We start from the raw sequence: 115343 nt of genomic DNA on the forward strand, positions 1-115343 counted from the left end.
CGGTGCGGTTGTAGTAATCCAGGCCGCGCACTAAACGCTGGTTAACGGTATACGCGATACCCGCCGCATCAAGGAATGCGCACAGACCGGCAAAGTGTTCGCGGGACTCTTCGTCGAGGTAATCACCCAGTTTGGGCGCATCGTTTAACAACGCCTGGATGTCCGGGTTTTTGGTATCCAGCACGCGCAGCGGGTTGGTGTACATACGACGCAGGCAATCTTCGTCCAGCTTGTCTTTATGCTGTTCAAGAAAAGCCACCAGCGCATCGCGATAGGTCGCGCGCGCTTCAAGAGATCCAATGGAGTTGAGTTCAAGCGCAACATCAGAATCAATCCCCAGCTCGCGCCACCAGCGGGCGGTGAGCATAATCAGTTCGGCGTCGATATCCGGCCCTTGCAGGCCAAACACTTCGACACCTAACTGATGGAACTGGCGGTAGCGCCCTTTTTGCGGACGCTCGTAGCGGAACATCGGCCCGGCGTACCACAAGCGTTGTTCCTGATTGTACAGAAGACCATGTTCGATGCCGGCGCGTACACAGCCCGCCGTACCTTCGGGACGCAGCGTCAGGCTATCGCCGTTGCGATCGTCAAAGGTGTACATCTCTTTTTCAACCACGTCGGTAACTTCACCGATCGCGCGTTTAAACAACGGGGTCTGCTCTACAATCGGCAAACGGATTTCACTGTAACCGTAGCTGCCGAGCACGTTTTTCAGAGTGCCTTCAATGCGCTGCCAGATGGCGGTTTCGCCAGGCAGATAATCGTTCATGCCGCGAATGGCTTGAATATTTTTTGCCACGTTTATTCTCTTTATTAATACAAAAAATGAACCCTCAGGGCCGCGACGACGACAGGTCGCGCCGGGCGGGGTTCATCATACACGGGATGCCAGCCCTGGCCGCAACCTTATTTTTCTACCTGCTGCACGTCGATACGACGCGCTTCGTCCAGCATGGAAGCTTTCGCGCGAATGCGGGCTTCAAGCTGGCTAATCATATCGCCGTTATCGAGACGGTCACGACGCACGCCATCTTCATACAGGCCACTTTTCTTGTTACCGCCCGTCACGCCAAGCGTGGAGACCAGAGCTTCGCCGGGGCCGTTGACTACACAGCCAATAATGGAGACATCCATTGGCGTGATGATATCTTCCAGCCGCTGCTCAAGGGCGTTGACCGTGCCGATAACATCGAACTCCTGGCGGGAACAAGTCGGGCAGGCAATAAAGTTGATGCCACGCGAACGAATACGCAGGGATTTCAGGATGTCGAAACCGACTTTGATCTCTTCCACCGGATCGGCCGCCAGCGAAATACGCAGCGTGTCGCCAATACCTTCGGAAAGCAGCAGACCTAAGCCAATCGCGGATTTCACCGCGCCTGCGCGCGCGCCACCGGCTTCGGTGATCCCCAGATGCAGCGGTTGATCGATCTGTTTGGCCAGCAAGCGATAGGACTCAACGGCGAGGAACACATCCGAGGCTTTCACGCTGACTTTGAACTGATCGAAGTTCAGGCGATCAAGGTGATCGACGTGGCGCATCGCAGATTCAAGCAGCGCCTGCGGCGTCGGCTCACCGTATTTTTCTTGCAGATCTTTTTCCAGTGAACCGGCGTTAACGCCGATACGGATAGGAATGTTTTTATCGCGCGCGCAATCCACAACGGTGCGGATACGCTCTTCGTTGCCGATGTTGCCTGGGTTAATGCGCAGGCAATCGACGCCGTACTCGGCGACTTTCAGCGCAATGCGATAGTCAAAGTGAATATCCGCCACCAGCGGAACACTCACTTGCTGTTTGATAAGTTTGAAGGCTTCAGCGGCATCCATGGTGGGAACGGATACGCGGACGATATCCGCGCCGACGCGCTCTAATGCTTTGATTTGGTTGACCGTTGCTTCAACATCCGTAGTGCGGGTGTTTGTCATGGACTGCACGGCGATGGGAGCACCATCGCCAATCGGCACATTCCCAACATAAATCCGTTTTGATTTCCGACGCTGAATCGGGGCCTGGTTATGCATGAATGATCTCCCGCGTTGCCCGTCTGTTACTGTGCTGCTGATTGTTCGGCATTGAGGGTCAGACGCGCAACCTGGTTAGTTCTGATAAAACGACTCAGATCGACAGGTTTTCCCTGATACTGGATCTGTACTGCTGACGGCGCACCGATTTTCAGTTTGTATGGTGCCTGGCCGGTAAGATTCAGCGTGGCATCTTTACGTTGCAAGCCGCTGAACAATTTTTTACCGGTCGCATCGCTCACTTCCAGCCAGCAATCGGCATTAAAGCTCATCACCAGCGCGTTGGTATCGGCAGATGCGCCCGCGACACCGGCCTGATCGGTCGGCAGTGGCGATTCGTTATTTGCTGTTGCGGCTGGCTGCTGCGGTGTTGGTTCGATGTTGGCCTGCGATGGCGCAACCACGGTGTTCGGGTCGGTCGCCGTGGTCGGCGCTTGCGGTGCGGCGGCAGGCGCCTGCGCGGTATCCGTCGGCGCTGGGGTTTCAACCGGGGTAGACGAGTTATCGACCGGTGCGGTTGCGGTGTCGTTATTCAGCGGTACGCTCTGCGCATTGCTGTTGCTGGCATTGAGCTCGGCAGAAGATTGATCGGCCATGGTGCTGATCTCTTCTTGCTGCGCTTTGTGGTTCTGCCACCACCAGGCACCCGTCAGCCCGACGACGACAAACAGCACCAGCCAGGTAAAGCTCATCAGCCAGCCATCGCGTTTTTTGCGCGGCTTGCCAAGCGCGAACGTCTGCATTGGAGCCACTTTCGCGGCTCTGATCGGCGCTTGTTTTTCGAGAATGGGCAGCAGCTCTTCTTCAGGAATGTGCACCAGGCGCGCATAGGAGCGGATATAACCACGCACAAATGTCGACGCCAGATCGGCAGGCGATCTGTCTTCTTCGATATCGCGTACCGTGGAGACCTTCAGGCACAAGCGTTCTGCAACCGCTTGCTGGCTGAGTCCAAGTTGTTCACGGGCGTTGCGCAGACGTACGCCAGTGGTTTGTGCTTCGTTTTGGTCTTGAGTGGCTTCAGTATTCATTCGCTACAACTACTGGTACGTGAAAATTAAACACACAGGCGCACATAACTGTAAAACCTACACGCGCCGCGAAAAAACCGGGTCAGTTAAACGTAGACCCACAGTATAGGACTGTCAGGCTCGTCATAACAGAACAGCTTTCAGCACTTTTTGCTAAGCCGTTGTTCCATCACTACATACTGCCTCAAAGTCAGAAGAAACGCACCGTAATTATTAATGGCCTGTATGTGTACAGGCCAAATATTCAACATTACGCAAAAACACAGCACATTCTCCGTGCTGTATCTCATACTTACAGCGCTTTGACAGCGATCGGCTCACCCTGCATACGCTTACGCATAGTACGTTTTGTGCGGTCGATCACATCACCGGCCAACTGACCACACGCGGCATCGATATCATCGCCACGGGTTTTGCGCACAATGGTAGTAAAACCATAGCTCATCAGCACTTTGCAGAAACGATCGATACGGCTGTTGGAGCTACGGCCATACGGCGCGCCGGGGAACGGGTTCCACGGAATCAGGTTGATTTTGCATGGCGTATCTTTCAGCAGCTCAGCCAGTTCATGGGCATGTTCAGTGCCGTCGTTCACATGATCCAGCATCACATACTCAATGGTCACGCGGCCCTGGTTAGCATTGGACTTGTCCAGGTAACGGCGCACCGCCGCCAGGAAGGTCTCGATATTGTACTTTTTGTTGATCGGTACAATCTCATCGCGGATTTCGTCGTTCGGCGCATGCAGGGAAATAGCCAGCGCGACATCAATCATATCGCCCAGTTTATCCAGTGCCGGAACCACGCCAGAGGTCGAGAGCGTCACGCGGCGTTTGGAAAGACCGAAACCAAAGTCATCGAGCATGATTTCCATCGCCGGGACGACATTGGTCAGGTTGAGCAGCGGCTCGCCCATGCCCATCATCACCACGTTAGTGATTGGGCGATTGCCGGTAACGCGTGCCGCACCGATAATTTTCGCGGCGCGCCACACCTGGCCGATAATTTCCGACACCCGCAGGTTACGGTTAAAGCCCTGCTGGGCCGTGGAGCAGAATTTACACTCCAGCGCGCACCCCACCTGCGAAGAGACGCACAGCGTTGCGCGGTCATCTTCCGGGATATAAACGGTTTCAACGCGCTGATCGCCCACGGCAATCGCCCATTTAATGGTGCCGTCGGAAGAGCGCTGCTCTTCCACCACTTCCGGGGCGCGGATCTCCGCGACCTCTTTTAACTTGCCGCGCAGGACTTTGTTGATGTCAGTCATCTCATCAAAGTCGTCGCAGCAGTAGTGATACATCCATTTCATCACCTGATCGGCGCGGAAGGGTTTTTCGCCTAAGTTTTTGAAAAACTCACGCATCTGCTGACGGTTTAAATCCAGCAGGTTAATTTTTGCATCTTTGTTTGGAACCGTGAGAGCGTCGTTCTCAGGCATGGCAATCTGTTCAGACATAATTTTTTCCGGCCTCGTTATTACACGTTGTGGCCCGTGGAGGGTTAAAAAGAAGCGCCCCAGGCAAGCGTCGGCTCATCCTGGGGCGCAGCATTGTACAAATTCTGACGCACAGATACCACGTTTGCACGCGGCATTTCACAAATTAAAGTGTAAATCTCGTTACACAGTTAACCGGAAATTAACGGGTGCGCGGGCAAACTTCGCCTTCAGCGAAGAAGTAAGCGATTTCGCGCGCGGCAGATTCCAGCGAGTCGGAACCGTGGGTGCCGTTTTCGGTGAAGCTGTCTGCGTAATCAGCACGCAGGGTGCCAGCGAGGGCGTTTTCCGGGTTGGTTGCGCCCAGCAGATCGCGGTGACGCTGTACGGCATTTTCGCCTTCCAGTACGGAAACCACGATCGGACCAGACGTCATGAATTCAACCAGACCGTCAAAGAACGGACGGCCTTCGTGCTCAGCGTAAAAGCCACGCGCCTGCTCAACAGTCAGGTGCAGCATTTTGGTGCCAACAATTTTGAACCCTGCCGCTTCAAAGCGAGAGAAGATGTTGCCAATAACGTTTTTTGCCACCGCGTTCGGTTTGATGATGGAAAAAGTACGTTCAATAGCCATGATTACCTCTGTAAGTTGTTCTGTTGCCCTGAATAGGTGTGGCGCGGATTATAAAGAGCAATACGGGCGTTGCCTATGGATGAAGGTAACATTTTTTTAAAATAAGACGAGTTTGAGCAACACCGTTTACCTGATACGCCATTTGCCGCTTTATTGCACCGCGAACTGCACTGCCGCCACTTGCCCGGCATCATCCATCACCAATAACTGATACTCCCCGCTTTTATCAAGTTTCAGGCTCAACACACTGCCATGCGCCGACAGCGGCTCGCCGTTTAAAAACCACCAGCGCCCACCTGTCCCACCGTTACTTTGCAGGGGTAACACAGCAGAAGCCGCACCGGGAACACGCTTGATAACGGCCCCGTCACGCACTCCGCTCAGCAACAAGGGCGGCGGTGCATTCTCCTCGCGCGGCGGGCAGGCTTTATCCGCTGGCGGTAAACGGACAGCACGGCGTTCATCGGCGGGTAACCAGGGCTCCAGCGGTAGCGGCCAGACAATCCAGTTTTTTTGCTGCGCATCCGGGCAATCTGCCGCCACGCGACGCCCTTCGCGGTTAAGCCACAGCGGGAAGTTAATGCCGTGCAGCCCTTCCTGCTCCGGCATTAATAATGTTGGCGGCTGGCTGCCATCCAGTAACCAGGTGGACAAACGGCGACGGCAGTTACTGTCCCCAGCAGGCAGGCTTTGCCCACCCGGCCAGCAGATAACCCCCTGGCTTACCGATGCCGGACGCGGATCGCGCGGCAAACGTGCTTGCTCAAGGGCCGAACGAGGCTGTAACAGATTACTGACCTGATTAAGCAACGGCACTGCGCTGGCAAAACCAAACTGCCCGGCTACGGGGGTGCCATCTGGTCGCCCGGTCCAGATACCTATCACGTAGCGGGCGTTGATGCCAATCGCCCAGGCATCACGGTAGCCGTAGCTGGTACCGGTTTTCCACGCCAGCGGCACCACCTGCACCAGCGCATTATCCGGCACCGGCTGGGCTTCATTTGCCAGAATGCGACGGATAATCCAGGCAGCACCTGGCGACATCAATCGGCGCTCCACCAGCGGCGAGTCCGGCGTAAGGCGCAGTTTTCCCGCTTTGCCGTGACGGGCGAAGGCAGTGTAAGCGGCGGCGATATCTTCCAGCCGCGCCCCTGCGCCGCCGAGGATCAGCGATAAGTTAGGCTCTGCATTCGCCGGCAAAATCAGCGGCAAACCGGCGTTGCGCAGATTGCCAGCGAATTTTTTTGGGCCGTAAGCTTCCAGCACCTGCACGGCGGGCAGATTAAGCGAACGCACCAGCGCCTCGTTCATGCTTACCGGGCCGTGAAACCCGCTATCAAAGTTACCGGGGCGATAATCCCCGACCCGACGAGGCACATCCTGCAACAGCGATGCCGGGTGGATGAGTCCTTCATCCAGTGCCAGACCATAAATAAACGGTTTTAACACCGAGCCCGGCGAGCGCACGGCGCTGACCATATCAACATGACTGAAACGGCTATCGTCGTTGATATCCACCGATCCTACCCAGCCGAGCACTTTCATATCCGTATGATCGACGACGATGATCGCCAGCGAACTGCGCGCAGGCAGGCGCGGTTTCACGCTTAAGGCCAGCTCTTCAAGCTGGCGTTGCAGGCTGGCATCCAGCGTGGTTGTCACCTTCAGCGCCTTATTGACGCCGAGCATACGCCGGGCAAACAGCGGAGCGAGCTGCGGCATTTGCCGGGGCGCCAGCCAGACAGGCTCTTCGCGGGATTCCTTCACTTGCGCGACAGGCCATACATTTTGCGCCACCATGCGATCCAGCACTTTATCCCGTGCGGCTTGCGCCCGTTGCGGCCAGCGATCCGGGCGCAAGCGGCTGGGCGCCTGCGGGAGCACGGCTAATAGCGCCGCTTCCGCATAGCTAAGTTTTTCCGGTGGTTTGCCAAGATAGGCCCAGCTTGCCGCGCCAATGCCTTGCAGCGTGCCGCCAAACGGCGCGCGGTTGAGATAGAGCGTCAGGATGTCGCGCTTGGAGAGATGCCACTCCAGTTGCAGCGCGCGCCATACCTGACGAACCTTGCCGCCAAAGGTGCGGGAATGCGGGTCAAGCAGACGCGCCACCTGCATGGTGAGCGTACTGCCACCGGAAACAACGCGCCCGGAGCGCAAATCCTGCCATGCCGCCCGGGCAATGGAGAACGGATTAACGCCAGGATGGTCCCAGAACCAGCGATCTTCATACTGGATCAGCGCCTGCAAATAGCGCGGAGACACCTCTTCGAGCGTAACCGGGTAGCGCCAGATACCGTCAGCATCGGCAAAGCGCCACAGCGGCGTGCCATCTTCGGCCACCACCACCCGCGACGGAGAAACCTCCGTAAGCGGCAGCGGCCAGATTTTATCGGCAGCAATGACACCCAGCACCAGCAGCAGTGGGATGCCCGCCAGCCAGCGCCAGCGGGTGCGTAACAGACGTCCAGTCTTCACGTTACGGGGCGATAATCAGTGGGCCAGTGGTCGCACCGGTTGCCCGCCACTGCGGAACGTACATCGATTCCACCTGCGGAGCCGGAACCTGATAAGTCCCCGGTGTCACCGCCCGCGCCAGGTAAACCAGCGTCACTGGTTGGCCTTCGTTGACCGGTACAGCGGCAACAAAGCGATCGTCGCGAAACTCCATATGCTGAATATCGGCCTGCTGCATGCGGTTAAGTAACTCCTGCACGTCGCTGCCGCTCTCCTGCAAGCTGGCGCTGCTGCTGGCGAGGTTCTGGTTTTCCAGCTCCAGCCCGGCAGGCAACAGATCCACAACCAGCGCATCCGGTACGTTCTGCGTGGCGCTCACTTCCAGCCACACCAGCACCAGTTCACCGCTTTTCAGCGACGAGAGGGATTTACTGCGCCCATCGGTGCCCAGAATGTTGCGCTCGATGTGCAACACCTTGCCAGACGGCGCAGGCGCCTGCTGCGGATAACCGGTGCTGTCGAGGCGCAGCCACAGCGGGGCGCTGCCGCTGTTGGTCACCTGCAAAGTACTCAGTTGATCCGCATCGAGGTTGCGGCTTTGCGCGGTATTGCCGCCAAGTGCTGCCGTATCCAGCGAGGTTTGCGCCTGCCACGTACCGGTACTGTTTTGCAGATTGCGCCCCGCCATAAACAATGCATTGCTTTCCTGCGTTGATAGCCAGCGCTGGCCATAAGCCTGTTCAGAAAGTGTTGCCAGCAGGCGTGTTTGCGCCTCGGGTAACAAATTATTCTCCTGCAACAGCGCCAGCATCAGCGCGTTATCACGCAACTCACTGCCGTAATCGGCCAGCCAGTGGTTGGCCTGCGGGCGCGATGTTTTCAGCGACAGCGCCAGGGCCTGTTCGCTGCGCTGTGCATCACCCATCAGTTTCAGGGCAACGCCAAGCTGCATCAGCGGCAGCCCCGCTTTGACTTGTTCATGACGCGCCCAGATTTCACGCAGCGCACCTAACGGCGCTTTTTGCTGACGCGCCAGCACCAGTCCGGCGTAGCTTTGCACGGCAAATTTTGTCGCCGGAACATCGTCGCTGTAGCGCACCGCCATTGCCGCCGGATCCTGCAAGTAACGCAGCAGGCGATTGTTGGCACTGTTCAGGGCGTCTGCCGGAACGCTATAGCCTTGTGCAGAAGCGCTCACCAGAAAGTCCGTCACATAGGCGGTTAGCCAGTACTCTTCCGGCCCGCTCTTATCCCACAGGGAGAAGCCGCCATCGTCGCGCTGCATTTGCAGTATGCGGGAGATACCGATATCCACCGCCGCGCGGCGTTGTTCGTCGCTTTCCCCTTTGATGCCCAGCGCTTTCAGTTGTGCTGCGTTGGTGTACAACGACGGGAATAGCCCGCTGGCGGTTTGCTCCAGGCAACCGTACGGATAGGCGCGCAGTTCCTGGATATAACGGGCAATATTCAGCGGCGGCTTGCCGCTAAGCAACAAGCGCCCTTGCAGTGTGGCAGGCGAAATCCCGGCCAGATGCTGCCCCGGTATCTGCCAGCTTTCACCTGGGTTGAGCATTGCGCCCGTGTTGAGCGTCTGTGCGGCAAACGGCGGTCGCACGCCGATTTTCCACTGTTTCTGTTGCGGGGCGAAGGTTTCTCCCGGCAGGGTCAGGCCGCTAATCTGCGCGCTTATCTCCCCGTCGCCAAAACCGTCCAGCGCCCGCACCGGGATAAATAGCGTGGTGCGCTCCCCGGCGGCGAGCGTAACGGGATGCGGCTGAGCGCTTTCAAGCGAGATCAGACCGCTTGCTGTCAGGGCAACATTCAGGGTTTGCGCGTGATCGGTCAGGTTGCTGAGATCCAGCGTCAGGCGCGACGTATCACCGCTGCCGAGGAAGCGCGGTGTGTTCAGTTCGGCAATGACGGGAGCGGCCACTACCACTTTGCTTTCGCTGCTGCCAAAATCCTCTGCGCTCCAGGCTTGCGCCATCACCCGCAGTTCGCCATTGAAATCGCCGATAGGCAACGTCACCGTACCTTCGCCGTTTTCATCAAGCGTTACCGGCTGGGCCTGCTGGGCAATGATGGTGACGTGATTCACCGGCGGTTTACCGCCACGGTTAAGTTCGTCGCCATCACCGCCAAAGCGCAGCGCGGCAAGACGCCCCTGCCCTTCAATCACCTGCCCGTAAATATCGTAGATATCCGCACCGTAGCGTTTCTGTCCGAAGAAACCCTGCCACGGATCCGGCGTTACGTAATCGGTAATATTCAGCACGCCGCTGTCCACGACGGAGAGCAGGACGTTGACCTGTTTCGGTGTTGCGCCGTTTTTCGCCGCGGCTTTCACCTTCACGTTCAACGGCTGGTTGGGGCGCATTTTTTGCGGCGCGTCGAGGGTGATATCCAGACGGCGATTTTCATCGCCCATCGGCAGATGCAGTAAGCCCACCGCGCGTTTCGGCGTGGCGGATTTCGATTTATCGCCAGGGCGAACCACCAGCGTGCTGATGTAGAGATCGTGACGCTGCCATTTCTGATCGACAGGAATGCTGAGATCGAGACCGTCTGCCGGCACGTCAATTTCCTGCCACCACAGCGGGCCTTCGCTGGATTCGATCATCGCATAGCCTTTACCGGCTGCGGGCGCGGTCACGTGCAACTTAACGGTATCGCCTGCTTTATAGGAGGGTTTATCAAGCTTCATAGTGACGCGATCCGGCCGAGCTGCACCGCTACCATCGCTGTTGTCCTGCCAGCCAAAACCAGCCCAGAAACGCACGCTGCTGACGGTATCATCCGGCCCTTTTACCTCCAGACGATAGGAACCCCAGTCCACCGGGAAGCTGACTTTACCAGTTTCGTCCGCCGCCAGCGTCAGGCTCTGTTCGCCTTCGACCAGATCTTTTTGGTTGAACTGCGACTGCCAGCCTTCGCTTTCCGACCAGTTCCAGAAGTAGTCGCGGCGTTCACGAATTAAACGTACCTGCAAATCGCTGACCGCTTTTTTCGCACCGCTCGCATCGGCATAGACAATATCAAATGCGGCGTTAGCGCCTTCGTCGACAATTGGCTGATTGACGGTAGTGTCGGTGCGATAGTCATACACCGCTTTTGCGGCAAACTGCGGGCGAATACCCGGCAGCACTGGCGCAGGCCAGATAGCCTGTTCCGCGCGACGGGTAACCGGGCGTCCGCCCGACTCCAGCAGGCTGGCCTGCAAAATCACCTGCAAGGGCGAATGCGTGTCTTGCCACTGGCTTGGGGTGGTGACTTCGCCTTTGCCCTGGTTATCCAGCGTCAGATGCGTTTCATCGAGGCTCCGACTCAGGTTCTCTTCGGCGATATCACCAAACTGGAAGCCCGGCAGCGCTGCTACGGCATCACGCAGGGGGCGCAGGAAAAGCTGGCCCTGCAAGGTGTTGCCGCTGGCAGGCGCGCCGTAAAGGTAATGGCCGTTGACGTTAAAGACCACGTCCGCCGCCGGTGCGAGCGGTGTTGCCTGCGGGGTGATATTCAGCGCCATGCGCTCAGGCATAAAGTCTTCAACGTGGAAGCCCCACTCGCGCGGCAGGTTGTCGCCGGTATTGGCGCGGATATGCCACATCCCGGTTTGCGCGCTGCCATCAAGCGGATAGGTAAAGTGATATAGCCCATTCTGCGGCTGGCTGACTACCGAGCGGATAACCTGCCCGTCCGGTTTGACCACTTCCAGCTTCACCGGCTGTGCTGCCAGCGGTTTGCCATCGCTGTCGCGCAGCAGGCCGTTGAGAATAACCGTTTCGCCGGGGCGATAGAGATCGCGCGGGCCAAACATAAAGAACTGTTTGCTGTAGCCCGGATCGCCGGTAATAGCGAACTCGGCCAGATCCAGCGCCGGAAGTTTCAGATCCAGCAGCGTGGTTTCACCGTCTTTGCGCGCCAGCACCAGCGCCGCTTCTTTATCAGAGTTCAGCGTCGCGTGCCCGTCGCCATCGGTAGTGGCCTGCGCCAGGCTTTGCCCTTTTTCATTCAGCAGCACCACGTCGATACCGGAGAGCGCCGCGCCGTTTTCCAGCCCCTGGGTGAAGATATCCAGCCGGTTATGGTAGCGGTGCGCGGAAAGGCCAATATTACTGAGGGTAAACAGCGTGGCGGCGTTGCTGTAGTTGTAGTGCCCGGCCTGGTTCATCACCGCAATATAAACACCCGCCTGTTGGAGCGGCTGGATGCTGCTTAACGGCAACATCAGTTTTTCACGGGTATTGCGCGAGGGCTTAAGATCAAAACGGCCGGTGTAGACCAGATCGGCCATTTTCAGTAACGTGTCCGACTCCCAGTTGGAGAGCGAATTACGGTATTCCCACTGGCTGACAAATGACGCCAGCGACTCCGGTTTCACCCGGTAGAAATTGACGTCAACACTGTCGACATTCAGCGCCATCACCGGTAACCCTTCAACCACTTTCCCCGGCAGCAGCGAACCACGGCTGGCAAAGCCCACGCTCGGTTGCACATCCTGGGTAGTGAGGGATTTTTCGTAATCGGTGCCGAAAGTGGCTTTATTGAGCGCCACCAGCCCTTTGTCTACCGAAACCAGCAGTTCGCGGTTTGGCTCCAGATGGCGCAGACGCAGCTCTTTCAGGTTCGGTGCCAGTTCCCAGGCTCCGTCAACTTTGCCGCTCTTTTTATCCACCAGATGCACGGTTGAGGAGAAATCCTGATCGGGATCGAGAGGCACAGAGAAGGTAAGCACCAGCGTGGCGGCACCGTCCAGTTGCACTTCTGAGGCATCCAGCACTGTTAAGGGCTTGCCTTCGCTGCGCGCAGCCAGTTCGGCGAGTTTCGTTTTATCCTGCCCGGCTGCGGCCTGAGGTTGTTGCGCGGCGGGTGCCGATGCAGGTTCGCCAGTCTTCGGTTTATCGTTGTCGTCACAACCTGCAAGGGTAAAGGCGGTGAGGAGCGCAAATATCAGTGCCGCAAAACGGAGCGATTTCATTCTGTATCCCTGGTTCATCAACCTGTTGAAAGAGGCGTTGTCATTATCATGTGCGACGCCGGGAAATACAAAACGGCCGGTGGATTCTGGAAAGCGCCTCGCAAACCCCATTTCTTGACATATCGTTGTGCTGTTACCCGGATCACAACCCGCAACGTAACATGTTACGTTGCGCGTCATTTGTTTTTAAAACAACAAGATAGATAGAATAAAAACGTCACAGGCTGCTAACGTTAGGCTGTCTGTGTCCCTTTATGCGCGGTGCTAATAAGCGAGAACACTATGTCCAGAGCCGTGAATGCCCTACAAAATTTTGGTAAGTCCCTTTTTGGTCCGGTACTCATTTTGCCCATCGTTGGCCTGTTTATTGCCTTCGGAAATATCTTTGGCAACGGCAACCTGGCGGAATATGTGCCCTTTCTCGGCCACCCGATTATTCAACAAACCGGTCAATTAATTGCCAAGTCTGCCGTCTCGGTGCTGGCGAACCTGGCGCTGGTCTTTGCCGTGGGGATCCCGGTAGGTCTGGCGACGCGAGATAAAGGCTACGCGGCATTGATTGGGCTGGTGACCTTTATCGTTTTTATCAACGCCATGAACGTGATGCTGCAACTGCAAGGCGCGTTGGCACCTGTCGATCAAATGAAAGCCGCAGGCCAGGGCATGGTGTTAGGCGTGCAGGTGCTGGAGATGGGCGTCTTCGCCGGGATCCTCACCGGCGCGCTGTCGGGTTATCTGTACGATAAATATTCAGGCGTGCAATTTTCCGGGGCGATGGCGATTTACTCCGGCCACTGTTTCGTTGCCATTATTATGCTGCCGGTGTCGATGGTGCTGGGCGTTGTGATGAGTGAACTGTGGCCTTTCGCCCAGCACGGCATCAGCGCGCTGGCGATGGCGATTAAAGGCGCGGGGCCATTTGGCGTGGCGGTGTATGGTTTTCTTGAGCGCATTCTGGTGCCGACCGGGCTGCATCACCTGGTGTATACGCCTTTTCTGTATACCGAACTGGGCGGAACGGCGGAGGTATGCGGCAGCACCTATCAGGGCGCGCGTAATATCTACTTCGCCGAGATGGCCTGCCCCGGTGTGACAACACTGAGCAGCACGGTGGTGTGGGATGCACGTGGCATCAGCAAAATGTTCGGTCTGCCCGCCGCCGCGCTGGCGATGTATGTGACAGCGAAACCGGAGCGCAAAGCCGCCGCGAAAGCAATTTTGATCCCGGCCGCACTGACTTCCTTGTTAGTGGGTGTCACCGAGCCGATTGAGTTTTCCTTCCTGTTTGTCGCACCGCTGCTGTTTGTGGTGCATGCCGTGCTGACCGGCATCGGCATGATGCTCTTCTCACTGTTCGGGGTGCATGCCATCGGTGCGAACGGCATTATCGATTTTATTCTCTACAACCTGCCGCTCGGCACCGAAAAGTCCAACTGGCCGATGTACATCCTGGTCGGGCTGATTATGTTCGCCCTCTACTTCTTTATCTTCCGTTTCCTGATTTTACGTTTCGCCATGAAAACGCCGGGGCGCGAAGAGGACGACGAAGAGACGCGCCTGTATAGCAAGCAGGAGTACCAGGCAAAAGGCAATAACGACGCCGTTGGCGAAGCGATCATCGATGGGCTGGGCGGGCGCGCCAACATTGAAGTGGTCGACAACTGCTACACCCGCCTGCGCGTGACGGTGAAAGATGTGGCGGCCATCAACGAGCCGCAACTGAAAGCCACGGGCGCGAAAGGCGTTATCAAACAAGGTAATAACGTTCAGGTGGTCTACGGGCTGCATGTCAAAAAAATGCGAGAAGCCGTTGAGATGTTTCTCTGAAGGAGTCCAGAAATGGTTAAACCCCCGTTTATTTTATCCATCGCCGGTGGTGGCAGCACATATACACCGGGTATCGTCAAAAGCCTGATGGTCAGACTGGAGGATTTCCCGCTGGCGGAAATTCGCCTCTACGACATTGATGCCGACAGGCAGAACACCATTGCGCCGGTGGTGGAAAAAGTGATTCGCGACCACAGCCAGCGCATCAAATTTACCGTCACCAGCGATGCCGAAACGGCTTTTCGCGGTGCACATTTTGTCTTTGCCCAGATGCGCGTAGGCCAGTACAAAATGCGCGAGCAGGATGAGAAGATCCCGCTGCGCCACGGCGTTGTCGGCCAGGAAACGTGCGGCCCCGGCGGGCTGGCCTACGGCCTGCGTACCATTTTACCGATGGTGGAGTTAATCGATCTGGTGGCGCGTTACGCCGACAAACACGCCTGGATTGTGAACTACTCCAACCCGGCAGCGATTGTTGCCGAAGGGGTGCGCCGCCTGCGACCCGACGCGCGGGTGCTGAATATTTGCGATATGCCGGTGGCGGCAATGCGCAATATGGGCGCGATCCTCGGGGTCGATCGCCATACGCTGGAAGTGGATTACTTTGGCCTCAACCACTTCGGCTGGTTTACCCAGGTGCGCGTCAATGGCGAGGACAGGCTGGCGGAACTGCGCGAGCATGTCGCCCGCTTCGGCCTGCTCACGGAAGATGCCGCGCAGACCGATCCGCAGCATGCCGATCCGTCGTGGGTGAAAACCTGGCGCAACATCAAACCGATTATGGACCACTTCCCGGAGTATCTGCCGAACCCCTATTTGCAGTACTACCTGATGCCGAACGACATCGTTGCGCATCAGAATCCGGATTACACCCGCGCTAATGAAGTGATGGACGGGCGCGAGAAAAAATTGTTTGCCGCGGCCGCCGAATACAAGCGCACCGGCATTCTGCCGGACGCATTTCACGTGGGCGTGCACGGGGCGTTTATTGTCGATGTCGCCTGCTCATTGGCGTTCAACCTGCGCCAGCGCCACCTGGTGATTGTGGAAAACAAAGGCGCTATCGCCAATTTGCCCTACGACGCCATGGTGGAAGTCCCGGCGTATATCACAAGTTCCGGGCCAGAGCCGGTGCGTATGGGCGCGGTGCCGCTGTTCTACCAGACCTTGCTGATGCAGCAACTGGCTTCAGAGCAACTGCTGGTAGAAGCGACCATGGAAGGCAGTTATGAGAAAGCGTTGCAAGCCTTCACGCTTAACCGCACCGTGCCGACCATGCAGCATGCAAAAGCGATTCTGGATGAGATGATCGAGGCCAATCGGGATTACTGGCCCGCCCTGCAAAAGGCGTGGGAAAACGGTAAAGCGGTCTAATTTTCCGAGGTCGCTCGCGGCGTTGGCGAAGGTGGCTTGTCGGGTCAGGAAAAAACGTTAACAATTCAGGTTACTGTTGATGACCCGGAGGTAACATGTCCACCTCGTTTTTTGTCGCGGCCGACTGGCTGATAGAACATAGCGATGACCCTGAAATTCAGCTGATCGACGCCAGAATGGCACCGGTTGGCCAGGAGCATCGCGATATGAAAGCAGAGTACCGCGCCGGACACCTGCCCGGTGCGATCTTTTTTGATATCGAAGCCCTTTCCGATCACACCTCCCCGCTGCCCCATATGCTGACGCGCCCGGAGGCTTTCGCCGTGGCGATGCGCGAACTCGGCGTCAGCCATGACAAGCATCTGGTGGTTTACGACGAAGGTAATCTCTTCTCCGCCCCGCGCGCGTGGTGGATGTTGCGCAGCGTCGGGGTGGAGAACGTTTCGATTCTGGCCGGGGGTCTGGCGGGCTGGCAGCGTGATGCCCTGCCGCTGCAACAGGGCGACGTCGCTTTGCCAGAGTCTGACTTCGCCGCCAATTTCGATCCTGCCGTGGTGAAAAAAGTGACCGATGTGCTGCTGGCAAGCCACGAAGGCACAGCGCAAATTGTCGATGCCCGCCCGGCTCCCCGCTTTAATGGCGAAGTGGATGAACCGCGTCCCGGCCTGAAGCGCGGCCATATTCCCGGTGCGCTGAATGTACCGTGGATTGATCTGGTGACGGACGGCGAACTGAAAACCACCGGTGAGTTGCTGAAAATATTCCACCGCCAGGGCGTTGATTTACATAAGCCGATTATTGCCAGCTGCGGCTCTGGCGTAACGGCGGCAGTGGTGATGCTGGCGCTTGAAACGCTTGGAGCCAGCAATGTGACGCTGTACGACGGCTCCTGGAGTGAATGGGGTTCGCGCGACGACTTACCTGTCGAACCCGCGTAAATGGACAACCGACTTGCGCCTTTGCTGACGCGCGGGGAGTCCCTTTCCCGCGCCGAATACCGCGTGCTTGCACATTTGACCGAACACCCGTTGCTGGTGGGCAACATTACCGTGCGCGCACTGGCGCAAGCCACCTATGTCTCGACCGCCACCATTATTCGCCTGTGCCAGAAACTGGGGTTTAGCGGCTTTAGCGAGTTTATCTGGCACTGCAAACAATTGCTGTCGGACACCCCGCACATTGCCGAGCGGCACAGCGAAAAGCCCGGCGAGCTGCCTGCTCTTTTTCAGCAGTTTATGGTCAATTACCAGCACACTTTCCAGTGGGTGACGGAAGCGAAACGGCGGCAGTTTGCCAGCCTGCTGCGTAATCAGGAGAGCTTTTTTCTGTATGGCGCCGGGTTTTCGTATCTGTTTGCCGAGTACCTGACCAAAAAGTTGCAGGTGCTCGGCAAGACAGCGTTTATTTCCGGCCCGGGTGACAGCCGCAATATTTTTCTCAGCAATGCCGCACGCTACCAGGTGTTTATTGCCGTGTCGCGCAGTGGCGAAACCGAACAGGTGCTGGATAAAGCGCGGATCGCGCAAACGGTCGGCATGACGGTGGTGGCGTTTACCCGCGCGTCGGCGAATTCACTGGCGGCGCTGGCGGATATTCATTTCGCGCTCTATGACGAAGCGGTGCATTTCGCGGCGGAAGCGGCGGGGATCACCTCGTTTGAATCCAACCTGGTATTGTTAATGGACTTATTGCTGCTGGAAGCGACGCGGTGACATTGCCGGGTGGCGTTTTTTGCCGGGTGGCACTACGTTTACCCGGCCTACAAAACCTGCATATGGCAAATCCGTAGGCTGGATAAGATCGGCCGCCATCCGGCAAAACGGGGCGGCCTGGCAATCAAATAATGCGGTTGGTTTTAAAATCGCGCAGGAAGCTGCCCCAGCGGCGTTCGTAGAAGGGCGTGATGTGCGCCACCATAAAGTGGCTAATGCCTTTTTCGCCCTCAACAACCTGGCAGATATCAATCGGTTCATCGCCCGGTAAGGTATCCGTTGCTACGCTGCCTGCCGCGTGGATTACCTCTTCGATATCGCCTTCGGCTTCGATGCCAATCAGCAAGTTGGCCTGCTCATCGGCTTGCTCTTTGATGGAGCAGAGAAACGCGCGCTTCACGGTTTTGATGCTTTTAAACAGCGTGGTCAGGGAATCGACCATTTGCGCGGGCGGTTCAGCAACTTCTGATAACAGTAGCGCGCTGCCGCCTTCCAGCACTTCCTGCTGGCTGAGCGGGCTGTCCTCGCCGCCCACCAGATGGCTGATTTCACGCGGGGTGAACTCTTTGCCGGTAGGCAGTTTTGCGTTAAGAAACAAGGATTCGCCAAGCGTCATCTCAAACAGCGTGCGCGCAGGCATCACCACAAAAGCTTGTTCCTCTTCTACCGCCTGTTGCAGGGCTTCCAGCGAGCTAAAAAACGGGATAACCGACGTGCCGTCATCTTTTTCCCAGTGCTGCAAATCCAGCGCGCTGTCTTCAACAACGGCTTCGCCTTCTGCCGCATTGCCGGGTACCCAAACGGTGGATTCCAGCAGCGTGCGGAAAAATGCCGGGCGGTAAGCGGGCTCGGTCGCCGCCTGTTCCAGCAGGGTTTCTAATTCGTTTTTGGTGTCTGACATAGGTTCTCTGATTCGTTTATTGCCGGATGGCGGCTGCGCCTTATCCGGCCTACGCAGGTCGCGGAATTTGTAGGCCGGATAAGCGAAGCGCCATCCGGCAAGACAATTACTCTGCGGTTAACAAATTCGCGATGGTCCGCACGCCCAGTCCGGTTGCGCCCGCCGCCCATTGATCCACGGCCGCTTTACGGTAGGTGGCTGAACAGTCGATATGCAGCCAGCCTTGCTGGTAGTTTTCCACAAAGTGCGAGAGAAAACCGGCGGCGGTGCTCGCGCCTGCCGGGAAGGCTGCGCTTGCGGTGTTGTTCAGTTCGGCAAAGTTAGACGGCAACTGGCTGCGGTGAAACTCCGCCAGCGGCAGACGCCAGAACGGCTCGTTTTCCGCCGCTGCGCTTTTCAGCAGGCGGCCTGCCAGCGCATCATCAAAGCTAAACAGCGCATGGTAATCATTGCCCAGCGCGGTTTTTGCGGCTCCGGTCAGGGTCGCGGCATCGATGATTAATTCCGGTTTTTGCGCCGACGCGTCAATCAGGCCGTCGGCCAGCACCAGACGCCCTTCGGCATCGGTATTCATAATTTCGACGTTTTTACCGTTGCGATAATGAATGATATCGCCCAGTTTGAAAGCGTTGCCGCTGACCATGTTGTCGGCGCAGCAGAGCCACAATTTGACGCGTTTGTTCAGACCACGGTTGATGGCAAACGCCAGCGCGCCGGTGACCAGCGCTGCGCCGCCCATGTCGGATTTCATCGAATCCATAAAGGCGCTCTGCTTGAGGCTGTAACCGCCGGAATCAAAGGTGATGCCTTTCCCCACCAGCGCGGCATACACCGGCGCGTCCGGGTTTTCGGTCGGGTTGTAATCCAGCGCCAGCAATACCGGCGGGCGTTCAGAGCCGCGACCTACGGTGTACAGACCCATATAGTTCTGCTCGCGCAGATCTTCACCTTTGGTGATGCGGTAAGAGACGTTGTCGCCACCGGCGCTGAACAGCAGATCGACTGCGCGCTGCGCCAGTTGCTCCGGCCCCAGATCTTCCGCCGGAGCGTTAATGGTATCGCGCACCCAGTCGATCACTTTCAGGCGGTTATCCAGCTCTTTTTGCTGGGCGTCGTCCAGCCCGGCCCATTCAACTTTGCGTGTGCCTTTCGGCCCTTTGTAACCGGCCCAGAACGCCCAGCTACGATCCGCGTCCCAGCCTTCGCCGCTCAGGGCAACGTGTTTAATGCCGAGGCCATCGATTTTGCGCGCCGCGCGCTGAATCAGGCCGAGATCGTCTTTACCGGTTAAATGCAGTGCGATGCCGTCGTTATTGATGCTGTACGCGGCTTTTTCACCCCAGCGCGCATCGGCTGGTTGTGTGGTTAACGTTATGTTCATAGTGTCTGTCATTGTATTTATCCTTATCAGCAGATGCCGGATGGTAGCGTCGCCTTTTCCGGCCTACGGTTGTATCCATGAAAACGGGCCACCCGAAGGCAGCCCGTGAGATGATTACGATGCTTCGTCTAACCAGACTAGCAGAATCGCTTCGAGAATTTTTTCATTCGATGCAGCCGGATCGTCGTCGAACTCATCCAGCTCGCAAATCCACTGGTGCATATCCGTGAAACGCACAGTTTTCGGATCCACGTCCGGGCGGCTGTCATACAGCGCTTCGCCGATTTCGCGGCTGTCGGTCCACTTCAGGCTCATATTAATGCTCCCGCGCGTGGTTAATGGTGTAACGCGGGATCTCGACCACCAGATCTTCATCGGTGACGCGCGCCTGGCAGCCTAAGCGGCTTTCTGGCTCCAGACCCCAGGCTTTATCCAGCATGTCGTCTTCGTCTTCCGTGCTTTCCGGCAGCGAATCAAAACCTTCACGCACAACACAGTGGCAGGTGGTGCAGGCGCAGGATTTTTCGCAGGCGTGCTCAATCTCAATGCCACCGCGCAGGGCAACATCCAGAATGGTTTCACCGCTCTTAGCTTCCAGAACTGCGCCATCCGGACAGAGGTCCTGATGAGGCAGAAAAACAATTTTAGGCATATTAAACCTCGTCGACGGAATGGCCTTTCAGCGCGGTACGTACGGATTGATCCATACGGCGCGCGGCGAATTCCTGGGTTTGTTTATCTACATTTTTAATGGCTTGTTCTATCGCGTCGGTATCATCGCCCCCGGCAACAGCGCGCAGTTGCGCCACCGCCTCGTCGATAACCGCCCGCTCTGCGGCGCTTAACAGCGCGGCGTCAGCGGCGAGCGCACCGGTCAAACTTTCCAGCACGCGCGCGGCTTCCACTTTCTGCTCCGCCAGCATGCGTGCTTTCACGTCCTGCTCGGCGAAACTCATGGAGTCTTTGATCATGTCGGCGATTTCGCCATCGGTCAGACCGTAAGACGGTTTCACCTGAATGGACGCTTCAACGCCGGTCGATTTTTCCATCGCCGTCACGCTCAGTAAGCCGTCGGCATCCACCTGGAAGGTGACACGAATATGCGCCCCGCCCGCTGGCATCGCCGGAATACCGCGTAAGGCAAAACGCGCCAGCGAACGGCAATCGCTCACCAGTTCACGCTCGCCCTGCATCACGTGAATAGACATGGCGGTTTGCCCGTCTTTAAAGGTGGTGAACTCCTGGGCGCGCGCCACCGGAATGGTGGTATTACGCGGAATAACCTTCTCGACCAGGCCGCCCATGGTTTCCAGCCCCAGCGAAAGCGGGATAACGTCCAACAGCAGCATTTCGCTGTCCGGCTTGTTGCCGACCAGAATATCTGCCTGAATCGCCGCGCCGATGGCGACCACTTTATCCGGATCAATAGAGGTCAGCGGCGTGCGGCCAAAAAACTCGCCCACGCGCTCGCGCACCAGCGGCACGCGGGTGGAACCTCCCACCATCACCACTTCCAGCACCTCTTCGGCGTCTACGCCTGCGTCTTTCAGGGCGCGGCGGCACGAAAATAAGGTGCGTTTCACCAGCGGGGCGATCAGCGCGTCGAACTGCTCGCGGGTGATGTCGCCCTGCCAGCCGGCAACGTTCACCGTCACGCGGTCGGCATCACTCAGCGCAATTTTGGCGGCAATTGCCGCGTCCAGTAGTTCGCGCTGCTGACGGGCATCGCCACGTTCAGCCATGCCCGCCTGCTCGCAGATAAAATCTGCCAGCAGATGGTCGAAATCGTCGCCGCCAAGGGCGGAATCACCGCCCGTTGCCAGCACTTCGAACACGCCACGGCTGAGGCGAAGAATAGAGATATCAAAGGTTCCGCCGCCGAGATCGTACACGGCGATAACGCCCTCTTTGCCGGAATCCAGACCGTAGGCGATAGCCGCTGCGGTCGGTTCGTTCAGCAGACGCAACACGTGCAGGCCCGCCAGACGCGCAGCGTCTTTGGTGCCCTGACGCTGTGCATCATCGAAATAGGCCGGAACAGTGATCACCACGCCATCGAGTTCACCGGAAAGTGTTTCTTGCGCACGGGCGGCAAGGGCTTTGAGGATATCGGCGGAGACGCGGATCGGGTTAACCAGGCCGCTACGGGTGACGATCATCGGCAGGCCGTTTTCGCTTGACTGGAACTGCCACGGCAGATGCGGGTAGCGCGCCTGAATATCGACAAGGCTGCGGCCCATCAGGCGTTTAACGGAACTGATGGTGTTGACCGAATCCAGCGCCGCATTGTTACGCGCATCAAAGCCGACAGTGTGGCTGTCCGCCTGATAATGAACCACAGAAGGGAGTAAATGACGCCCGGCGCTATCGGCCAGCGTCTCTGCCTGGCCGCTGCGCACGGTGGCAACCAGTGAATTGGTGGTACCGAGGTCGATGCCTGCCGCCAGCCGACGCTGGTGCGGCGCGGCGCTCAGGCCCGGCTCACTAATTTGTAATAAGGCCATGGTGTGCTTCCAAAAAAATTAAAAACCGAGCAGTTTTTCTTCGAGTTGTTCTGTTGAGCTGCGCAGTTTATCGAGAAAACGCAGTTTACGCACGGTATCCGCCGCCGCATCCCACGCTTGCGTATCGAGCTGTTCCACCATCAGTTGGTGGCGCGCGTCGTACATCCCTTTGATCCGTTTCTGGAAAGCGTCCAGACGCGTTGCATCTTCAGCCTGTGCTATTTCATCCAGCTCTTCGCGCAGCTCAAGCTGCTCCATTAAAAAGGCGGTATCGCGCACGGTGTGCTGTTCGGACGCTAAATCGAAACCATGCAGCGAGAGCAGGTATTCGGCGCGCGCCAGCGGGTTGCGTAGCGTTTGCCAGGCCTGATTAATGGTAGCGGATTGCTGGACGGCAGCCAGTTGCTCCGCCTGCGGCTGGTTTGCAAAGCGGTCGGGATGGAACTGGCGTTGCAGATCCTGAAAACGCGTCGCCAGCGCCTGGATGTCGAGTTGATATTGGGCCGGCAACCCAAAGAGGGTGAAGTAATCCATAACAATTCCGGGTGTGCAATCGTAATAAACCCCACGCGCAGAACGCTGCGGTGGGGTCATCGGATGAGGCGATTAAACGTTGAAGCTTTCGCCGCAACCGCACTCGTCTTTCACGTTCGGGTTGGTGAACTTAAACCCTTCGTTCAGGCCTTCTTTGACGAAGTCCAGTTGAGTGCCGTCAAGGAATTGCAGGCTTTTGCCGTCAACCACTACCTTTACGCCTTTGTCTTCGAACACCGTGTCTTCATCATTCGGTGCGTCGACAAATTCCAGGACATAGGCCATACCAGAACAGCCGGAGGTTCTCACCCCCAGGCGCAGACCAAACCCTTTACCACGGTTGGCCAGAAAGGTATTGACGCGCGCGGCAGCACTGTCGCTCAGGCTAATGGACATGACAACAACCTCCCGCCTTATTTCGCTTCTTGTTTGCTTTTGTAATCCGCAATCGCGGCTTTGATCGCATCTTCCGCCAGGATTGAACAGTGGATTTTCACCGGCGGCAGTTCCAGCTCTTCGGCGATATCGGTGTTTTTGATAGCCTGCGCTTCGTCCAGGGATTTGCCTTTCACCCATTCGGTGACCAGCGAGCTGGACGCAATTGCCGAGCCGCAACCGTAGGTTTTGAAACGCGCGTCTTCGATGATGCCTTTATCGTTAACTTTGATTTGCAGCTTCATCACGTCGCCGCACGCTGGCGCGCCAACCATGCCGCTACCGATGCTGTCGTCGCCGTTGTCGAACGAGCCAACGTTGCGCGGGTTTTCGTAGTGATCGATTACTTTTTCGCTATAAGCCATTTTTGATTCTCCTGTTTGCGCAACCGTTAATTAATGATGAGCCCATTCGATGGAATTGATATCCACGCCCTGTTTGAACATGTCCCACAGCGGAGAGAGTTCACGCAGACGGCCGATGGATTTGCGTACCAGCGCAATGGTGTAGTCAATTTCTTCTTCAGTGGTAAAACGCCCTAAAGAGAAACGGATGGAGCTGTGCGCCAGTTCATCATTCATGCCCAACGCGCGCAGCACGTAGGACGGTTCCAGGCTTGCAGAGGTACAGGCAGAACCGGAGGAAACAGCCAGGTCTTTCAGCGCCATGATCAGCGACTCGCCTTCAACGTAGTTAAAGCTAACGTTGAGGATGTTCGGCGCGCCGTGTTCGAGATCACCGTTCAGGTACACTTCTTCGATATCGTTGATGCCGTTCCACAGACGGCTACGCAGACCGCGCAGACGCGCCATTTCGCTCGCCATCTCTTCTTTAGCGATGCGATAGGCTTCGCCCATGCCGACGATCTGGTGAACAGGCAGCGTACCGGAACGCATACCGCGCTCGTGACCGCCACCGTGCATCTGTGCTTCGATACGTACGCGTGGTTTACGCTGCACGTACAGCGCACCGATACCTTTCGGGCCATAGATTTTATGACCGGAGAAGGACATCAGATCGACTTTCAACTGGCTCAGATCGATAGGCAGTTTGCCGACGCTCTGGGTGGCATCCACGTGGTAGATAATGCCGCGCGCACGGCACATTTCGCCGATGGCTGCAATGTCCTGTACCACGCCGATTTCGTTGTTCACGTGCATGATGGACACGAGGATGGTGTCATCACGCATCGCCGCTTCCAGTTCTTTCAGATCGATAATGCCGTTGCGCTGCGGGGCAAGGTAGGTCACTTCAAACCCTTCGCGCTCAAGCTGGCGGCAGGTGTCCAGCACGGCTTTGTGTTCGGTTTTACTGGTGATGATGTGCTTGCCTTTTTTCTGATAAAAGTTGGCTGCACCTTTGATCGCCAGGTTGTCGGATTCGGTTGCACCGGAAGTGAAGACGATTTCGCGCGGGTCAGCACCGACCAGTTCAGCAATCTGGTTGCGGGCGATATCTACCGCTTCTTCAGCTTGCCAGCCAAAACGGTGGGAACGGGAGGCCGGGTTACCAAAGGTCCCGTCCAAAGTCAGAAACTGCATCATTTTCTCGGCAACACGCGGATCCACCGGCGTGGTTGCGGAGTAATCGAGATAGATCGGTAATTTCATTGCTCTTTAAACTCCGTACATCGCTCTAATGCAAGGAATCAGGCAACCGGCTGGATGTACGACCGTGTTAACAGGGCACTTTTACGCGCCCTGGCCCGATTCTGAATTCTGTTTTTATTATGCGCGCAGTTTAACGTCGATAGCGTCTTGAGCGCGGGTGCTGCGATGGGATTCGTTGCTGTGCTGACGGTCAGAGACGTCCAGAATTTCCTGATTATTCACCAGCTCACCGAGAGTGATGTTGTTCAGGAAACCGGTCAGACGGTCACTCAGATCGCGCCACAATGCATGGGTCAGGCACTTATCGCCGCCCTGGCAGCCGCTTTTACCCTGGCAGCGCGTGGCGTCTACAGATTCGTCAACGGCGCTGATCACTTCGCCAACGGCGATGCTGTTAGCGTCTTTGCCCAGCAGATAACCACCGCCAGGACCACGAACGCTGGAGACCAGACCATTTTTACGCAAACGGGAAAACAGCTGTTCCAGGTAGGAGAGGGAAATTCCCTGACGCTCGGAAATATCAGCTAACGGAACCGGGCCCGCGTCGGAGTTGAGTGCAACGTCCAGCATTGCGGTCACGGCATAACGCCCTTTAGATGTCAGTCTCATGTCTTACAAGCCTCAAACTCGCCCCTGCGCGGGGTGTATTTTTAATATGTTAATGTTGCATAGCAGGGGCAAGTCTGACATTCCCGACTAAATTGGTCAACTATTTAGTTGACTGTTTTAGTCAAGTATTTGCCGTTTCGTGCTCAATGGGTTGCGTTGCCTTATCCGGCCTACGGAGAGTAAGGTTTGCCGGCCCAATCACCCTTTCGTTTTTTGCTCGATTGACGCCAAAATGCCACGCAAAATGTTGAGCTCCTGGCTTTCCGGGCGGGCACGCGTAAACAGACGACGCAGTTTGTTCATCACCTGGCCGGGGTGGTTTTCGCGAATAAAACCGGTGGAAAGCAGCGTTTGCTCCAGATGCCCGTAAAAGCGCTCGAGATCGTCAACCAGTGGATACGGCGTCTCTTCATGCTCAACGGTGGCTGCATCGCTCTCTTGCGTTGCCAGCCAGGCCATACGCACTTCATAAGCGATAACCTGTACCGCCATCGCCAGGTTCAGCGAACTGTATTCCGGGTTGGCGGCAATCGCCACATGGTAGTGACACTTTTGCAGTTCTTCATTTGTCAGGCCAACGCGTTCGCGACCAAACACCAGCGCGACCGGAGCGTGTTCTGCTTCATTGACGCTTTTCAGACCGCATTCGCGCGGATCGAGCATCGGCCACGGTAATGTGCGGGAACGCGCGCTGGTTCCGACCACCAGGCTGCACCCGGCTAACGCTTCATCTAAAGTATCGACAATTTGCGCATTGCCAATCACATCGCTGGCACCGGCGGCCAGCGCAATGGCCTGCGAATCTGGTTTCACCAATGGGTTGACCAGCCAGAGATTGGTTAAACCCATTGTTTTCATGGCGCGAGCAACAGAGCCCATATTGCCGGTGTGGGACGTTTCTACCAGTACGATTCGAATATTTTGCAGCATAGATTTTCAACGGCTAAAGAATATTGGCGGATACTATCATAAACCGGAGACATAATTCGAATTCACTGCTATCATACGCGCCGTTTTCCGTTCTTTAAAATCCAGTGAGAGAGACCGATGCATCCGATGCTGAACATCGCCGTGCGTGCTGCGCGCAAGGCGGGTAATTTAATTGCCAAACACTACGAAACCCCTGACTCCGTAGAAACCAGCCAGAAAGGCAGCAATGATTTCGTGACCAACGTTGATAAAGCCGCTGAAGCGTTAATTATCGACACCATCCGCAAATCTTACCCGCAACACACCATCATCACCGAAGAGAGTGGTGAGCACGAAGGCACTGACCAGGATGTGCAATGGGTTATCGATCCGCTGGATGGTACCACCAACTTTATCAAACGTCTGCCGCACTTTGCGGTGTCTATCGCCGTTCGTATTAAAGGCCGCACTGAAGTCGCGGTAGTTTACGATCCGATGCGTAACGAACTCTTCACTGCCAGCCGTGGCCAGGGCGCACAGCTTAACGGCTACCGTCTGCGCGGCAGCACGGCGCGCGATCTGGATGGCACCATCCTGGCGACCGGCTTCCCGTTCAAAGCCAAACAACACGCAACCACCTACATCAACATAATCGGCAAACTGTTTACCGAATGCGCGGATTTCCGCCGCACCGGTTCCGCTGCGCTGGATCTGGCATACGTTGCCGCTGGCCGTGTTGATGGTTTCTTTGAAATCGGTCTCAAGCCGTGGGATTTCGCCGCGGGTGAACTGCTGGCACGTGAAGCAGGCGCGCTGGTATGCGATTTCACTGGTGGTCATAACTATCTGATGACCGGCAACATCGTGGCGGGTAACCCGCGCGTGGTGAAAGCGATGCTGGCGAATATGCGCGACGAACTGAGCGATGCGCTGAAGCGTTAAGCCATTGATTGCCGGATAAGCGTTTTACGCGCTATCCGGCAAACATCGCTAAAACGGTCTTAACCCACCGCCCGGCGGCAAGGCACTCACCCACATAATCACCGCTGCACTCACCAGAATCACTCCCCCGGCTAATGCCAGCGTTGTCCAGCCCACCTGTCGCCATAAAACCGGCGTTTTCTGCCCGCTTAATTTGACAGCCAGTTGCCGAAAACCATGCACCAGCAAAGCCAGCCCGCTGATGGTGAGCGACGTACCGGCGGCCATCGCCAGTGCCGAGGCAATCCCCCAGGCAAACACACCAATCACTTTACTGAACAACAACACCATAATCGCCCCGGAACAGGGACGCATACCCATCGATAACACAATCATCAACCGCGCGCGCCAGTCCTCGCCGCTTTGCAGTTGTGATTGCGTGGGTAAATGCTGATGCCCGCAACCGCAGCCATCGTGATGCACATGATGGGGCGTAAACGCACGGAATTTCGGCGCTTGCAGCAACCCTCGCAATTTTTTCACTGCCCGCCAGCACAGCAATAAACCCAGCACGCCGACCAGCAGATAACTGCCCTTCTCCAGCCAGTAACCGCTCAGATGCAACTGCCGCGCGGGCAATGCCAGAACGCCCAGCACGACGACCACCAGTCCAATAGCCACCAGGCCTTGCAACAACGAGGAGGCCAGCGTCAATGCAATGCCGGATTTCAGTTTTGAGGGATGCGTGGCAAGCCAGGTGGTTATGACCACTTTGCCATGCCCCGGCCCGAGCGCATGCAGCACACCGTACACAAAGCTGAAAAGCAGCAACGACCCGCCCGCTTTGGTGGGGTTTTCCGCCACCCGCTTGAGCAAGGTGCTCATCTGCATATTCACATCACGCTGCCAGAGCACACTTTTCATCATTACCTGCGGCCACGCGTGCCACAGCCAGAAACCACCCGCAGCGGCGCAGGCAATAAACAGCAGCACAGGCCACCCTTGCAGCCAGCGCCGTTTGCGCATCATCTGCCCGGTGATTACTGACATACCAGCGTCACCGTTTGAGCAAACTGTTTACCCAGTTCCATGTCTTCCTCCGGGGCATCACTTTTATCCAGCGACTGGGCATAATTAAGCACCTCTTCGCCGGGTTTAGGGGTATGAACACTCATTTTACAAGCAGACTGCAATGCCGCAGGCAACATGACATCGTTCTCTTTGTCGTAACTCATATCCACGTAATAGGTGGGGTCGAACGTAGCAAAGGTATATTTTTGCCCTTTCAGCGGCTGCGCTTGCGCCAGGGGCAGAACAAAGGTCAGCACCGCCTGGTGTTCTTCACGCGCCAGGCCATATTCGCTCGGTCGATTGAGAAACTTCACCTTCTGCCCGTTATGCCACACTTCGGTGAAATAGTGCTGACCCAGCACATTCGCCATCACTTCCGCCGCCAGCTTTTTCCAGATTTCATCACCCGGTTTTGCGTCACCTGCGTCATACAGAAGATCCGCTGAAGTAATTTCGTCCATCTTCCAGCGCATTTTCAGGCCGGTAAATTGGCCGTTGTCGGTTAAAACCTGCGTTTTCATGCGAATAAAGCTGTGCGGATGCGCCATCACATAAAACGATAAAAGCGCGAGAATAAGCCCCATGACGCACTGTTTAACTACTTGCATGTCTTCCTCACGTGAAAAATTCTGTGATGCTCCCCGGCATTCCTGATGGAAAGAGCAGCGGTCACGCTGTCGCTCATCATACCTTTAACTATTCTTATCAAATACCGGTCTTATCAAATACCCTAACTGGACTCTGACAGATGACCATGACGCTGACCCCACCATCTGTGCTCTCCAGTCCGCAGCGTCGCTGCCAGGTGTTGCTGCTGCTCGCGTTACCCGGGCAACGTATCACCATGGAAAATATCAGCGCCATTAACGGAGTGGACGACACCGTCGCCCTACAGGATATCGCGGAAACGCAGAGCGAAATCCAGCTTTACCATCGGCTTTCCATCGTGCCGCACCCGAACGGCAGCTACCAGATTGAAGGTACGCCGCTCGATCAGCGCCTGTGCCTGCTGCACTGGCTGCGGCGCGCGTTGCGGCTGTGCCCGCAATTTATCACGCAACACTTTACCCCGGCGCTGAAAAATGCGCTTAAACAACAAGGCATTGCCCGCACACTGTATGACGATACTAACCTGCGCGCCTTGATTAACCTTTGCTCCCGCCGCCTGCAACGCTCTTTCGAATGTCGGGATATGCAGTTTTTACGCCTCTATTTGCAATATTGCCTGCTGCAACATCACTATGGCCAGACGCCGGAATTTAACCCGGTGCAACAGGCGTGGACGCAGATGCGCGCCGAATATCTGGTCGCGCAGGACATTGTCCGCCACTGGCAACGGCGGGTTGCCGCCGGGAGCCATGAAAATGAGCACCTGTTTTTGTCGCTGCTCTTTATGCTGGTGCGCACACCCGACCCAACCCGCGACGATCATCACCAGGATCACCGCCTGCGACAAGCCATCAGCGATATGATTGAGCGCTTCCGCCAGCTTGCGGACATGCGCTTTAGCGATGAACAAGGGCTAACCAACCAGCTTTATGTTCATCTGGCGCAAGCGCTGGTTCGCAGCCTGTTTGGTATCGGGATTGATAACGCCCTGCCTGCGGAAATCCATCAACTTTACCCGCGCCTGATGCGCACCACCCGCAGTGCCTTACAAGCGCTGGAGCACGAGTACGGGATGCGTTTTAGTGATGAAGAAGCGGGACTGGTGGCGGTGATTTTTGGTGCCTGGCTGATGCAGGAGAGCGATCTGCATGAAAAACAGATCGTGCTGATTACCGGGGAAGAACACGCAAGAGAGCAGGAAATAGAGCAGCAACTGCGTGAATTAACGCTGCTGCCGCTCACCATTCGCTACCTGTCGCTGGCGGAGTTTCGCAACACCGGTGCGCCGAAAGACGTGACGCTCATCATCACGCCTTACACCACGCCGTTGCCGCTTTTTTCCCCGCCGTTGATTCACACCGACGGGCCCTTGAGCGAGCAGCAACAGCAGCATATCCGCGCCATGCTGGAGGGTTAATTCGCCCCTTGAGCCGCGACTGACGGGCGCAGAAACAGCGCCGGGATAGCCAGCAGTGCCATCACAAAGAACAACCCCTGGTGCAGGTATTCAAACAGGAAACCGGCGAACATGGTCATCAGAGCAATACTGCCGCCCATCGCCACCGCAGAGTAGACCGCTTGCAGGCGGATCACTTCGCTGCCTTTACGCGCAGAGATATAGCGCATCGCGGCCAGGTGGCAGACGGTGAAAGTGCCGCAGTGCAGGATCTGCGCGACAATCAGCCACGGCAGTTCCGTGGTCCAGCCCATCAGGCTCCAGCGCACCAGCCCGCAAATGGCAGATAACAGCAGCAGATCGCGGGCGCTGAAACGGCGGAAAAGCCGGTTGCTGAGGGCAAAGATCACCACTTCCGCCACTACGCCTAACGACCACAGGTAACCGACGATCGAGGCGGAATACCCCGCCGATTGCCAGTAAATCGCGCTGAATCCGTAATAGGCCGCGTGTGCACCCTGCAACAGCGAGACACAGGCGAGAAAGCGCCAGTTCTGCACAATTAATGTCCGCCACGCTGCCCAACCTGCGCCATCGGTCTGTCGGCTTTCACCCTGCGGCAAAATCGACGGTCGCAGCAGCATGCCCAGCAGCATAGACGCCACACCCAGCGTCAACATCGCGAGGATCGCCTGGTAATCAAACAGGCTGACCAGTTTGCCGGTCAGCGCAGATCCAATCACAAACGCAATCGAGCCCCACAGGCGCACGCGGCCATAATCCATCGGGAACTGTTTTTGCCATGTTCCCGCCAGTGCATCGGTCAATGGCACCAGCGGCGAGAAAAAGAGGTTAAAGCCGACAATCACTACCGCCAGCCACGCAACATGGCTACCGGCATGGAACGCGAGGGCAAACAGCAGCGTCGCCAGCGCCAGCACGCGCAGGGCGGTAATCAAACGGGAAGGATCGCTCACGCGCGGGGCAATCAGCAGGCTGCCAAGAAAACGGGCGATCAGCCCTGCGCCAAGCAGCATACCGATGATGTCCGGGGTCAGGCCCACGCCTTTGAGCCAGACGCTCCAGAAAGGTAAGAAGATACCGTAGCTAAAAAAGTAGGTGAAATAAGCGAGCGCCAGCCAGCGCGTGGACTGCAAGACCATGATTTCCTCCTGGAATGGAGGCGATAGTCTGGCGGTAAACGGCCAAACTGGCAAGTAACAATCAGATAACAAACCTGCGCTGGCACAGGTTATCAGCGAATATATGAATCCAGCACGCTCAGCACTACGCCCAGGTCGGCTTCGCGTTTGATTTCATCATTTTCATGAACGATATGTTCGGTGAGATGGCCTTTAATGACTTCCCGCATTAACCCATTGACCGCACCGCGGATCGCCGCTATTTGCTGCAACACCTGCGCGCATTCATGAGGTTCATCAAGCATTTTCTTCAGGGCAGCCACTTGCCCTTCTATTTTGCTCGCCCGCGCTTTTAGCTTTTTTTTATCCCGGATGGTATGCGACATACAGACCTCAATCGACAATACGTAAACGACCGCCAGCATAACATGCATTAACTGGGGTGAGTTAATTCTACTGGGGGGTAGTATTTTTTACTGGGGGGGAGTAGATTTGAGCGCACAAAAAGTTACCGGGAATAATTCTCATGAATGACTTCGCCACCCTGTTTCAACAAGGGAATGCCTGGTTTTTTATCCCCAGCGCGATACTGCTTGGCGCACTGCATGGCCTGGAGCCAGGCCATTCGAAAACTATGATGGCGGCATTCATTATTGCCATTAAAGGCACGGTCAAACAGGCGGTAATGCTGGGGCTGGCGGCCACGCTCTCCCATACCGTTGTGGTTTGGTTGATAGCCCTTGGCGGCATCTGGGTAAGCCATAAATTTACCGCCGAATCGGTGGAGCCCTGGCTGCAAATGGTCTCGGCAGGGGTGATCATTGCCACCGCCGTGTGGATGTTCTGCCGCACCTGGCAGGAAGAACATCATCACAATCATCATCACCATCACGCGAGCCGCGCGGTGATCCTCCAGCCGCAGCCGGTTGCAGTAATGCACGCGCAGCCTGCGATCCTGTCACTGCGCAGAATGACAAAAGAGGAAGCGTATCAGGATGCGCACGAACGGGCGCACGCAAGGGATATTGCGCGGCGTTTTACTGGCACGGAAGTGACCAACGGGCAGATTATGCTGTTCGGTTTAACCGGCGGCTTAATCCCCTGCCCGGCGGCAATTACCATTCTGCTTATTTGTATTCAGTTGAAAGCAATAACCTTAGGCGCGACGCTGGTGGTGTGTTTCAGCATCGGCCTCGCGCTGACGCTGGTTACCGTTGGCGTGGGGGCAGCCATCAGCGTGCAGCAGGCAGCAAAACGCTGGGCTGGCTTTAATACCCTCGCCCGCAAAGCACCCTATTTTTCCAGCGCGTTGATTGCGCTGGTGGGCCTGTATATGGGCATTCACGGCTACGCCGGGCTGCAATAAGGCGAAAAAAAGCCCGCTTGCGCGGGCTCGTTTGATGTCTGAGTCTTATTTACGCGTAAACCGGGAAGCGCGCGCAGATATCCAGCACTTTCTGTTTGGTGCGCTCGATAACCGCTTCGTCATTAATGCTGTCCAGCACGTCACACATCCAGCCTGCCAGCTCTTTCACTTCCGCTTCTTTGAAGCCGCGACGGGTGACTGCCGGGCTACCAATGCGGATACCAGAAGTGACAAACGGGCTTTTCGGATCGTTCGGCACGCTGTTCTTGTTCACGGTGATGTTAGCACGACCCAGCGCAGCGTCAGCTTCTTTACCGGTCAGGTTTTTGTCCACCAGATCCAGCAGGAACAGGTGGTTATCCGTACCGCCGGAAACCACTTTGTAGCCACGGCTCAGGAACACTTCCACCATCGCTTTGGCGTTTTTTGCCACTTGCTGCTGGTAGGTTTTGAACTCTGGCTCCATCGCTTCTTTCAGCGCGACCGCTTTACCCGCGATAACGTGCATCAGCGGGCCGCCCTGGCCGCCAGGGAACACGGCAGAGTTCAGTTTTTTGTACAGCTCTTCGCTACCGCCTTTTGCCAGGATCAGGCCGCCGCGCGGACCCGCCAGGGTTTTGTGGGTCGTGGTGGTCACAACGTGCGCATGGGGAACCGGGTTCGGATAAACGCCTGCGGCAACCAGACCAGCAACGTGCGCCATATCTACAAACAGATATGCACCGATGCTGTCAGCGATTTCGCGCATTTTTGCCCAATCAACCACGCCGGAGTATGCAGAGAAGCCGCCGATGATCATTTTCGGCTTATGTTTCTGCGCCTGCGCGTTCAGATCGTTGTAATCAATGTGGCCGGTTTCGTCGATGCCGTAAGGCACGATGTTGTACAGCTTGCCAGAGAAGTTAACCGGGGAGCCGTGAGTCAGGTGGCCGCCGTGCGCCAGGTTCATACCGAGCACGGTATCGCCCGGCTCCAGCAGAGAGGTGTAGACCGCGAAGTTAGCCTGTGAGCCAGAGTGCGGCTGCACGTTGGCGTAATCTGCGCCGAACAGCTCTTTTGCGCGATCGATTGCCAGCTGTTCAACGATATCAACATATTCACAACCGCCGTAGTAGCGTTTGCCTGGGTAACCTTCGGCGTATTTGTTCGTCAGCTGAGAACCCTGAGCCTGCATTACACGCGGGCTGGTGTAGTTTTCGGAGGCGATCAGTTCAATGTGTTCTTCCTGACGTACTTTTTCCTGCTCCATAGCCTGCCACAATTCGGCATCATAATCGGCAATGTTCATTTCACGCTTTAACATCCGCATCTCCTGACTCAGCTAACAAAACGACTCTAAATAAGGGCCCAAATGGGGAACGGCTGACAGTATAACTGATTACTATTCTGATAACAGGTCTTGACAAAGGTTTTTACGCAAACGATTGGCTCCGCGCCAGGCAAGGCTTTGAGCGATAACACACTTCGTGATTTAAGCGGATTTCTTTTCAGCTTTGTGATGCAACTTCTTCACGTTCGATAACCCTGCCTTTACTGCGCGCTTTACAACGCAGCGTTGAAAATTATAAGATGCATTTAAAATACAACTTTAAATGTTCACTTGTAAGGAAGCCACCATGCTCGACGCCCAAACCATCGCAACAGTCAAATCTACTCTTCCCCTGCTGGCAGCAACCGGCCCTAAACTTACCGCTCATTTCTATGACCGGATGTTTACCCATAACCCGGAACTGAAAGAGATTTTTAACATGAGCAACCAGCGCAACGGCGATCAGCGTGAAGCGCTGTTTAATGCCATTGCCGCTTACGCCAGCAATATCGACAATCTCGCCGCACTCCTGCCAGCGGTGGAAAAAATCGCCCAGAAGCACACCAGTTTTCAGATCCAACCTGAGCAATACAACATTGTTGGCGCACATCTGCTGGCAACGCTTGACGAGATGTTCAACCCGGGGCAAGAGGTGTTAGACGCGTGGGGTAAAGCCTACGGCGTGCTGGCGGGTGTGTTTATCAATCGTGAAGCGCAGATTTACAGCGAACATGCCGAAAAAGTGGGCGGCTGGCAGGGTACGCGCGCATTCCGTCTGGTAGAAAAGAAACCGCAGAGCACGCTTATCACCAGTTTTGAATTTGAACCGGTTGATGGTCAACCGGTAGCCGATTACCAGCCAGGCCAGTACCTCGCCATTTGGCTGAAACCAGACGGTTTCGCGCACCAGGAAATTCGCCAGTACTCCCTGACCCGCCAGCCGAACGGCAAAAGTTACCGCATTGCCGTAAAACGCGAAGAAGGCGGCCAGGTGTCGAACTGGCTGCATAACGAAGCGAAAGCGGGCGATATCGTGCATCTGGCCGCGCCTGCCGGGGATTTCTTTATGGATGTCGCCGCCAACACGCCGGTGTCATTGATTTCCGCCGGGGTGGGTCAAACGCCGATGCTGGCGATGCTTAACCATCTTGTGCAGTCAAAACACACGGCACAGGTAAACTGGTTCCACGCGGCGGAAAACGGTGAGGTTCATGCTTTTGCGCAGGAAGTCACTCAGCTTGGCGCGATGCTGCCGCGTTTTGAAAAGCAGGTCTGGTATCGTAAGCCTGGTACGGCGGAGGAAGGCCTTTTCGACAGCGCAGGACTGATGGATTTAACGACGCTGGAAGGGAAATTCAGCGACCCGGCAATGCAGTTTTATCTTTGCGGCCCGGTCGGCTTTATGCAGTTTGCGGCGCAGCAACTGGTGACGCTTGGCGTTGCTAAAGATCGTATTCATTACGAATGCTTCGGCCCGCATAAGGTGCTGTAACACGCTGCCCTCACCTTGCGGGGTGAGGGCAAAATAGCAAAATAGTTAGATGGCGGCGTCGTCTTCTTCGCCGGTACGAATACGCACCACGCGCGCGACATCAAAGACAAAGATTTTGCCGTCACCGATTTTGCCCGTCTGCGCGGTACGAATGATGGTATCGACGCAGGTATCGACAATATCGTCGCCCACCACAATCTCAATCTTCACTTTCGGCAGAAAATCCACCATATACTCTGCACCACGGTACAGTTCGGTGTGGCCTTTCTGGCGACCAAAACCTTTCACTTCGGTGACTGTCATCCCGGTGATGCCGACTTCAGCCAGTGCTTCACGTACGTCATCCAGTTTGAAAGGTTTAATAATCGCATCAATCTTTTTCATGGTTGTTCCTTACACGCTCTTGCCAGTCTGCTGCATCGTAATCGGTTGCTCACAGTACCATAATCATTTCGCCATTACTCTTTAAAGTCATTGGCGTCCAGTTCATGGCGGGAGAGTAATTTATAGAACTCAGTGCGGTTGCGCCCCGCCATTCGCGCGGCATGCGTGACGTTACCTTTGGTGATTTGCAGCAGCTTGCGCAGGTAGTTCAGCTCAAACTGATTACGTGCTTCGACAAAGGTTGGCAGCGCGGTATTCTCGCCTTCCAGCGCCTGCTCAACCAACGCATCGCTAATCACCGGTGACGAGGTAAGCGCCACGCATTGCTCAATCACGTTGACTAACTGACGCACGTTGCCGGGCCAGGTGGCGGTCATCAGGCGTTTCATGGCGTCGGTGGAAAAGGCGCGGACAAACGGTTTGTGCCGGTCCGCTGCCTGGCGCAACAGATGATTGGCGAGCAGCGGAATATCTTCCGCGCGCTCCGCAAGCGCAGGGATCTTCAGGCTGACAACGTTCAAACGATAGTAGAGATCTTCGCGAAACTCGCCGCGCGCCATCGCTTTGGGTAAATCACGGTGCGTGGCCGAAATAATCCGCACATTAATATCGATATCGCGGTTGCTGCCAAGCGGGCGCACTTTGCGCTCCTGCAAGACGCGCAACAGTTTGACCTGCAACGGGATCGGCATATCGCCAATCTCATCGAGAAACAGCGTGCCGCCCTCTGCCGCCTGAAAAAGCCCTTCCCGGCTGCTGACTGCGCCAGTAAACGCGCCGCGGGCGTGGCCGAAAAGTTCAGACTCCAGCAACTGTTCCGGCAGCGCGCCGCAGTTGATGGCAATAAACGCGCTTTTGCTGCGCGGGCTGGCGTTGTGAATGGCTTGCGCGAGGATCTCTTTCCCGGTGCCGCTCTGGCCGTTAATCAGCACGCTGACATCCGATTGCGCCACCATTCGCGCCTGCTCCAGCAGACGTAACATCACCGGGCTGCGGGTAACAATGGTTTCGCGCCACTGATCGTCCCCTGTCGAACCGCTATGCTCCAGCGCGTCGTCAATGGCTTTATACAGCGCGTCTTTGTCGACCGGTTTGGTGAGGAAGCTGAATACGCCCTGCTGTGTGGCGGCGACTGCGTCAGGGATCGAGCCGTGCGCCGTCAGAATGATCACCGGCATGCCCGGCTGTACGCGCTGGATCTCGGCGAATAACTGCATGCCGTCCATTTCGTCCATCCGCAGATCGCTAATCACCAGATCGATTTTTTCACGCGCGAGAATGCGCAGCCCCTCCTGCCCGCTTTCGGCAGTGACAATGCTGTAGCCTTCGCTGGTGAGGCGCAGCCCCAGCAGTTTTAACAAGCCTGGATCGTCATCCACCAGTAATAAATGGGCAGGCTTACGGCTGGTCATTGCTTCACATCCTCTTGATTCCCGTCGCTCTTAGACGGGTGTGTGCTATCCGGCAGATCGGTGGCGGCCGGTTTACGGGTGGAAAGCCGCCGCTCGATATCGGTGAGGTTCTGTAGTTTGCGGGTGGTGGTTTCCAGTTGCTCACGCAGAAATTGTTGCTGCGAGCGCAGGCTATCCAGCTCGCTGTCGGCGGATTGCTGCAATTTACTGTAGCGGCTGCGCTCTTCTGCCAGCTGAAGCTGCGCCATTTCACCATCGCGCCATAATTGAAAGAGCGGGCGCACCTGAGCAGGAATAGCGGTGCTTAAGGCAGCAAGCTGTTCGGTGTACTCGCGGCGCTCCAGCGGCGAGATTTTGGCATTTGACAATAAAATGCCGCGCCGGAATGTCGCCTGCCACGTATCGTCAGACCACGAATGCGCCTCAGCACGAGCCGCCGCCGGGGCTAAACGCTGGGCGCAGTCCATGCTGCGCAGCCAAAAGAGCGGGTTATTATCGATGTTCTGGCCCGACAGTGACCAGATTTCATTGCAGTCCGTTGAGAGAAAATCAGCCAGTTGATGCTCCGGGAGCCGTTCTTCCTGGTTGTCATGAATAGCGCTTTTCGGCGTTTGCGATACGCAACCGGCCAGTAACAGGCAGGGCAGCGCACGAAGCCACAAGTGTTGCTGTGCAACCGCGTTCACAACGCGGGAAAAAAGATGCGACATACTCACCAGATCCAGGTTCATTTAATGGTTTTTTCCGGCGCAGTGAGCGGTAACTCAATACGGAAACAGACATCGGCTTTGCCATCAGCCACCAGATGCAACTCACCCTGCATGCGGCGAATGCAATCTCTGGCAATGCTTAGCCCAAGCCCGCTGCCTTTTACCGCTCCCTTACGTTGGTGGCTTCCCTGAAAGAAGGGTTCAAAAATCATTTCGCGTTCCGCTTCAGGAATGGGTGTACCGGTATTCGCCACATCGATACAAAGCCGTGCGCCGGCAAGATAACTGTGGAGGTAAATGGTACCGGATTCAGCCCCATAGTGCACCGCGTTGGAGTAAAGATTATCCAGCACGCTCATCAGTAACATCGGTTCCGCCTGGCACGTTGCCACATCAAGGGCGACATCGGTATGCATCATTTTAGCTCGCGCGGGCAAACTGTGGGCAGAGATAACCATATCGACCAGCGGCTCCAGCTCCACCTCTTCCAGCTCGACGGCGCCATCTGCCAGTTTGCGATTATAATCAAGCAGTTGCTCGATCAGCTTTTGCAAATTGCGGCTGCTGGCATCGAGGATTTCCACCACCTCTTTTTGCTCTGGCGACAGCGGCCCGACCACCTGATCGGCAAGTAGCTCCGTGCCTTCACGCATACTGGCGAGCGGGGTTTTGAGTTCGTGCGAAATATGGCGCAGAAACTGGTGACGCTGTGACTCAAGCCACGCCAGCCGCTCGCTGAGCCAGATGATGCGTTCGCCCACGGAGCGCAATTCGCGCGGTCCTTTGAACGCCACGGTATGCCCAAGGGATCGCCCTTCCCCCAGCCGGTTGATCATACGCTCGATGCCCTTCACCGGGCCAATAATCATGCGGGTAAAGAGCAGCACCAGCCCGAGGCTTACCAGAAACAGCACCAGCGCCTGCCAGCCAAAAAACTGGCCGCGCTCGGCAATTTCCAGTTGCAACTGCTGCCCGCGAGAAAAGACCACGGCGCGGGTCGATTGCACCATTTCGGTATTGGCGGCGGCAAAGGCTTCAAGCTGGGCGGAGGCCGCGGCTGACGGGCCGCTATTTTTGCATTGCAACTGGGCGAGATCGTTTAAGTCCTGGCGCAGCGCCTGGTAGAGTTTGTCATCCGGCAACACACCTGCGTGGGCGTCCAGCATTTCGCTGTAGCGTTTGCGTTGGTTTTGGTAGACACGCGCCAGCGTGGCATCGTCCAGCACACAGTACTGGCGATAGCTGCGTTCCATCTCCAGCGCGGCATTGGTCATCGCTTCACTGCGACGCGCGTCGATAAGGGTCGTGCGGTTGGTTTGCAACGCCTGCGCGCTGAGCGCATTCAGGCTTTGCCATGCCTGCCAGGCTAATACCAGCAGCGGCAGCAGAATCAGCAGGAACGCCATCATCACCAGTTGGCGTAACGAGCGGGGGAACACAGGCCAGCGTTTCAATGCAGTACTCTCGCAGGAAAAGGTACAGAGATGCTAGCGAGTGCCGGAGTAAAGAACAACAAAGCCGGGCAAAAGCCCGGCTTTGTTATGAAATTAGGCGGTGCCTAACTCGACGTTTCGCCCGATGTCTGATAAAGCTAAGCAATGATCAGCAGGTGGACGGCAGGCACCTTTACGTGCGTCATTCTAAGTTTATGTAGCGCGTCCCGAAGGGGCTGACATAAGAAGGTGAATGAGCCACTGCGCGATATTATGCACATAATATGCCAGGTTGCCAGCAATTAATTTAAGTAGTTGATAATTACGTTTTTATTTCTAACAAGATATAACATAAACACGCTCACTATTTGAACGCCCTGTCGCTATTTAGCAACACTCATATAGCGTAAAAAATAAAATCATATAAATCAAAAGATTAAGTGTCTCTTTTTGGAGACAACGATAAATATCTGATGTCGGGAAAACCCGACACTTTTAGAGAGTGACGTTAAAGATAGACTCATGCCTGAATCAGACGTTTGAATAAGAGCTGCTGAATATCCTGGCGGTGAGACAAAACAGCATGCACGTTGATTGTTTCTTCATCAATAGAATATAAAACCCGATATCCACCGGACGTATTACATTCACGATATTTTGCGCAGCCTAGTTTGACCAGTTCAGGGCATTGCTGACAGCCAAGCGGGAAGCGCCCCACTCTTGCTTCAAACTCATCCAGAATCTCCGCGATAACAGGGCGGGGTTCAATATCAATGCGCTGTAAATGGGTAACTATCTGATCAACACAAACTTTTGCGGTTCGCGTATAAATAAAAACAGTGCGGCTATCGTCCATAATCTGCTCTAAAAGTGGTCAATGCATTATTCGAGACTTACAAACCTGATAACAGATCATCTCTGGAGTAGACCTGTCCTTCTGCTTTATCTTTTTCCGAGAGCGTCAGCAATTTCAGTAAGGCAATAGCGTTTTCACGCTCCTGTTGCTGATCATAAGACTCAATGACATAGGCAGGCACACCGTTTTGCGTTACCAAAATAGGCTCAGCGAGATCGAGCGATGCGGCATTTTTCTTAACGAAGCTGATAGTTTCAACTTTCATAATCATCTCCTCATGGCAATAACGGTCTTAATATAGACTGAATTTAGACCTGCCGCCATAAAAAAGCCCTCTTCCTTAATGAAGAAGAGGGCTTAGCGCTACAACCTGATTTTTTTAACCCAGTTGTTTACGGGCGTTGCGGAAAATGCGCATCCACGGGCTGTCCTCGCCCCAGTTTTCCGGGTGCCAGGAGTTAGACACTGTGCGGAACACGCGCTCCGGGTGCGGCATCATAATGGTGACGCGACCGCTTTCGTTGGTCACGGCAGTAATGCCGTTTGGTGAACCGTTCGGGTTCGCCGGGTAGGTTTCTGTCACGCTACCGCTATTATCAACATAACGCAGCGCCACCAGCCCTTTGCTTTCAAGCTGTGCCAGGTGCGCCGCGTCACGCACTTCCACACGGCCTTCACCGTGAGAAACCGCAATCGGCATCTGCGAACCGACCATGCCCTCCAGCAGCAACGACGGACTTTGGGTGATTTCGACCAGGCTGAAGCGTGCTTCAAAGCGATCGGAGGTGTTACGTACAAAGCGTGGCCACAGTTCACTGCCAGGGATCAGTTCACGCAGGTTGGACATCATCTGGCAGCCATTGCACACGCCAAGCGCCAGCGTTTGCGGACGATGGAAGAAGGTTGCGAACTCATCGCGTACGCGGTCGTTAAAGAGGATCGATTTCGCCCAGCCTTCACCAGCACCCAGTACGTCGCCGTAGGAGAAACCGCCGCAGGCCACCAGCGCCTGGAAGTTTTGCAGCCCGGAACGCCCGGCCAGCAGGTCGCTCATATGCACGTCGAACGAATCAAACCCGGCGCGATGGAACGCGGCCGCCATCTCAACGTGGGAGTTCACGCCCTGCTCGCGCAGTATGGCGACTTTCGGGCGCGCGCCGGTCGCAATAAACGGGGCGGCGATATCCTCGTTGAGATCGAAAGTGAGCTTCACATTGAGGCCCGGATCGTTGTCATTGGCTTTCGCTTCATGCTCCTGATCCGCGCACTCCGGGTTGTCGCGCAGGCGCTGCATCTGCCAGGTGGTTTCCGCCCACCACATACGCAGGGTGGTGCGGCTCTCGCTGAACACCGGCTTGCCGTCCACTTCAATCACAAAGCGATCGCCACAGACGGCGCTGCCCAGGTAGTGCACAACGTCCGCAAGACCGTAAGCGGCCAGCACGCTTTCCACCGCTTCGCGATCGCCAGCGCGAACCTGGATCACCGCGCCTAATTCTTCATTAAACAGCGCTGCCAGATGATCGCCACCCAGCGAAGCGATATCGACATTCACGCCGCAATGCCCGGTGAAAGCCATCTCGGCCAGGGTGACCAACAAGCCGCCATCAGAACGGTCGTGGTACGCCAGCAGTTTGCGATCCGCCACCAGCGCCTGAATAGCGTCATAGAAGCCTTTTAATTGCTCAACGTTACGCACGTCTGCCGGTTTGTCACCCAGTTGGCGGTAAACCTGCGCCAGCGCGGTAGCGCCGAGTGCGTTACTACCTTTGCCAAGATCAATTAACAGCAGGGCGTTCTCTTCTGTAGAAAGCTGCGGCGTAACGGTGCGGCGCACATCTTCAACGCGGGCAAAGGCGGTTATCACCAGCGACAGCGGCGAGGTCATCTCGCGCTGCTCGTTACCTTCCTGCCAGCGGGTTTTCATCGACATCGAATCTTTACCGACCGGAATGGTCAGGCCCAGCGCCGGGCAAAGCTCTTCGCCTACCGCTTTCACCGCCGCGTACAGACCGGCGTCTTCGCCCGGATGACCGGCAGCGGCCATCCAGTTCGCCGACAGCTTAATGCGTTTAATATCGCCAACTTGCGTTGCCGCAATGTTGGTCAGCGCTTCACCCACCGCAAGGCGGGCAGAAGCGGCGAAGTCCAGCAGGGCAACCGGCGCGCGTTCGCCCAGCGCCATCGCTTCGCCGTAGTAACTATCAAGGCTGGCGGTCGTGACCGCGCAGTTCGCCACCGGGATCTGCCACGGGCCGACCATCTGATCGCGCGCCACCATGCCGGTGACCGTACGGTCGCCGATGGTCACAAGGAAGGTTTTTTCCGCCACCGTCGGCAGATGCAGAACACGGTTAACCGCATCAGCAAGCGTAATGCCGTGCGTATTAAAGCTGTCGCCAGTCGCCTGACGCGTCGCCACGTCGCGGGTCATCTTCGGCGTTTTACCCAGCAGCACATCCAGCGGCATATCAATCGGCTGGTTGTTGAAGTGGCTGTCATTCAGGGTCAGGTGCTGCGCTTCGGTGGCTTCGCCAATTACCGCGTACGGCGCGCGTTCACGGCGGCACAAATCGTCAAAAAGCGCCAGCTGATCGGCAGCAACCGCCAGCACATAGCGCTCCTGAGATTCGTTACACCAGATCTCCAGCGGGCTCATGCCCGGCTCGTCGCTGAGAATATCGCGCAGCTCAAAACGCCCGCCGCGACCGCCGTCACTCACCAGCTCCGGCATAGCGTTAGAGAGACCGCCCGCGCCCACGTCGTGAATAAAGAGGATTGGGTTAGCATCGCCCAGCTGCCAGCAGCGGTCGATCACCTCCTGGCAACGACGCTCCATCTCCGGGTTATCGCGCTGTACGGAAGCAAAATCGAGATCCGCATCGGACTGACCCGACGCCATAGAGGACGCCGCACCGCCGCCGAGGCCAATATTCATCGCCGGGCCACCGAGGACAATCAGTTTTGCACCAACCGTGATCTCGCCTTTTTGCACATGATCGGCGCGGATATTGCCGATCCCGCCCGCCAGCATGATCGGCTTATGATAACCGCGCAGTTCTTCGCCGTTGTGGCTGTTGACCTTCTCTTCGTAGGTACGGAAATAACCGTTCAGCGCCGGACGACCAAATTCGTTGTTGAACGCCGCGCCGCCGAGCGGGCCGTCGGTCATGATATCGAGCGCGGTAACAATACGTTCCGGCTTGCCAAAATCCTCTTCCCACGGCTGTTCAAAACCCGGAATGCGCAGGTTAGAGACCGAGAAACCGACCAGACCCGCTTTCGGCTTCGCGCCGCGCCCGGTGGCCCCTTCGTCACGGATTTCACCGCCGGAACCGGTTGCCGCACCCGGCCACGGCGAAATCGCCGTCGGGTGGTTATGGGTTTCTACTTTCATCAGAATATGCGCCGGTTCCTGATGAAAATCGTAACGGCCTTCCCCGCGATCGGCGAAGAAGCGCCCGACGGCTGAACCTTCCATTACCGCCGCGTTGTCTTTATAGGCAGAGAGCACGAAGTCCGGCGTTTGCTCGAAGGTGTTCTTGATCATTTTGAACAGCGACTTCGGCTGTTGCTCGCCGTCAATTACCCAGTCGGCGTTAAAAATTTTGTGACGGCAGTGTTCCGAGTTCGCCTGGGCAAACATATAGAGTTCAATGTCGTTCGGGTTGCGCCCCAGGCGGGTAAACGCTTCCTGGAGATAATCAATTTCATCGTCGGCCAGCGCCAGGCCAAGACGCAGGTTAGCGTCGATCAGCGCCTGGCGGCCTTCAGCGAGCAGATCCACACTCTGTACTGGCGCAGGCTGATGGTGCCCGAACAGACGCGCGGCATCTTCTGTCGATGCGAATACGCTCTCCATCATGCGGTCATGCAGCAGCGCAGCGACGTCTTTCCACTGGGCATCGCTCAGACCGGCGGCGTCAACGTAATACGCCACGCCGCGCTCAAGGCGATTGATTTTGTCGAGGCCGCAGTTGTGGGCAATATCCGTTGCTTTAGAAGACCAGGGAGAGATGGTGCCAGGACGAGGAGTGACGAGCAGTAATTTTCCGGTCGGCGTATGGCTGCTGAGGCTTGGGCCATATTTCAGCAGGCGCTGGAGCCGGGCGTACTCTTCTTCGGTGAGCGTGTCATTCAGATCGGCAAAGTGAGCATACTCGGCGTAAATATTGCTCACCGGAAGGTTGGCGGCCTGAAAGCGTGCCAGCAGTTTGTTGATACGAAAAGCGGACAATGCAGGCGAACCACGCAGAATTTCCATCATAAGTCTCTCGTCTTCGATTACGAAGCGTCGGGGACGCTTAAAGTGTGCACCAGGGAAAACGGGCGTCATTATAGAGAATCCTGTGCGTTGACGAAACCGTTTGCGTCGAAATAAAATCGCCGCCAATTTTTAGCAATAGCTGTGACCGAATGCTCTAATTAGTTGCCAACTGGCGTTTTGTTGCGCAAAATGCCGCTCAATCACCGACAAACCTTACTGGTTTTACGTCAAAAAATCCTCCTGAGGCAAAGCACGGCGCAGAGAATTAACTCCTTGAAAAGATTTAAGATTAATTATCTGCTCATCGGCATTGTCACCCTGCTGCTGGCAGCGGCCCTGTGGCCTTCTATCCCCTGGTTCGGTAAAGCCGACAACCGCATCGCGGCGATTAAAGCGCGCGGAGAGTTGCGCGTCAGTACCGTTGCGACACCGCTCACCTACGCCACGATAGAGGGCAAGACCTACGGGCTGGATTACGATTTAGCGCAACATTTTGCCGACTACCTTGGCGTCAAACTGACGGTGACGGTGCGGCAAAATATCAGCCAACTGTTTGATGACCTTGATAACGACGACGCCGATATGCTCGCCGCCGGGCTGGTGTATAACAATGAGCGCATCAAGAGCTACCAGACCGGCCCGGTCTACTACTCCGTTTCGCAGCAACTAGTTTATCGCGTGGGCAGCTACCGCCCGCGTACGCTGGAAAATATCAACGAAAGCCAGCTTACTGTCGCGCCTGGGCATGTGGCGCTGGATGATCTGCGTGAGTTAAAAGAGAAGAAATACCCGAATCTAAGCTGGAAGGTGGATGACAAACTCGGCACCACCGCCCTGCTTGAGCAGGTGGTTCAGGGAAAGCTGAGCTATACCGTGGCGGATTCGGTGGCGATTAGTCTGTTTCAGCGCGTTCACCCGGAACTGGCGGTAGCGCTGGATATCACCGACGAGCAGCCCGTCACCTGGTTTAGCAAGCGCGATGATGACAATACCCTTTCGGCGGCGATGCTCGATTTTTTCAATGATATTAATGAAGATGGCACCCTCGCCCGCCTTGAGGAAAAGTACCTCGGCCACGGTGATGATTTTGACTACGTCGATACCCGCTCTTTTTTGCGCGCCGTCGATAGTGTGCTGCCGGACTTACAACCGTTGTTTGAAAAATATGCCGAAGAGATCGACTGGCGCTTGCTGGCGGCGATTTCGTATCAGGAGTCGCACTGGGATTCGCAAGCCACCTCGCCAACCGGCGTGCGCGGGCTAATGATGCTAACCCGCAATACGGCGCAGAGTTTAGGCCTGAGCGATCGTACCGACGCGGAGCAGAGCATCAGCGGCGGCGCGCGTTACTTGCAGGATATGATGAGCAAGGTGCCGGATAGCGTTCCGCAAGATGAGAAGATTTGGTTTGCGCTGGCGGCTTACAATATGGGCTATGCGCATATGCTGGATGCCCGGGCGCTGACGGCTAAAACTAAAGGTAACCCCGATAGCTGGGCGGATGTAAAACAGCGCCTGCCGTTGTTAAGCCAGAAAGCGTATTACAGCAAGTTAACCTACGGCTACGCCCGTGGGCATGAAGCGTATGCCTACGTGGAGAATATTCGTAAGTATGAGATAAGCCTGGTGGGCTATTTGCTGGAAAAAGAGAAGCAAGCCGCAAGAGCACTAAAGCTGGCGCAAAGTTACCCGGTGGTGTCGGCACAGGAGCTTAACCGCCCGGCTTACGGCGTTCTGCCGTTTAGCGCCTTGTCCGCGTTTGACGCCTTCCCGCGTAACCCAATGCTGGTGCCGGATGGGCTGTCGCTGAAAGTGAACCGTTAAGCGGATCGCGCGGCACTTATCTGCCCTAAGAAATCAACGGGTTACAGTTTCGATAATTTTTGTGTTTTTTTCTCCTGCCGACGCTGGCGGAAAAAATCGCTGAGCATCGCGGCGCACTCGTCGCCTAACACTCCTTCTGTTATCTCTACCCGATGATTCATTCCCGGGTGATGCAACACATCCATTAATGAACCCGCCGCGCCGGTTTTCGCATCGCGCGCGCCGAACACCAGATGCCCGATGCGGCTGTGCACCATGGCTCCAGCGCACATCACGCAGGGCTCGAGGGTGACATATAACGTGGTATCAATCAGACGATAGTTTTGCAGCACCAGCCCGCCCTGGCGTAGCGCCATAATTTCCGCATGGGCGGTGGGATCGTGGCGGCCAATCGGGCGGTTCCAGCCCTCACCAATTACCTGATTATCATGCACCAGTACCGCGCCAACCGGCACTTCACCTTCATCCCAGGCGCGCTTCGCCAGCGTCAGCGCATAACGCATCCAGTAATCGTGATTCTGTTCGGGGTTGGACAAAGGGATATACTCCAGTGATTCAGGCGGGGCGCATTATACACACCCCTTATAGGTTCGCCACTATTCGAGTTGCTGCAAGTCACCGTGCGGCGTAACGCGCCAGCGGTGCTGGCAAAAATAGAGCAGCGGGTTGTCCTGTTTACTGTCGCTGTAGCCGCTGTACAGACGCAGAGGTGTGCCGATTTTTCGCTCAAGCTGAACCACTTTTTCGTGACCAAGACAGCGCATCGTTAACACCCAGCCGCCGTAGCGGCGTTCCATCTGGCTGGCAATCACATTGACGCGCGGTAGCCAGGGGGTATCGAAATAGACCTGCTCGACCAGCGGCTGCGGCGAACCGGTGATCAGCCAGATATCCGCATCAGACGCTTCCAGATAGTTGGTCAGCCGCGCTTGCACCACCGGAAACGCCGTCACATGCCCGCGAAACCAGGTGGCAAACTTCTGTTGCAGCGCCACCATTTTGCGTTCGCTGTGGCCGAAGGTGCACCCCCATAACAGTAAGCTCATCGGCCAGCGCGCGGCGCGACCTTTTATCAACAGCCCACCGGCAATCACTGGTAACAAAGGAAGCACTAACAGCGCATTCAGCGGTTGATGACGCAGAACATAACGGAGAAACGTCCCGAACATATCCTGCTGATGTAAGGTTCCATCAAGATCGAAAAAAACGACGCGGCGTTCACTGGTAGCCAAATGGTATTCCTCTACTGGTTAAACCCCAATCGCCGGCAGCTCCGTTTGGCGATCGCACTCTATCAAGCCTAACAGATAGATCCTCACTTTTCCGGTAACAACCTGTCACAAATACCTGCAATAATACGCGCCAGCGTTTCTCTTACCCTCACTAAGCCCCTGGAACAATGATAAAAACCAACACCGCGCCCCGGCGCGCTTTTCACTCGGCCTCCTTTCGCCACCTCTTTTTTGCCCGCCTGCTTACCGTGCTGGGCAACGGTATTGCGCCGATTGCGCTGGCGTTCGCGGTGCTGGACATTGGCGGTTCGGCATCCGATCTCGGCATTGTGGTGGCAGCCCGCTCGCTGTTCAACGTCGCTTTTTTGTTGGTGGGTGGCGTGCTGGCAGACAGATATTCGCGCAGCCTGGTGCTGGTGCTCTCTTCCCTCGTTGCGGCTTTATCACAGGGTGTTGTTGCCTGGCTGGTGCTTGACGGTTCCGCAACGGTGCTGCTGCTGGCGGTACTGGGAACCATTAATGGCGCGGCGGCGGGAATGGCATTGCCCGCGTCCTCAGCCCTGGTGCCGCAAACGGTGCCGACGCATCATTTGCGCGAGGCCAACGCGCTTATCCAGCTTGGGATTTACAGCGGTACGGTGATCGGCGCATCCCTCGGCGGCATGTTGACCAGCGCAGTCGGGCCGGGCTGGGGTCTGGCGGTTGATGCGCTGGGTTTTGCCGCTGCTGCGCCGCTTTATCGCGCGATTCGCATTGATGCTGTCCAGGCGGCGGCGACCAATATTCTGCAAGATTTGCGCGACGGCTGGAAAGAGTTCATTGGGCGGGCCTGGGTCTGGTCAATTGTGGTTCAGTTCACCATCGTTAATGCGGCATTTAGCGGCATTGTGATGGTGCTTGGCCCGGTGATTGCCGATACCGCGTTTGGCCGTATGCAGTGGGGCATTATTGTCGCTGCGCAAAGCGTTGGCCTGATTGCCGGATCGTTTCTTGCCCTGCGCTGGCGTCCACGCCGCGATCTGTTTATTGGCGTGATGCTGGTGGCTCTGTGCGCGGTACCGATTTATCTACTTGGCCAGGTGGCGCCGACGCCGTGGCTTATCGCCGCTTTTTTTATCGCCGGCGTGACCTTTGGTCTGTTCGGCGTGGCGTGGGCTCAGTCGCTACAAACCCATATTCCGCCAGAAAAACTGGCGCGGGTGTATGCCTGGGATGCGATGGGATCGTTTATTGCCATTCCGGTGGGTGAATTGGCCGCCGGGCCGCTGGCGATGCACTTTGGCAGCGACCATGTTCTGACGGCATCAGCGCTGGCGGTGGTGCTTGCTTGTGTGGCAGCCAGCCTCGTTCCGTCCATTCGCCGCCTTGATAATTCACCACAGGTAAACGTCGTCCGCTCCTCTTGATCGCTATCAAAAGCCGGACACTGAAACTTTGTGCTGAAAGAATTATTAATTAATAATTGTGACCATTAGTGGAATAGTTAATTCATTCACCCGCATTATGGCCCTGCACTCCGGAGATCCTATGAATTGTTTGATCCGCATTCGCCAGCGTTACCCCGGCCTTGCGCAGAGCGATAAAAAACTGGCGGAGTTTCTGCTGGAAAACCCCGACCATGCCCGCCATTTAAGTTCCCAACAACTGGCCGCCGAAGCCGGTGTCAGCCAGTCAAGCGTAGTGAAATTTGCCCAGAAGATGGATTTCAAAGGCTTCCCGGCGATGAAACTGGCGATCAGCGAAGCGTTAGCCAGCAATAGCAATCCCTGGTCCGTACCGGTGCATAACCAGATCCGCGGCGACGATCCGCTGCGCGTGGTCGGCGAAAAGTTAATTAAAGAGTACCAGAGCGCAATGCATGCCTCGCTGGATGTGAACAGTGAAGATAAGCTGCTGGAGAGCGTGCGTCTGCTGCGCGAATCGCGCCGCATTGTGCTGACCGGCATTGGCGCGTCCGGCCTGGTGGCGCGTAACTTTGGCTGGAAGCTGATGAAAATTGGCCTCAACGCGATTGTCGAGCAGGATATGCACGCCCTGCTGGCAACGGTGCAGGCGCTTGAACCCGGCGATTTACTGCTGCCAGTTTCCTATTCCGGCGAGCGGCGCGAGATCAACATGGCGGCAGATGAAACGCTGCGTGTGGGCGGTAAGATCCTCGCGATCACCGGTTTTACGCCGAATGCATTGCAGCAGCGCGCCACTTATTGCCTCTACACCATCGCCGAAGAGCAGGCCACACGCAGCGCGGCAATCTCCTCTACCAGCGCGCAAATGATGCTGACAGATTTACTGTTTATGGCGCTGGTACAGCAGGATCTGGAACATGCGCCAGAGCGCATTCGTCACAGTGAGGAGCTGGTTAAAAAACTGGTTTGAACAGGCAATAATCGTATAATCCCCACCCTGTTTGCGATGTTTTGAGGATTTTCTGATGGCGTATTTAATTACCGAAAATGCCTCCATTGCGACAGGTGCGCTAATTCACAAAAACTCATAGCGCAGTTAATAAAATAAAATGATGCGCTACGATTTGAACAGGCGCTTCAATTAAATACTTTTTTCTTTTTTTTGGATTTTAAACAATACGGATAACGGGATGACTGATAAGAATTTTTATTCTATACAAGCGTTGAGAGCGCTTGCTGTGGTATTAGTGATGTGTTTTCACTTTAAAAGTTACATAAATCAAACATTTCAGGACTGGGGAGATAAGCTGTTCCTCAATGGCGATATCGGGGTAGATCTGTTTTTCGTTATCAGCGGATTCGTAATATATTATATAACCCACAACGATAATGGCGGGTTTGCCTCCGCAAAATTATTTTTCCTTAAGCGGTTCTGTCGCGTATTTCCACCCTATTTTGCGATTACGCTACTTGTCGCCGGGAACAGTATTGAATCATGGCTACAAACGGCAAAATCATTACTCTTCATTCCATTAGACATCACGCAGCCTGCTCCGTGGTTTGGCGTGGCTAAATTATTCGTTGGCTGGACATTAAATTACGAATTTATCTTCTATACGCTGTTTACCTTATGTATGCTTTTTCGCGCCAGAAAAAATATCGTTCTTTTTATTGTAGTGATATTAGCCGTTGCTATTCCCGCACTAATTAATAACACGGGAATCTCCCCTGCAAATAATTATAACTATCCAGGCTATCTGGCTATCCTCACCAATAGTTTAATGCTTGAGTTTGTTGTCGGGGCTTTTACAGCCTGGCTGGTTATCAATAAAAAAATCATCTACAGCAAAACGGTCAGCTATGGATTAATGGCATTAAGTTTTGCGTTGTTTCTTTTGGTGGTATTGACGCATTGCGGCATGATAGGCGGCCCCGGTTATATTCTCGCGTCTTTTGCTCTTGTTTTTACCCTGGCAAATCACGAATCTCTCTACTCCTTTCAGGCGCCCAAAGCGGTGCTGACAACGGGGAAAATTTCATTTTCACTTTATCTTGTTCACTACCGGGCAAAATCATTACTCAGAAAGGGATTCAGTTTTAATAATTCGGTCTACGGCGGGATAACGATGTTTATTCTTTTGATCGTACTTTCTTATGTCCTTGCTTTTATTTCATATTATTTATTAGAGAAAAAACTGAGTTCGCTTTTTAAAAAGTACTTATTGAAAAAAGCATAGCAATAAAGCGATGCCATCTGAGGATGGCATCCCGCTTTCCGGCGGCAACAATAAGGATTTTCTGGTACGCGCGGGTGACAGTAAGACAATATTAGTGGATAATAAAAAACCTTTGTAACGTGCTGATTTTAAATTGCTTTAACGGTAATCCTTTGAAATGTCTTTATTAATTACTAAACGCTGTATTAATTGCGATATGTGCGAACCGGAATGCCCGAACGAGGCGATTTCGATGGGTGACAGCATTTATGAAATTAACAGCGATCGTTGCACGGAATGTGTCGGCCACTATGAAACGCCAACCTGCCAGAAAGTCTGCCCGATCCCCAATACCATCCTTAAAGATCCAGCGCGCGTGGAAACAGAAGAACAACTGTGGGACAAATTTGTTCTGCTGCACCATGCCGACAAAATCTAAGCTGACAACATCTAACTCTCGATAATCACCGTCGCACAGGCGTAATGGCGCTCATCAGCAAGCGTAACGTGCATTGACCGCACACCCAACCGCTGCGCCATTCGCTGCGCTTCATCCCATAAACGCAGGCTCGGTTTACCCAGTTCGTCGTTAAAGACTTCGAACTGATTAAACGCCAGCCCGTTGCGAATGCCGGTGCCGAGCGCTTTGGCCGCCGCTTCTTTCACCGCAAAGCGTTTCGCCAGAAAGCGCACCGGCTGCTGATGCGCCTGGTAGAGCGCCCATTCATTGGCGCTCAGTACCCGTTTTGCTAAGCGATCGCCGCTGCGGGCGATCACCGCTTCGATGCGGGCAATCTCGACGATGTCGGTGCCTAAGCCGAGGATCGCCATTACGCGCGCGCTTCCAGCATCAGGCGTTTCATTTCTGCAACTGCCTCTTTCAGCCCGCTCATCACTGCACGGCCAATAATGGCGTGGCCGATATTCAGTTCGTGCATTTCCGGCAGCGCGGCAATGGCTTTTACATTGTGATAAGTCAGGCCGTGGCCGGCGTTCACTTTCAACCCCAGGCTTGCGGCATAGGTCGCGGCATGGGCAATGCGCGCCAGTTCTTTGGCTTGTGCAGCATCGCTTTCGGCATCGGCATAACACCCGGTGTGGATTTCGATATACGGTGCGCCAACTTCAGCGGCGGCTTTGATTTGCTCGTTATCGGCATCGATAAACAGCGATACCAGAATGCCCGCCGCCGCCAGGCGCTGGCAGGCAACGCGCATTTTTTCACGCTGACCCGCGACATCCAGCCCGCCTTCGGTGGTCACTTCCTGGCGTTTTTCCGGCACCAGACAGCAGAAATGCGGTTTGGTTTCGCAGGCAATCGCCAGCATATCTTCGGTCACCGCCATTTCAAGGTTCATCCTGGTATGCAGCGTCTGGCGCAAAATACGGACGTCTCTGTCGGTAATATGACGCCTGTCTTCACGCAGGTGCACAGTAATGCCATCGGCCCCGGCTTGTTCGGCAATAAAGGCCGCCTGCACCGGATCCGGGTAGGCGGTTCCGCGCGCGTTACGCAGCGTGGCAATGTGATCGATGTTGACGCCTAACAATAATTCAGCCATGACAATCCTCAGTTTTTGTTAGTTCCGGCGCGGTCTTTGCCCCGCCTGGCCTGTTATGTAACCGCTAGCGCTTTGGCACAAACTGCCGGAATAACTCCCGGCTTTTTAGCGGCTTGCCCCCAAGATACGGCTTTAGCGCAATGCGGGTAAAGCGCTTTGCCGCGCGCAGCGTGTCGGCATCCGGGAATTCCCGTTCGGACAGTGCGCGCAGGTGACGCCCGGTAAACGTGCTGTTATCCACGACGAGGCTTGCGATAAACCCCTTCTCTTCCCGGTAACGGTAGGTCATCCCATCATCGACCGGATCGCCACTCCCGGCGCAGTGCAGAAAATCGACGCCGTAACCCAGATGCCCAAGCAGTGCCAGCTCGAAGCGGCGCAGCACCGGTTCCGGCGAGCCGCTTACGCCCGCCAGCGCCTGGATGCAGTGCAGGTAATCGAAAAAGAGTGCAGAGAAGCGCGTCTCATGCTCCAGCACGCGGGAGATAAGTTCATTGACGTAGAGACCGCTGTAGAGGGTAATGCCGCTTAACGGCAGCGCCAGCGAGACCGCTTCGGCGCTGCGCAGGGTTTTGACTTCACCCCGCCCACCAAAACGTACCAGCAGCGGGGTAAAAGGCTGGAGAGCGCCTTTAAGGTTAGAGCGTTTGGAACGCGCGCCTTTGGCTACAAGGCGCACGCGGCCGGACTCTTCCGTGAAGACGTCCAGCATCAGGCTGGTTTCGCTCCAGGGCCGACTATGCAAAACAAAAGCACGTTGCCAGCCTTCCATTTTGATTTACTTAGAGGTCGTCGACATAACCGAGACTACGCAGTGCGCGTTCGTCATCGGCCCAGCCGGATTTCACTTTTACCCACAGTTCAAGGTGAACTTTGGCTTCGAACATCTCTTCCATATCTTTGCGGGCTTCAATGCCGATGGTTTTGATTTTGGCTCCTTTGTTGCCAATCACCATCTTCTTCTGCCCTTCGCGCTCAACGAGGATCAGCCCGTTGATGTCATACCCGCCGCGCTCGTTGGTAATAAAACGCTCAATTTCCACGGTGACCGAGTACGGCAGTTCCGCGCCGAGAAAACGCATCAGCTTTTCACGGATGATTTCAGACGCCATAAAGCGCTGTGAACGATCGGTGACGTAATCTTCCGGGAAGTGGTGAATCGCTTCCGGCAGATGCTTGCGCACGATGCTGGCAATGGTGTCAACGTTAGTACCGGTTTCCGCAGAGAGCGGCACGATATCGAGGAAGTTCATTTGGCTTGCCAGGAACTGTAAATGGGGCAGCAGATCGGCTTTTTCCTGCACGTTGTCCACTTTGTTGACCGCGAGGATCACCGGCACTTTGCTGTCGCGCAGCTTATTCAACACCATCTCGTCATCCGGCGTCCAGCGCGTGCCTTCCACCACGAAGATGACCAGTTCAACGTCGCCGATGGAGCTGCTCGCCGCTTTGTTCATCAGGCGGTTGATGGCGCGTTTTTCTTCCATATGCAGACCCGGGGTATCGACGTAAATCGCCTGGTATTCCCCTTCGGTATGGATGCCAACAATGCGGTGACGCGTGGTTTGTGCTTTGCGGGAAGTGATAGAGATCTTCTGCCCGAGCAGTTTGTTCAGCAGTGTGGATTTGCCGACGTTAGGACGTCCGACGATGGCGATAAACCCACAATACGTTTTTTCAGTTTCAGTGCTCATTCCAACTCCAGTTTTTTCAGCGCCTGTTCGGCGGCAGCCTGCTCCGCCTTACGACGGCTGGAACCCGTGCCAACCACCGGTTCGCTCAGGCCGCTGACCTGGCAGTGGATAGTAAATTCCTGATCGTGCGCTTCACCACGCACCTGCACGACAAGATACGACGGCAGCGGCAGATGGCGACCCTGCAAAAACTCTTGCAGGCGCGTTTTCGGATCTTTTTGTTTATCGCCAGGACTGATTTCGTCCAGGCGCGTCTGATACCAGCTCAGGATCAGTTGTTCGACGGTCTGGATATCGCTATCGAGAAATACCCCGCCAATCAATGCTTCAACAGTATCTGCCAGAATAGATTCACGGCGAAAACCGCCGCTTTTCAGCTCGCCCGGCCCTAAGCGCAGACATTCGCCCAGTTCGAATTCGCGGGCGATTTCCGCCAGCGTATTGCCGCGCACCAGCGTCGCACGCATCCGGCTCATATCACCCTCATCCACGCGCGGGAAACGGTGATAGAGCGCATTCGCAATCACAAAACTTAAAATAGAGTCGCCGAGAAATTCGAGACGCTCATTATGTTTGCTACTGGCGCTGCGGTGGGTTAATGCCTGCTGCAACAGATCCTGATGTTGAAAAGTGTAGCCCAGCTTCCGTTGAAGCCGATTAATTACGATGGGGTTCATGCGATACCAATAAATGAATGCGTCAACAATGCAGCACACGAAACCGACCTGAGAAACCAACGCGGTTTCGTGTGCTGTGGCGCCCGAAGGAACCAACCTTAAACTCGGGGGAATATTCTATACGCAACGTTGAGGGTTGTCGTTAGTCTGAAGGGAATAATCCTGGAAATAATTCGGGGCGCAATCCGAATAATTGCGCCCCGCGTAATTAATGAATTCCGCCGATACGATTCAGGCGTACGCCTGTCGGCCATTCACCCTCTTGTTTTTCGAAACTCATCCAGATTGCCGTGGCGCGGCCAACCAGATTCGCTTCCGGCACAAAGCCCCAGTAGCGGCTGTCTGCGCTGTTATCACGGTTGTCGCCCATCATAAAATAGTGACCCGGCGGCACAATCCAGGTTGCCAGCGGCTGGCTCTGCTGACGGTAGTAAATCCCCAGTTGATCCTGCGCGATTGGCACGTTCAGAATGCGGTGCGTGACATCGCCCAGCGTCTCTTTACGCTCGGTCAAACGCACGCCATCTGACATGGTCTGGCCTTTCGGCAACTGGAAGAAACCGCTGCTCGCTTCACCGCCGGTACGGCGGCCAAAGGTCTGCACAAAATCGCTCTCTTCTACGTTGCTGTAAGTGATCGGTAGCGCGTTACCACACGCCTGACCCGAGCTGCAATTCGGCTGAACGGTGACTTGTTTGCTTACCGGATCGTAACTGACTTTATCACCAGGCAGACCCACAACGCGTTTGATGTAATCCAGGCGCGGGTCGTCCGGGTATTTAAAGACGGCAATATCACCGCGTTTCGGATGCCCGGTTTCGATCAGCGTAGTTTGATAAATGGGATCTTTAATTCCGTAGGCGAATTTCTCCACCAGAATAAAATCACCAATTAACAGCGTTGGCATCATTGAACCCGACGGGATCTGGAACGGTTCGTAAATAAATGAACGCACCACCAGCACAATAGCCAGCACCGGGAATACCGATGCCCCCGTTTCCAGCCAGCCAGGTTTTGGGCCGACTTTTTTCAGGGTCTTAGCATCAAGCGCATCACCTGTTGCAGCTTGTGCAGCGGCCTGACGTTCCCGGCGTTTTGGTGCAAAAATAAACTTATCCAGGCACCATAAAAAACCCGTCACCAGCGTTGCGATCACCAGGATCAGGGCAAACATGTTCGCCATGCCAACTCCTTTAAATTATTTGCTCTCTTTGCCAACGTGCAGAATAGCGAGGAACGCTTCCTGCGGCAGTTCGACGTTGCCGACCTGCTTCATGCGTTTCTTACCTTCTTTCTGTTTCTGCAACAGCTTTTTCTTACGGCTGACGTCGCCGCCATAGCATTTTGCCAGCACGTTTTTACGCAGCTGTTTCACGGTTGAGCGAGCAATAATGTGGTTGCCGATGGCCGCCTGGATAGCAATATCAAACTGCTGGCGCGGGATCAGCTCTTTCATTTTCTCGACCAGCTCACGACCGCGATACGGCGCGTTATCGTTGTGGGTGATCAGCGCCAGCGCATCCACACGCTCACCGTTGATCAGCACATCGACGCGCACCATGTTGGACGCCTGGAAACGTTTGAAGTTGTAATCCAGCGAGGCGTAACCGCGCGAGGTGGACTTCAGACGATCGAAGAAGTCCAGTACCACTTCCGCCATCGGGATTTCGTAGGTCAGTGCAACCTGTTTACCGTGGTAAACCATGTTGGTCTGCACACCGCGTTTTTCCACGCACAGCGTAATGACGTTGCCCAGATACTCCTGCGGCAGCAGCATGTGACACTCAGCGATAGGCTCGCGCAGCTCATCAATATTGTTCAGCGGCGGCAGCTTGGACGGGCTGTCGACATAAATTACTTCTTTATTGGTGGTCTGAACTTCATACACCACGGTTGGCGCGGTGGTGATCAGATCGAGATCGTATTCACGCTCCAGACGCTCCTGAATGATCTCCATATGCAGCAGACCCAGGAAGCCGCAGCGGAAACCAAAGCCCAGCGCGGTGGAACTTTCCGGCTCGTAGAACAGGGAAGCATCGTTCAGGCTCAGTTTGCCAAGCGCGTCGCGGAAGTTTTCGTAATCGTCAGAACTGACCGGGAACAGGCCTGCATAGACCTGCGGTTTGACCTTTTTAAAGCCTGGCAGCGCTTTGTCCGCCGGATTGCGGGCGGCAGTGAGGGTATCGCCCACCGGTGCGCCGAGGATATCTTTGATGGCGCAAACCAGCCAGCCCACTTCGCCGCACTTCAGCTCAGTGCGATCGATCTGTTTCGGGGTGAAGATGCCAAGGCGGTCAGCGTTATAGACCTGACCGGTGCTCATCACCTTAATTTTGTCGCCTTTGCGCATGGTGCCGTTTTTAATACGCACCAGAGACACCACACCCAGGTAGTTATCGAACCAGGAGTCGATGATCAGTGCCTGTAGCGGCGCGTCCGGATCGCCTTCCGGCGGTGGAATATCGCGGACCAGGCGCTCCAGCACCTCCGGTACGCCAACGCCGGTTTTCGCCGAGCAGCGCACCGCGTCGGTGGCGTCAATGCCGACGATATCTTCAATCTCTTCTGCCACGCGCTCAGGATCGGCGGCCGGCAGGTCGATTTTATTCAGTACCGGCACTACTTCCAGATCCATTTCAATGGCGGTATAGCAGTTTGCCAGCGTCTGCGCTTCCACGCCCTGACCCGCGTCGACCACCAGCAGCGCGCCTTCACATGCGGCAAGAGAACGGGAAACCTCATAGGAGAAGTCAACGTGACCAGGCGTATCGATAAAGTTCAGCTGGTAAGTTTCACCGTTAAGGGCTTTGTAATCCAGCGTCACGCTTTGTGCTTTGATAGTAATGCCGCGTTCGCGCTCAAGATCCATGGAGTCAAGCACCTGGGCTTCCATTTCGCGATCGGAAAGACCACCGCAAATCTGGATGATACGGTCAGACAGCGTCGACTTACCGTGGTCGATGTGAGCGATGATCGAAAAGTTACGAATATTCTTCATAGAGTGAGATTTTATGCCTTACGGGTAACTAAGAGGCCTGAACGCGCCTGACGTCAATGTACTGAAACGCCGCATTCTACACTACAACCACAATGCGGGGAAATGCTCATACCGGCCTGTTCTCGTAAGACTTACAAGGCAGAATTACGGACGGCTTTCCGTGGGGGCATCAGCAACGCGGATAAGGTCTGGAGGCAACCCCACGCTGAGAATAATCGGCTGCCATTCGCTGCGCGTCGCAAGCCTGGGTGACAGGCCGCGCGCGAGTAAAAAACCGCCCACACCGCCGAGCACCGCGCCACAAAATGCGGCGAGATCGTTACCGAATAGCGTCTGGAAAATCGCACCCATCACAAACAACCCGAGCAGTGGAGACATATAAACCAGCACCGCCGAACCCAGCAAACTGCTTTCGGCGATCCCCAGCTCTACTTTCTGCCCGGCCACCAGCGGTTCAGCGCTGGGCACAGCGATAGTATGCGTCGTTTGCGGGCCGAGTTTATTTAACACGCGGCTGCCGCAACCGGCGCGTGACGCGCAGCTGCTGCATGAGGCTTTGACATCACACTCCACCAGCGCGTGGCCATTTTGCCAGGAGACGACGGTTGCCCACTCTTTAATCATTGTGCGGCCCTGAACTTGAGGCTATCCGCAATACGTTTTGCGGTTTGCGGTGGCAGTTCGCCAACAATAGTGATTTCGGCATTGTCGCGCACACTGGTGCTGACGGTACGTCGCCCGGTGCGCAGCATCTGGTCGGCGCTGTTCTGATTCGCGCGATTGACGTTAACCGAGAAGCTGAATAACCCATCAGAATAGAGGCGCGACTCAACGGGCACATCCATCGTCGGTAACTGGCGACGGCTGCTGGCGACTTCACTGAAGCCCTGCGGCAGCCATGCAGGCGACCAGTTAAAGTCAACTTTGTCGCCGGCCGGCACGGAGAGCAGCGGCGGCAAATTGGCTTTTGCCAGCGTCTGCATGCTGTTGGTCACCTGGCCGTTAACGGTAAACGCAATGACGCGGAACTGTTCGAGGGTTTCGCCGTCGCGATCGAGCAAATCGACGCGCATCGGCAGATGGCTCTCTTCATCCATCCAAACGATATAGCTGTAACGCGTACCGTCACGCGCCACCACGCGGATCACTTCGCACAGCCTGTCGGCAATACGCGTGCGCCCAACGGAGATAAAATCGTAATACGGAGAGAGACGTTTGAAATCGGTATAGATCAGCGACGGCAGCGAATCGACGATGTAGTTACCGTTGAGCGTAAAGGGTTCAAGACCGGGCTCAAAGTAACTAATTTCATTGCCCCGCTGCACCACTTCGCGGCGCGGGCCGTCCATTTGTAACAGCTGCGCAAGGGGTTGGTCGTCCAGACGCACATGACGATAGCGCAACGATTCGACACCCTGCTTATTGATGCTGATAAAAGAGAGTTCGTAGTTGAGGGACTGGCTCGCCACATTCATTTGCTGCAACAACGCCCCGGACGAAACATCAGCCGAGGCGTTGACAGAGTAGAAGAGACCAGCAGCCACAAAAGACATGGCACACCAAAGTTGCTTCATTACTGCGATTGCGTTCCTAAAGTTTGATTTCCTGGCACCTGTACAGCGGCCTGCTGCGTTTGCGCCTGTTCAAACTGAAGCTGTTCGGAGTGCAGGCGTCGTTGCAGTTCGTAATCCTGTAGCATTGCATTAATGCGACGACGCTGTTCCTGCACCTGCTGTTGCTGACCGGCGTTCGCCGTCGCATCAGAAGGAACACCCAAACTTACCGGACTGGCTTTACCCATCATCGGCAGTGTATTGAACACCGGCGCTTCGGGTTGTTGGGTTGATTCAGCCTGGCCATTATAGTGCTGAACGCCAACAATGACAGCAAGCGATACACACGCGGCGACACCCATTTGGGTAAGCTGGCTTGCCCATGGACGAACCTTGTGCCAGAACGGCATTTTCTGCCATTGCTGCGGGGCGGGTTGCGCTTCGGGGATCAGCGGTGTCGTTGGTTGAGCAGCGTCATTCTCAATCGCGGCCATCACTCGGGCTGAGATATCGAAATGGAGGAGATCGGCAGTGTCACCGCGCATAGAGTCGCGAATGAGATGATAGCTCTCCCAGGTTCGCTGCATTTCAGGATCCTGAGCCAGCTCAACGAGCAGCTCGTTATCCAGCGTTTCGCCATCCATTAAAGCGGAAAGTTTTTCTTTCTGCATGCCTAATACCTTTTCCAGTATCCCGCTATCGTCAACGCCTGATAAGCGGTTGAACTTTATTATCAATAGCTTCCCGCGCACGGAAGATACGTGAACGCACAGTACCTACCGGGCAATCCATGATGGCCGCTATCTCTTCGTAACTCAGGCCATCCAGCTCCCGCAACGTAATTGCCATGCGTAAATCTTCCGGGAGCGACTCAATGGTGCGGAAAACGATTTGTCGCAGTTCTTCTGACAACATTAAGTTCTCAGGGTTCGAAATTTCTTTCAGTGCACCGCCACTTTCGAAGTTTTCTGCTTCATTTGCATCCACATCGCTGGATGGCGGCCTGCGCCCTTGGGCAACCAGATAATTTTTCGCTGTATTAACAGCAATACGATATAGCCAGGTATAAAAAGCGCTATCCCCCCTGAATGAATCAAGCGCGCGATAGGCCTTTATAAATGATTCTTGTACGACATCAGGCACATCGCCTGAAGGGACATAACGGGAAACCAGACTCGCCACTTTATGCTGGTAGCGCACCACCAGTAAGTTAAAGGCCTTCTGATCTCCTTTCTGAACCCTTTCAACAAGAACCTGATCCGTTAACTGCTCGCTCATCCGAGGTAAAGTCTCCCCAAAACTAATTTCCACGCGTATCCAGAACGCCACTCCAATACTGCACCATGAGCAAGCAGCCAATTAGAGAGCAGGTCTGTAAGAAAGTTCCGTTACGCCTTTGTTTTTGTGTATCGTTCGACAGAAATTCATTATCACTCATTATACGTCTGCAAACGGTAAACACGCTGTTTCTCAAAGAAAAGACCTTAAGATCGCCAGAGAGTACCGCAATACCGCTTTTTTTTCATCCCTAATACATCTTCGCTAACAAACTGCTTCTTAATATTTTTTTCCTCCTGCCGCTGCAATTGCCGGGCGTTTCCGTTTAGTGATTAGTACAAGAAAGCAAAAAACAGTGCCCACTTTGCAATCCCGATGCTATGCTCGGCAAACATTTGTTTAGTAAATTAAACACACCATGAAAACGACTCCTGAACTCTCTTGCGATGTGCTGGTCATTGGTAGCGGTGCGGCGGGCCTCTCTGTGGCATTACGTTTGGCGGCACAGCATCAGGTCATTGTGTTAAGCAAAGGGCCGATTAGTGAAGGTTCGACATTCTATGCCCAGGGCGGTATTGCGGCGGTGTTTGATAAAACCGACAGTATCGAATCCCACGTTGAAGACACACTGATTGCCGGGGCCGGTATTGTTGAGCGCCACGCGGCGGAGTTTGTCGCCAGCAACGCCCGGTCCTGTGTGCAGTGGCTTATCGATCAAGGTGTCTTATTCGATACTGAAATTACCGAGAGCGGTGACGCCAGCTATCATCTCACCCGTGAAGGCGGGCACAGCCACCGCCGTATTCTTCATGCCGCCGATGCCACGGGTAAAGCCGTGGAAAACACGCTGGTCAGCAAGGCGCTTAACCATCCGAATATCCGTGTCCTTGAACGCGCCAACGCGGTGGATCTGATTACCTCCGACAAAATCGGTCTGCCCGGTGCACGCCGTGTAGTGGGTGCTTGGGTGTGGAACTGTAATAAAGAACAGGTCGAAACGTGCCGTGCAAAAGCCGTGGTGCTGGCTACTGGTGGTGCGTCGAAGGTCTATCAATACACGACGAACCCGGATATCGCATCGGGCGATGGCATCGCGATGGCCTGGCGCGCAGGCTGCCGGGTGGCGAATCTGGAATTTAACCAGTTTCATCCCACGGCATTGTTTCATCCGCAGGCGCGCAATTTCCTGCTGACCGAAGCCCTGCGCGGTGAAGGTGCGTACTTGAAACGCCCCGACGGCACCCGCTTTATGCCGGACTTCGATCCCCGGGGCGAGCTAGCGCCGCGCGACGTGGTTGCCCGCGCGATCGATCATGAAATGAAGCGCCTCGGCGTCGATTGCATGTATCTGGATATCAGCCATAAGCCGCCAGAGTTTGTGCGTCATCACTTCCCGACTATTTACGAAAAACTGCTCGGGCTGGGTATCGATCTGACAAAAGAGCCGGTGCCGATTGTGCCTGCGGCGCACTACACCTGCGGCGGCGTGATGATTGACGATCGCGGGCGTACCGATGTGGATGGCCTGTACGCAGTGGGCGAAGTGAGTTATAGCGGCCTGCACGGCGCGAACCGTATGGCGTCGAACTCGTTGCTGGAATGTCTGGTGTATGGCTGGTCGGCGGCGGAAGATATTTCCCGCCGTATGCCGCAGGCAGAAAGTGTCGCAGTATTACCGGCGTGGGATGAGAGCCGCGTCGACGATGCCGATGAGCGGGTTATCTTGCAGCACAACTGGCATGAACTCCGGCTGTTTATGTGGGATTACGTCGGTATTGTGCGCACAACCAAACGCCTTGAACGTGCTCTGCGCCGCATTACGTTGTTGCAGCAGGAGATTGACGAGTATTACGCGCACTTCCGCGTCTCCAATAACCTGCTCGAACTGCGTAACCTGGTGCAGGTGGCGGAGCTGATCGTCCGCTGTGCGATGGCGCGTAAAGAGAGCCGCGGCCTGCATTACACACTGGATTACCCGCAAATGCTGCCAGAATCAGGCCCGACGATCCTCTCACCGCTCACTTACATAAATAAGTAAAATGCCTGGGTCAGCGCGGTGAAGCTGTCTGAATAGCGCTGATCCGGCCCGCGGATCACCAGGCGATCGGCGAAAACTTCCCCCTGCCGCGGCGAAAATGCCAATAACACCCGGTGCGGCAGGCGGCCTTCGGTCTCTGCAACATCGGTGCGTAAGCGCAGATGCCAGCCGAGATCCAATGCTTTTGCGGTAAACAGGTCGCCCGCTTCGATCGGCAACACCACACAGAAAAAACCCTCTTCGGTAATCAGCGTGGCGGCAATCTCCAGCAAGGTCTGGTGATCGAGTGTGGTGGTGTAACGCGCCCGCTCGCGTTCAGGCGTGGCGCACTTTACCCCTTCGTCAAAATAGGGAGGATTGCTGACAATGAGATCGTAGCGCGCCGTCTTCTGCTGGCTCCACTCACGGATGTCGGCACAGTTGACCGCAATGCGATTGGCCCACGGCGATGCTTGCACATTTTCCTGCGCCTGCCCTGCCGCCTGTTCATCCAGTTCAACCGCGTCAATGATGACCGTTGATGGCGTGCGCTGGGCTAACATCAACGCCAGTAAACCGCTGCCGGTGCCGATATCCAGTGCGTGCCGGGCATTGGATACCGGCGACCAGGCACCTAACATTATCCCGTCGGTGCCGACTTTCATGGCACAGCGATCGTGCGCGATAAAGCACTCTTTAAACGTGAAGCCATCGCGGCGCAGCGGGGCCTTTGGCTGAGACATCTTAACAACCTCAATACAGAAACCGGTGTAGCATAGGGGAAAGCGCGGTGGCAGAAAAGGGATAAAGACAACAGATGAAGATTGCAGCCGTAACGTCTATAATCAGCGCCCCACACAGAGGTAGAACATGACTGTAACGACTTTTTCCGAACTCGAACTTGACGACAGCCTTCTGGACGCGCTCCAGAATAAAGGCTTTACACGCCCGACCGCCATCCAGGCCGCTGCCATTCCGCCTGCGCTTGAGGGGCGTGATGTCCTCGGTTCCGCGCCAACCGGGACAGGTAAAACGGCCGCCTATCTGCTGCCGGCGTTGCAACACCTTCTGGACTTTCCGCGTAAAAAATCCGGCCCGCCGCGGATCCTGATACTGACGCCAACCCGTGAGCTGGCGATGCAGGTTGCCGATCACGCGCGTGAGCTGGCAGCCAACACGCATCTTGATATTGCTACCATCACTGGCGGCGTTGCGTATATGAACCACGCCGAAGTGTTCAGCGAAAACCAGGATATTGTGGTGGCGACAACGGGCCGCCTGCTGCAATACATAAAAGAAGAAAACTTCGATTGCCGCGCGGTAGAAACTCTCATTCTGGATGAAGCAGACCGCATGCTGGACATGGGTTTCGCACAGGATATTGAGACCATTGCCGGTGAAACGCGCTGGCGCAAACAGACCATGCTGTTCTCTGCCACGCTTGAAGGCGATGCGGCGATTAAAGACTTCGCCGAACGTCTGCTGGAAGATCCGGTAGAAGTATCGGCGACCCCTTCCACGCGCGAGCGTAAGAAAATCCATCAGTGGTATTACCGTGCCGATGACGTCAAGCATAAAACAGCGCTGCTGATTCACCTGCTGAAGCAGCCGGACGTCAGCCGTTCTATTGTTTTTGTGCGTAAACGTGAGCGTGTGCATGAGCTGGCCGGCTGGCTGCGCGAAGCGGGCATCGCCAACTGCTATCTCGAAGGTGAGATGGTGCAAAATAAGCGTAACGAAGCCATCCTGCGTCTGACCGATGGTCGCGTGAATGTGCTGGTCGCTACGGATGTTGCCGCGCGCGGGATTGATATCCCGGATGTCAGCCACGTCTTCAACTTTGATATGCCGCGCAGTGGTGATACCTATCTGCACCGTATTGGCCGTACCGGCCGCGCCGGTCGCAAAGGCATCGCTATTTCGCTGGTCGAAGCGCACGATCACCTGCTGTTGGGTAAAGTGGGCCGCTATGTTGAAGAGCCGCTGAAAGCCCGTGTAGTGGATGAACTACGCCCAACAACCCGCGCACCTAGCGAGAAGCTGAAAGGCAAGCCGTCGAAAAAAGTGCTGGCGAAGCGCGAAGAGAAGAAAGAGAAAGACAAAGAGAAGCCGCGCGTGAAGCAGCGCCATCGCGATACCAAAAACATTGGTAAGCGACGTAAGCCCAGTGCAGCGGGTAACGAACAGTAAAAAAATGAAGAATAAAAAACGCCGGGGAAACCCGGCGTTTTTGTTAGCGCTGTAAATTACAGGCTTTCAGTGAAAGTACGGGCGATAACGTCGCGCTGCTGTTCTGGCGTCAGGGAGTTAAAACGGACAGCGTAACCGGAGACACGAATTGTCAGTTGCGGGTACTTTTCCGGGTGTTCAACTGCATCCATCAGAGTTTCACGGCGCAGTACGTTAACGTTCAGGTGCTGGCCCCCTTCTACGCGCACTTCAGGTTGCACTTCCATCGGAACTTCGCGGTATTCGATATTGCCCAGTTTGCTCACAGCAACCACTTCATCTTCTGCATAACCGGCTTTTGCACAGACACAACGCGCTTCGCCTTTTTCGTTATCAAGCAGCCAGAATGAATTCAACAGGTCATCGTTTGCAGCTTTAGTAATCTGGATACCAGTAATCATGAATAGCCTCCCTTAGGCACATTATTTTGATTCGCCGGACGCGTTCCGGCCAATTGGTAAAACCATTGTTGTCTGGATGTTTATATACCAGCCCGACATGGGGCATTCTTTGATTTTAATCAATAAAAACCATGCCGATAAAATGGCTATTAAAGTTTGTTCTTGTTTTATATCAAGTTACGCCGTTTCCTCAAACTTAAGATTTGTGTAAATTTTCAAATTTTTTTTAGGTGCGAATGGCTAAAAAGGCCATGACATTTTGTTCCAGAGAAAGAAGCAGTTAAGCTACGGCAAACCAACTTTGCAGGAGAGCGGGATGACGACTTCATTGACATGGCATGATGTACTGGCAGACGAAAAACAACAGCCCTACTTTATTAACACGCTCAACACGGTTGCGGCTGAGCGCCAGTCCGGCGTGACCATTTACCCGCCGCAGAAAGATGTGTTTAATGCCTTTCGTTTTACCGAATTAGGTGATGTCAAAGTGGTGATCCTCGGCCAGGATCCCTACCACGGCCCCGGTCAGGCGCACGGTCTGGCGTTTTCTGTGCGTCCCGGCGTCGCTATCCCGCCTTCACTGCTGAATATGTATAAAGAGTTAGAAAATACCGTGCCGGGATTTGTCCGCCCCGATCACGGTTATCTGGAAAGCTGGGCGCGCCAGGGCGTGCTGTTACTCAACACGGTGCTCACCGTGCGTGCCGGCCAGGCGCACTCGCACGCAAGCCTGGGTTGGGAAACCTTTACCGATAAGGTGATCAGCCTGATTAACGAGCATCGTGAAGGTGTGGTGTTTTTGCTGTGGGGTTCACATGCGCAGAAGAAAGGCGCGATTATCGACACGCATCGCCACCATGTGCTGAAAGCACCCCATCCGTCGCCGCTGTCGGCGCACCGGGGTTTTTTTGGTAGCAATCATTTTGTGCTGGCGAATCAGTGGCTGGAACAGCACGGAGAGAAGCCGATTGACTGGACGCCACAACTACCGGCGGAAAGTGAATAGCGTTTACATTTCGTAGGCCCGGTAAGCGCTGGCGCCACCGGGCATTTACTGTAGACAGATTACGCTTTGTTCTGACGCCACCACTCTGCCAGCAACACGCCGGTTGCTACAGAGACGTTGAGGCTTTCAACGTTGCCGGTACCCTCAATAGAAACACTGAGATCCGCGCGGGACAACGTAGCGTCAGACAGACCATCACGCTCCTGGCCTAGCACCAGCACCATCTTTTTCGGCAGCTCGGCTTTAAACAGCGGCGTCCCGTTATGGCTGGACGTCGTAACTAACGCGTAACCGGCCTGGCGGAACTCTTCCAGCGCATCGACAAAACTGGCGCCGGTGATTGGCTGAACGTGTTCCGCGCCGCCTTCCGCCGTGCGTATTGCCGCGCCGGATTCGACCATGCCCGCATCCTGCAACACTACGCCTTTCACACCAAAGTGCGCGCAGCTACGCATAATTGCGCCGAGGTTATGCGGGTTGCCAACATCTTCCAGCGCCAGCACGCAATCTTCTTCACCGGCGTTAGCGACCCATTTCTGCACACTCAGGCCATTGCGCTTTTTGATCAGGAAGCAGACACCACCGTGATGCTCAGTACCGGACGCTTTCGCCAGCTCGGCTTCATCAACCACATGGTATGCCTTGCGGTTCGCCGCCATCCAGCGCAGTGCTTCTTTAAAGCGCGGCGTCACGCTCTGCACAAACCAGGCGCGAACAATCGAGTCCGGGCGGCTGCTGAACAGCGCCTGGCAAGCGTTTTCGCCATAGACACGCGTCTCTTCTGCGCGTTGACGGCGCAGGACTTCCGGATCGATATAACTTTTACCGCTAATGCCGCCGTGATCCGCTTTTTCCGGCGTCTCGTCGCCCGGAGCCCGGGAAACGGTGCGCCATGGTGAATCACCACGGGCGCTGTAATCATCACGCTGAGGGCGACTTCTGTCATCGCGAGCAGAACGACCTTTATCATCACGGGAAAAACGGCTTCTGTCGTCACGGCCTGGACGACCTTTGTCATCACGCGATGTGCGACGGCCATCATCGGCACGCGATGACGATCCAGAACGTGCAGGGCCTTTCCCGGTACGCGGGTTGTAACCTCGTTTGTCGGAATCATCATCACTGCGGACATACATCACTTTGACCTTGCCGCTTTTATTCTTTAATTCATCGTTCATGCTTTTCTCCACCAGCGCTGCGCGAAGCGCGCAGATTACCTGATGTCCTTGCGCTTCGCCATTAATTCGTTCAAAAGCTATCGACTATTGTACTCATTGAATAAAACACATTGTCGTTTGAAACCGTCCCATCAATAATACGTAACATTGTAGAAACATAACGGTGTAAAGCCGTTTTGTACCATCGCTTCCCTGAGGTTAGTTATGAATACCGTATGTGCAAACTGTCAGGCGTTGAATCGCATTCCGCAGGAAAGGATGAATGACGGCGCTAAATGTGGGCGCTGTGGACATGAGTTGTTCGATGGAGATGTCATTAACGCCACCGGCGAAACGCTGGATAAGCTGCTCAAAGATGATCTGCCGGTGGTGGTGGATTTCTGGGCACCGTGGTGCGGCCCGTGCCGTAACTTCGCACCGATTTTTGAAGACGTTGCGGAAGAGCGCAGCGGCAAAGTTCGCTTCGTTAAAGTGAATACTGAAGCGGAACGTGAACTCAGCGCCCGTTTTCGTATCCGCAGCATTCCGACCATTATGCTATTCAAAAATGGCGAAGTGGTGGACATGCTGAGCGGCGCAATGCCGAAAGCACCGTTTGATAGCTGGCTTAACGAATCACTGTAATCCTGGCGGGGCGCATCTTGTGCCCCGTTTTCACCTCTGCGACAATGGCGTTTTTCTTACGCGATCTCCATGACCGATAACGCTGTTCTTCAACTCCGCGCTGAACGCCTTGCCCGCTCGACTCGCCCCTTTCTTGCACGTGGCAACCGCATCCGCCGCTGTCAGCGCTGCCTGCTGCCGTTGCGACAATGCCTGTGCGATACGCTACAACCCTCGGCGGCTACCAGCCGTTTTTGTCTGGTCATGTTTGATACCGAACCCATGAAACCCAGCAACACCGGGCGCTTGATTGCCGATGTCCTGCCCGACACGCTGGCCTTTCAGTGGTCGCGCACTGAGCCCCCACAGGCGCTGATCGATTTATGTACCAACGACGCATATCAACCGATGGTAGTTTTCCCGGCCTCTTACGCAGGTAGCGAGCGTCAGGTATTGAGCGCACCGCCAACGGGAAAACCACCGCTGTTTATCATGCTGGATGGTACCTGGACCGAGGCACGCAAGATGTTTCGCAAAAGCCCTTATCTGGATGCATTGCCGGTGATTTCTGTCGATTTGTCGCGGGTTTCTGCTTATCACCTGCGCGAAGCCCACGCGGAGGATCAGTATTGCACGGCGGAAGTGGCGATCGCCCTGCTGGATTTGGCCGGAGATAACACCGCCGCACAGGCGCTTGGTTCCCATTTCTCCCTGTTCCGTGAGCGCTATCTGGAAGGGAAACCCCATCATTCGCCCACCATCACAGCAAAAACGGCAGAAAACGTTTAATATCATCCGGTCACTCATTTGTGGAGGCCGGTATGAGCCAACGAGGGCTGGAAGCGTTATTGCGTCCCCGATCGATTGCGGTGGTGGGTGCGTCGATGAAACCGGATCGCGCCGGTTTTCTTATGATGCGCAATTTACTGGCGGGCGGTTTTGCCGGGCCCGTTTTGCCGGTCACACCTGCCTATAAAGCCGTGCTGGGCGTGCTGGCCTGGCCGGATATTGCCAGCCTGCCTTTTACTCCCGACCTTGCCGTGCTCTGCACCCATGCCAAACGCAACCTGGAACTGCTCGACGCGCTCGGGCAGAAAGGCTGCAAAACCTGCATTATTCTCTCCGCGCCGCCTGAACAACACAGCGACTTGCTCGCCTGCGCGGGTCGCTATCAAATGCGCCTGCTTGGCCCGAACAGTATGGGTTTGCTGGCTCCGTGGCAAGGATTGAATGCCAGTTTCTCCCCGGTGCCTATTACGCGCGGCAAGCTGGCGTTTATTTCCCAATCCGCCGCCGTTTCCAACACTATTCTCGACTGGGCGCAGCAGCGGGAGATGGGCTTTTCCTACTTTATTGCGCTGGGTGATAGCCTCGATATTGATGTCGATGAGCTACTCGATTTTCTTGCCAGAGACAGTAAAACCAGCGCCATCCTGCTCTATCTTGAACATTTAAGCGATGCGCGTCGGTTTGTTTCTGCGGCGCGCAGTGCCTCGCGCAACAAACCGATTCTGGTGATTAAAAGTGGCCGCAGCCCGGAAGCTCAACGTTTGCTGCACGCCCATTCCGGCCTCGATCCCGCCTGGGATGCGGCCATTCAGCGTGCCGGTTTGCTGCGCGTTCAGGATACGCACGAACTCTTTTCAGCCGTGGAAACGCTCAGCCATATGCGCCCGCTGCGCGGCGAGCGCTTGATGATTATCAGCAACGGTGCCGCTCCCGCCGCGCTGGCGCTGGATGAACTGTGGTCACGCAATGGCAAACTGGCAACATTAAGTGAAGAGACAGTAGCGCAGCTGCGCGCAGCGCTACCGGAATCTGTCACGCCCGACAACCCGCTGGATTTGCGGGATGATGCCAGTAACGAGCGCTATGCGGCGGCACTTAACATTTTGCTTAATAGCCATGATTACGATGCGCTAATGGTTATCCACTCGCCAAGTGCCGTTGCGCCGGGTAGCCAAAGCGCGCAGGCGCTTATTGACGTGCTGAAAAACCATCCTCGCGGGAAATATGTCACCGTACTCACCAACTGGTGCGGTGAATTTTCATCCCAGGAGGCGCGGCGTTTCTTTAGCGAAGCGGGTTTGCCGACGTACCGGACGCCCGAAGGCACCATCACCGCGTTTATGCATATGGTCGAATATCGGCGCAATCAGAAACAATTACGTGAAACACCGGCGATTTCCGTGAGCCTGACGGCGGATACTGCTGAAGCCCATCATTTGTTGCAACAGGCGCTTGCCGACGGCGCGACCACGCTGGATACGCATGAAGTTCAGCCAATTTTAGGTGCCTGGGGTTTGCAAACGCTGCCCACCTGGATAGCCAGCGACAGCGCAGAGGCGGTGCATATTGCCGAGCAGATCGGTTACCCGGTGGCATTAAAACTGCGCTCCCCGGATATTCCTCATAAATCTGAAGTACAGGGGGTGATGCTTTATCTGCGCACCGCAAAAGAGGTCCAACAGGCGGCAGATGCGATTATCGAGCGCGTAAAAATGAGCTGGCCGCAGGCGCGGATCCACGGTTTGCAGGTGCAGAGCATGGCGAACCGCGCGGGTGCACAGGAGCTGCGCGTGGTGGTGGAACACGATCCGGTATTTGGCCCGCTAATTATGTTGGGTGAAGGTGGTGTTGAATGGCGAGCGGAGGATCAAGCGGCAGTTGCCCTGCCCCCGTTGAATATGAACCTGGCGCGTTATCTGGTCATCCAGGCAATTAAAAGCAAAAAGATCCGCGGCCGTAGCGCATTGCGCACCCTGGACATTGCAGGTCTGAGCCAGTTCCTGGTGCAGGTTTCAAACCTTATTGTTGATTGCCCTGAGATTGAGCGGCTCGATATTCATCCTTTGCTGGCCTCCGGCAATGAATTTACGGCGTTGGATGTAACCATGACGCTCTCGTCTGCTGCCGGAAATGGCGAAACGCGGTTGGCGATCCGCCCTTATCCGCAACATCTGGAAGAGCAGGTGACGATGAAAAATGGTGAACATTGCCTGTTCCGACCGATCCTGCCCGAGGACGAGCCTCAGCTTCAGCGGTTTATTGCCCAGGTAACGAAAGAGGATCTTTACTATCGCTACTTCAGCGAGATCAACGAATTTACCCATGATGATTTAGCGAATATGACGCAGATCGACTACGATCGGGAAATGGCGTTTGTGGCGGTGCGCCGCACGGAGCAGGGCGAAGAGATCCTGGGCGTAACCCGCGCGATATCCGATCCGGACAATATCGATGCTGAGTTTTCCGTGTTGGTGCGTTCCGATTTGAAAGGGCTCGGGCTTGGGCGACGTTTACTTGAAAAGCTTATCAGTTATACCCGGGATCACGGACTTAAGCGCTTGAATGGTATTACTATGCCCAATAATCGCGGCATGGTAACGCTGGCGCGCAAACTGGGATTCGATGTCGATATCCAGCTGGAAGATGGGATTGTGGGTTTATCGCTCCAACTGGCGCAGACGGCGCAATCCTGAGTAAGGCACTGGAAATGTTGACCACTTTAGTAGGCACGGTGTTATTATTGCCCGCTTATGTCGTCTGCATGGTACAGAAGACCCTTCAATAAACAGAGAAGAAACGCACTGTGATGTTGTCAAAATTTAAGCGCAATAAACATCAACAACACCTTGCCCAACTCCCCAAGCTTTCTCAGTCTGCTGATGATGTTGCATTCTTTTACTCACCGGCCGTTTTCAGGGAGACGTTACTTGCGAAGATAGCCAGCGCAACGCGTCGAATCTATATCATTGCCCTGTATCTCGAACAGGACGATGGCGGGAAAGGAATTCTTAATGCGCTGTATGAAGCAAAACGCCAGCGACCAGAACTTGATGTCTGTGTTCTTGTAGACTGGCACCGCGCTCAGCGTGGCCGTATTGGTGTGGCGGCATCGAACACCAATGCTGACTGGTATTGCCGCCTTGCCCAGGAAAACCCTGGCGTTGAGGTACCTGTTTATGGCGTGCCGGTCAATACGCGCGAAGCACTCGGCGTCCTGCATTTCAAAGGTTTCATTATTGATGACAGCGTGCTTTACAGCGGCGCGAGCCTTAATGATGTTTACCTGCATCAGCATGATAAATACCGTTATGACCGCTATCAGTTGATCCGCAATCCGCAAATGGCCGATGTCATGCGTAATTGGGTCGAGAAGAACCTGATTCAGGGGCGCGGTGTGAACCGCCTGGACGATCCTCAGCGGCCGAAAAGCCCGGAAATCAAAAACGATATTCGCCAGCTCCGCCAGGAATTGCGGGATGCCACGTTCCATTTCCAGGGCGATGCGGGTAACGATGAACTGGCGGTCACGCCGCTGGTCGGGCTGGGGAAATCCAGCCTATTGAATAAAACGATTTTCCATCTTATGCCCTGTGCGGAACACAAATTGACCATTTGTACGCCGTACTTCAACCTGCCTGCGGTGCTGGTGCGCAATATTATTCAGCTTCTGCGCGAAGGTAAAAAAGTGGAGATTATCGTTGGCGATAAAACAGCGAATGACTTTTTTATCCCGGAAGATCAGCCGTTTAAAATTATCGGTGCATTGCCCTATCTTTATGAGATTAACCTGCGCCGCTTCTTAAGCCGCCTGCAATATTATGTGAATACCGACCAGTTAGTCGTTCGTCTATGGAAAGATGACGACAATAGCTATCACCTGAAAGGAATGTGGGTGGACGATGAGTGGATGTTGTTGACGGGGAATAACCTCAACCCGCGCGCCTGGCGTCTGGATCTGGAAAACGCTGTGTTGATCCATGATCCAAAACAGGAGCTGGCGGCGCAGCGTGATAAAGAGCTGGAACTCATCCGCACCCATACCACCGTGGTCAATCACTATCGAGATTTGCAAAGCATTGCCGAATATCCGGTGAAAGTGCGTAAACTGATTCGGCGGTTGCGCCGTATCCGCATCGACAAGCTGATTAGCCGCATTCTTTAAAACAGAGCCCTGTCACTGCGACGGGGCTTTTTTTCAGGTTTCCCTGCATGAAATATGCCCCACTGTTAAGTGCACTGCTGTTGACAGGCTGTAGCCATATGGCAAATGACAACTGGAGCGGCCAGGATAAAGCGCAACATTTTCTCGGTTCAGCGATGCTCTCCGCAGCCGGTAATGAGTACGCACAGCATCAGAGAATTAGCCGCGATCGCAGCGCAGTAATAGGGGTAATGTTCTCTTTAAGCCTGGGTGCATCAAAAGAGCTATGGGACAGCCGCCCATCGGGAAGCGGCTGGAGCTGGAAAGATTTTGCGTGGGATGTTGCCGGTGCCACAACGGGCTATGCCGTGTGGCAACTGGCTGAACACTAAAGTCGAATACCTTTGCCTTTGCGATGCAGCATCAGTGAAACCAGAAACGCTAAGGCCCCCATTACGGTGACATACCAGAAGAACGCAGTTTCGAAACCGACTGATTTCAGCGACAGCGCGACATATTCCGCGGAGCCACCAAATACAGCATTTGCTACGGCATAGGATAAACCAACGCCTAAAGCACGTACCTGAGCCGGGAACATCTCAGCTTTCAGGATCCCACTGATCGAGGTATAAAAACTGGTGATAATCAGTGCCATCATTACCAGAGCAAAAGCCGCGTAAGGTGATGTCACACTGTGTAATGCACTCAGGATCGGAACGGTACAGACTGTTGCGAGACCGCCAAAAAGCAACATAGACGTTCGGCGGCCAATACGATCTGACAGCGCGCCGATAAAAGGTTGGATCAGCATAAACACAAACAGCGCTACCGTCATAATGATGCTCGCGACATTCGCATGCATACCCGCAGTATTAACCAGGTACTTTTGCATATAAGTAGTGAAGGTATAGAACGTCAGCGAACCACCGGCAGTAAAGCCAAGCACCATCAAAAAGGCTTTGCGGTTGCGCCATAACCCTTTCATCGAGCCGGCTTCTTTCAATGCGCGAACTTCTTGCTGTGAGGTTTCATCCAACTGGCGGCGGAGCCAAAGCGCAACAATCGCTAGTGCCGCGCCGATGGCAAAAGGAATACGCCAGCCCCAGGCACGAAGTGCTTCATCCTCAAGGATTTGTTGCAAAATAACCACGACCAGTAGCGCCAGTAATTGCCCGCCAATCAGCGTGACGTACTGAAATGAGGCATAAAATCCTTTACGCCCTTCTACCGCGACTTCACTCATATAAGTTGCGCTGGTTCCATATTCGCCACCGACGGAAAGCCCCTGGAACAGACGCGCCAGCAATAATAAGGCGGGAGCCAAGGTCCCAATGCTTTCATAACCGGGTAAACAAGCAATGACCAGCGATCCCAGGCACATCATACATACCGAAATCAGCATGGATGTTTTGCGCCCGTGGCGGTCTGCAATGCGACCAAATAACCAGCCGCCGATTGGCCGCATCAGAAACCCTGCGGCAAATACGCCTGCGGTTTGTAGTAACTGCGTGGTGGTGTTACCTGCCGGGAAAAAGATGTGAGCAAAATAGAGAGAGCAAAAGGAATAAACATAAAAATCAAACCATTCCACAAGGTTACCTGATGAGGCACCGATGATCGCCCATACTCTGCGGCGGGTATCACTACTGGTGAGCGATTCCCGGGATGTCATACTGCTTTCAGCCATTCGAATGTTACTCCTGCCAGCGCTAAGGATTGCTTTTTGATAGTGAACATCCATGCTCACCACTGTGCAAAGATACAAATGTTACATATTTGTTATCATGCATTAGTGATGAGCATCACAATTTAGCTTAGCAGGAGAAGTAAATGAAACGGTGCAGAAAGACAACAGCAAAAAAGCCCCATGCTTTCGCATGAGGCTTTTCGTCACCGGCTGGCCCAGCAGTCTGCTGCGGTCAGTGCGCGCATCCGTGCCGAGCACTGTCAGCGACAGCGTGAACGCCTCCGACAGCGCCTCGCGCCCGGAGAGTTTCCAGAAAAGCAGGCCGTCTACCGGCAAGGTGACTGTGATCCTGTCCTGCATGATTCAATCCTTTTAGCGTGTCTGTCCATTATTTGGCGCGATGAAACTTCAGGCTCTGGATAATTTCCTGATACTGCTTTTGATAAGCCTCACTGAATTCCCCCGGGCAGGTGCCAATATAGCTGACCATTTTTTTTCCTGAAGCGGGATCCGCCAGCAAAATGATGGTCTGGCGCTGATAGATGACATGATTATCGTTTTTGAATTGATAAAACAGCTCAACGGCGGGATTACCGTCCACTTCCAGCATTTGTGAAGATTCAAGGTGAAAGTCGGTTAATGTCATCTCCAGTTCACGTATTTTTCTGGCGGCGACCGTGTGGACTTTATCATCGGCTTGTGCACTGGCGCGAGACACGACAAACGTAAATTCACTGCCACCGTTATTACTGTGTGTTAATAAATTCATAGTTCTGTCTTTTTAGTATGTCGGGCGAGACTAACGTCGTTATTGAAAAAGAAGCCATTGCTCCATGCAGCAATGTGAAAAAGATACGCGCGGAAAGAGGAAGACCTCTCCGCGCGTTGCCGGGCGTGGAAGCCCGGGCGGAACAATGACTATTGCGGTTGTGGATTAATAAGCCAGGTGCCAGGGCTGGCGATAGTCACCGTCTGGCGGCGGGTCTGGCCGTTACCCCGTAGCACCAGTTCATAGCGACCTGGTTGCACTTTCAGCGATGCAAAACCGCTGGTGGCAGGTGAAACTGACTGGCTTTCACCATTAAGGGTCAGTTTTTCACCGTCATTCATGCGGATAAAGAGTTGTGCTACCGGCGCTTGAGCGGCGGCGGGCGCCGCATTCTGGTTCGCCGTTTGCGCAGGTGGCGTTGCAGGCTGTTCAGCCGGAGCAGACTGGCGCGGCGGATCGGCAGGAGCCGTGTTCTGCTGCACATCAGTATTGCTGGCGGTTTGGGTTGCCGCGTTCTCCGGCGCAGAACCGCCGCTGAACAACAGGCCGCCAGCAATCAGCCCCACCAGCACGCCAGCCGCGACCAGGCCTGGCATTTTGTAACGTTGCCAGCCTGCCACTTCCGCTTTTTCCGGGGTGTCTTCCACCGGAACCAGCATGGTGCCTGGCTGTTTAACGCTCAGCACATCATCAATTCCCGCCACCGGCATCTCGATAAGCGCAGCGAATTCATCCACGGTTTGCGGGCGGTCTTCCATTTTCAGCGCCAGGGCGCGATCCACCGCTTGCAACAGCGACAGGGAGTAACCCGGCAGACCGCGTTGCGTCAGCGGCACATAAGTGTCCTGAATACTGCGCACCACGCTCACCGGCGGCGGCGAACCGATAATTAAGGTATGCAGCACAGCGCCAAGGGCGTAGATATCGGTCCACGGCCCCTGCTCGCTTTCATTGTCATCGGTGTATTGTTCGATCGGTGCATAGCCCGGGCGCAGCATGGTTTCGGTTTCATCAGACACCGAACCAATACTGCGGCGCGCAGAGCCGAAATCGAGTAGCACCGGCAGGCCATTTTCCTGGATTTGGATGTTATCCAGCGAAATGTCACGGTGCAGATAACCTTCATCGTGAATGGTTTTGATAGCCCCGAGCAGCATCGGCAACATGCGGCGGATCCAGGCTTCATTAATCAGCGCCGGGTTCTTTTCGCGCAGGCGGGAAAGCGTTGTTCCGCTGTAAAACACCGTTCCCATATAGGCGGTGTCATTCTGCACCCAGAAACGCAGCACATGCAGCAGGTTCGGGTGGTTAAAGCGGGCCAGTAAACGGGCTTCCTGGATAAAACTGTTCAGCCCGGCGGTAAACGCTTTGCTGAACCGCTCGCTGCGCAGCACCAGCGTCATGTCGTCGTTACGGACTGCCAGCGAAGAGGGCATAAACTCTTTAATCGCGATGGTTCGCTCAAGCTGGTGATCCCAGGCGCGATAGACGATGCCAAAACCCCCACCACCGATCACTTCTTTGATTTCGAACTCGTTGAAGCGATATCCCGGTGGCAGCGCGTTCGGTACACTCCGGTTGTTATCGTGATCCGTCATATTGGAAAACTCTCTTGATAATGGCGTTACGCCGCAAACTGACAGTGAAACTCACCCTGCTCAAACGTGACACGTAAGCGTTTATAATGCTCGTCGCGCGCACTGGCGTCGAGTAATAGCTGGCTCATCAGCGGCAGCAGAGTGTTGGTAAGGATGGCGTCCACCATACGGCCGCCTGATTCAACTTCCGTACAGCGGGCAACAATTTGCTCGACCACGCTGTCATCCACGTCTGACACAATACCGTGGTTTTCTTCAAGGCGACGCTGAATGCGTTTAAGCTGCAAGCGCACGATCATCGCCAGCATTTCATCGCTGAGCGGATAGTAAGGCACCACCAGCAATCGTCCCAGCAACGCTGGCGGGAAAACCTGCAACAGCGGCGGGCGCAACGCATCGCGAAGCGCATCCGGTTCCGGCATCAACGCCGGGTCGGCGCACATGCCGGTGATCAGATCGGTGCCCACGTTAGACGTCAAGATAATGATGGTATTACGAAAATCGATATGACGACCTTCGCCATCTTCCATCCAGCCTTTATCGAATACCTGGAAGAAGATTTCATGCACATCCGGGTGCGCCTTTTCGATTTCATCCAGCAGCACCACGCTGTAAGGGCGACGGCGCACCGCTTCGGTTAACACGCCACCTTCGCCATAACCGACATAGCCTGGAGGCGCACCTTTCAGCGTTGAGACGGTATGCGCTTCCTGGAATTCACTCATATTGATGGTGATGATGTTCTGCTCGCCGCCGTACAGTGATTCCGCCAGCGCCAGCGCGGTTTCGGTTTTACCCACGCCGGACGGGCCGCAAAGCATAAAAACACCGACCGGTTTGTTCGGGTCGTCAAGCCGCGCGCGTGAGGTACGAACGCGTTTGGCAATTAATTCAAGGCCATGGCGCTGGCCGATAACGCGTTCATTGAGGGTATCGGCCAGTTTCAGCACTGCGTCAATTTCGTTTTTCACCATCCGACCCAGCGGAATACCGGTCCAGTCGGAAACCACGGCAGCGACTACATTGACCTCCACCGAGGTAAACAGCAACGGCGCGTCACCCTGCAAGGTGCGCAGCGCCGCTTGCTGCTGAGTCAGTGTTTCGCGTAAATCCGCCAGCGCCTCATCCGGTGCAGTATGCAACTGCGCGCGCAGCGCGATAATGCTATCCACCAGCGCTTGCTCCTGCTCCCAGCGCCGGGTGAGTTCATCACGCTGTGCGCCGAGTTTTTCCAGCTCAGCCTGCAATTTCACAACGCGCTCGCTATCACCAACGGCCACTTTCGCTTCGCGGTTAGCAATTTCGATTTCCACATCCAGCGCAGCGATACGGTGCTGGCAATCTTCCAGTTGCGGGGGCGGTGAACTCTGGCTGACAGCAACGCGCGCGCAGGCGGTATCGAGCAGCGCGACGGCTTTGTCCGGCAACTGACGCGCCGGGATATAGCGATGTGAGAGTTTTACCGCAGCAACAACGGCTTCATCCAGCAGCAGCACACGGTGATGTTTTTCCAGCGCGGAGACGGTGCTGCGTAGCATCAGCACCGCTTTTTCTTCATCTGGCTCCGCCACTTGTACTGTCTGGAAACGACGGGTTAGCGCCGGATCTTTCTCAATGTATTTTTTGTATTCCGCCCAGGTTGTTGCGCCGATGGTGCGCAACTGCCCACGTGCCAGCGCGGGTTTCAACAGATTTGCGGCGTCGCCTGTGCCCTGTTGCCCGCCTGCGCCAATCAGCGTGTGGATTTCATCGATAAACAAAATGATCGGTGTTGGGCTGGACTGCACTTCGTTAATCAGCGATTGCAGACGCGCTTCGAACTCCCCTTTCATGCCCGCGCCCGCCTGAAGCATACCGATATCCAGCAACCACAATTGCACACCGACTAACGGTTCCGGCACATCGCCTGCGGCAATGCGCAGCGCCAGCCCTTCAACGACAGCGGTTTTCCCGACGCCCGCTTCACCGGTTAACAGAGGGTTGTTCTGGCGACGACGCATCAGGATATCGACCATCTGGCGGATCTCTTCGTCGCGCCCGACTACCGGGTCGATTTTGCCGTCGCGCGCCCGGGCAGTCAGATCCTGGCCGTATTGTGCCAGCGTCCCCTGCTGTGTCGGCACTGCGATGCCTGCGTCATCATTGAGGGCAACGGTCGCCTGCTGTGTCTCTTTGCTGTTGGCAAAAATAGGGTCGAAACCATCCAGCAGCGCGTCAGCACTGACCCGGTCAAACTGCGGCGAGATGCCTTTCAGCACGTTAGCCAGGCTCCAGGTTTTCAGGATCCCGGCTAGCAGATGCCCGCCACGAATGCGGGTAACGCCAAATTTCAGCGAACCGTAAACCCATGCGCGCTCGACGGCGGTATCAATGTGTTCCGACAGATCGGACACCGAGCTTGCGCCGCGCGGCAGTTTATCCAGCGCCGCAACGATATCGCGGGTCAACGCCTCTTCATCAAGAGAAAAGTGGCGGATAACCTGTTGCAGGTCGCCGTCCGTCTGTTGCATCAACTGATGCAGCCAGTGAACCAGCTCCACATAAGGGTTGCCGCGCAATTTGCAGAATGCGGTGGCGCTTTCCAGCGAGGTGAATAAGAGTGTGTCGAGTTTGCCGAACAGTACGGCGCGGCTGATTTCTGACATGGATTCTTCCGTTAGTTGTACGTCAGATTAAAAACAGGAAGGATTAACCCTCCGGGCTAAATACCAAATCTCCACGCGCTTCTGGTCGCGGCTGCGTGCCAAGCCAGGCGCTATACCCCAGGCGGCTGTCACCGCCCAGCGCGGTGCCAGCGACATCTTCGCTGCGCAAAATCACCCGTACCGCCCACTGGTATTCGATGCCCAGATACTGGCGTACCCAGTCGCGTAGCGCGGTGACATATTTTTCCCCAGGCATAAAGCGTCGGTAGGCGTCGGCAGCCAACGGGCCAATTTCGATGCGAAACTTATGGCTAACATCGCGTACCGCCTCGCCAAGAAAGGCCGACTGACCAAGACGTGGCGCATGGCGGCCGCCTTGCAGACGGGCGCGCTCGCGTTGGCTAAGCGGCATCCACTGCGGGACGTTTTGCACGATTTTCACCGGCACGTTGAAGTAACTGCGCAGGATCTTCTCCAGCCCTTCCGGATCTCGACCATTGCGGGTTAAGTGCCCCGCCAGCGCAAAGCGTGAATGCGGGCTGAGGCTGCCTTTTTCCAGTTGCCCCGGCTGCCCCATGCCAATCAGCGAAGCGATGTACTGTTCGAACCGTTTATTATCGGGTCTGTCGAGGGACACGGTAGGTTGCGCATCCGCCCATGCGCGGTAAAAAAGCAGCGACAGCCTGTGATGGAACAGATCCGCGAACGCGCTCAGGCTATCGTCCTGATGGTGATCGATACGCTCGCTGGCGTATTCCGTCAGGTGGATCGGCAGTGGACCGTTAGGGCCAAACAGGCCAAAGCTGAGGATCGACACATCATGCAGGGATGAATTTTCACGCTTGCGTACCCCGGCCAGCGTCGAAGGGGCAAACCCCAGCGACGGCTTCTGGCCGATACGCAGTGATTCAAAACGCGGTAACGGTGCGCGCCCCAGCGGATAACGTTCACCGCCCTGGGCATCTACGCGACGTAGCAGGGTAAACAAATCATAACGCCAGGGCGTGGCCATCACGTTTTGCCAGAAGGCATCCGCTAACCCGTTAACGCGAATAATCGTCGGTGCGCGGGCGGGCGTATCGGTCATATCAGCGCCCTCTTACCCATGCGCGGTGGCCAGTAACCAATTTCGCCGCGCTGTTGGCTTTTCAGCGTGAACTCCGTAAAGCTGTTCATGCCCACCAGCCGGGCAAAAACGCGCTCCAGCACGCTACCAAACAGCCACGGGCTAAAGCCGGAGAAGGCCTGCTCATCTATTGTCAGCGTGATGCCGGTTCCGCGGGCGAACACGATGGGGCCCGGTTCCGGTACGCGGCGGTGCACGGGCTCGAGCACGCACTGGCGAACGCCTTCAATCTGGCGGGCAACGGGCGCTTCTGCCAGCCGGGTATACAGCCCGAGTAACTGGCGCAGCGCCGCCGCGCCTTCGCCATTTTCCCCGTCCATCAGGCTGAGGTAGTTCATCTGCAACTGGCTGATTAAGCGCCAGGTGCTTAGCCCTTCCGCCAGCGCCGGGCGCGGCGGTGTCGGGCCTTTGCGTAATTGCAGGGATTTCACCGGCAGAGAATCCGGCAGCACAAACTGGCCGAGATCCTGTTGCAGCATCAGCGGTAAATCACGGCTGGTACACAGCACTTCGGCGGTGATATAGCGTAAATCTTCCCGCCAGGGCGCATGCTGCTCATCGACCAGCGAGGCAAAGACTTCCGAACCGATATACCCCGTGCGGGTGCCGTAACGCTGCGCATGTTCAGAAAGCGCGCGCTGTTCACGGCGCACCGAGAAGTAAGCGCCATAGTTGCCGTCGTCCTGGCTCCAGCTACTCCAGAAGGGACGAAATGTCTGTTCGTCGCGCTGACCATCAACGCTGGCGTGGATTTTGGTAACGGAGTAAATCTCGTAATCAAGCGGGCGGATGTTATCGACCACCAGATGGTATTCATGCAGGCTATCGCTCAGCTTCTGCCGCTCGGCCACTTTCGGGAACAGGTTAATCACCGGCGTGCAGTGCAGCGCCAGATGATTTTTATCCACCACCCGCTCCAGTTGCGCATCGGCTTTATCCAGCAGGATGATGATATCGAAGGATTTCACTTCGCCGCTGTTGGCAAGCATCGTGCGCAGCCCGTGCAGGCTGATAAACAGAAAACGCGACGGGAACGCGAAATACTCCTGCAACAGACGGTAACCATCGAAGTTGCGCAGATCATCGGGCAGCAGCGCCTGGTCGGCACCGAAACCTTCCTGGCGCAGCGCATCATCCGCCAGTACATGCACCGGGGAGTGGTGACCGTTCGCCTGACACAGGATCCCGACCTGATGCCCCATTAACAGTTCAAGCAGTTTCAGCGCCTGCATATCCGGGCCGCTCAGGAACAGATCCAGACGGTCAAAATCAAGATGACTGAGATTGACCGGGCCGTCGCAGCTTAGCCGAATACGCAGTGCGCTCTGGGCACCGCGCTGGCTTAACCCCACCTGCGCCAGCGGTAAATCGGCGGGCACGCCGCCCAGCTCAACCTGGCTAATTTTCAGTGGCAGTAGCGTGACATCGTGCGCGGTGGTGTAGCTACAAGTGACGCCGTTCTTTTTCATCACCTGGCTGTCCATCATGGTGCCGCGCGGTACCACAAAACCGTTGCTGAGATCGCCTTTGGCGCTGTCCGGTTGCAGTTCGGCAATCGCCATGGACGGCGTTGGCGCCAGGTAGTTGGGCGCGACCATCTCCAGCAAACGCTGAGAAAAACGCGGAAACTCGGCGTCCATTTTTAACTGTACGCGCGATGTCAGAAAGGCGAAGCCTTCCATCAGGCGTTCGACATAGGGGTCTGAGACATCCATACCGCGCATGCCCAGACGCCCGGCCACTTTGGGATAACGTCCGGCAAACTCCTGGCCCATTTCACGCAGCCAGGCCAGTTCGCGGTTGTAGTATTCCAGTAATCTGCTGTCCATTGTTACCCCGCGTCTTTCAGCTCGAAATGCCCGTTTTCCAGATCGACATCGGTGCGAAACAGGAACTCCAGCGGATACGGCACGCACCACAGGCGGCCTTTGATTTCAATTGACAAGACGTTGTGCAGATCCAGCGATTGCGTATCCGAAATGCAGCGCACCTGCAATCCCTGCGGCAGAATGCGCGGTTCAAAGTGCAAAATCGCGTCGGTGAGCTTACGTTGAATGTCGTGCCATTCAATATCGGACATGCGTTTGCCCGCCAGCGGTGAAACGCCAAAGTTCACCACCGAGCGGCGCACCTGATCGAACCCCGAAAGATCCTGCTGAGCTTCGTTGTTGATGGTATTAAACAACCATTGCAGATCGCGCAAAACATGGCGGCGCAGCGCCGAGTGTGAAACCAGGTTACTGTTTGTTGGCTCTTTGACTTTATCCGGCGCGTCATCGGTCAGGCGATCGAGCAACGACGGCTGCATTTTATCGCGCGCGCCAACGGTATCTTTCCCCCGCCGCGCGCGCCAGCCGCTACGCAGCAGGTCGCTGTCTTCATTTTGTGCCGGGTTACTCATGCGCGGCTTCCGCATTAAAACTGAGCGTCGCCAGATCGAGTAGCGAATATTCAGCGCTGTCGTTGAGCCACACTTTTTGTCCCTGCCCCTGATAATGCGGCGCGTCGCCCGCCAGCTGTTGCCATTCAGTCACGCGACAGAGTTTAAAGCGGTCCTCAGTATGCACATCAAGGGGATAGCGCGCCGGGATCTGGCACACTTGCTCGCTGCCGTCGCGCAGGCGCACCAACGTATGTCGCCATACGAGGTCGGTCACGCTGGCCGGAGGTTGAAACTGCATTGCATCGATGGCACTGAATGGCAACCAGAAATAGCGCCCGTTGACAATGGCTTCGCAAACCGGCCCAAAACGGCAATCGCCATCCATCAGCCAGTCGAAGGCCACTGTCTGACCATCCTGCGTGGTGAGCTGGCCCGGATTGGCATCGGCCAGTTCCAGCGCCGCGTCACGCTGTGCGCCCGCATCGGCAGATTGCGGATCCAGCGCACTGACCATGGCGGCCAGCCACGGCCATTGTTCATCCGGCGCGACAGGACGTGCGCGCCCTGCCATGACCTCGGCACGTTGACGTTCACCTTCGATAGCCTGCTCAAGCAAAGTGACGGTTGGCTGCGCTTGTGGTTTCAGGGCTTGCCAGCTTTTAAGCTGAGCCAGCGCACGCGCCCAGTTGCCGTCAAGACATAAGAGCTGGGCGAAAGCCGCCCGCAGATCGGCATCACCCGGTTGGGTGCGGATGCGGCTTTCAAGCTGCGCCAGGCTTTCCTGCAACGACTCGCCTGCCAGTTGCTGAAACAATGTGTTCATTGCCGCTCCTTAGTTGATGGTTCTGTACGTCCCGACCGTGGGATCGCGCAACTGCGGATGCAGCGAATCAATAAGCAGAATCGTCAGGCGGGTGCCCGGCTCAAACCACGGCGTCCAGGCTTTACGCACTTCATCAAGGCGCGCCTGTAAACGTGTTTCATCACTGGCGACTTCACGCGAAACTTCGACGGCTACGGTGCCGTTAGCTTGCCAGCCATTCAGGCTGTTGACGTAGGGCAGGATCATCCAGCTTTGTGCCAGGCTACCTTCACTGACCACCATACGTTCGTTATTGACGGTGGTGATCAGCAGACGGTCGGCGTCCACTTTGTCACTCAGGCCGCTGACGGGGAAACCGTGAACAAAAGTCATGGTGATTTTCTTTTCTGCCCCGTTGCTCACCTGGGTGACATCGCTGCGCCCGTTCAGCCAGCCGCCTTTTTCACATTTGCCATCTTCTTTCGCGGGGATAAACAGTGCCGGTGCACTGGCATCGCCCTGCCAGAAGGTGCGCAGATGACAGCCATCTTGCAGCGTAAATTCTTGCCACGGCGCACGGTTGGCCGGTGGGGAGAGATCTTCTGCGCGACCAACAGGCTGCGTGTTCGCCGTCGATTGAGCGGTGGTCGCACCGGTGGAGGTCACTACGGGCTGCCAGTCTTTGGCTTTATCTGCCGTCCCTGCTGCAAGGGTTGTACCCTGCGGATCGGTCATTTTCCAGTGAACCTGCGTCAACGTGCCGCACTGGTTTTCCAGCAATGCGCCAAGACGCGGTAAGAAGTTGTTCAGTACTGATGGCTTTTTGTCACCCCCTGCGACAATGCGCAGCGGCAGCGTTTTTGCGCACCAGCTTTTGGGGGTGTTATCCGCGATGTTATCGATCCAGACATCCAGTTTTTGCGAAGGCGATTGCACGATGCGGTAGTTTTCAGCCTGCGCGCTGCCACATAACGCAAGCAGGGCCAAACCCGGTAGCCAAAGTTTCATAAAAGTCCTTGTAAGCTGTATCAATCACGAAGAGGGAAAAACTGAGCGGCTTCAGAGAGCGTATGCAAAAGCGTGGTCTCCTGAGGCGTACCCATCCACACCGCTACGGCGCTGTAGTTATCCTGCTGGGTTTGTTGCCCGGCACCGTTTTTCAGCAAGATTTGATTCATTAAGGTCAGCCACTCTTCCGGCGTATTCACCATATGTAGCGACTGTTGCATCTGTTCTTCGCTGACGCCGTGCCAGAAACCATCAGTACATAACAAAAAGGCGTCACCATCTTCAATCGGTACTACGTCGCTATAGCTGGGCTCGCGTTCATCTTCCCCCAGGCCAAGCGCGAAATAAAGCAGGTTACCGTTGATGCCTTCAACCTGATGCCCGGCATCTTTCATCTGCTGGACGAGGCTGTGATCGGTGGTGACATGGTACAGCCAGCCGCGGCGAAAGAGATAGAGGCGACTGTCTCCGGCATGGGCCCAGTAGGCGAGCTTGTAATCACGGTCAATGAACAGGCTGACCATGGTCGTGCCCATGCGGTGATAATCCTGCACCGCTTTTTGCTCTTTGCGAATCGCGTGATTCGCGCCGTTCACATATTGACGAATGTACTGAGCATTGAGGTGCGCGTCGCCGTCAAACCCGGTGATAATCGCATTTCGCGCCAGCTCTGCGGCCACGTCGCCGCCGGGTAATCCGGCTATCCCGTCGCAGACCACAAAGCAGGCGGCACGCTCGCCGATGGTTTCCCCGGTCTGATCCTGATTACTGGCACGCTCGCCTTGTCGTGATATTGAGGCGGTGCTGATATTCATTCTTCCGATCCGCTTTGTGAGTCTTTGTACTGGTTAACTTCCATGTCATAAGCGTGAAGAAACGCTTCGCCGAACAGGGTGTGGAAGTCATCGTCAATCTCACCGGCGGTTTGCGCATAGGTGCGCACAAAGTAATCCCACATTGCGGCTTTACGGTTTGAAAGTACGCCAAGCCGTGAAGTTGCCCCGTCACGTTTGGCATCCTCTTCCAGCTGTTCCGGGTTAAAGGATTGCAGCATCGCGGCGATAATGGCGCGAATACCGGAAATCATCCCTAACTGATGCGCCTGTAAATCGATCAGCGCATCGCGAACGGATTTTTTCGGCGGCATAAAGCCCGGCATGCGGCTACCGAACATTTGCATCAGCACCGATTTACCAGAAGGCAGCAGCTTAAACGGGTTGTTGGCATCGTCCAGCACCATGGTCATTTCTGCTTTTACACCGCGTTTCAAAATAGAACGCGACGACAAAAGCGCGACAGTGCCCTGAGAGAACATGCTTAACATCTGGCCGAACTGGCGCATGTTTTCTTTATCGAACTGCGGCACGGGTTGCATATCGCCAAGGCCCATCCCTTCAAGCAAGGCATCCAGCAATTCGCCTTTCAGCACATCACCGCTGTCGCCGGTACTGGTTGAGGGAGCCGATTTCGCGCCTGGGCTTTGTACCGGATCGATACGCAGACGGCCTTTCGGCGTTTGCGCCGCGCTACGCTGCACCGCCTGCGGCGTGGGCAACGTAATACCGGCGTAATCCTGCACCTCTTGCGGCGCAGCGATAGATTCTTCGTCAGTAAACAGTGGCGTGCCGCTCAACGCTTGTGCATCCAGCTCGGTGATGATGGGCTGTGACTGCGCAGGCGGCTCTGCGGCATGCAGATCGGTGATAATCGGCTGCGGTGCGGGTTCTTTGTTTTTGCTCGGTGCAATATCATCGGCATGGGCCAGCGGTACGGCTCCGCTGAGCAGGCCGAGGGGATCGTCGCTACGCGCTTGCGGCGCGCTGCCGCTGCCACCAAACAGTGCCAGCGGATCGAGTTCATCCGTTTCTGGCGTTTGCTGTTTGGATGCAGATTCAATCGGCGGCACCAGCGCCGATGGCGTGGCGTCATTAAAGATGCTGTCGTTTTTGAACAACTGTTCGTCATTGAACAATTGATCTGAGGCGAGAGATTTTGGCGTGACCAACGGCTCATTGTTATTCAGCAATGAGAGCGGATCTTCCGGGTTACGTTCCGGCTCTTTCGGTGCCGCAAACGGATTGAGGTTCTGTGACTCACCCGGCTTCGCGCGGCTGCTGGAGATGCTGTCGGAAATCGAAAACTCCTGCATCAGGCTGTCCCAGATTTCTGTAGGGACGGACGCAGGCGCGTTTTCCGACGCGGCGGGAGGCGTGTTTTGTGGTTTAGCGGCCGGGGCTGGCGCAGGTTTCGCCGCCGGGGCTTGTGCTGGCTTCGGATACATCTCTTCCGCCATGCGGCTTACCGGTTGCGTATCCTGGATGAGGTCGGTCACTTCGATGCGGTATTCGTCAATGCCGAGGATATCCCCGTCTTGCAGTTCTACCTGACGCCCGCGTTCCAGTGGGATATCGTTCAGCACGACGCGAGTGACATTACCACGGTTGGTGACGCGGCATTCGCCATTGCCAGCAATATGGACAATGGCTTGCAGACGAGAGATAGAGCGGTCGTTGTCCGGCAGCACCAGATTGTTATCAGTGCCACGGCCAATAGTACCGCCCGGGGGATAAAAGTCGCAGCGGCTTTGCGGCGGCTGATGACCGGGTTTAGTGGTGATAATAGTGAATCGCATCGCATATTCCTGCTGGAGTTATGTGCACTCAAACGGTGCCGTTTTCGCTAAAGCGGCTGCGTTTAACTGCGCGGGTACTTTCACTCAATTTCAGATCCCGGTGCGGTGAAAGGCAGTATACAGATTCTGGCGAACCGGTTTCGCAAGGTATTAGCGATCCCTTACGGGATCGCTCGTCATACTTACGCTTCTTTGTTCTCTTTGATGTTCCAGCCAGCGCTGGTTTCAGCACCTTTACCGCCGGAAGAGGACTGCTCCCAGTACTGCTGTTTCACTTTCGCTGCCTGGAATGCGTAAGTTACGCCCACGGTGTCGCCGTTGTCAGCACCGGTGTACTGAACTGAGGTCACCAGCACGTCTTCCAGTGTGATGCGCGCATATTCAACCTGCTGACCGCCCGCTTTGCAGACAGACAGTTCAACTTTGGTCAGATGCTTGCCGCTGGAGCAGTGCTTCAGGATAGCCGTCGTGGATTTGTCAATGAGTGCGTTAACATGCAGGTCGTTGAAATTGACTTTACCGGCACCGCCGCCACCGCCAACACTCATGTTTCCGGGTTGTGAAGCCCCCCAGGAAAAAGATGTGATATCAGTCCAGCCGGTGTGGTTAGAGTCTTTAGATTCACCCGTAACTCCATCGACCTTCAGAAACATATCAATAGCCATAATATTTACTCTTCGTTAATGATAAATATTGCTTTCGAAAAAGCGCTTATATGGCAAACGGGTAAGCATGGGGCCGAATAAAACCGTCCATATTTTACCTCTGCCTCTTTTCTTTCCGAACAGACATATGTCTCTTCAGAAATCCATATTCCCCCGTCATGGGAGAAAAATTTATTGGACTAACAATTCGGTTTTTAATGCGTTAATTCAATTCCCAGAACCAAATCTCTTTGCAATTCGTGTGACATCCACTGTTACAGTCCATCATGTTGTCGCCTACAGGTTCAAGCAAGTCGATATGACCGCCACCGTAACCAGCAATCCTGTGGAAATATACAACCCCCTTCCGATTACGCAATTTCCGTCCCGCTTCGCGTATATCGGTATAAATTTCAGCCTTTCCGAACACATTCTCTCTATAGAGTTGGTCCGCCATAAGCTTAGCGCCCGGTTCTATTTTTTTGCCTTTAAAGGGTCCTTCTTTAATGGTCATGCGCCCGATAAAATCGATATTGTTTTTCAATAACGCCATACTCATCCGCACAGCACACGTATTTTCGAAATCGGGGTTATCAGCTTTCAATCTTTTGTAGTCATAACCAATTTCTTTAAATAGCTCTTCAGGTGAAAGAAAGCCGGGGCGATATTTTAAGGAAGAGTGATGATGACGTTTAAGCTGTTCATATAACGGCCTCATTTTTTGTTTTCCTTTTTGCACGGCATCAATTCAGACATGGCATCAGTGATTGTTTTTGATGCGCGTTGTTTGCCTTTTTCTGTACCGAGATTTTCAAAATATGAGTAAAGATTTTCATGTATTGACGATGGCAGGAGTCGGTTATAGCCACACCAGATCGTCCCTTCTGTCGTATCAAGTACCCCCAACAAGTACATATCCGCTTTAATACGTTCGCGCTCGTTAGTTTTCGAAAACCAGGCATCAGCAAAACGTTGTGCGCTCATATTGACGTCAAAACCATTCAATAATGCAGGATCGCGAAGTAAATTTGTTGTTGAATCCTCTGGTAACGGATTTGCCTGGGGATATTGATAAGTTGTCGTCTCAGCACTCGCTAATGCTGATAAAACCAACAGACTGCCTGCGATAACTATACGCATTTTCATCACATATCCTTCTGTTTGCGAAAATGTTTCCAGGCCGTAAGTTCTTCACATTTACGGCCTGCCTGGCTTACGCCTCTTTGGTTTTCAGCGACGGCAGTTTAGAAACCAGGCGCAGAGAAACGGTCAGACCTTCCAGCTGGTAATGCGGGCGCAGGAAGAACTTCGCTGCGTAGTAGCCTGGGTTATCTTCGATTTCCTGAACCTGCACTTCCGCAGCCGCCAGCGGTTTACGCGCTTTGGTTTCCTGCGAGGAGTTGGCCGGGTCGCCGTCGACGTAGTTCATCACCCAGTCGTTGAGCCAGCGTTCCATCTCATCGCGCTCGCGAAAGGAACCGATTTTGTCGCGCACAATGCACTTCAGGTAGTGCGCAAAGCGGCAGCAAGCGAACAGATATGGCAGGCGGGAAGCCAGGCGCGCGTTCGCCGTCGCATCGGGATCGTGGTATTCCATCGGTTTTTGCAAGGACTGCGCACCGATAAAGGCCGCGAAGTCTGAGTTTTTACGGTGGATCAGCGGCATAAAGCCGTTTTTAGCCAGTTCCGCTTCACGACGATCGCTGATAGCAATCTCGGTCGGGCATTTCATGTCCACGCCGCCGTCATCGCTCGGGAAGGTATGGCACGGCAGATTTTCCACCGCACCGCCGGATTCAACCCCGCGAATGGAGGTGCACCAGCCGTACTCTTTAAAAGAGCGGTTGATGTTGGTTGCCATCGCATAAGCGGCGTTCGCCCACGTGTAATTGTTGTGGTTTGCACCATCGGTCTCTTCTTCGAAATCGAAGCTGTCGACCGGATTGGTGCGTATACCGTACGGCAGACGCGACAGGAAGCGCGGCATGACCAGCCCCAGGTAACGCGCATCTTCTGACTCACGCAGAGAACGCCATGCAGCATATTCGGTGTTCTGGAAAATTTTGGTCAGGTCGCGCGGGTTCGCCAGCTCCTGCCAGGATTCCATCTGCATCACGCTTGGTGCGGTGCCGGTAATAAACGGACAGTGCGCCGCCGCGCCAATTCGCGCCATTTCACCTAACAGTTCAACATCCTGCGGGCTATGGTCGAAGTAGTAGTCACCGACCAGGCAGCCAAAGGGTTCGCCACCAAACTGGCCATACTCTTCTTCGTAGATTTTTTTGAACAGCGGGCTTTGATCCCAACCGACGCCCTTAAAGCGTTTCAGGTTGCGGCCCAGTTCCTGCTTGGAGATGCTCATAAAGCGAATTTTCAGCATCTCATCCGTTTCGGTGTTATTCACCAGATGGCTCAGGCCGCGCCAGGCGCTCTCCAGCTTCTGGAACTCTTCATGGTGAATAATTTGATTGATCTGCTGGGACAGCTTTTCATCGATACCGGCAATCAGGTTCTGGATGGTGCGATAGGTATCATTTGAGAAAGTGACGGTGTTTTCCAGCGCCTGCTGCGCCAGGGTTTTCACTGCGCTTTCGACCGCTGAACGCGCCTGATCGGTTTTCGGGCGGAACTCTTTATTCAGCAGTGAGCTAAATTCATCCTGGCTGAAGGACTGCGCGCCCTGCTGCTGTTCATGTTGTTGAGAAGGATTGCTCATGAATTATTCCTCTTTACCTTGCGCGCTGTCGTCACTGTTCGGCAACTGGCTGAGCGATTTCAGCAGCGTCGGATCCTGTAACACCTTGGCAATCAGCTCTTCAGCACCGTTTTTACCGTCCATATAGGTCAGCAAGTTAGAAAGCTGTGTCCGCGCTTCCAGCAGTTTGTTTAACGGCTCCACTTTGCGGGCAACAGCATCCGGCAGGAAGTCATCCATGCTCTCAAACGTTAAATCAACGTTCAGACGGCCTTCGCCGGTGAGGGTGTTGTCAACGTTAAACGCCACGCGCGGCTTCAGCGCTTTCATGCGCTCGTCGAAGTTATCCACGTCGATTTCGAGGAATTTACGCTCCTCAATAGAAGGTAAGTTCTCCACCGGTTTCCCTACCAGATCCGCCATTACGCCCATCACAAACGGAAGCTGGATTTTGCGTTCCGCGCCGTAAACTTCCACGTCGTACTCAATTTGTACACGTGGGGCGCGGTTGCGGGCGATAAATTTCTGACCACTGTTACTCATTGCCATGATGTTCTCCATCGAATATGCGCGGTGAAGGTTTGATGACAGGCAACGCGCCTGCCTTCATAACGCGGTTTGCGTCAGTCTTGACGCCCAAAGATGTTTTGCAGCTGATTAACGCCGTCCGGTGCCAGATCGCGAATAATCTCCATAAAATCCAGTTCGATTAACCGCTGGACACGGTCAATCATCAGCGGCGCGGGGTGGCTTGGTTCATGCTGGGTGAAATATTGCTTCACTTTTTCCAGCATTAACTGTGCGTCCGCACGCGTCGTTACCTGTGCGCTGCGCCAGTCAGTCATGGCGGGCAGCGGTACTGCGCTGGCGGGCTGGGAAACAGTATTAGCCTGCTCAGGTGGTTCGGCGATCTCAGGCGGCGCTTCGTTGCGGGAAGCGCGGCTGACGTCAGCGATAACGCCGACGGTCTTGAGTAATTGTTCCATTTCCGGTACCCCGCTTTCGCCCAGTTGTTCCAGCAGCCATGTACGGATGGTTTGCAGACGCCCTTCGATTTGCCCGATAGCCTCAATGCCGGGCTGACCGCCACGCGTCAGTTCATCAATCAGGCGCACCCGTCCGCCGGGATAGCCCGGACACTCTGTTTTACTGCCGTCGAGCAGCGCCTGCGCATCGCGCACGTTCAGCTCATCGCCGTTGCTGCGCAGTAACACGGCCTGGCGCAACGTTGTGGTGAGGGATGATTTATCACTCAAGCCGGCGAGTGCGTTGATGCGATAAAACGGGTCGAACTCGCCACCGTCTGTCAGCGATGGCCAGAGCTGATCCCAGTAGAGCGCCAGCGCCTGGCCCAGCAGCATCAAACCATCTGCATATCCTTCCAGCCCGCGGCGTCGCGTCCATGCATGGGTCAACGCCATCATGATGCGAATATCTTTGGTGCGCGCAAGCAGACCCGTCGCCAGTTTCTCCACACGCGTCCAGTCGGCTGGCTCTGCGGGAATAATCGTGCTGCCAAATTGCTGCTCAGCTTTGCCGAGGCTTGCCTGCTCCATAGCCTGAAAATCGGCGTCGTACTCCAGGTTTTCACCGCACGGTTGCTCCGGCGTGACCGGAGCGAGTAAGGATTCAATAGTCATCCGCAACCTGCTTATTCATCAAACATGGGTGGATAAAGACCGTGACGTCCGGGTCTGGCCCCGCCCGCCGGATCAAACAACAACGTAAACAACTGGCCAGTGAAATTACCGCTGTGCACGTGAGTGTAGAGCGGGTAACCATCGCTGCGGTTGGTCCACCAGAAACTGATTTGGCGCAGCGGATCAAAACATTCCGCGGCTTGTTGCCAGCCAATGGTTGATGCGCTATCGCCTTCGTAACCAATCACATCCAGAATTTCCGAGCGCACTTCCGGTTCCACCAGTTGCACGGGCGGAATAGCCAGTAACGCCTGATCGAGCTGTTCCGGCGAGTAGCCGTTGCGCACGGCATGTAACATCGAGCGACCCAGTTGCTGATACCAGTCACCGGCCTGAGCGAGATGACGCGGTGACCACTCCAGCGGGTTTATCGCCATTAATGCGCAGAGCGGATACTGACGACCCACGCTGTCGCGCCCCGGTAACAGGCAGCCCATTTGTACTTGCTGCCCACCGAGCATCGGCGGCACAACGAAATTCCAGATAGGCGCATTGCTGAACTGCCTGTCGCTTGCGCGCTGCTCTTCTTTTTGCCAGTTCATCAGCCCAACCTGAAACCAGTGGGACCACTGGCGTTGCAGTGCGTCAGGGAAACGGCGTTGCAGAAAGTCGCCCGCGCTGGGCAATTTTCCATACCAGCTAATTGCAGAAGTCGTAGTCATTAAGCGTTCCTTTGCAGTTCAAGGACATGCGAAACGGGGAAGCTGGAACGGGTTGCGGATACTGTTAGGCGCAAATTCCAGTGTCACCTGATGTCCGTCAACCGTGAATGTCGCCTGGCGGCTCAGGCTACTGCTACCAGGGCTTACGCGCGCTTTATCAAAAAAGCGGTTCAATGCCCATGCGCCATTGGTTACCAGTGTTGTGGTCGTGCCGTTAGTCAGACCCAATTGCATGCGTACCTGGTTAGTGCCTCCCGGCCCCGGCCAGCTGACAATTTGTACCGCCTGCGGGCCGTGGCTGTATCGCAGGATCTGCCCGTCAACATCCAGCGTCATGTTCAGGATGGTGTTATCCATCCGCACCGTGCGCACCGTGGTACGAAACGAGGGGGTCGCACTGCCATTGGCAAAGAACGCATCGCGAATCGACTGTGCCTGCTGAAACGGCACCAGTACGCCTTCGCTGCCCGGCAATGTTTTACCGTCAATGCCCGGCATAAAGCGCCAGCTCGACTGGGTGGTATCGACTTTGTTGGTCAGATTGTCGCGAAAGAAAACGTCCATCAGGCCGGTTCCGGGAGCGAACATCCGCGCCAGGTCGTCCGGCGTCACTTCGCTGCTGGCAGAGCGTACCAGCGGATAACGCCCGGCGATGGCCTGGCGGCAAAAGCTACCGACTTCAACGCTGATGCGTTTGCGCACGTTTTCCAGATCACGGCGTTGTGTATCGCTGCTGGCACCTACCGCCATGTTACTGAACATGGTTTGTAACCCACCGGGCAGACGTCCGGCGCTGGCCTGCAAGCGGCTAATGGCTTCACCGCCCGGTGCTGGCATTCCGCTGTTAGCCGCATCCTGCACGGCGGTCAGATAGCGATAGAGCTCATCAATCTGCTTGAGAAAATCATCAAAAACGATGGTTTTGCTCCCTTTTTCCAGCGGCTGTGCCAGCTCGATGATCGGCGCAAAATGCTCGGTCACGCGCTGTTCCGGCGTCTGGTTAGCAGTGGCATTACCGGCTGCGGCGCTGCTGTCATGATTGCTGAATAAGGTTTCCAGCATTTGCGTGCCACGATTGCTGCTCGCTGCGCTTTTCTCTTTATCCGCATCGCCCGGTTCATCCCGGATGAGCGTGAGCTGCTGGCTGAGATTCATGACCAGACGACGCAGCGGCGAATTGTTACTGGAGAGCAAGCGCGCGGTGTTGATCCGCTGATTGAGATCGGCGCTGTTGTTGAGCTGAATATCGCTTAAAAAGTTATCCCAGATGGCAATAAAATCGCGGGCATAAAGCTGACGCACCGCGTTATCCGTCTGCTGTTTATCTTCTGGCTGCGTGGCTGAACCCAGCACCCAGGCATCATCTTCATGTAAAGAGGCCGTCACCGGGGCGATTTGCACGTTGAAGCTGTTCCAGTAACCGTCCGGCGTATATAACCCCGCAATGCCCTCGTTTACCGGTTTACCACTCTTGCGCGAGAAGACCAGTTCGCTTTGCGGCCCGCCCAGCGTTGCCAGCGACACGGGTTTTAAGTTTTCATCGCGCTCAAGCAGGCGTTTAAGGCGACCATAGACGCGTGTAGAGAGCGGTTGTTGATTGATTAACGCCTGTTCGCGGCTGATTAACGTCTCGTCTTTTGCATAGGGTGACGCCTGGATCTGCGGCTCCAGCAACTGCGTCAGATGCCATTCCAGTTGGCGAATCTGTGCCTGGGTGACGTTCTGCGGCAGGTTGCGTTGCAGATTGAGCATGACCCACGAATGCAGGAACTTGCCGTCATAATGTTTCGGCTGGTAGAGCATCTGATAGGCTTTCAGCGCTTCGTAGCTGTATTCCACATCACTGCCATTATCATTGCGCAGCCAGGTGGTGATGCGCATCGCCACTTCCGGCAGCAACATCTGTTGGAGCGCTTTTTGATACAGCGTTTGCGAGGCATCAGAAACATCGTTTCCGCGATACAGGCCCATACGGCGGGTGATCGGCGGGTTATTAATATCGAACTCTTCGCTTTGCGGCAGCGCGGAAAGACCGTTTAACAGCGGCAGAAGCGCAAACAGATCGCCTTGTTGGCGGTTACGCAGCCCTTTGATTTCTTGATCGAGCGCCGGCACTTTGGCCTGCACTTCATCAAGGTAATCTTTGTTGTTGCCGTAACTGGTTAACCACAGTGCACTAAGAATAATCAGCAGCGCCAACAATGCCGCATAACCGGACCAGATAACCGCCCGGCTACGCAGTTCCCACCAACGGTTTTGCCCGGCAATACCCGCTTCCTGGAAAATCACATTTTGCAGCACGTGTTTAATGAAGAAGCTTTGCCCTTTTCCGCCCGGAACCGGTGCCTCTTTACTGACGGAATCCCAGTTATCGCCGGATTTACCCTGCGGCAGTGACAATGCGCGGTTCAGCTCGCCCATCACGCGGTCAAACGGCAGACCTTCCTGTGTTCCGCTGGCAAAATAGATGCCGCGCGGAGAGAACTCTGTTTCGAAGTTCGAACGGGCAAAAATGGTATTCAGGTAATCAGACAGCAGCGGGCGCAGTGCGGCGAACTCTTGCGGGAACAGGAAGCATTCGGCGCGCGCCTGCGGATCGTTTTCACGCAGCATCGTATCCGGCAACCCGGCATCGAGGCGCTGTTGCAGCAGGGCGAACTCCTGAATAAAGCTGCCTTGCAGATCGAAATCCGCCAGCTTCGCTTTTTCCCACGGGAAGGTGAAGCCCCAAATCTGGTCGCGCTGTGCTTTATCAAACGCGGAAAAATAGGCGCGAAAGCCTTTAAGCAAGTCGGCTTTGGTGACCAGCACATAAACCGGAAAGCGGATACCCAACTGTTCATGTAACTCGGTCAGGCGCTTGCGCAGGTTCAGCGCCTGCTCGCGCGAGGCTTCTGCCGACTGGGTCAGCAAATCGGCAATGCTGATAGTCACAATCACGCCGTTGATCGGCTGACGACGGCGATATTTTTGCAGCAGGCCAAGGAATTTGTTCCATTCACTGGCATCCTGGACTTGCTCACTTTCCTGCGTGGTGTAACGACCGGCGGTATCGAGCAGCACAGCTTCGTTGGTAAACCACCAGTCACAGTTACGTGTCCCGCCAATTCCGCGCAGCGCGGTTTTACCAAACTTGTCAGCAAGGGGAAATTGCAGACCGGAGTTGACCAGCGCAGTGGTTTTGCCGGAGCCAGGGGCACCGATAATCACGTACCACGGCAACTGATAAAGATATTGCGTACTGAAACGCTCGGTCCACTGCCCGCGCTGACCTGGCTGGTTGAAGTGGGCTTTTTTCAGCACCTGCGCCGCTTCTTCGAAACGCTCATTCAGCACCTGATCGTCATTTGTCAGGCGCTGGCGCTCGGTCGGATCTTTCGCTTCGTCGCTTTTCAGGTTGTCCATCAGCTTGCGGTTGAGCCAGGCGTTATACAGGCGCGGCACAATATGGCTGTGAACCCAAATCAGGTACATCACCGCAATAGTAATCATGCGGTTCTGCTCAGACTCAAGCGGGCGGGAGTCCACGACGGAGAGCAGCGGGCCAATCATCCAGATAACCGCTGCCAGCCCCGTAACACCAAGGAAACCCCACAAAATGCGGTTGGTCAGCAATGAAAGCAACATATTCATCCTTTAGTTTCCTTGCGGCAGTCCGTTCAGCTCGGCGGCCGTATTTTCCGGCGACACCAGCAAAGTAATTTCGACACGGCGGTTACGCGCGCGGTTTTCAGCCGTATTGTTCGGAGCGATAGGGTTCATCTCCCCTCGCCCTTCGGCTTTAACGCGTTCTGGCTGCGAAAGATGTTTTTGCAGCAGCGACTGCACAGACCGTGCGCGCTCCAGCGACAGTTCATAGTTCGAGGCGAAACGTGCGCTGCGAATCGGCACATTGTCACTAAATCCGACCACCAGAATTTTCCCGCTGACGTTGTTCATCGCCTGCGCCACGCGGTCGATAACCGGCTCGTAGCTTTCACGGGCAACCGTCGAACCCGAAGCAAACAGGCCATCGCCTTTCAAGGTCACTACGCTGCGATCGGCTTCATCGCGCACGGCAACCAGGCCTTCCTGGATTTCAGGACGCAGAAAAGCACGCAGGTTAAGAACCGGCTGCACGTTTTGTACGGGTTGTTGAATGGAGGCTTCCGGTAGCTGTGTCTGATAAATTTTCGCCAGTACCGGACTGGTGTTATCGCCCAGACGCCAGTTGAGCACAATATAGAACAGACAAGCCAGGAACCCTGCCAGCCCGGCACAGGCCCATAATGGGATCACCGGACGCCAGAGTTTGCGCATCACCGGCTGATCTTCCGGATGTACGGAAAGCGGAGGTGGATAGTTACCACGAACGCCACGGATCATCTGCCACAGGCGCTGTTTAATGGTTTCCAGCTGCGTACGGCCGTTGTCCATAACGCGGTAACGCCCTTCAAAACCCAGCAACAGACAGAAATTAATCAGCTCCAGCAGGGCGATGTGTTCGCGCGGGTTTTGCGACAAACGCGCCAGCAGCTGGAAAAATTTCTCCCCGCCCCAGGTTTCGTTGTGGAATGTCACCAGCAAACCGCTACCTGACCAGACGCCACGGCTTCCCCACGGGGTGAGCGCGGCGGCTTCATCCAGCGCGGTGCACAGGCAGTAACGTGCGCCAACGATAACCTCATACGCCAGCCCCGATTGCTGGCAGCGGACTTCAAAACGGCGAATTTCATCAATCAGGTGCTGGCGTAGACCGCTCTGATCGTCATGAGAGACCGAATAGCGGATCTGCGGTATCGCATTGAGCAGCGGGTTAGCGGCTGCCACCAATGGATTATTACCACTTGCTCCTGCCAGGGCGGCATCGCTGCCGGAGGCGTGTTGTTGCTGCATATTGTGCGCTCGCTGTGTTATTCAGTCGGGCTACGGATGGCCCAAAACTCCATATCAAGACCCGGGAATTCGCCTGCCAGATGCAGGGCGAAAGCGCCCGATTTTTCCATTTCGTTCCAGAGCTCGCCGCCTTTTTCCAGTTCGAAATAGTTGTAACCGGCATGCCATGGAATTTGCGGCGGGGCGACAGGCATGGTGCGTAGCTTCATGCCCGGCAGTTGGAGCTGCACCAGATCGCGGATTTTGGTGACGGGCGCCACTTTCATTTGCGCCGGGAAATGGGTTTGCAGAATCTCACCGGGAACGCTGGCTTTGACCGCCAGCACAAAACCAAACTCGCGAGCCATTGTCGTGGTCGGTAGCGTGGCAATATTTAGCCCATGTGTACGTTCGGTCAGCGGCAACTGGATAGCGTGCTCTTCCATGACCAGCGACAGACCCTGGCGCAACAGCAGTTGCAATTTACTGAAACAGCCCGCGAGATCGTCATGGTCGTAGACCGGCAGCGTCTCTTCCGGGGAACGCGCCGCCGTCCAGGTGGTTAATTCGGTGGCAAATGCCAGCCAGCTGCGCCATAACTCTTCTGGATGGATCAGCGGCAGCGTTTTCAGATGCGAAATTTGCCCGACATGATGGTTAATCAATGCCAGCAGTGAGAACTCGACCATTTCAGAGGTGTTAAAACGCCCCGGTTGGCGCAGACGCTGGCCGATTTGCTGGCTACGTTGCACCAACAGGCTTTGCAAATCGTTGATGATGGCGTAAAGCGAGGGATTATTGACTGCGTTTAGCATCGGCGGAATATAGCGGCTATCAATACGAACCTGGTTGTCGTTCCGCTTTTCCAGCACCTGAGCCACGCCAATAGCTGTCCACTCCGCGCTGAGATCTTTTTCCAGCATCAGTTTCAGACGCAAGCGCCCGAACTGTACCGCAGCAGGACCGACCGACATCGCGTTGTCGTCATCGACTTCGCTTTCCCAGGTGGTATAACGTGCCAGCGAATCTTTCTCTTCACTGAAAATCACTTCATCACGCCCGCCGCGACGGGCAGGAAGCGCGAGAACCACACGTTCATTCGTAAGATTGTCTGGAATAGCCAGTGGTGTCGGGGCCTGGCGGGCATCATTGAATGAGAAGAAAGTACCGTCTGGCAACAGACCGCTGGCGTAGCTTACGGCAATGCAGCCCTGGCGAAGCATCGCCTCGTCCAGTTCGATATCAAGATAGCCCCAAAGATACGGGCGCTGGAGTGTCCCCCACTCGCGAATATGATGCTGTAAGTAGCTTTCCGCACGCTGAAAGTGATGCGGGCGCAGAAACATACCTTCGGTCCAGACGACCTTTTCTGCTTTGTTCATACTGTATTCCTGTTAGGGATGGCGCTATTTGGAAATCACGCGTATTCCGTTAATGTCGAGGAAAATGTTGGCTTCCAACTCATCCGACGACGATTTCCAGAACTCATAGAAATGCGACTCTCCCTGAACGGGAAGAGGCAAGGACATCCGCCATTTTTTGCCGTCCAGTGCCTGATATTCCGCCATCACACCAACATAACGCGCTTCTGGCGAACTTTTGCCGCTCAGCGTTTTCGATAATTGTCCCGGCATCAGGAAAAACTCATCGCTGTTTAGCAAGTTGGCACCCAGAACGCTATCCGCATTATTTTGCAGCGACCAGAAATCAGCGGACATAAATGTCGCGTCCGATTTCAACAGCAACACCCTGACTTTGAGGGGGGCGGACTCATTAATTTGCGGATGAGCCCTGAACTGGAGGTTATAGCTGGTAGGGACGCTGTGTGAAGATGATCCACATCCGCTGGCCAGGGAGGCCAGCACAAAGAAAAACGCCAGGCTAATCTGGCGGACAACCGAATTATTATTCATAGCGGGTACTCATAGCGACTGGATTTAGTCGATTATCCAGGTCCCGGAGTTTGCGTTTTTGCAGGCTTTGCCACTGCCGTCGACAGTCACACAGGTCTGTTTTTTACGCTTGATTTTGCGCGCGTCATTACGCAGGGTTTTTTCATACAGTTCGCTTTTAACGACGGCACGCATTGGCACATAGCCAATCAGCTCTTCCTGACCTTCATCGGCCAGCGCCATCCAGAAGTGTTCAACCTGGCCGAGCACCACATAGGTTTTACCGGCTTGCAGCTGACGAATCACTTTTCCGCCGAAGTCCGGCGTGCTCATGACAGAAGCGGGATAAAGGGCGCGATAATCTTGTTTAACGGGTTGGAATTCCTTCGGTGGAAGGACAGCATAACGGTGGGTCAGGGTCACACCATTGACCTCGCTGGTAACAATGGTGTCGTCGGACGGGGCGGGTTTTGGATGTTTTACACAACCGGAAACGCCAAAAACAAAAAGAAGAGCCAATACGATTCGCATGTTCATAGAGTTTGTTCCATTGCAAATATATTACTGTGTTGACTTGAGCGTTCTGGAAAGGAGGGATGAAATCGTTCTGAATGACTCAATTCCTTGTCCGATAAACGACCTGATAATGAATAAAAGACATAGCTACCGCACGAGCCTGTCGCTACGCAGGCAGCAATAATATTACTTTTCATTGATTATCGTGACATGATTTTACAGATCAGATAATTCAATTCAATATGATCTCTGACCTGCTGAAAACGTATTATTTAATTCTTTTGCAAATTAGGATAAATCTCAACAAATAATTTTACTTAAGATGTATGCCAGTAAAGATACATTTCAAAGGCATTAATCGCATAACGGGCCAATTACTAACTGCATGAATATTAATAGATATTTTATATGGTATTTTAGTAGCACGTGGCCAAAATTATGGGATCAGAGTAGTCCTAAAAAGCGAAAATAGAAAGTCGATACTACAATATTTGGTAGGAATTATTCCAGATTGAATGCAGGGTCTTTGTCTGAAAAAGGGGGATTTCGGATTTTTCTTCGACACCAGAAAATATATTCACGGCGAAAAAGCAATATTTGCATCTTCGGATAGTCACGTACAGAACTATTCCCGTTGTAAATCGCCCATACTACGCAGATGAATTCCGTCGGTTTTGTACAATGTAGTAATACTTAATAGTAATACATCAACAATTAATGAAACCTTTCAGCAAAAATGATTTAGTGCAAATATTGAACAAAACTAGTCATCAACTCTAATTAGTAGAAGCGGTATTATTTATATTTTTCCCTTTGTATCGCCTTCGTTCCGACCCTTTCCAGCCCCGCTATCCCTCCCCTGATTGATCTTCCTCACAGCCAGACGGGTAATTTGTCTGGATTAACGCAAAATGCCAAACGCGGCACACGAATTATCTGATATTCGTCTATGGTTTTGGTCAAGGTTGATCGCAGCGGCCCCGCTGCCCGCCAGCTAAGGAGAAATCAATGATAAAACCCGTTCTGCGCCAGCCGCGCGCCCTGTTTTTAACAATACAACTCGCGTTGAGTGGAGCATTACTTGCTGTTGTGCCCCACTCTTTCGCGGCGGTTGAACAAAATCAGCCACAGTCGCCGGATATTCTGCTGGGCCCGTTATTTAACGATGTACAGAGCGCAAAACTTTTTCCTGACCAAAAAACCTTTGCCGATGCGGTACCCAAAAGCGATCCGCTGATGATCCTTGCGGATTACCGCATGCAGCGGAATCAAACCAGCTTCGATTTACGCCATTTTGTTGATGTTAACTTTACGCTTCCCAAAGAGGGCGAAGCCTATGTCCCACCGGCCGGGCAAAATCTTCGTCAACACATTGATGGATTGTGGTCAGAACTGACACGCACAACCGATAGTGCGGGCAAATGGGATTCGCTATTACCTCTGCCAAAACCGTACGTTGTACCCGGCGGACGCTTTCGTGAAGTCTATTACTGGGACAGTTACTTCACGATGTTGGGTCTCGCCGAAAGCGGCCACTGGGACAAGATTGAAGATATGGTGACCAACTTTGCCCATGAAATTGATACCTGGGGCCATATCCCCAACGGCAACCGCAGCTACTATTTAAGCCGCTCACAACCGCCATTTTTCTCCTTAATGGTGGAGTTACTGGCGACACATGACGGTGATGAGGCGCTGAAAACCTGGTTACCGCAGATGGAAAAAGAGTATCAGTACTGGATGGAGGGAGCCGATTCGCTGCAACCTGGGCAGACAAACAAACGCGTGGTGAAACTGAGCGATGGCAGCGTGCTGAACCGCTACTGGGACGATCGCGATACGCCGCGCCCGGAGTCCTGGCTTGATGATGTGACCACGGCGAAAAACAACCCTAACCGACCGGCAACGGAAATTTATCGCGATTTACGTTCCGCCGCAGCGTCAGGCTGGGATTTCAGCTCACGCTGGATGGACGATCCGAACCAGCTTGGCACCATTCGCACCACCAGCATCGTGCCGGTTGATCTCAATGCCCTGATGTTCAAAATGGAAAAAATGCTCGCCCGCGCTTATCAGGTCTCTGGTGATTCGGCAAAAGCCAGCCAGTATGACGCGCTGGCAACAGCACGGCAAAAAAGTATTGAAGCCAATTTGTGGAATGAAAAAGAGGGCTGGTACGCCGATTACGACCTGAAGACCAAAAAAGTGCGTAATCAGCTGACGGCCGCCGCGCTCTACCCACTGTTTGTGAATGCAGCCGCAAAAGATCGCGCCGATAAAGTCGCAGCGGCAACTCAGGCGCGTCTGTTGAAACCGGGCGGGATTTCGACCACTACCGTAAGTAGCGGACAACAGTGGGATGCGCCAAACGGCTGGGCTCCATTACAGTGGGTCGCCACTGCGGGACTGCAAAATTACGATCATCAGAAACTGGCGATGAACGTAAGCTGGCGGTTCCTCAGCAATGTGCAGCACACCTATGACCGGGAGAAAAAGCTGGTGGAGAAATATGACGTCAGCAGCACCGGAACGGGCGGCGGTGGCGGGGAATATCCTTTGCAGGATGGCTTCGGCTGGACGAACGGCGTAACGCTAAAAATGCTCGACCTCATCTGCCCGAAAGAGAAGCCGTGCGACAGCGTTCCGCAAACACAGCCGACGCAAAGCACGTCTCAGGCTCCTGTAGCAGAACCTGCCGCGCAGAAAGTGGCACAGTAAATTGCAGACGATAAAAAGGCCGCAGAATAATGCGGCCTTTTTTATAGCGTTAATTGCGGCGCAGCAATCTGTAAACTGCCAGCACCACAATTGCGCCAATGACCGCGACAATAAAACTGCGCAGGTTAAATCCTGTAATATCCCCGCCGTAACCGAACATGGTCGCGAGCCACCCGCCGACCACCGCACCGACTACGCCCAAAACACAGGTCAGAATAAAACCACCTCCATCGCGCCCTGGCATAATGAATTTGGCGATGACGCCAGCGATCAGGCCAAAAATAATCCACGCGATAATACCCATATTCACTTTCTCCTTCCGTTTAAGTCGTGTACAGGAACGCACCTTATTAGCAATGCGTTAACTACAGTATAGTTAGCAACCTCAAAAGCGCTGTCATCTCACGGACTTAATTCAAATAATAGGTAAGATTTTTCTATCGTTTGTATTAAGTTCTGACGCAAATTGCCGATAACACATCGACGCTGTGTCAGTCATCAAGGAGCCATTCGGCGTGAGTAATTACAGTGAGCAGTTCCTGAAGCAAAATCCGCTGGCCGTGCTGGGCGTATTGCGTGACCTGCAAAAAAACCAGGTACCGGTTTGCATCAGCTGGAGCAGCGGCCAGTTCATCAGCAAGATCCTGGATGTGGATACCGACGCGCTGGTGATGGATTTTGGCAGTCAGGATTACGAGAATAATGCAGTCCAGCGTGCCGGGAAGGTCACCATTACCGCTGAAACTCACGGCGCGAAAGTCGAATTCACGCTCAATAAACTCGTTACGGGCGATTATCAGGCTCTGCCAGCCTTTATTACGCCGCTGCCGGAAACGCTGTGGTTTATCCAGCGCCGGGAATATTTCCGTATCAGCGCCCCGCTGCAACCCGCCTATTTCTGCAAAGCGCAAATGCCGGATAAAAGCCAGATCCGCTTTCGTCTGTTTGACTTATCGTTAGGCGGTATGGGGGCCTTGCTGGATGGCCAACTGCCCGATGGGCTACAGACGGGCATGCGTTTTAGCCAGGTTGAGCTGGATATGGCCTCGTGGGGTCAGTTCTATTTTGATGCGCAGTTGATTGCGATTGGCGAGCGTAAAGTGATCGACGGGAAAAATGAAACGATAAGCACACCGCGCCTCAGCTTCCGCTTTTTGAATGTCAGCCCCGGCGTTGAGCGCGAGCTCCAGCGCATTATCTTTGCCCTGGAGCGCGAAGCGCGCGAACGCGCCAGCCGGGTGCGCTGATCACATCGCATCCATCGCTTTTTGGACTTTCCAGATATAGCGCGGCGCTTGTGGTGCGGGGTGTTTATCCGCCACGTGCTTCAGGAAAGCGTCGGCGCTTAAATCATTAATGTCCTCAATCGCCTCGCGTCTGTCTGATGAGAACGTTCGTAGCAATGCGCCCGCCCCATTCACGTAAGAAACCACCAGCGCGTACTGCATCACCTGCGGATCGCGAATGCCCGCCAGCGCGCCGTGCTCAAGAATGCTGAGATACGCTGCGCCCATGGAAATGTTGCGCTCCGGGTTTTTCAGTTCGCTGGTCGACGGTTGCCCGCTCCAGCCCATATGGCGATACACTTCACGCCCGGCCGTGGAGGCTTTTAATTGCATCAAACCGACCGCGTTGGATTTACTCACCAGATCCGGGTTACCGCCCGATTCAACCGCAATCATGGCAGTGAGCAACCGCGGGCTAACGCCCCATGCCGCACCGGCTTTCTCAGTGATGGGCATCCACTGCATGGCGCGTTTCACCGGTACTTGCGGGTTCCAGTCCGGGTTACGGTAATCCTGCTTTGAACTACATCCAGCCAGCAGCACGACTAAAAAAGCAAACCATCTTAATTTCACGCCAGAAAATCCTTATTTAAGATATTCATCACCTGGATGACAACGACACGGGTTAGCGGCATGATAACTGTTTGTGTATAGATGTCAGCAAGGAAATACCATGTCCACCTTCCACTTGATTGCCCCTTCCGGTTACTGCATTAATCAGCACGCGGCAGCGCTCGGCGTTGAACGCCTGACGCAACAGGGCCATCACGTCACGAACCAGCAGGTCATCGCCCGGCGTGAAGCGCGCTTTGCCGGAAGCGATGCCGAACGGCTAGCGGATATCAATACGCTTACGCAGTTAACGGGCGATAACCTGATTGTCATGCCCGTGCGCGGCGGTTACGGGGCCAGCCGCCTGCTGCCCAATATCGACTGGCAGGGGCTGGTCGCCCGCCAGCAACACCAGCCGCTCATTATTTGCGGCCACAGCGATTTCACCGTCATTCAGTCAGGATTATTGGCAATCGGCAAGACTATCACCTTTAGCGGCCCGATGCTGGCTGGCAACTTTGGCGCGCAGACGCTGGATGCCTTTACCGTTGAGCACTTCTGGCGAGCCATTAGCCATCAAACGTACAGTGTGGAGTGGGATGGCGAAGGGCCACGCTGCCATACGGAAGGAACGTTATGGGGCGGGAACCTGGCGATGCTGGCTTCGCTTATCGGCACGCCGTGGTTGCCGTCAATACCAGGCGGCATTCTGGTTGTTGAAGATATTAATGAGCACCCATATCGCGTTGAGCGCATGCTGTTGCAACTTTTGCATTCCGGCGTTCTGGCGCAGCAACGGGCGCTCATCCTCGGCAGTTTTTCCCACGCTCAGCCCAATGATTATGATGCGGGCTACACTCTTAATACGATGGTGGACTATCTGCGCGCGCAGTTGGCTATCCCGGTAATCACAGGTCTGCCATTCGGCCACGAGCCGCAAACCGTCACACTGGCCTTAGGCGCGCATGCCATATTGCAACATGCTGAAAAATCGCAATTGATAGTTTCTGGCCATCCCACAATCTCGGCATAAAAAAAGCGCTTAATGCCCTTATTAAAACGCTGTTTCTGCCGTTATTATAATAGGCAGTTATAAATCCCTGTAATGAACGCCACGGGGATCCCCACCGTAGAGATAAGGAGAAGCAGAACATTGGACGCTGAGGCGATAATCAGTCTGTTTATTCTGGGTTCAGTACTTGTAACCTGTAGTATTTTATTGAGTTCTTTTTCATCCCGCCTTGGTATTCCGATTCTGGTTATCTTTCTGGCAATAGGCATGTTGGCCGGCGTTGACGGTATCGGTGGTATTCCATTCGATAATTACCCTTTTGCTTATATGGTCAGTAACCTGGCGCTGGCGATTATTTTACTCGACGGCGGTATGCGTACCCGCGCCAGCTCCTTTCGCGTTGCGCTTGGCCCGGCGCTCTCTCTCGCTACTGTTGGTGTGCTGGTGACCTCTGGCCTGACCGGAATGATGGCTGCCTGGCTGTTTAAGCTGGATATTATGGAAGGCTTTCTGATTGGCGCGATTGTAGGCTCCACCGATGCGGCCGCAGTGTTTTCCCTGCTGGGTGGTAAAGGGCTGAACGAGCGCGTCGGCTCGACCCTTGAAATCGAATCCGGCAGTAACGATCCGATGGCGGTATTTCTCACCATCACGTTAATTGAGATGATCCAGAAGCATCACGCTGACATTGATACGACCTTCTTCCTGCATATTGTGCGTGAGTTTGGCCTCGGTATTCTGCTGGGAGGCGCAGGCGGTTATCTGCTGCAACAGATGATCAACCGCATCGCTCTGCCACCCGGTCTTTACCCCTTACTGGCGCTGAGCGGTGGGATCCTTATTTTTTCCGTCACCACCGCCCTGCACGGCAGCGGCATTCTGTCGGTCTATTTATGTGGTTTTGTCCTCGGTAACCGCCCTATTCGCAACCGTTACGGTATTTTGCAGAACTTCGACGGACTGGCCTGGCTGGCGCAAATCGCCATGTTCCTTGTGCTGGGATTACTGGTCACACCCTCCGATTTGTTGCCGATCGCCGTGTCCGCGCTGGTGTTATCTGCATGGATGATCTTTGTTGCCCGCCCGCTGTCGGTTTTCGCCAGCCTGTTACCGTTTCGCGGTTTTAACTTCCGCGAGCGCGTCTTTATCAGTTGGGTTGGCCTGCGCGGCGCTGTGCCGATCATCCTTGCCACCTTCCCGATGATGGCCGGGCTGGAGCATGCTCGTCTGTTCTTTAACGTCGCCTTCTTCGTGGTGCTGATTTCCCTGCTGTTTCAGGGAACTTCCCTCTCCTGGGCGGCGAAAAAAGCCAAAGTGGTGGTGCCGCCCGTTGGCTGGCCCGTTTCTCGCGTCGGGCTGGATATTCACCCGGAAAACCCCTTTGAGCAGTTTGTTTACCAGTTGAGCGCCGATAAATGGTGCGTTGGCGCGGCGTTGCGCGATTTGCATATGCCGGAAGAGACGCGCATTGCGGCGCTGTTTCGCGATAACAGCCTGCTGCACCCGACCGGTAGCACCCGCTTGCGCGAGGGTGACGTATTGTGTGTGATCGGTCGCGAAAAAGACCTGCCTGCGCTCGGCAAGCTGTTTAGCCAGTCGCCGCCGGTATCGCTGGATCAGCGCTTCTTTGGCGATTTCATTCTCGAAGCCGATGCCAAATTTGCCGATGTTGCGCTGATTTATGGTCTGGAGGAAGGGCTGGAGCATCGCGACAATCAGCAAACACTGGGCGATATCGTGCAGCAACTGCTGGGTGCAGCGCCGGTTGTTGGCGATCAGGTGGAGTTTGCCGGGATGATTTGGACGGTAGCGGAAAAAGCCGATAATGCCGTGTCAAAAGTGGGTGTCAGAGTGGTGGAAGACGAGGCGGAATAACCGCCTCGCCAGAAGTTACATTGTCACAACAGAGACGCGTGGTGCCAGGGCACACATCAATTCATAGCCCACCGTACCGGCCGCGCTGGCCACTTCATCAATCTTGATATCGTTCCCCCACAGCTCCACCGGCGCGCCAATACCGGCGTGCGGGCAAGGCGTGAGATCGACGGTTAACATATCCATTGAGATCGCGCCAACGACGGTAGTGCGAATGCCGTCCACCAGCACTGGGGTGCCGGTTGGGGCCTGGCGTGGGTAACCATCGGCATACCCGCAAGCCACCACACCAATGCGCTGCTCCGCCTGTGCGCGGTAGCGGCAGCCGTAACCTACCGTTTCGCCATGTTTTAACGTCTGTACCGCGGTAATTTCACTGCTGAGGGTCATCACCGGGCGAATACCGCTATTGGCAACGTCTTGCCACTTGCCAGATGGCGATGCGCCATAGAGCACAATTCCCGGTCGTACCCAGTCGTAATGCGCTTCAGGGTGCCATAACGTGGCGGCGGAGTTTGCCAGCGAGCGCGGTAATGACAACCCTTCTGCCGCCTGTTCAATGCGCAGCATGGGTTGAGTTATACCATCCGCGCGTTCTGCCTCGGCGAAATGGGACATCAGCGTGATGCTATCGACGCTGGCAAAACTGCGCAGTTGTTGCCAGACACTTTGCACCCGTTCAGGCGCAAAACCGAGGCGGTTCATGCCGCTGTTGATCTTCAGGTAGATATCAAGCGGTGCTTGTAGCGCGGCACTTTTCAGGGCATTGATTTGCCAGTTGCTGTGTACACTGGTGGTCAGGCGATATTTATCGAACAAGGGTAACTCGTCGGTATGAAAAAAGCCCTCCAGCATCAGGATTGGCCCCTTCCAGCCGCGTTCACGCAGTAAAATCGCCTCTTCCAGGTTGAGCATGGCAAAGCCATCGGTTTTGTTAAGGGTGGACCAGATACGATCAAGGCCGTGGCCGTAAGCGTTGGCCTTGACCACCGACCAGACTTTGGCATGCGGTGCCGCGCGGCGCACCACCTGCAAATTATTCTCCAGCGCTTGCAAATCAAGCGTGGCCAGAACCGGACGAGACATCATTGTTCCTTTTATGAGTTATGGACGCCATGTAAGTGTTGCGCCCGCGCAGGGACAAAGCCAGGCAGATAACGCGCGACACTAAGATCGTCTGCGGCGATGGCGGGCGTTTTGCCGGACATTAAGTCACTCAGCAACTGACCGGAGCCGCAGGCCATCGTCCAGCCCAGCGTGCCGTGACCGGTATTCAGCCATAAATTTTTATACGGCGTGCGGCCCACGACCGGCGTGCCATCCGGTGTCATTGGACGCAGGCCAGTCCAGAATGTCGCCTGTTCAACATGTCCACCACGTGGGAACAGATCGCGCACCACCATCTCCAGCGTTTCGCGCCGCGGTTGCAGCAGTTCGGTATTAAAGCCTACGATTTCCGCCATGCCGCCTACGCGGATACGCTGGTCAAAACGCGTGATAGCAATTTTGTATGTCTCATCAAGGATAGTGGAAACTGGCGCGCCATCTTCCTGCGCAACCGGAATGGTCAGGGAATAGCCTTTAAGCGGGTAAACCGGAATATCCACAATGCCTTTTAACAACGCGGTAGACCAGGAACCAAACGCCATCACGTACGCATCAGCTTTGACGACCTCTTCCCCGCATTTCACGCCATAAATTTTTTCGCCTTCATACAGCAGGCGATCCACCGGCGTATTGAAACGAAACACGACGCCTGCCTGTTCGGCCATGTTCGCCAATTGTTGGGTGAAAAGCTGGCAGTCGCCGGTTTCATCATTGGGCAGGCGTAAGCCGCCTGTGAGTTTATGCGCCACTTCCGCCAGCGCGGGTTCAACTTCCGCCAGCCGCGCGGACTCCAGCAACTGATAAGGCACACCGGCATCCTGTAATACCGCAATATCACGGGTGGCGTTTTCATACTGCTCGGCGGTGCGGAACAGTTGCAGCGTGCCGCCCTGCCGCCCTTCATACTGAATGCCGGTGGTTTCACGGAGCAGTTTCAGGCAATCACGGCTATATTCAGCCAGACGCACCATGCGCCCTTTGTTTTCCATATAGTGCCGGGTGTCGCAGTTACGCAGCATCTGCCACATCCATTTAAGCTGGGATGAAGAGCCATCAAGGCTAATAGCCAGTGGCGCGTGACGCTGGAACATCCATTTGATGGCTTTGAGTGGCACACCGGGTGCCGCCCACGGTGCGGCATAGCCGGGAGAAATTTGTCCGGCGTTCCCCGCACTGGTTTCCTGCGCCGGACCGGCCTGGCGATCAATTACTGTGACGTCATGCCCGGCCTGACGTAAATACCAGGCGCTGGCAACCCCTACCACGCCACTGCCTAAAACAACGACTCGCATATCCCTCTCCCGTGAGTAAAGCACAATCATCTAATTACAAATTGATAACTCAGATGAAAATATTATTCAACATATGGCTTTTTTATGGTGACCTTCCTCACAGCCTCTGCGCCTCATCAGGCCTGCCATTAATTAGCATCTCCTGCTACGGGTCATTTCGCCGCAGAATAATATTTCGTAGACATGACAATTCACGCAGTTGATACACAGAAAAATCGCGAAGAAATCGCTTTGCCTGGCGTACAGTTTGAAATGGGTGTTCTATGCTTGAAATGAGACACTCCATACAGAGAGTGTCGTTAACAATGAGGGCGCGCTAATGGCTACGATTGACTCAATGAATCAGGATTCTATTCGTCTGAGCGATGGACCCGACTGGACTTTCGATCTGCTGGATGTTTACCTGGCAGAGATTGACCGGGTGGCGAAACTTTACCGGCTGGATACCTATCCGCATCAAATCGAAGTGATCACCTCCGAGCAGATGATGGATGCCTACTCCAGCGTCGGTATGCCCATTAATTACCCTCACTGGTCGTTTGGTAAAAAGTTTATTGAAACCGAACGGCTGTACAAACATGGCCAGCAGGGGCTCGCTTATGAAATCGTTATTAACTCTAACCCCTGTATCGCCTATTTGATGGAAGAGAACACCATTACCATGCAGGCGCTGGTGATGGCACACGCCTGCTACGGGCATAACTCGTTTTTCAAAAATAACTACCTGTTCCGCAGTTGGACTGACGCCAGCTCAATCGTCGATTACCTGATCTTCGCGCGTAAATACATTACGGATTGCGAAGAGCGATACGGCGTGGACGAAGTGGAAAAACTGCTCGATTCCTGCCATGCGCTGATGAATTACGGTGTCGATCGCTATAAGCGCCCGCAAAAAATCTCATTGCAGGAGGAGAAAGCCCGGCAGAAAAGCCGCGAAGAGTATCTGCAAAGCCAGGTGAACATGCTGTGGCGCACGCTGCCAAAACGCGAAGAAGAGATAACCATCGCCGAAGCGCGTCGCTACCCCGCTGAGCCGCAGGAAAACCTGCTCTATTTTATGGAGAAGAATGCGCCATTGCTGGAGCCATGGCAGCGCGAGATCTTGCGCATTGTACGCAAGGTCAGCCAGTATTTTTATCCGCAGAAACAGACCCAGGTGATGAACGAAGGCTGGGCGACGTTCTGGCACTACACCATCCTTAACCACTTGTATGACGAAGGCAAAGTGACCGACAGGTTTATGCTTGAGTTCCTGCACAGCCATACCAATGTGGTGTTCCAGCCGCCCTATAACAGCCCTTGGTACAGCGGCATCAACCCATATGCGCTGGGCTTTGCCATGTTCCAGGATATTAAGCGGATTTGCCAGTCGCCCACGGAAGAAGATCGTTATTGGTTCCCGGATATCGCCGGTTCGGACTGGCTGGAAACCGTGCATTTCGCTATGCGCGACTTCAAAGATGAGAGTTTTATCAGCCAGTTTATGTCGCCGAAAATCATGCGTGATTTCCGCTTCTTCACCGTGCTGGATGACGATCGCAACAATTATCTGGAAATTAGCGCCATTCATAACGAAGAGGGTTATCGGGAAATCCGCTCGAAACTCTCCTCGCAATACAATCTCAGTAACCTTGAACCGAACATTCAGGTGTGGAATGTGGATTTGCGCGGCGACCGTTCGCTGACGCTGCGTTACATCCCGCACAACCGTGCACCGTTGGATAAAGGCCGCCGCGAAGTGCTCAAACATGTGCACCGTCTGTGGGGGTTTGATGTGTTACTGGAGCAGCAAAATGAAGATGGCAGCGTCGAGTTGCTGGATCGCTGCCCTTCGCGCACAAATAGCCTGTAACGAAAAAGCCCTCTGGTTGCAGAGGGCTTTTTTATGCTTACCGGCTCTGGAGCGCTAAATCCCCGGGCATCGTTTTCTGCATGCGGTGCCAAATCTCGCCGCTTTCGTGGCCGTAGCGACGCACCAGTTCGTAAACCTTATCGTGCTGCGCATGCTCGCACACTTCCGCCAGTTGATGATAGAAGCCGAGCGCCAGGCTGCGGGCTTCAGGGCTGGAGAAGTAATGGCGGCCAATGCGGGTATACAGCCCTTTCATCCCGTTCAGAATCAGACCATAGATCGGGTTGCCGGAGGCGAATGCCAGGCCACGGAAAATGCTGTAGTCCAGCTCAGCAAACGCGTCGGCATGGTCTTCCACTTCACGCGCGCTGGCCAGTACTTTTAAGGCATCCTCGGGATGCTGACGAAACGCCGTACGAATGAAGATGGTGGAAATATTGGTGCGAACGGACAAAAGATTGTCGATCAGTTGCGGAACACTTTCGTGATCCAGCCGCGCCAGCGTTTCCAGGATATTCAGCCCCGACGTTTCCCAGAAATTGTTCACTTTCGTCGGCTTGCCGTGCTGAATCGTCAGCCAGCCATCGCGAGCAAGACGCTGCAAAACCTCACGTAGTGTGGTGCGTGTGACGCCAATCAGCTCAGATAGCTCGCGCTCGGCAGGAAGGATCGAACCCGGAGGAAAGCGACAATTCCATATACTTTCAATGATGTACTCTTCTGCGAAACCCGCCGGGCTCTGCGCCTTAATAACCATAGAGATATCCATAATACAGCTAAGCAAAGGACACTCATCATACCAGAGGGAGTCCAGAGCAGGTAGCGTAGGGCGAGAAGAAAAAAGGGGATCGATGCGTCATTTTGGCGAATTTGCCTCGCTTATGATTTGTGCAAATACCCCTTTCATTCGAAATAATTCGTGCCCTTTTTCTGGGGTTCATTTTCACTTTTCACATGCTAAACATTCGATTACGCATTATTTTGCGTGTGCGCTAGTGGCCTCGGCTTTGATTTCGTTTACACTGCTTTTTCTACGCATCTTCCAGGGAAATGATTATGTTGCGATATTTGAACAAGTGCTCACGTGGGCGCGGTGCCTGGCTCTTGATGGCACTGACGGCGTTTGCGCTTGAAATGGTTGCGCTGTGGTTCCAGCATGTCATGCTGCTGAAGCCCTGCGTTTTGTGTATTTATGAACGCTGCGCGCTATTTGGCGTAATGGGCGCAGGTCTTGTAGGTGCAATTGCACCGAAAACGCCGCTTCGTTTTATTGCCCTTGCAATCTGGATCTACAGCGCCTGGCGCGGCATCCAGCTTGCGTGGGAACACACCATGATTCAACTCCATCCCTCCCCCTTCCTGACTTGCGATTTTGCCGCGCGTTTCCCGACATGGCTTCCGCTGAACAAATGGCTGCCGCAGGTCTTTGTGGCATCCGGCGACTGCGCACAACGTCAGTGGGAGTTTCTGACGCTGGATATGCCGCAATGGCTGTTGGGGATTTTTGTCGCTTATCTGGTGGTGGCGCTGTTGGTGCTGATTGCCCAGCCGTTCAAACCGAAAAAACGCGATCTGTTTGGTCGCTAAGAGAACGCTCCTTCGGGAGCGTTTTTGTTTTACATGCCGGGCCGATAGTCAATCCGCCCACTCAGGTTTGTTCAGAATGTGATCCTGCCAGTCGCGAACTTCTGATTCTTTAACAGCAATATGGCGAACAGAAATACGTTCGGCGTGCATCGCCGCTTTTGAACCGGTACGCAGCGGGTGCCAGACAGGCAATGCTTTTCCTTCTGCCAGCAAACGATAAGCGCAGCTTGGCGGTAGCCATTCGAAAGTGGGTAAATTCTCGCGGGTCAGTTTGATGCAATCTGGCTCGAACTCGAAACGACGTTCATAGTTGCGGCATTGACAGGTTTTGATATTCAACTGGCGGCAGGCAACGTTGGTGAAGTAAATTTCGTCGGTGTCTTCATCCATCAATTTATGCAGGCAACACTGTCCGCAGCCATCACACAGCGACTCCCACTCCGCGTCCGTCATTTGGTCGAGAGTTTTGCTTTGCCAGAAAGGAGTGTCGCTCATAATAAAATCCGCCATTGAAAACCAGGGTGCACCTTATAACCAGTCTGGCATGCGGATGCAAGTTTTGCCGCCCGATAAAGGCGGCAAACTGCGTCAAAGAACGCGGGTAGTGAGTGAAAGACCGTTAAAACTGACCTCCAGTTCATCACCACTGCTCAGCGGGCCAACACCTTCTGGCGTACCGGTCAGGATCACATCCCCGGCTTTCAGGGTGAAGAAACGGCTCATATAAGCAATCAGCGGCACGATTTTATGGATCATATCGGCGGTGGTGCCTTGCTGACGGGCTTCGCCGTTGATTTTCAAGCCAAGCGAGGTGTTTTGCGGATCGCCGGTAAACTCCGCCGTCGGGATAAAACCGGAAATCGGGCATGAGTTATCAAACCCTTTTGCTTTTTCCCACGGCTGCCCTGCTTTCTTCATTTT

104 protein-coding genes (2 of these 104 running past the window's edge) are annotated in these 115343 nt (G+C 55.0%); 27 read left to right on the plus strand and 77 right to left on the minus strand.

Annotated features, from left to right (window positions below; all coding sequences use genetic code 11):
* From hisS to Q5705_15125, 7 genes are all read right to left on the minus strand, one after another.
* A protein-coding gene (gene hisS, locus Q5705_15095; GenBank protein ID WLI75906.1) for a histidine--tRNA ligase crosses the window boundary here: on the minus strand, window positions 1–802 show its 5' portion. It extends 473 nt beyond the left edge of the window; the window shows 802 of its 1275 coding nt (coding positions 1–802); it begins with the start codon at window positions 800–802; its stop codon lies beyond the left edge, outside the window.
* A gap of 107 nt (window positions 803–909) precedes the next feature.
* Complete coding sequence (gene ispG / locus Q5705_15100) at window positions 910–2028, minus strand: flavodoxin-dependent (E)-4-hydroxy-3-methylbut-2-enyl-diphosphate synthase (GenBank protein WLI75907.1); 1119 nt, start codon at window positions 2026–2028, stop codon at window positions 910–912.
* Window positions 2029–2054: 26 nt separating this feature from the next.
* Window positions 2055–3059 carry a cytoskeleton protein RodZ gene (rodZ, locus tag Q5705_15105; protein ID WLI75908.1) on the minus strand — a complete coding sequence of 335 codons (1005 nt, stop codon included), beginning with the start codon at window positions 3057–3059 and terminating at the stop codon, window positions 2055–2057.
* Between the two features lie 292 nt (window positions 3060–3351).
* On the minus strand, window positions 3352–4518 hold the full coding sequence (locus Q5705_15110) for a bifunctional tRNA (adenosine(37)-C2)-methyltransferase TrmG/ribosomal RNA large subunit methyltransferase RlmN (protein ID WLI75909.1): 1167 nt from the start codon (window positions 4516–4518) through the stop codon (window positions 3352–3354).
* 181 nt (window positions 4519–4699) lie between these two features.
* The gene (ndk, locus tag Q5705_15115; GenBank protein WLI75910.1) at window positions 4700–5131 is read right to left on the minus strand and encodes a nucleoside-diphosphate kinase; all 432 of its coding nucleotides are present in this window, start codon (window positions 5129–5131) and stop codon (window positions 4700–4702) included.
* 150 nt (window positions 5132–5281) lie between these two features.
* Window positions 5282–7606 (minus strand): peptidoglycan glycosyltransferase PbpC, encoded by a 2325-nt coding sequence (gene pbpC / locus Q5705_15120; GenBank protein WLI75911.1) that lies wholly within the window; start codon window positions 7604–7606, stop codon window positions 5282–5284.
* A gap of 1 nt (window position 7607) precedes the next feature.
* Entirely contained in the window at window positions 7608–12560 is a 4953-nt protein-coding gene (locus Q5705_15125; GenBank protein ID WLI75912.1) for an alpha-2-macroglobulin, read from the minus strand.
* Between the two features lie 282 nt (window positions 12561–12842).
* Here Q5705_15125 and Q5705_15130 point away from each other — a divergent pair, with 282 nt between their 5' ends.
* The 4 genes from Q5705_15130 (at window position 12843) to Q5705_15145 (ending at window position 17473) form a co-directional block, all read left to right on the plus strand.
* Window positions 12843–14387 carry a PTS transporter subunit EIIC gene (locus tag Q5705_15130; GenBank protein ID WLI75913.1) on the plus strand — a complete coding sequence of 515 codons (1545 nt, stop codon included), beginning with the start codon at window positions 12843–12845 and terminating at the stop codon, window positions 14385–14387.
* Between the two features lie 12 nt (window positions 14388–14399).
* Window positions 14400–15761: a 6-phospho-alpha-glucosidase gene (locus Q5705_15135; GenBank protein WLI75914.1), complete on the plus strand. Its 1362-nt coding sequence runs from the start codon at window positions 14400–14402 to the stop codon at window positions 15759–15761.
* A 95-nt stretch (window positions 15762–15856) separates the two neighbouring features.
* Window positions 15857–16699, plus strand: a complete 843-nt coding sequence (sseA, locus tag Q5705_15140) for a 3-mercaptopyruvate sulfurtransferase (GenBank protein ID WLI75915.1) — start codon at window positions 15857–15859, stop codon at window positions 16697–16699.
* Window positions 16700–17473: a MurR/RpiR family transcriptional regulator gene (locus Q5705_15145; GenBank protein ID WLI75916.1), complete on the plus strand. Its 774-nt coding sequence runs from the start codon at window positions 16700–16702 to the stop codon at window positions 17471–17473.
* 124 nt (window positions 17474–17597) lie between these two features.
* Here Q5705_15145 and sseB read toward each other — a convergent pair whose 3' ends face one another.
* The 11 genes from sseB to trmJ form a co-directional block, all read right to left on the minus strand.
* On the minus strand, window positions 17598–18374 hold the full coding sequence (sseB, locus tag Q5705_15150; GenBank protein ID WLI75917.1) for an enhanced serine sensitivity protein SseB: 777 nt from the start codon (window positions 18372–18374) through the stop codon (window positions 17598–17600).
* Window positions 18375–18480: 106 nt separating this feature from the next.
* Window positions 18481–19767 carry an aminopeptidase PepB gene (gene pepB / locus Q5705_15155; GenBank protein ID WLI75918.1) on the minus strand — a complete coding sequence of 429 codons (1287 nt, stop codon included), beginning with the start codon at window positions 19765–19767 and terminating at the stop codon, window positions 18481–18483.
* A gap of 102 nt (window positions 19768–19869) precedes the next feature.
* A complete protein-coding gene (gene iscX / locus Q5705_15160) occupies window positions 19870–20070 on the minus strand; it encodes a Fe-S cluster assembly protein IscX (GenBank protein WLI75919.1) in 201 nt (66 codons plus the stop codon).
* Between the two features lies 1 nt (window position 20071).
* The gene (gene fdx, locus Q5705_15165; protein ID WLI75920.1) at window positions 20072–20407 is read right to left on the minus strand and encodes an ISC system 2Fe-2S type ferredoxin; all 336 of its coding nucleotides are present in this window, start codon (window positions 20405–20407) and stop codon (window positions 20072–20074) included.
* A gap of 1 nt (window position 20408) precedes the next feature.
* Window positions 20409–22259 (minus strand): Fe-S protein assembly chaperone HscA, encoded by a 1851-nt coding sequence (hscA, locus tag Q5705_15170; GenBank protein ID WLI75921.1) that lies wholly within the window; start codon window positions 22257–22259, stop codon window positions 20409–20411.
* A gap of 18 nt (window positions 22260–22277) precedes the next feature.
* Window positions 22278–22793, minus strand: coding sequence for a co-chaperone HscB (hscB, locus tag Q5705_15175; protein ID WLI75922.1), 516 nt, complete (start codon window positions 22791–22793; stop codon window positions 22278–22280).
* A 72-nt stretch (window positions 22794–22865) separates the two neighbouring features.
* Window positions 22866–23189 carry an iron-sulfur cluster assembly protein IscA gene (gene iscA, locus Q5705_15180; GenBank protein ID WLI75923.1) on the minus strand — a complete coding sequence of 108 codons (324 nt, stop codon included), beginning with the start codon at window positions 23187–23189 and terminating at the stop codon, window positions 22866–22868.
* A gap of 17 nt (window positions 23190–23206) precedes the next feature.
* Entirely contained in the window at window positions 23207–23593 is a 387-nt protein-coding gene (iscU, locus tag Q5705_15185) for a Fe-S cluster assembly scaffold IscU (GenBank protein WLI75924.1), read from the minus strand.
* Between the two features lie 30 nt (window positions 23594–23623).
* On the minus strand, window positions 23624–24838 hold the full coding sequence (gene iscS, locus Q5705_15190) for a cysteine desulfurase (protein ID WLI75925.1): 1215 nt from the start codon (window positions 24836–24838) through the stop codon (window positions 23624–23626).
* A gap of 117 nt (window positions 24839–24955) precedes the next feature.
* The gene (iscR, locus tag Q5705_15195) at window positions 24956–25447 is read right to left on the minus strand and encodes a Fe-S cluster assembly transcriptional regulator IscR (protein WLI75926.1); all 492 of its coding nucleotides are present in this window, start codon (window positions 25445–25447) and stop codon (window positions 24956–24958) included.
* Window positions 25448–25645: 198 nt separating this feature from the next.
* Entirely contained in the window at window positions 25646–26377 is a 732-nt protein-coding gene (gene trmJ / locus Q5705_15200; protein WLI75927.1) for a tRNA (cytosine(32)/uridine(32)-2'-O)-methyltransferase TrmJ, read from the minus strand.
* Between the two features lie 117 nt (window positions 26378–26494).
* Here trmJ and suhB point away from each other — a divergent pair, with 117 nt between their 5' ends.
* The gene (gene suhB, locus Q5705_15205; GenBank protein WLI75928.1) at window positions 26495–27298 is read left to right on the plus strand and encodes an inositol-1-monophosphatase; all 804 of its coding nucleotides are present in this window, start codon (window positions 26495–26497) and stop codon (window positions 27296–27298) included.
* 48 nt (window positions 27299–27346) lie between these two features.
* On the opposite strand, the gene Q5705_15210 is transcribed toward suhB, so the two are convergent.
* Both Q5705_15210 and Q5705_15215 read right to left on the minus strand, forming a co-directional pair.
* Window positions 27347–28327, minus strand: a complete 981-nt coding sequence (locus tag Q5705_15210) for a nickel/cobalt transporter (protein WLI75929.1) — start codon at window positions 28325–28327, stop codon at window positions 27347–27349.
* Entirely contained in the window at window positions 28318–28956 is a 639-nt protein-coding gene (locus Q5705_15215; GenBank protein ID WLI75930.1) for a DUF1007 family protein, read from the minus strand. The genes Q5705_15210 and Q5705_15215 overlap by 10 nt, the downstream gene beginning before the upstream one ends.
* 140 nt (window positions 28957–29096) lie before the next feature.
* On the opposite strand from Q5705_15215, the gene csiE reads away from it, so the two are divergent.
* Window positions 29097–30374 (plus strand): stationary phase inducible protein CsiE, encoded by a 1278-nt coding sequence (csiE, locus tag Q5705_15220; protein WLI75931.1) that lies wholly within the window; start codon window positions 29097–29099, stop codon window positions 30372–30374.
* Here the strand turns inward: csiE and Q5705_15225 are convergent.
* Both Q5705_15225 and rcnR read right to left on the minus strand, forming a co-directional pair.
* Complete coding sequence (locus tag Q5705_15225) at window positions 30371–31516, minus strand: 3-phenylpropionate MFS transporter (GenBank protein WLI75932.1); 1146 nt, start codon at window positions 31514–31516, stop codon at window positions 30371–30373. The two genes, csiE and Q5705_15225, sit on opposite strands and share 4 nt — an antisense overlap.
* A gap of 92 nt (window positions 31517–31608) precedes the next feature.
* Entirely contained in the window at window positions 31609–31881 is a 273-nt protein-coding gene (gene rcnR, locus Q5705_15230; protein WLI75933.1) for a Ni(II)/Co(II)-binding transcriptional repressor RcnR, read from the minus strand.
* Window positions 31882–32021: 140 nt separating this feature from the next.
* On the opposite strand from rcnR, the gene Q5705_15235 reads away from it, so the two are divergent.
* Entirely contained in the window at window positions 32022–32861 is an 840-nt protein-coding gene (locus Q5705_15235; protein WLI75934.1) for a nickel/cobalt efflux protein RcnA, read from the plus strand.
* Window positions 32862–32910: 49 nt separating this feature from the next.
* Here Q5705_15235 and glyA read toward each other — a convergent pair whose 3' ends face one another.
* Window positions 32911–34164, minus strand: a complete 1254-nt coding sequence (glyA, locus tag Q5705_15240; protein WLI75935.1) for a serine hydroxymethyltransferase — start codon at window positions 34162–34164, stop codon at window positions 32911–32913.
* Window positions 34165–34477: 313 nt separating this feature from the next.
* On the opposite strand from glyA, the gene hmpA reads away from it, so the two are divergent.
* Window positions 34478–35662 carry an NO-inducible flavohemoprotein gene (hmpA, locus tag Q5705_15245; protein WLI75936.1) on the plus strand — a complete coding sequence of 395 codons (1185 nt, stop codon included), beginning with the start codon at window positions 34478–34480 and terminating at the stop codon, window positions 35660–35662.
* A gap of 45 nt (window positions 35663–35707) precedes the next feature.
* Here hmpA and glnB read toward each other — a convergent pair whose 3' ends face one another.
* The 7 genes from glnB to purL form a co-directional block, all read right to left on the minus strand.
* The gene (gene glnB, locus Q5705_15250) at window positions 35708–36046 is read right to left on the minus strand and encodes a nitrogen regulatory protein P-II (GenBank protein WLI75937.1); all 339 of its coding nucleotides are present in this window, start codon (window positions 36044–36046) and stop codon (window positions 35708–35710) included.
* 74 nt (window positions 36047–36120) lie between these two features.
* On the minus strand, window positions 36121–37458 hold the full coding sequence (glrR, locus tag Q5705_15255) for a two-component system response regulator GlrR (GenBank protein WLI75938.1): 1338 nt from the start codon (window positions 37456–37458) through the stop codon (window positions 36121–36123).
* Window positions 37455–38189, minus strand: coding sequence for a two-component system QseEF-associated lipoprotein QseG (qseG, locus tag Q5705_15260; GenBank protein WLI75939.1), 735 nt, complete (start codon window positions 38187–38189; stop codon window positions 37455–37457). The genes glrR and qseG overlap by 4 nt, the downstream gene beginning before the upstream one ends.
* Window positions 38186–39622, minus strand: a complete 1437-nt coding sequence (gene qseE / locus Q5705_15265) for a two component system sensor histidine kinase QseE/GlrK (protein WLI75940.1) — start codon at window positions 39620–39622, stop codon at window positions 38186–38188. Before qseE ends, qseG begins: the two co-directional genes overlap by 4 nt.
* A 499-nt stretch (window positions 39623–40121) precedes the next feature.
* Window positions 40122–40457, minus strand: a complete 336-nt coding sequence (locus Q5705_15270; protein ID WLI75941.1) for a type II toxin-antitoxin system RelE/ParE family toxin — start codon at window positions 40455–40457, stop codon at window positions 40122–40124.
* 37 nt (window positions 40458–40494) lie between these two features.
* Window positions 40495–40722 carry a type II toxin-antitoxin system Phd/YefM family antitoxin gene (locus Q5705_15275; protein WLI75942.1) on the minus strand — a complete coding sequence of 76 codons (228 nt, stop codon included), beginning with the start codon at window positions 40720–40722 and terminating at the stop codon, window positions 40495–40497.
* A 114-nt stretch (window positions 40723–40836) separates the two neighbouring features.
* The gene (purL, locus tag Q5705_15280; protein ID WLI75943.1) at window positions 40837–44724 is read right to left on the minus strand and encodes a phosphoribosylformylglycinamidine synthase; all 3888 of its coding nucleotides are present in this window, start codon (window positions 44722–44724) and stop codon (window positions 40837–40839) included.
* A gap of 273 nt (window positions 44725–44997) precedes the next feature.
* Between purL and mltF the strand changes: the two genes are divergently transcribed.
* Window positions 44998–46548: a membrane-bound lytic murein transglycosylase MltF gene (mltF, locus tag Q5705_15285; GenBank protein ID WLI75944.1), complete on the plus strand. Its 1551-nt coding sequence runs from the start codon at window positions 44998–45000 to the stop codon at window positions 46546–46548.
* Between the two features lie 41 nt (window positions 46549–46589).
* Here mltF and tadA read toward each other — a convergent pair whose 3' ends face one another.
* Window positions 46590–47084, minus strand: a complete 495-nt coding sequence (gene tadA, locus Q5705_15290; GenBank protein WLI75945.1) for a tRNA adenosine(34) deaminase TadA — start codon at window positions 47082–47084, stop codon at window positions 46590–46592.
* Window positions 47085–47144: 60 nt separating this feature from the next.
* Window positions 47145–47780, minus strand: coding sequence for a phosphatidylglycerophosphatase C (gene yfhb, locus Q5705_15295; GenBank protein ID WLI75946.1), 636 nt, complete (start codon window positions 47778–47780; stop codon window positions 47145–47147).
* 167 nt (window positions 47781–47947) lie between these two features.
* On the opposite strand from yfhb, the gene Q5705_15300 reads away from it, so the two are divergent.
* The 4 genes from Q5705_15300 to Q5705_15315 all read left to right on the plus strand — a co-directional run bounded on the left by Q5705_15300 (window position 47948) and on the right by Q5705_15315 (window position 51841).
* Window positions 47948–49186 (plus strand): MFS transporter, encoded by a 1239-nt coding sequence (locus Q5705_15300; GenBank protein ID WLI75947.1) that lies wholly within the window; start codon window positions 47948–47950, stop codon window positions 49184–49186.
* Between the two features lie 121 nt (window positions 49187–49307).
* Window positions 49308–50156, plus strand: coding sequence for a MurR/RpiR family transcriptional regulator (locus tag Q5705_15305; GenBank protein WLI75948.1), 849 nt, complete (start codon window positions 49308–49310; stop codon window positions 50154–50156).
* A gap of 220 nt (window positions 50157–50376) precedes the next feature.
* Window positions 50377–51423 carry an acyltransferase gene (locus tag Q5705_15310; protein ID WLI75949.1) on the plus strand — a complete coding sequence of 349 codons (1047 nt, stop codon included), beginning with the start codon at window positions 50377–50379 and terminating at the stop codon, window positions 51421–51423.
* Window positions 51424–51580: 157 nt separating this feature from the next.
* Window positions 51581–51841, plus strand: a complete 261-nt coding sequence (locus tag Q5705_15315; protein ID WLI75950.1) for a YfhL family 4Fe-4S dicluster ferredoxin — start codon at window positions 51581–51583, stop codon at window positions 51839–51841.
* An 11-nt stretch (window positions 51842–51852) separates the two neighbouring features.
* On the opposite strand, the gene acpS is transcribed toward Q5705_15315, so the two are convergent.
* The 11 genes from acpS to rpoE form a co-directional block, all read right to left on the minus strand.
* On the minus strand, window positions 51853–52233 hold the full coding sequence (gene acpS, locus Q5705_15320) for a holo-ACP synthase (GenBank protein WLI75951.1): 381 nt from the start codon (window positions 52231–52233) through the stop codon (window positions 51853–51855).
* The gene (gene pdxJ / locus Q5705_15325; GenBank protein WLI75952.1) at window positions 52233–52964 is read right to left on the minus strand and encodes a pyridoxine 5'-phosphate synthase; all 732 of its coding nucleotides are present in this window, start codon (window positions 52962–52964) and stop codon (window positions 52233–52235) included. Before pdxJ ends, acpS begins: the two co-directional genes overlap by 1 nt.
* Window positions 52965–53028: 64 nt before the next feature.
* Entirely contained in the window at window positions 53029–53736 is a 708-nt protein-coding gene (recO, locus tag Q5705_15330) for a DNA repair protein RecO (GenBank protein ID WLI75953.1), read from the minus strand.
* A 10-nt stretch (window positions 53737–53746) separates the two neighbouring features.
* Window positions 53747–54658, minus strand: coding sequence for a GTPase Era (gene era / locus Q5705_15335; GenBank protein ID WLI75954.1), 912 nt, complete (start codon window positions 54656–54658; stop codon window positions 53747–53749).
* Window positions 54655–55335: a ribonuclease III gene (gene rnc, locus Q5705_15340; protein ID WLI75955.1), complete on the minus strand. Its 681-nt coding sequence runs from the start codon at window positions 55333–55335 to the stop codon at window positions 54655–54657. The genes era and rnc overlap by 4 nt, the downstream gene beginning before the upstream one ends.
* Before the next feature lie 208 nt (window positions 55336–55543).
* The gene (gene lepB, locus Q5705_15345; protein ID WLI75956.1) at window positions 55544–56518 is read right to left on the minus strand and encodes a signal peptidase I; all 975 of its coding nucleotides are present in this window, start codon (window positions 56516–56518) and stop codon (window positions 55544–55546) included.
* 15 nt (window positions 56519–56533) lie between these two features.
* Window positions 56534–58333: a translation elongation factor 4 gene (gene lepA / locus Q5705_15350; protein WLI75957.1), complete on the minus strand. Its 1800-nt coding sequence runs from the start codon at window positions 58331–58333 to the stop codon at window positions 56534–56536.
* A 144-nt stretch (window positions 58334–58477) separates the two neighbouring features.
* Window positions 58478–58957 (minus strand): SoxR-reducing system protein RseC, encoded by a 480-nt coding sequence (rseC, locus tag Q5705_15355; GenBank protein ID WLI75958.1) that lies wholly within the window; start codon window positions 58955–58957, stop codon window positions 58478–58480.
* A complete protein-coding gene (gene rseB, locus Q5705_15360; GenBank protein WLI75959.1) occupies window positions 58954–59907 on the minus strand; it encodes a sigma-E factor regulatory protein RseB in 954 nt (317 codons plus the stop codon). Before rseB ends, rseC begins: the two co-directional genes overlap by 4 nt.
* A complete protein-coding gene (rseA, locus tag Q5705_15365) occupies window positions 59907–60557 on the minus strand; it encodes an anti-sigma-E factor RseA (protein ID WLI75960.1) in 651 nt (216 codons plus the stop codon). The genes rseB and rseA overlap by 1 nt, the downstream gene beginning before the upstream one ends.
* Window positions 60558–60588: 31 nt before the next feature.
* Window positions 60589–61164: an RNA polymerase sigma factor RpoE gene (rpoE, locus tag Q5705_15370; GenBank protein ID WLI75961.1), complete on the minus strand. Its 576-nt coding sequence runs from the start codon at window positions 61162–61164 to the stop codon at window positions 60589–60591.
* Between the two features lie 418 nt (window positions 61165–61582).
* On the opposite strand from rpoE, the gene nadB reads away from it, so the two are divergent.
* On the plus strand, window positions 61583–63202 hold the full coding sequence (gene nadB / locus Q5705_15375; GenBank protein WLI75962.1) for an L-aspartate oxidase: 1620 nt from the start codon (window positions 61583–61585) through the stop codon (window positions 63200–63202).
* Here nadB and Q5705_15380 read toward each other — a convergent pair.
* The gene (locus Q5705_15380) at window positions 63187–63924 is read right to left on the minus strand and encodes a tRNA1(Val) (adenine(37)-N6)-methyltransferase (GenBank protein ID WLI75963.1); all 738 of its coding nucleotides are present in this window, start codon (window positions 63922–63924) and stop codon (window positions 63187–63189) included. The two genes, nadB and Q5705_15380, sit on opposite strands and share 16 nt — an antisense overlap.
* 127 nt (window positions 63925–64051) lie before the next feature.
* Here Q5705_15380 and srmB point away from each other — a divergent pair, with 127 nt between their 5' ends.
* Window positions 64052–65371, plus strand: coding sequence for an ATP-dependent RNA helicase SrmB (gene srmB, locus Q5705_15385; protein ID WLI75964.1), 1320 nt, complete (start codon window positions 64052–64054; stop codon window positions 65369–65371).
* A gap of 56 nt (window positions 65372–65427) precedes the next feature.
* Here srmB and grcA read toward each other — a convergent pair whose 3' ends face one another.
* On the minus strand, window positions 65428–65811 hold the full coding sequence (gene grcA, locus Q5705_15390) for an autonomous glycyl radical cofactor GrcA (protein ID WLI75965.1): 384 nt from the start codon (window positions 65809–65811) through the stop codon (window positions 65428–65430).
* A gap of 316 nt (window positions 65812–66127) precedes the next feature.
* Between grcA and ung the strand changes: the two genes are divergently transcribed.
* The gene (gene ung / locus Q5705_15395) at window positions 66128–66817 is read left to right on the plus strand and encodes a uracil-DNA glycosylase (GenBank protein ID WLI75966.1); all 690 of its coding nucleotides are present in this window, start codon (window positions 66128–66130) and stop codon (window positions 66815–66817) included.
* A gap of 59 nt (window positions 66818–66876) precedes the next feature.
* On the opposite strand, the gene Q5705_15400 is transcribed toward ung, so the two are convergent.
* Entirely contained in the window at window positions 66877–67995 is a 1119-nt protein-coding gene (locus Q5705_15400) for a tRNA/rRNA methyltransferase (protein WLI75967.1), read from the minus strand.
* Window positions 67996–68199: 204 nt separating this feature from the next.
* On the opposite strand from Q5705_15400, the gene trxC reads away from it, so the two are divergent.
* The 5 genes from trxC (at window position 68200) to Q5705_15425 (ending at window position 73920) form a co-directional block, all read left to right on the plus strand.
* A complete protein-coding gene (trxC, locus tag Q5705_15405; GenBank protein WLI75968.1) occupies window positions 68200–68619 on the plus strand; it encodes a thioredoxin TrxC in 420 nt (139 codons plus the stop codon).
* 69 nt (window positions 68620–68688) lie between these two features.
* Entirely contained in the window at window positions 68689–69387 is a 699-nt protein-coding gene (locus Q5705_15410) for a tRNA-uridine aminocarboxypropyltransferase (GenBank protein WLI75969.1), read from the plus strand.
* A 32-nt stretch (window positions 69388–69419) separates the two neighbouring features.
* Window positions 69420–72080: a protein lysine acetyltransferase gene (gene pat, locus Q5705_15415; protein WLI75970.1), complete on the plus strand. Its 2661-nt coding sequence runs from the start codon at window positions 69420–69422 to the stop codon at window positions 72078–72080.
* Window positions 72081–72193: 113 nt separating this feature from the next.
* Window positions 72194–73549: a CDP-diacylglycerol--serine O-phosphatidyltransferase gene (pssA, locus tag Q5705_15420; protein ID WLI79040.1), complete on the plus strand. Its 1356-nt coding sequence runs from the start codon at window positions 72194–72196 to the stop codon at window positions 73547–73549.
* Window positions 73550–73596: 47 nt separating this feature from the next.
* A complete protein-coding gene (locus Q5705_15425; protein WLI75971.1) occupies window positions 73597–73920 on the plus strand; it encodes a YfiM family lipoprotein in 324 nt (107 codons plus the stop codon).
* Here the strand turns inward: Q5705_15425 and Q5705_15430 are convergent.
* The 24 genes from Q5705_15430 to Q5705_15545 form a co-directional block, all read right to left on the minus strand.
* Window positions 73917–75215: an MFS transporter gene (locus Q5705_15430; GenBank protein WLI75972.1), complete on the minus strand. Its 1299-nt coding sequence runs from the start codon at window positions 75213–75215 to the stop codon at window positions 73917–73919. The two genes, Q5705_15425 and Q5705_15430, sit on opposite strands and share 4 nt — an antisense overlap.
* Before the next feature lie 102 nt (window positions 75216–75317).
* Complete coding sequence (locus Q5705_15435) at window positions 75318–75575, minus strand: hypothetical protein (protein ID WLI79089.1); 258 nt, start codon at window positions 75573–75575, stop codon at window positions 75318–75320.
* Window positions 75576–75603: 28 nt separating this feature from the next.
* The gene (locus Q5705_15440) at window positions 75604–75984 is read right to left on the minus strand and encodes a DcrB-related protein (GenBank protein WLI75973.1); all 381 of its coding nucleotides are present in this window, start codon (window positions 75982–75984) and stop codon (window positions 75604–75606) included.
* Between the two features lie 149 nt (window positions 75985–76133).
* Window positions 76134–77582, minus strand: a complete 1449-nt coding sequence (locus Q5705_15445; protein WLI75974.1) for a serine/threonine-protein kinase — start codon at window positions 77580–77582, stop codon at window positions 76134–76136.
* Window positions 77583–77608: 26 nt separating this feature from the next.
* A complete protein-coding gene (gene tssH, locus Q5705_15450) occupies window positions 77609–80227 on the minus strand; it encodes a type VI secretion system ATPase TssH (protein ID WLI75975.1) in 2619 nt (872 codons plus the stop codon).
* Window positions 80228–80270: 43 nt separating this feature from the next.
* Entirely contained in the window at window positions 80271–81314 is a 1044-nt protein-coding gene (gene tssG / locus Q5705_15455; protein ID WLI75976.1) for a type VI secretion system baseplate subunit TssG, read from the minus strand.
* Window positions 81311–83182 carry a type VI secretion system baseplate subunit TssF gene (gene tssF, locus Q5705_15460; GenBank protein ID WLI75977.1) on the minus strand — a complete coding sequence of 624 codons (1872 nt, stop codon included), beginning with the start codon at window positions 83180–83182 and terminating at the stop codon, window positions 81311–81313. The genes tssG and tssF overlap by 4 nt, the downstream gene beginning before the upstream one ends.
* Window positions 83183–83184: 2 nt before the next feature.
* Window positions 83185–83754, minus strand: a complete 570-nt coding sequence (tssE, locus tag Q5705_15465; GenBank protein ID WLI75978.1) for a type VI secretion system baseplate subunit TssE — start codon at window positions 83752–83754, stop codon at window positions 83185–83187.
* Window positions 83747–84559: a type VI secretion system accessory protein TagJ gene (locus Q5705_15470; protein WLI75979.1), complete on the minus strand. Its 813-nt coding sequence runs from the start codon at window positions 84557–84559 to the stop codon at window positions 83747–83749. Before Q5705_15470 ends, tssE begins: the two co-directional genes overlap by 8 nt.
* Before the next feature lie 9 nt (window positions 84560–84568).
* Window positions 84569–85546 (minus strand): hypothetical protein, encoded by a 978-nt coding sequence (locus tag Q5705_15475; protein ID WLI75980.1) that lies wholly within the window; start codon window positions 85544–85546, stop codon window positions 84569–84571.
* A 20-nt stretch (window positions 85547–85566) separates the two neighbouring features.
* A complete protein-coding gene (locus Q5705_15480; GenBank protein ID WLI75981.1) occupies window positions 85567–86361 on the minus strand; it encodes a protein phosphatase 2C domain-containing protein in 795 nt (264 codons plus the stop codon).
* Window positions 86358–88178: a type VI secretion system-associated FHA domain protein TagH gene (tagH, locus tag Q5705_15485; GenBank protein ID WLI75982.1), complete on the minus strand. Its 1821-nt coding sequence runs from the start codon at window positions 88176–88178 to the stop codon at window positions 86358–86360. Before tagH ends, Q5705_15480 begins: the two co-directional genes overlap by 4 nt.
* 182 nt (window positions 88179–88360) lie before the next feature.
* The gene (locus tag Q5705_15490) at window positions 88361–88843 is read right to left on the minus strand and encodes a type VI secretion system tube protein Hcp (protein WLI75983.1); all 483 of its coding nucleotides are present in this window, start codon (window positions 88841–88843) and stop codon (window positions 88361–88363) included.
* Window positions 88844–89045: 202 nt separating this feature from the next.
* A complete protein-coding gene (locus Q5705_15495) occupies window positions 89046–89540 on the minus strand; it encodes a T6SS effector amidase Tae4 family protein (protein WLI75984.1) in 495 nt (164 codons plus the stop codon).
* Window positions 89537–89968: a Rap1a/Tai family immunity protein gene (locus Q5705_15500; protein ID WLI75985.1), complete on the minus strand. Its 432-nt coding sequence runs from the start codon at window positions 89966–89968 to the stop codon at window positions 89537–89539. The genes Q5705_15495 and Q5705_15500 overlap by 4 nt, the downstream gene beginning before the upstream one ends.
* Before the next feature lie 67 nt (window positions 89969–90035).
* On the minus strand, window positions 90036–91538 hold the full coding sequence (tssC, locus tag Q5705_15505) for a type VI secretion system contractile sheath large subunit (GenBank protein ID WLI75986.1): 1503 nt from the start codon (window positions 91536–91538) through the stop codon (window positions 90036–90038).
* Window positions 91539–91541: 3 nt separating this feature from the next.
* The gene (gene tssB, locus Q5705_15510; protein WLI75987.1) at window positions 91542–92066 is read right to left on the minus strand and encodes a type VI secretion system contractile sheath small subunit; all 525 of its coding nucleotides are present in this window, start codon (window positions 92064–92066) and stop codon (window positions 91542–91544) included.
* Window positions 92067–92140: 74 nt separating this feature from the next.
* Window positions 92141–93157 carry a type VI secretion system protein TssA gene (gene tssA, locus Q5705_15515; protein ID WLI75988.1) on the minus strand — a complete coding sequence of 339 codons (1017 nt, stop codon included), beginning with the start codon at window positions 93155–93157 and terminating at the stop codon, window positions 92141–92143.
* Between the two features lie 11 nt (window positions 93158–93168).
* A complete protein-coding gene (tagF, locus tag Q5705_15520; GenBank protein ID WLI75989.1) occupies window positions 93169–93879 on the minus strand; it encodes a type VI secretion system-associated protein TagF in 711 nt (236 codons plus the stop codon).
* A gap of 18 nt (window positions 93880–93897) precedes the next feature.
* Window positions 93898–97512, minus strand: coding sequence for a type VI secretion system membrane subunit TssM (gene tssM, locus Q5705_15525; protein ID WLI75990.1), 3615 nt, complete (start codon window positions 97510–97512; stop codon window positions 93898–93900).
* 3 nt (window positions 97513–97515) lie between these two features.
* A complete protein-coding gene (locus tag Q5705_15530; protein ID WLI75991.1) occupies window positions 97516–98754 on the minus strand; it encodes a DotU family type VI secretion system protein in 1239 nt (412 codons plus the stop codon).
* Window positions 98755–98771: 17 nt separating this feature from the next.
* A complete protein-coding gene (tssK, locus tag Q5705_15535) occupies window positions 98772–100115 on the minus strand; it encodes a type VI secretion system baseplate subunit TssK (GenBank protein WLI75992.1) in 1344 nt (447 codons plus the stop codon).
* A 24-nt stretch (window positions 100116–100139) separates the two neighbouring features.
* Window positions 100140–100646, minus strand: coding sequence for a type VI secretion system lipoprotein TssJ (tssJ, locus tag Q5705_15540; GenBank protein WLI75993.1), 507 nt, complete (start codon window positions 100644–100646; stop codon window positions 100140–100142).
* Window positions 100647–100670: 24 nt separating this feature from the next.
* A complete protein-coding gene (locus tag Q5705_15545) occupies window positions 100671–101162 on the minus strand; it encodes an SH3 domain-containing protein (protein ID WLI75994.1) in 492 nt (163 codons plus the stop codon).
* A 987-nt stretch (window positions 101163–102149) separates the two neighbouring features.
* Here Q5705_15545 and Q5705_15550 point away from each other — a divergent pair.
* Complete coding sequence (locus Q5705_15550; GenBank protein ID WLI75995.1) at window positions 102150–103859, plus strand: alpha,alpha-trehalase; 1710 nt, start codon at window positions 102150–102152, stop codon at window positions 103857–103859.
* A 49-nt stretch (window positions 103860–103908) separates the two neighbouring features.
* Here the strand turns inward: Q5705_15550 and Q5705_15555 are convergent, their stop codons facing one another.
* Window positions 103909–104163 carry a GlsB/YeaQ/YmgE family stress response membrane protein gene (locus Q5705_15555; GenBank protein ID WLI75996.1) on the minus strand — a complete coding sequence of 85 codons (255 nt, stop codon included), beginning with the start codon at window positions 104161–104163 and terminating at the stop codon, window positions 103909–103911.
* Between the two features lie 211 nt (window positions 104164–104374).
* On the opposite strand from Q5705_15555, the gene Q5705_15560 reads away from it, so the two are divergent.
* Entirely contained in the window at window positions 104375–105106 is a 732-nt protein-coding gene (locus Q5705_15560) for a flagellar brake protein (protein ID WLI75997.1), read from the plus strand.
* Here Q5705_15560 and emtA read toward each other — a convergent pair whose 3' ends face one another.
* Window positions 105107–105718, minus strand: coding sequence for a membrane-bound lytic murein transglycosylase EmtA (gene emtA, locus Q5705_15565; protein ID WLI75998.1), 612 nt, complete (start codon window positions 105716–105718; stop codon window positions 105107–105109).
* Between the two features lie 100 nt (window positions 105719–105818).
* Here emtA and ldcA point away from each other — a divergent pair, with 100 nt between their 5' ends.
* Both ldcA and Q5705_15575 read left to right on the plus strand, forming a co-directional pair.
* Entirely contained in the window at window positions 105819–106730 is a 912-nt protein-coding gene (gene ldcA / locus Q5705_15570; protein WLI75999.1) for a muramoyltetrapeptide carboxypeptidase, read from the plus strand.
* Window positions 106731–106850: 120 nt separating this feature from the next.
* Window positions 106851–108584: a potassium/proton antiporter gene (locus Q5705_15575; GenBank protein ID WLI76000.1), complete on the plus strand. Its 1734-nt coding sequence runs from the start codon at window positions 106851–106853 to the stop codon at window positions 108582–108584.
* Window positions 108585–108599: 15 nt separating this feature from the next.
* Here the strand turns inward: Q5705_15575 and dadX are convergent, their stop codons facing one another.
* Window positions 108600–109670, minus strand: coding sequence for a catabolic alanine racemase DadX (gene dadX, locus Q5705_15580; protein ID WLI76001.1), 1071 nt, complete (start codon window positions 109668–109670; stop codon window positions 108600–108602).
* A gap of 11 nt (window positions 109671–109681) precedes the next feature.
* Window positions 109682–110983: a D-amino acid dehydrogenase gene (locus tag Q5705_15585; GenBank protein ID WLI76002.1), complete on the minus strand. Its 1302-nt coding sequence runs from the start codon at window positions 110981–110983 to the stop codon at window positions 109682–109684.
* A 319-nt stretch (window positions 110984–111302) separates the two neighbouring features.
* On the opposite strand from Q5705_15585, the gene Q5705_15590 reads away from it, so the two are divergent.
* The gene (locus tag Q5705_15590; GenBank protein WLI76003.1) at window positions 111303–112835 is read left to right on the plus strand and encodes a SpoVR family protein; all 1533 of its coding nucleotides are present in this window, start codon (window positions 111303–111305) and stop codon (window positions 112833–112835) included.
* A gap of 37 nt (window positions 112836–112872) precedes the next feature.
* On the opposite strand, the gene fadR is transcribed toward Q5705_15590, so the two are convergent.
* Window positions 112873–113592, minus strand: coding sequence for a fatty acid metabolism transcriptional regulator FadR (gene fadR / locus Q5705_15595; protein WLI76004.1), 720 nt, complete (start codon window positions 113590–113592; stop codon window positions 112873–112875).
* A gap of 299 nt (window positions 113593–113891) precedes the next feature.
* On the opposite strand from fadR, the gene dsbB reads away from it, so the two are divergent.
* Window positions 113892–114422: a disulfide bond formation protein DsbB gene (dsbB, locus tag Q5705_15600; GenBank protein ID WLI76005.1), complete on the plus strand. Its 531-nt coding sequence runs from the start codon at window positions 113892–113894 to the stop codon at window positions 114420–114422.
* Between the two features lie 48 nt (window positions 114423–114470).
* Here dsbB and Q5705_15605 read toward each other — a convergent pair whose 3' ends face one another.
* Both Q5705_15605 and Q5705_15610 read right to left on the minus strand, forming a co-directional pair.
* Window positions 114471–114917 (minus strand): YcgN family cysteine cluster protein, encoded by a 447-nt coding sequence (locus tag Q5705_15605; protein ID WLI76006.1) that lies wholly within the window; start codon window positions 114915–114917, stop codon window positions 114471–114473.
* Window positions 114918–115010: 93 nt separating this feature from the next.
* Window positions 115011–115343 carry the 3' portion of a fumarylacetoacetate hydrolase family protein gene (locus Q5705_15610; protein WLI76007.1) on the minus strand. It continues 327 nt past the right edge of the window, so only the last 333 of its 660 coding nucleotides appear in the window; its start codon lies beyond the right edge, outside the window — the gene reads right to left on this strand; its stop codon occupies window positions 115011–115013.

This window comes from Kosakonia sp. H02, from assembly GCA_030704225.1.
GTDB lineage: Bacteria > Pseudomonadota > Gammaproteobacteria > Enterobacterales > Enterobacteriaceae > Kosakonia.

Excerpts from the sequence above, each read along its gene's own strand:
- Q5705_15310 (WLI75949.1), top strand. The coding sequence starts at position 50,377 with ATGACTGATAAGAATTTTTATTCTATACAAGCGTTGAGAGCGCTTGCT.
- fdx (WLI75920.1), bottom strand. The coding sequence starts at position 20,407 with ATGCCTAAAATTGTTTTTCTGCCTCATCAGGACCTCTGTCCGGATGGC.
- Q5705_15440 (WLI75973.1), bottom strand. The coding sequence starts at position 75,984 with ATGAATTTATTAACACACAGTAATAACGGTGGCAGTGAATTTACGTTT.
- Q5705_15425 (WLI75971.1), top strand. The coding sequence starts at position 73,597 with ATGAAATATGCCCCACTGTTAAGTGCACTGCTGTTGACAGGCTGTAGC.
- hmpA (WLI75936.1), top strand. The coding sequence starts at position 34,478 with ATGCTCGACGCCCAAACCATCGCAACAGTCAAATCTACTCTTCCCCTG.
- Q5705_15270 (WLI75941.1), bottom strand. The coding sequence starts at position 40,457 with ATGGACGATAGCCGCACTGTTTTTATTTATACGCGAACCGCAAAAGTT.
- Q5705_15225 (WLI75932.1), bottom strand. The coding sequence starts at position 31,516 with ATGGTCTTGCAGTCCACGCGCTGGCTGGCGCTCGCTTATTTCACCTAC.
- Q5705_15475 (WLI75980.1), bottom strand. The coding sequence starts at position 85,546 with ATGAAACTTTGGCTACCGGGTTTGGCCCTGCTTGCGTTATGTGGCAGC.
- Q5705_15300 (WLI75947.1), top strand. The coding sequence starts at position 47,948 with ATGATAAAAACCAACACCGCGCCCCGGCGCGCTTTTCACTCGGCCTCC.
- acpS (WLI75951.1), bottom strand. The coding sequence starts at position 52,233 with ATGGCGATCCTCGGCTTAGGCACCGACATCGTCGAGATTGCCCGCATC.
- Q5705_15215 (WLI75930.1), bottom strand. The coding sequence starts at position 28,956 with ATGCAAGTAGTTAAACAGTGCGTCATGGGGCTTATTCTCGCGCTTTTA.
- Q5705_15315 (WLI75950.1), top strand. The coding sequence starts at position 51,581 with ATGTCTTTATTAATTACTAAACGCTGTATTAATTGCGATATGTGCGAA.
- grcA (WLI75965.1), bottom strand. The coding sequence starts at position 65,811 with ATGATTACTGGTATCCAGATTACTAAAGCTGCAAACGATGACCTGTTG.
- glnB (WLI75937.1), bottom strand. The coding sequence starts at position 36,046 with ATGAAAAAGATTGATGCGATTATTAAACCTTTCAAACTGGATGACGTA.
- Q5705_15110 (WLI75909.1), bottom strand. The coding sequence starts at position 4,518 with ATGTCTGAACAGATTGCCATGCCTGAGAACGACGCTCTCACGGTTCCA.
- Q5705_15125 (WLI75912.1), bottom strand. The coding sequence starts at position 12,560 with ATGAAATCGCTCCGTTTTGCGGCACTGATATTTGCGCTCCTCACCGCC.
- purL (WLI75943.1), bottom strand. The coding sequence starts at position 44,724 with ATGATGGAAATTCTGCGTGGTTCGCCTGCATTGTCCGCTTTTCGTATC.
- Q5705_15445 (WLI75974.1), bottom strand. The coding sequence starts at position 77,582 with ATGACGGATCACGATAACAACCGGAGTGTACCGAACGCGCTGCCACCG.
- tagH (WLI75982.1), bottom strand. The coding sequence starts at position 88,178 with ATGCGATTCACTATTATCACCACTAAACCCGGTCATCAGCCGCCGCAA.
- iscS (WLI75925.1), bottom strand. The coding sequence starts at position 24,838 with ATGAAATTACCGATCTATCTCGATTACTCCGCAACCACGCCGGTGGAT.
- pepB (WLI75918.1), bottom strand. The coding sequence starts at position 19,767 with ATGACAGACACTATGAACATAACGTTAACCACACAACCAGCCGATGCG.
- ldcA (WLI75999.1), top strand. The coding sequence starts at position 105,819 with ATGTCCACCTTCCACTTGATTGCCCCTTCCGGTTACTGCATTAATCAG.
- trxC (WLI75968.1), top strand. The coding sequence starts at position 68,200 with ATGAATACCGTATGTGCAAACTGTCAGGCGTTGAATCGCATTCCGCAG.
- pssA (WLI79040.1), top strand. The coding sequence starts at position 72,194 with ATGTTGTCAAAATTTAAGCGCAATAAACATCAACAACACCTTGCCCAA.
- iscR (WLI75926.1), bottom strand. The coding sequence starts at position 25,447 with ATGAGACTGACATCTAAAGGGCGTTATGCCGTGACCGCAATGCTGGAC.
- fadR (WLI76004.1), bottom strand. The coding sequence starts at position 113,592 with ATGGTTATTAAGGCGCAGAGCCCGGCGGGTTTCGCAGAAGAGTACATC.
- ispG (WLI75907.1), bottom strand. The coding sequence starts at position 2,028 with ATGCATAACCAGGCCCCGATTCAGCGTCGGAAATCAAAACGGATTTAT.
- tssC (WLI75986.1), bottom strand. The coding sequence starts at position 91,538 with ATGAGCAATCCTTCTCAACAACATGAACAGCAGCAGGGCGCGCAGTCC.
- Q5705_15530 (WLI75991.1), bottom strand. The coding sequence starts at position 98,754 with ATGCAGCAACAACACGCCTCCGGCAGCGATGCCGCCCTGGCAGGAGCA.
- Q5705_15130 (WLI75913.1), top strand. The coding sequence starts at position 12,843 with ATGTCCAGAGCCGTGAATGCCCTACAAAATTTTGGTAAGTCCCTTTTT.
- recO (WLI75953.1), bottom strand. The coding sequence starts at position 53,736 with ATGGAAGGCTGGCAACGTGCTTTTGTTTTGCATAGTCGGCCCTGGAGC.
- Q5705_15380 (WLI75963.1), bottom strand. The coding sequence starts at position 63,924 with ATGTCTCAGCCAAAGGCCCCGCTGCGCCGCGATGGCTTCACGTTTAAA.
- Q5705_15500 (WLI75985.1), bottom strand. The coding sequence starts at position 89,968 with ATGAAAATGCGTATAGTTATCGCAGGCAGTCTGTTGGTTTTATCAGCA.
- tssF (WLI75977.1), bottom strand. The coding sequence starts at position 83,182 with ATGGACAGCAGATTACTGGAATACTACAACCGCGAACTGGCCTGGCTG.
- tssK (WLI75992.1), bottom strand. The coding sequence starts at position 100,115 with ATGAACAAAGCAGAAAAGGTCGTCTGGACCGAAGGTATGTTTCTGCGC.
- qseG (WLI75939.1), bottom strand. The coding sequence starts at position 38,189 with ATGAACCTGGATCTGGTGAGTATGTCGCATCTTTTTTCCCGCGTTGTG.
- glyA (WLI75935.1), bottom strand. The coding sequence starts at position 34,164 with ATGTTAAAGCGTGAAATGAACATTGCCGATTATGATGCCGAATTGTGG.
- tssG (WLI75976.1), bottom strand. The coding sequence starts at position 81,314 with ATGACCGATACGCCCGCCCGCGCACCGACGATTATTCGCGTTAACGGG.
- Q5705_15495 (WLI75984.1), bottom strand. The coding sequence starts at position 89,540 with ATGAGGCCGTTATATGAACAGCTTAAACGTCATCATCACTCTTCCTTA.
- dadX (WLI76001.1), bottom strand. The coding sequence starts at position 109,670 with ATGTCTCGTCCGGTTCTGGCCACGCTTGATTTGCAAGCGCTGGAGAAT.
- rnc (WLI75955.1), bottom strand. The coding sequence starts at position 55,335 with ATGAACCCCATCGTAATTAATCGGCTTCAACGGAAGCTGGGCTACACT.
- Q5705_15305 (WLI75948.1), top strand. The coding sequence starts at position 49,308 with ATGAATTGTTTGATCCGCATTCGCCAGCGTTACCCCGGCCTTGCGCAG.
- ung (WLI75966.1), top strand. The coding sequence starts at position 66,128 with ATGACGACTTCATTGACATGGCATGATGTACTGGCAGACGAAAAACAA.
- iscA (WLI75923.1), bottom strand. The coding sequence starts at position 23,189 with ATGTCCATTAGCCTGAGCGACAGTGCTGCCGCGCGCGTCAATACCTTT.
- pat (WLI75970.1), top strand. The coding sequence starts at position 69,420 with ATGAGCCAACGAGGGCTGGAAGCGTTATTGCGTCCCCGATCGATTGCG.
- Q5705_15555 (WLI75996.1), bottom strand. The coding sequence starts at position 104,163 with ATGGGTATTATCGCGTGGATTATTTTTGGCCTGATCGCTGGCGTCATC.
- Q5705_15235 (WLI75934.1), top strand. The coding sequence starts at position 32,022 with ATGAATGACTTCGCCACCCTGTTTCAACAAGGGAATGCCTGGTTTTTT.
- Q5705_15545 (WLI75994.1), bottom strand. The coding sequence starts at position 101,162 with ATGAACATGCGAATCGTATTGGCTCTTCTTTTTGTTTTTGGCGTTTCC.
- tssA (WLI75988.1), bottom strand. The coding sequence starts at position 93,157 with ATGACTATTGAATCCTTACTCGCTCCGGTCACGCCGGAGCAACCGTGC.
- Q5705_15435 (WLI79089.1), bottom strand. The coding sequence starts at position 75,575 with ATGCAGGACAGGATCACAGTCACCTTGCCGGTAGACGGCCTGCTTTTC.
- Q5705_15275 (WLI75942.1), bottom strand. The coding sequence starts at position 40,722 with ATGAAAGTTGAAACTATCAGCTTCGTTAAGAAAAATGCCGCATCGCTC.
- glrR (WLI75938.1), bottom strand. The coding sequence starts at position 37,458 with ATGACCAGCCGTAAGCCTGCCCATTTATTACTGGTGGATGACGATCCA.
- tagF (WLI75989.1), bottom strand. The coding sequence starts at position 93,879 with ATGACTACGACTTCTGCAATTAGCTGGTATGGAAAATTGCCCAGCGCG.
- Q5705_15605 (WLI76006.1), bottom strand. The coding sequence starts at position 114,917 with ATGAGCGACACTCCTTTCTGGCAAAGCAAAACTCTCGACCAAATGACG.
- Q5705_15210 (WLI75929.1), bottom strand. The coding sequence starts at position 28,327 with ATGTCAGTAATCACCGGGCAGATGATGCGCAAACGGCGCTGGCTGCAA.
- suhB (WLI75928.1), top strand. The coding sequence starts at position 26,495 with ATGCATCCGATGCTGAACATCGCCGTGCGTGCTGCGCGCAAGGCGGGT.
- dsbB (WLI76005.1), top strand. The coding sequence starts at position 113,892 with ATGTTGCGATATTTGAACAAGTGCTCACGTGGGCGCGGTGCCTGGCTC.
- Q5705_15470 (WLI75979.1), bottom strand. The coding sequence starts at position 84,559 with ATGAACACATTGTTTCAGCAACTGGCAGGCGAGTCGTTGCAGGAAAGC.
- lepB (WLI75956.1), bottom strand. The coding sequence starts at position 56,518 with ATGGCGAACATGTTTGCCCTGATCCTGGTGATCGCAACGCTGGTGACG.
- Q5705_15550 (WLI75995.1), top strand. The coding sequence starts at position 102,150 with ATGATAAAACCCGTTCTGCGCCAGCCGCGCGCCCTGTTTTTAACAATA.
- Q5705_15410 (WLI75969.1), top strand. The coding sequence starts at position 68,689 with ATGACCGATAACGCTGTTCTTCAACTCCGCGCTGAACGCCTTGCCCGC.
- Q5705_15135 (WLI75914.1), top strand. The coding sequence starts at position 14,400 with ATGGTTAAACCCCCGTTTATTTTATCCATCGCCGGTGGTGGCAGCACA.
- Q5705_15430 (WLI75972.1), bottom strand. The coding sequence starts at position 75,215 with ATGGCTGAAAGCAGTATGACATCCCGGGAATCGCTCACCAGTAGTGAT.
- Q5705_15480 (WLI75981.1), bottom strand. The coding sequence starts at position 86,361 with ATGAATATCAGCACCGCCTCAATATCACGACAAGGCGAGCGTGCCAGT.
- rcnR (WLI75933.1), bottom strand. The coding sequence starts at position 31,881 with ATGTCGCATACCATCCGGGATAAAAAAAAGCTAAAAGCGCGGGCGAGC.
- hscB (WLI75922.1), bottom strand. The coding sequence starts at position 22,793 with ATGGATTACTTCACCCTCTTTGGGTTGCCGGCCCAATATCAACTCGAC.
- sseB (WLI75917.1), bottom strand. The coding sequence starts at position 18,374 with ATGTCAGACACCAAAAACGAATTAGAAACCCTGCTGGAACAGGCGGCG.
- nadB (WLI75962.1), top strand. The coding sequence starts at position 61,583 with ATGAAAACGACTCCTGAACTCTCTTGCGATGTGCTGGTCATTGGTAGC.
- rseA (WLI75960.1), bottom strand. The coding sequence starts at position 60,557 with ATGCAGAAAGAAAAACTTTCCGCTTTAATGGATGGCGAAACGCTGGAT.
- tssM (WLI75990.1), bottom strand. The coding sequence starts at position 97,512 with ATGAATATGTTGCTTTCATTGCTGACCAACCGCATTTTGTGGGGTTTC.
- lepA (WLI75957.1), bottom strand. The coding sequence starts at position 58,333 with ATGAAGAATATTCGTAACTTTTCGATCATCGCTCACATCGACCACGGT.
- sseA (WLI75915.1), top strand. The coding sequence starts at position 15,857 with ATGTCCACCTCGTTTTTTGTCGCGGCCGACTGGCTGATAGAACATAGC.
- pdxJ (WLI75952.1), bottom strand. The coding sequence starts at position 52,964 with ATGGCTGAATTATTGTTAGGCGTCAACATCGATCACATTGCCACGCTG.
- Q5705_15585 (WLI76002.1), bottom strand. The coding sequence starts at position 110,983 with ATGCGAGTCGTTGTTTTAGGCAGTGGCGTGGTAGGGGTTGCCAGCGCC.
- iscX (WLI75919.1), bottom strand. The coding sequence starts at position 20,070 with ATGAGCCTGAAGTGGACCGACAGCCGCGAAATCGGCGAAGCGCTGTAT.
- era (WLI75954.1), bottom strand. The coding sequence starts at position 54,658 with ATGAGCACTGAAACTGAAAAAACGTATTGTGGGTTTATCGCCATCGTC.
- Q5705_15145 (WLI75916.1), top strand. The coding sequence starts at position 16,700 with ATGGACAACCGACTTGCGCCTTTGCTGACGCGCGGGGAGTCCCTTTCC.
- Q5705_15400 (WLI75967.1), bottom strand. The coding sequence starts at position 67,995 with ATGAACGATGAATTAAAGAATAAAAGCGGCAAGGTCAAAGTGATGTAT.
- rodZ (WLI75908.1), bottom strand. The coding sequence starts at position 3,059 with ATGAATACTGAAGCCACTCAAGACCAAAACGAAGCACAAACCACTGGC.
- ndk (WLI75910.1), bottom strand. The coding sequence starts at position 5,131 with ATGGCTATTGAACGTACTTTTTCCATCATCAAACCGAACGCGGTGGCA.
- tssJ (WLI75993.1), bottom strand. The coding sequence starts at position 100,646 with ATGAATAATAATTCGGTTGTCCGCCAGATTAGCCTGGCGTTTTTCTTT.
- trmJ (WLI75927.1), bottom strand. The coding sequence starts at position 26,377 with ATGCTGCAAAATATTCGAATCGTACTGGTAGAAACGTCCCACACCGGC.
- rseB (WLI75959.1), bottom strand. The coding sequence starts at position 59,907 with ATGAAGCAACTTTGGTGTGCCATGTCTTTTGTGGCTGCTGGTCTCTTC.
- tssE (WLI75978.1), bottom strand. The coding sequence starts at position 83,754 with ATGAGTAACCCGGCACAAAATGAAGACAGCGACCTGCTGCGTAGCGGC.
- csiE (WLI75931.1), top strand. The coding sequence starts at position 29,097 with ATGACCATGACGCTGACCCCACCATCTGTGCTCTCCAGTCCGCAGCGT.
- srmB (WLI75964.1), top strand. The coding sequence starts at position 64,052 with ATGACTGTAACGACTTTTTCCGAACTCGAACTTGACGACAGCCTTCTG.
- tssH (WLI75975.1), bottom strand. The coding sequence starts at position 80,227 with ATGTCAGAAATCAGCCGCGCCGTACTGTTCGGCAAACTCGACACACTC.
- hscA (WLI75921.1), bottom strand. The coding sequence starts at position 22,259 with ATGGCCTTATTACAAATTAGTGAGCCGGGCCTGAGCGCCGCGCCGCAC.
- rseC (WLI75958.1), bottom strand. The coding sequence starts at position 58,957 with ATGATTAAAGAGTGGGCAACCGTCGTCTCCTGGCAAAATGGCCACGCG.
- Q5705_15490 (WLI75983.1), bottom strand. The coding sequence starts at position 88,843 with ATGGCTATTGATATGTTTCTGAAGGTCGATGGAGTTACGGGTGAATCT.
- iscU (WLI75924.1), bottom strand. The coding sequence starts at position 23,593 with ATGGCTTATAGCGAAAAAGTAATCGATCACTACGAAAACCCGCGCAAC.
- Q5705_15590 (WLI76003.1), top strand. The coding sequence starts at position 111,303 with ATGGCTACGATTGACTCAATGAATCAGGATTCTATTCGTCTGAGCGAT.
- tssB (WLI75987.1), bottom strand. The coding sequence starts at position 92,066 with ATGGCAATGAGTAACAGTGGTCAGAAATTTATCGCCCGCAACCGCGCC.
- rpoE (WLI75961.1), bottom strand. The coding sequence starts at position 61,164 with ATGAGCGAGCAGTTAACGGATCAGGTTCTTGTTGAAAGGGTTCAGAAA.